The organism is Streptomyces nidicola (genome assembly GCF_050106155.1).
GTDB lineage: Bacteria > Actinomycetota > Actinomycetes > Streptomycetales > Streptomycetaceae > Streptomyces.
The window spans coordinates 7936438-8047655 of the sequence record NZ_JBNBPI010000001.1 but is presented as its reverse complement, the minus strand read 5'-3'; the positions used below and the strand labels follow the sequence as shown (position 1 = coordinate 8047655).

General features: G+C 71.6%; 109 protein-coding genes (2 of these 109 only partly in view). 51 read left to right on the top strand and 58 right to left on the bottom strand.

What is annotated here, in order from left to right; all coding sequences use genetic code 11:
- The 5 genes from ACOKM3_RS36325 to ACOKM3_RS36305 form a co-directional block, all read right to left on the bottom strand.
- Nucleotides 1-1526, bottom strand: the 5' portion of a protein-coding gene (locus tag ACOKM3_RS36325; protein WP_426905501.1) for a M13 family metallopeptidase. It extends 436 nt beyond the left edge of the window; the window shows 1526 of its 1962 coding nt (coding positions 1-1526); it begins with the start codon at nucleotides 1524-1526; the stop codon falls past the left edge of the window.
- Nucleotides 1527-1681: 155 nt separating this feature from the next.
- A complete protein-coding gene (locus ACOKM3_RS36320) occupies nucleotides 1682-3901 on the bottom strand; it encodes an NADP-dependent isocitrate dehydrogenase (RefSeq protein WP_426905499.1) in 2220 nt (739 codons plus the stop codon).
- A 280-nt stretch (nucleotides 3902-4181) separates the two neighbouring features.
- Nucleotides 4182-5216 (bottom strand): PHP domain-containing protein, encoded by a 1035-nt coding sequence (locus ACOKM3_RS36315; RefSeq protein WP_426906984.1) that lies wholly within the window; start codon nucleotides 5214-5216, stop codon nucleotides 4182-4184.
- Between the two features lie 123 nt (nucleotides 5217-5339).
- Nucleotides 5340-5915, bottom strand: a complete 576-nt coding sequence (locus ACOKM3_RS36310) for a DoxX family protein (protein WP_426905498.1) — start codon at nucleotides 5913-5915, stop codon at nucleotides 5340-5342.
- A 47-nt stretch (nucleotides 5916-5962) separates the two neighbouring features.
- Complete coding sequence (locus ACOKM3_RS36305; protein ID WP_426905497.1) at nucleotides 5963-6358, bottom strand: hypothetical protein; 396 nt, start codon at nucleotides 6356-6358, stop codon at nucleotides 5963-5965.
- A gap of 230 nt (nucleotides 6359-6588) precedes the next feature.
- Between ACOKM3_RS36305 and ACOKM3_RS36300 the strand changes: the two genes are divergently transcribed.
- The gene (locus ACOKM3_RS36300) at nucleotides 6589-7974 is read left to right on the top strand and encodes an MFS transporter (RefSeq protein ID WP_426905496.1); all 1386 of its coding nucleotides are present in this window, start codon (nucleotides 6589-6591) and stop codon (nucleotides 7972-7974) included.
- A 59-nt stretch (nucleotides 7975-8033) separates the two neighbouring features.
- On the opposite strand, the gene ACOKM3_RS36295 is transcribed toward ACOKM3_RS36300, so the two are convergent.
- The 4 genes from ACOKM3_RS36295 to lnt form a co-directional block, all read right to left on the bottom strand.
- Entirely contained in the window at nucleotides 8034-9989 is a 1956-nt protein-coding gene (locus ACOKM3_RS36295; RefSeq protein WP_426905495.1) for a helix-turn-helix domain-containing protein, read from the bottom strand.
- A 137-nt stretch (nucleotides 9990-10126) separates the two neighbouring features.
- Entirely contained in the window at nucleotides 10127-10915 is a 789-nt protein-coding gene (locus ACOKM3_RS36290) for a 3-hydroxybutyrate dehydrogenase (protein ID WP_426905494.1), read from the bottom strand.
- Between the two features lie 55 nt (nucleotides 10916-10970).
- Entirely contained in the window at nucleotides 10971-11450 is a 480-nt protein-coding gene (locus ACOKM3_RS36285; RefSeq protein WP_426905493.1) for an NUDIX hydrolase, read from the bottom strand.
- A gap of 50 nt (nucleotides 11451-11500) precedes the next feature.
- The gene (lnt, locus tag ACOKM3_RS36280) at nucleotides 11501-13138 is read right to left on the bottom strand and encodes an apolipoprotein N-acyltransferase (RefSeq protein ID WP_426905492.1); all 1638 of its coding nucleotides are present in this window, start codon (nucleotides 13136-13138) and stop codon (nucleotides 11501-11503) included.
- A gap of 349 nt (nucleotides 13139-13487) precedes the next feature.
- Between lnt and ACOKM3_RS36275 the strand changes: the two genes are divergently transcribed.
- Entirely contained in the window at nucleotides 13488-14420 is a 933-nt protein-coding gene (locus ACOKM3_RS36275) for an O-antigen ligase family protein (protein WP_426905491.1), read from the top strand.
- A 22-nt stretch (nucleotides 14421-14442) separates the two neighbouring features.
- Here ACOKM3_RS36275 and ACOKM3_RS36270 read toward each other — a convergent pair whose 3' ends face one another.
- Together ACOKM3_RS36270 and ACOKM3_RS36265 are read right to left on the bottom strand one after the other, a co-directional pair.
- Nucleotides 14443-15006 carry a hypothetical protein gene (locus ACOKM3_RS36270; RefSeq protein ID WP_426905490.1) on the bottom strand — a complete coding sequence of 188 codons (564 nt, stop codon included), beginning with the start codon at nucleotides 15004-15006 and terminating at the stop codon, nucleotides 14443-14445.
- A 76-nt stretch (nucleotides 15007-15082) separates the two neighbouring features.
- Nucleotides 15083-15868: a glutamate racemase gene (locus ACOKM3_RS36265; protein ID WP_426905489.1), complete on the bottom strand. Its 786-nt coding sequence runs from the start codon at nucleotides 15866-15868 to the stop codon at nucleotides 15083-15085.
- Nucleotides 15869-15927: 59 nt separating this feature from the next.
- On the opposite strand from ACOKM3_RS36265, the gene ACOKM3_RS36260 reads away from it, so the two are divergent.
- Nucleotides 15928-17091, top strand: coding sequence for a glycosyltransferase (locus ACOKM3_RS36260; protein ID WP_426905488.1), 1164 nt, complete (start codon nucleotides 15928-15930; stop codon nucleotides 17089-17091).
- Between the two features lie 18 nt (nucleotides 17092-17109).
- Here ACOKM3_RS36260 and ACOKM3_RS36255 read toward each other — a convergent pair whose 3' ends face one another.
- Nucleotides 17110-18306 carry a TerD family protein gene (locus ACOKM3_RS36255; protein WP_426905487.1) on the bottom strand — a complete coding sequence of 399 codons (1197 nt, stop codon included), beginning with the start codon at nucleotides 18304-18306 and terminating at the stop codon, nucleotides 17110-17112.
- A 266-nt stretch (nucleotides 18307-18572) separates the two neighbouring features.
- On the opposite strand from ACOKM3_RS36255, the gene ACOKM3_RS36250 reads away from it, so the two are divergent.
- The 4 genes from ACOKM3_RS36250 to ACOKM3_RS36235 all read left to right on the top strand — a co-directional run bounded on the left by ACOKM3_RS36250 (nucleotide 18573) and on the right by ACOKM3_RS36235 (nucleotide 23331).
- Nucleotides 18573-19013: a DUF6643 family protein gene (locus ACOKM3_RS36250; RefSeq protein WP_426905486.1), complete on the top strand. Its 441-nt coding sequence runs from the start codon at nucleotides 18573-18575 to the stop codon at nucleotides 19011-19013.
- 76 nt (nucleotides 19014-19089) lie between these two features.
- Nucleotides 19090-19914: an MOSC domain-containing protein gene (locus tag ACOKM3_RS36245; RefSeq protein ID WP_426905485.1), complete on the top strand. Its 825-nt coding sequence runs from the start codon at nucleotides 19090-19092 to the stop codon at nucleotides 19912-19914.
- Nucleotides 19915-20159: 245 nt separating this feature from the next.
- Nucleotides 20160-20765: an Rv1733c family protein gene (locus tag ACOKM3_RS36240; protein WP_426905484.1), complete on the top strand. Its 606-nt coding sequence runs from the start codon at nucleotides 20160-20162 to the stop codon at nucleotides 20763-20765.
- Between the two features lie 160 nt (nucleotides 20766-20925).
- Entirely contained in the window at nucleotides 20926-23331 is a 2406-nt protein-coding gene (locus ACOKM3_RS36235) for a right-handed parallel beta-helix repeat-containing protein (RefSeq protein WP_426905483.1), read from the top strand.
- Here ACOKM3_RS36235 and ACOKM3_RS36230 read toward each other — a convergent pair.
- Entirely contained in the window at nucleotides 23301-25736 is a 2436-nt protein-coding gene (locus tag ACOKM3_RS36230; protein WP_426905482.1) for a hypothetical protein, read from the bottom strand. The genes ACOKM3_RS36235 and ACOKM3_RS36230 overlap by 31 nt on opposite strands.
- Before the next feature lie 236 nt (nucleotides 25737-25972).
- Here ACOKM3_RS36230 and ACOKM3_RS36225 point away from each other — a divergent pair, with 236 nt between their 5' ends.
- A complete protein-coding gene (locus ACOKM3_RS36225; RefSeq protein WP_426905481.1) occupies nucleotides 25973-26800 on the top strand; it encodes a DeoR/GlpR family DNA-binding transcription regulator in 828 nt (275 codons plus the stop codon).
- A gap of 115 nt (nucleotides 26801-26915) precedes the next feature.
- Nucleotides 26916-27398, top strand: coding sequence for an SRPBCC family protein (locus tag ACOKM3_RS36220; protein ID WP_426905480.1), 483 nt, complete (start codon nucleotides 26916-26918; stop codon nucleotides 27396-27398).
- Nucleotides 27399-27573: 175 nt separating this feature from the next.
- Here ACOKM3_RS36220 and ACOKM3_RS36215 read toward each other — a convergent pair whose 3' ends face one another.
- A complete protein-coding gene (locus ACOKM3_RS36215; protein ID WP_426905478.1) occupies nucleotides 27574-28746 on the bottom strand; it encodes a PLP-dependent cysteine synthase family protein in 1173 nt (390 codons plus the stop codon).
- A gap of 322 nt (nucleotides 28747-29068) precedes the next feature.
- Here ACOKM3_RS36215 and ACOKM3_RS36210 point away from each other — a divergent pair, with 322 nt between their 5' ends.
- A complete protein-coding gene (locus tag ACOKM3_RS36210; RefSeq protein WP_426905477.1) occupies nucleotides 29069-29383 on the top strand; it encodes a transcriptional repressor LexA in 315 nt (104 codons plus the stop codon).
- A gap of 205 nt (nucleotides 29384-29588) precedes the next feature.
- A complete protein-coding gene (locus ACOKM3_RS36205; protein ID WP_426905476.1) occupies nucleotides 29589-30098 on the top strand; it encodes an ATP-binding protein in 510 nt (169 codons plus the stop codon).
- A 29-nt stretch (nucleotides 30099-30127) separates the two neighbouring features.
- On the opposite strand, the gene ACOKM3_RS36200 is transcribed toward ACOKM3_RS36205, so the two are convergent.
- Genes ACOKM3_RS36200 through ACOKM3_RS36190 form a run of 3 tightly spaced genes read right to left on the bottom strand, consistent with a single transcriptional unit; the run spans nucleotide 30128 to nucleotide 33803 of the window.
- Nucleotides 30128-32689: an ABC transporter permease gene (locus tag ACOKM3_RS36200; RefSeq protein WP_426905475.1), complete on the bottom strand. Its 2562-nt coding sequence runs from the start codon at nucleotides 32687-32689 to the stop codon at nucleotides 30128-30130.
- On the bottom strand, nucleotides 32686-33471 hold the full coding sequence (locus ACOKM3_RS36195) for an ABC transporter ATP-binding protein (RefSeq protein WP_426905474.1): 786 nt from the start codon (nucleotides 33469-33471) through the stop codon (nucleotides 32686-32688). The genes ACOKM3_RS36200 and ACOKM3_RS36195 overlap by 4 nt, the downstream gene beginning before the upstream one ends.
- Complete coding sequence (locus ACOKM3_RS36190) at nucleotides 33468-33803, bottom strand: SHOCT domain-containing protein (RefSeq protein WP_426905473.1); 336 nt, start codon at nucleotides 33801-33803, stop codon at nucleotides 33468-33470. Before ACOKM3_RS36190 ends, ACOKM3_RS36195 begins: the two co-directional genes overlap by 4 nt.
- 261 nt (nucleotides 33804-34064) lie before the next feature.
- On the opposite strand from ACOKM3_RS36190, the gene ACOKM3_RS36185 reads away from it, so the two are divergent.
- The 7 genes from ACOKM3_RS36185 (at nucleotide 34065) to ACOKM3_RS36155 (ending at nucleotide 39344) form a co-directional block, all read left to right on the top strand.
- Nucleotides 34065-34742 (top strand): DUF998 domain-containing protein, encoded by a 678-nt coding sequence (locus tag ACOKM3_RS36185; protein WP_426905472.1) that lies wholly within the window; start codon nucleotides 34065-34067, stop codon nucleotides 34740-34742.
- Nucleotides 34739-35110, top strand: a complete 372-nt coding sequence (locus tag ACOKM3_RS36180) for an iron chaperone (protein WP_426905471.1) — start codon at nucleotides 34739-34741, stop codon at nucleotides 35108-35110. The genes ACOKM3_RS36185 and ACOKM3_RS36180 overlap by 4 nt, the downstream gene beginning before the upstream one ends.
- 107 nt (nucleotides 35111-35217) lie before the next feature.
- Complete coding sequence (locus ACOKM3_RS36175; RefSeq protein WP_426905470.1) at nucleotides 35218-35811, top strand: TetR/AcrR family transcriptional regulator; 594 nt, start codon at nucleotides 35218-35220, stop codon at nucleotides 35809-35811.
- An 11-nt stretch (nucleotides 35812-35822) separates the two neighbouring features.
- The gene (locus ACOKM3_RS36170) at nucleotides 35823-36407 is read left to right on the top strand and encodes a DUF4865 family protein (protein WP_426905469.1); all 585 of its coding nucleotides are present in this window, start codon (nucleotides 35823-35825) and stop codon (nucleotides 36405-36407) included.
- Entirely contained in the window at nucleotides 36401-37315 is a 915-nt protein-coding gene (locus ACOKM3_RS36165; protein WP_426905468.1) for a phosphotriesterase family protein, read from the top strand. The genes ACOKM3_RS36170 and ACOKM3_RS36165 overlap by 7 nt, the downstream gene beginning before the upstream one ends.
- A 62-nt stretch (nucleotides 37316-37377) precedes the next feature.
- On the top strand, nucleotides 37378-37974 hold the full coding sequence (locus ACOKM3_RS36160; protein ID WP_426905467.1) for a TetR/AcrR family transcriptional regulator: 597 nt from the start codon (nucleotides 37378-37380) through the stop codon (nucleotides 37972-37974).
- 128 nt (nucleotides 37975-38102) lie between these two features.
- A complete protein-coding gene (locus tag ACOKM3_RS36155) occupies nucleotides 38103-39344 on the top strand; it encodes an MFS transporter (RefSeq protein ID WP_426905466.1) in 1242 nt (413 codons plus the stop codon).
- Here ACOKM3_RS36155 and ACOKM3_RS36150 read toward each other — a convergent pair.
- Together ACOKM3_RS36150 and ACOKM3_RS36145 are read right to left on the bottom strand one after the other, a co-directional pair.
- Nucleotides 39331-40590, bottom strand: coding sequence for an ROK family protein (locus ACOKM3_RS36150; protein ID WP_426905465.1), 1260 nt, complete (start codon nucleotides 40588-40590; stop codon nucleotides 39331-39333). The genes ACOKM3_RS36155 and ACOKM3_RS36150 overlap by 14 nt on opposite strands.
- Before the next feature lie 66 nt (nucleotides 40591-40656).
- Nucleotides 40657-41298 (bottom strand): alpha-ketoglutarate-dependent dioxygenase AlkB family protein, encoded by a 642-nt coding sequence (locus tag ACOKM3_RS36145; protein WP_426905464.1) that lies wholly within the window; start codon nucleotides 41296-41298, stop codon nucleotides 40657-40659.
- Nucleotides 41299-41399: 101 nt separating this feature from the next.
- Between ACOKM3_RS36145 and ACOKM3_RS36140 the strand changes: the two genes are divergently transcribed.
- The 3 genes from ACOKM3_RS36140 to ACOKM3_RS36130 all read left to right on the top strand — a co-directional run bounded on the left by ACOKM3_RS36140 (nucleotide 41400) and on the right by ACOKM3_RS36130 (nucleotide 44470).
- Nucleotides 41400-42749 (top strand): hypothetical protein, encoded by a 1350-nt coding sequence (locus ACOKM3_RS36140; protein ID WP_426905462.1) that lies wholly within the window; start codon nucleotides 41400-41402, stop codon nucleotides 42747-42749.
- Nucleotides 42750-42778: 29 nt separating this feature from the next.
- Nucleotides 42779-43567, top strand: a complete 789-nt coding sequence (locus tag ACOKM3_RS36135) for a methyltransferase domain-containing protein (RefSeq protein ID WP_426905461.1) — start codon at nucleotides 42779-42781, stop codon at nucleotides 43565-43567.
- Nucleotides 43568-43660: 93 nt separating this feature from the next.
- Nucleotides 43661-44470, top strand: a complete 810-nt coding sequence (locus ACOKM3_RS36130; protein ID WP_426905460.1) for a response regulator transcription factor — start codon at nucleotides 43661-43663, stop codon at nucleotides 44468-44470.
- Between the two features lie 21 nt (nucleotides 44471-44491).
- On the opposite strand, the gene ACOKM3_RS36125 is transcribed toward ACOKM3_RS36130, so the two are convergent.
- Nucleotides 44492-45367: a polysaccharide deacetylase family protein gene (locus ACOKM3_RS36125; RefSeq protein WP_426905459.1), complete on the bottom strand. Its 876-nt coding sequence runs from the start codon at nucleotides 45365-45367 to the stop codon at nucleotides 44492-44494.
- A gap of 299 nt (nucleotides 45368-45666) precedes the next feature.
- Between ACOKM3_RS36125 and ACOKM3_RS36120 the strand changes: the two genes are divergently transcribed.
- Nucleotides 45667-47337, top strand: coding sequence for a putative glycoside hydrolase (locus ACOKM3_RS36120; protein WP_426905458.1), 1671 nt, complete (start codon nucleotides 45667-45669; stop codon nucleotides 47335-47337).
- Between the two features lie 116 nt (nucleotides 47338-47453).
- Here the strand turns inward: ACOKM3_RS36120 and ACOKM3_RS36115 are convergent, their stop codons facing one another.
- Both ACOKM3_RS36115 and ACOKM3_RS36110 read right to left on the bottom strand, forming a co-directional pair.
- Nucleotides 47454-48305, bottom strand: coding sequence for a class II fructose-bisphosphate aldolase (locus ACOKM3_RS36115; RefSeq protein ID WP_426905457.1), 852 nt, complete (start codon nucleotides 48303-48305; stop codon nucleotides 47454-47456).
- Between the two features lie 34 nt (nucleotides 48306-48339).
- The gene (locus ACOKM3_RS36110) at nucleotides 48340-49257 is read right to left on the bottom strand and encodes an SIS domain-containing protein (protein WP_426905456.1); all 918 of its coding nucleotides are present in this window, start codon (nucleotides 49255-49257) and stop codon (nucleotides 48340-48342) included.
- A gap of 192 nt (nucleotides 49258-49449) precedes the next feature.
- Here ACOKM3_RS36110 and ACOKM3_RS36105 point away from each other — a divergent pair, with 192 nt between their 5' ends.
- The 3 genes from ACOKM3_RS36105 (at nucleotide 49450) to ACOKM3_RS36095 (ending at nucleotide 52369) form a co-directional block, all read left to right on the top strand.
- Nucleotides 49450-50229 (top strand): DeoR/GlpR family DNA-binding transcription regulator, encoded by a 780-nt coding sequence (locus ACOKM3_RS36105; protein WP_426905455.1) that lies wholly within the window; start codon nucleotides 49450-49452, stop codon nucleotides 50227-50229.
- A gap of 125 nt (nucleotides 50230-50354) precedes the next feature.
- Entirely contained in the window at nucleotides 50355-51566 is a 1212-nt protein-coding gene (locus ACOKM3_RS36100; RefSeq protein ID WP_426905454.1) for an MFS transporter, read from the top strand.
- Between the two features lie 56 nt (nucleotides 51567-51622).
- Nucleotides 51623-52369 (top strand): maleylpyruvate isomerase family mycothiol-dependent enzyme, encoded by a 747-nt coding sequence (locus ACOKM3_RS36095; protein WP_426905453.1) that lies wholly within the window; start codon nucleotides 51623-51625, stop codon nucleotides 52367-52369.
- 23 nt (nucleotides 52370-52392) lie between these two features.
- On the opposite strand, the gene ACOKM3_RS36090 is transcribed toward ACOKM3_RS36095, so the two are convergent.
- The 3 genes from ACOKM3_RS36090 to ACOKM3_RS36080 form a co-directional block, all read right to left on the bottom strand.
- Nucleotides 52393-53058 carry a response regulator gene (locus tag ACOKM3_RS36090; protein ID WP_426905452.1) on the bottom strand — a complete coding sequence of 222 codons (666 nt, stop codon included), beginning with the start codon at nucleotides 53056-53058 and terminating at the stop codon, nucleotides 52393-52395.
- Nucleotides 53055-54311: a sensor histidine kinase gene (locus tag ACOKM3_RS36085; protein WP_426905451.1), complete on the bottom strand. Its 1257-nt coding sequence runs from the start codon at nucleotides 54309-54311 to the stop codon at nucleotides 53055-53057. The genes ACOKM3_RS36090 and ACOKM3_RS36085 overlap by 4 nt, the downstream gene beginning before the upstream one ends.
- A gap of 78 nt (nucleotides 54312-54389) precedes the next feature.
- Nucleotides 54390-55115, bottom strand: coding sequence for a TetR/AcrR family transcriptional regulator (locus ACOKM3_RS36080; protein WP_426905450.1), 726 nt, complete (start codon nucleotides 55113-55115; stop codon nucleotides 54390-54392).
- A gap of 146 nt (nucleotides 55116-55261) precedes the next feature.
- Between ACOKM3_RS36080 and ACOKM3_RS36075 the strand changes: the two genes are divergently transcribed.
- The gene (locus ACOKM3_RS36075) at nucleotides 55262-55714 is read left to right on the top strand and encodes a nitroreductase family deazaflavin-dependent oxidoreductase (protein ID WP_426905449.1); all 453 of its coding nucleotides are present in this window, start codon (nucleotides 55262-55264) and stop codon (nucleotides 55712-55714) included.
- Between the two features lie 12 nt (nucleotides 55715-55726).
- Here the strand turns inward: ACOKM3_RS36075 and ACOKM3_RS36070 are convergent, their stop codons facing one another.
- Nucleotides 55727-56965 (bottom strand): geranylgeranyl reductase family protein, encoded by a 1239-nt coding sequence (locus ACOKM3_RS36070; RefSeq protein ID WP_426905448.1) that lies wholly within the window; start codon nucleotides 56963-56965, stop codon nucleotides 55727-55729.
- A 143-nt stretch (nucleotides 56966-57108) separates the two neighbouring features.
- Here ACOKM3_RS36070 and ACOKM3_RS36065 point away from each other — a divergent pair, with 143 nt between their 5' ends.
- Entirely contained in the window at nucleotides 57109-58470 is a 1362-nt protein-coding gene (locus tag ACOKM3_RS36065) for a dipeptidase (RefSeq protein WP_426905447.1), read from the top strand.
- A gap of 73 nt (nucleotides 58471-58543) precedes the next feature.
- Entirely contained in the window at nucleotides 58544-59308 is a 765-nt protein-coding gene (locus tag ACOKM3_RS36060; RefSeq protein ID WP_426905446.1) for an MBL fold metallo-hydrolase, read from the top strand.
- Here ACOKM3_RS36060 and ACOKM3_RS36055 read toward each other — a convergent pair.
- The gene (locus tag ACOKM3_RS36055) at nucleotides 59278-60273 is read right to left on the bottom strand and encodes an NUDIX domain-containing protein (RefSeq protein ID WP_426905445.1); all 996 of its coding nucleotides are present in this window, start codon (nucleotides 60271-60273) and stop codon (nucleotides 59278-59280) included. The genes ACOKM3_RS36060 and ACOKM3_RS36055 overlap by 31 nt on opposite strands.
- A 647-nt stretch (nucleotides 60274-60920) precedes the next feature.
- Between ACOKM3_RS36055 and ACOKM3_RS36050 the strand changes: the two genes are divergently transcribed.
- Complete coding sequence (locus ACOKM3_RS36050) at nucleotides 60921-61349, top strand: STAS domain-containing protein (RefSeq protein ID WP_426905444.1); 429 nt, start codon at nucleotides 60921-60923, stop codon at nucleotides 61347-61349.
- Nucleotides 61350-61427: 78 nt separating this feature from the next.
- Here ACOKM3_RS36050 and ACOKM3_RS36045 read toward each other — a convergent pair whose 3' ends face one another.
- Nucleotides 61428-62390, bottom strand: a complete 963-nt coding sequence (locus ACOKM3_RS36045; RefSeq protein WP_426905443.1) for an ROK family protein — start codon at nucleotides 62388-62390, stop codon at nucleotides 61428-61430.
- Nucleotides 62391-62495: 105 nt separating this feature from the next.
- On the opposite strand from ACOKM3_RS36045, the gene ACOKM3_RS36040 reads away from it, so the two are divergent.
- Nucleotides 62496-63578 carry a LacI family DNA-binding transcriptional regulator gene (locus ACOKM3_RS36040; RefSeq protein WP_426905442.1) on the top strand — a complete coding sequence of 361 codons (1083 nt, stop codon included), beginning with the start codon at nucleotides 62496-62498 and terminating at the stop codon, nucleotides 63576-63578.
- Nucleotides 63579-63604: 26 nt separating this feature from the next.
- Here ACOKM3_RS36040 and ACOKM3_RS36035 read toward each other — a convergent pair whose 3' ends face one another.
- From ACOKM3_RS36035 to ACOKM3_RS36010, 6 genes are all read right to left on the bottom strand, one after another.
- The gene (locus tag ACOKM3_RS36035) at nucleotides 63605-63796 is read right to left on the bottom strand and encodes a hypothetical protein (RefSeq protein ID WP_426905441.1); all 192 of its coding nucleotides are present in this window, start codon (nucleotides 63794-63796) and stop codon (nucleotides 63605-63607) included.
- An 86-nt stretch (nucleotides 63797-63882) separates the two neighbouring features.
- A complete protein-coding gene (locus ACOKM3_RS36030; protein ID WP_426905440.1) occupies nucleotides 63883-65181 on the bottom strand; it encodes a DUF6986 family protein in 1299 nt (432 codons plus the stop codon).
- A gap of 180 nt (nucleotides 65182-65361) precedes the next feature.
- Nucleotides 65362-66324 (bottom strand): electron transfer flavoprotein subunit alpha/FixB family protein, encoded by a 963-nt coding sequence (locus tag ACOKM3_RS36025; RefSeq protein WP_426905439.1) that lies wholly within the window; start codon nucleotides 66322-66324, stop codon nucleotides 65362-65364.
- A gap of 59 nt (nucleotides 66325-66383) precedes the next feature.
- Entirely contained in the window at nucleotides 66384-67172 is a 789-nt protein-coding gene (locus ACOKM3_RS36020; RefSeq protein WP_426905438.1) for an electron transfer flavoprotein subunit beta/FixA family protein, read from the bottom strand.
- Nucleotides 67173-67431: 259 nt separating this feature from the next.
- Nucleotides 67432-67938, bottom strand: coding sequence for a flavin reductase family protein (locus ACOKM3_RS36015; RefSeq protein ID WP_426905437.1), 507 nt, complete (start codon nucleotides 67936-67938; stop codon nucleotides 67432-67434).
- A gap of 236 nt (nucleotides 67939-68174) precedes the next feature.
- Nucleotides 68175-68495 carry a TlpA family protein disulfide reductase gene (locus ACOKM3_RS36010; RefSeq protein ID WP_426905436.1) on the bottom strand — a complete coding sequence of 107 codons (321 nt, stop codon included), beginning with the start codon at nucleotides 68493-68495 and terminating at the stop codon, nucleotides 68175-68177.
- Between the two features lie 186 nt (nucleotides 68496-68681).
- Between ACOKM3_RS36010 and ACOKM3_RS36005 the strand changes: the two genes are divergently transcribed.
- A complete protein-coding gene (locus ACOKM3_RS36005; RefSeq protein ID WP_426905435.1) occupies nucleotides 68682-69410 on the top strand; it encodes a lysophospholipid acyltransferase family protein in 729 nt (242 codons plus the stop codon).
- A gap of 1 nt (nucleotide 69411) precedes the next feature.
- On the opposite strand, the gene ACOKM3_RS36000 is transcribed toward ACOKM3_RS36005, so the two are convergent.
- The 6 genes from ACOKM3_RS36000 to ACOKM3_RS35975 form a co-directional block, all read right to left on the bottom strand.
- Nucleotides 69412-70011: a transglutaminase domain-containing protein gene (locus ACOKM3_RS36000; protein WP_426905434.1), complete on the bottom strand. Its 600-nt coding sequence runs from the start codon at nucleotides 70009-70011 to the stop codon at nucleotides 69412-69414.
- 86 nt (nucleotides 70012-70097) lie between these two features.
- Nucleotides 70098-71168, bottom strand: a complete 1071-nt coding sequence (locus ACOKM3_RS35995) for a threonine aldolase family protein (protein ID WP_426905433.1) — start codon at nucleotides 71166-71168, stop codon at nucleotides 70098-70100.
- Nucleotides 71165-71926 (bottom strand): SDR family NAD(P)-dependent oxidoreductase, encoded by a 762-nt coding sequence (locus ACOKM3_RS35990; RefSeq protein ID WP_327664762.1) that lies wholly within the window; start codon nucleotides 71924-71926, stop codon nucleotides 71165-71167. Before ACOKM3_RS35990 ends, ACOKM3_RS35995 begins: the two co-directional genes overlap by 4 nt.
- A 32-nt stretch (nucleotides 71927-71958) precedes the next feature.
- Nucleotides 71959-73368 carry a DUF6421 family protein gene (locus ACOKM3_RS35985; protein ID WP_426905432.1) on the bottom strand — a complete coding sequence of 470 codons (1410 nt, stop codon included), beginning with the start codon at nucleotides 73366-73368 and terminating at the stop codon, nucleotides 71959-71961.
- An 81-nt stretch (nucleotides 73369-73449) separates the two neighbouring features.
- The gene (locus ACOKM3_RS35980; RefSeq protein WP_426905431.1) at nucleotides 73450-74466 is read right to left on the bottom strand and encodes an alpha/beta hydrolase; all 1017 of its coding nucleotides are present in this window, start codon (nucleotides 74464-74466) and stop codon (nucleotides 73450-73452) included.
- Nucleotides 74467-74548: 82 nt separating this feature from the next.
- Nucleotides 74549-75679, bottom strand: a complete 1131-nt coding sequence (locus ACOKM3_RS35975; protein ID WP_426905430.1) for an LLM class flavin-dependent oxidoreductase — start codon at nucleotides 75677-75679, stop codon at nucleotides 74549-74551.
- Nucleotides 75680-75836: 157 nt separating this feature from the next.
- Here ACOKM3_RS35975 and ACOKM3_RS35970 point away from each other — a divergent pair, with 157 nt between their 5' ends.
- The 4 genes from ACOKM3_RS35970 to ACOKM3_RS35955 all read left to right on the top strand — a co-directional run bounded on the left by ACOKM3_RS35970 (nucleotide 75837) and on the right by ACOKM3_RS35955 (nucleotide 77968).
- Nucleotides 75837-76364 (top strand): nitrobindin family protein, encoded by a 528-nt coding sequence (locus tag ACOKM3_RS35970; RefSeq protein WP_426905429.1) that lies wholly within the window; start codon nucleotides 75837-75839, stop codon nucleotides 76362-76364.
- Nucleotides 76365-76404: 40 nt separating this feature from the next.
- Complete coding sequence (locus tag ACOKM3_RS35965) at nucleotides 76405-77019, top strand: PadR family transcriptional regulator (protein WP_426905428.1); 615 nt, start codon at nucleotides 76405-76407, stop codon at nucleotides 77017-77019.
- A 77-nt stretch (nucleotides 77020-77096) separates the two neighbouring features.
- Nucleotides 77097-77222, top strand: coding sequence for a hypothetical protein (locus ACOKM3_RS35960; RefSeq protein ID WP_403714593.1), 126 nt, complete (start codon nucleotides 77097-77099; stop codon nucleotides 77220-77222).
- Nucleotides 77223-77284: 62 nt separating this feature from the next.
- Nucleotides 77285-77968, top strand: a complete 684-nt coding sequence (locus ACOKM3_RS35955; protein WP_426905427.1) for a glycerophosphodiester phosphodiesterase — start codon at nucleotides 77285-77287, stop codon at nucleotides 77966-77968.
- 9 nt (nucleotides 77969-77977) lie between these two features.
- Here ACOKM3_RS35955 and ACOKM3_RS35950 read toward each other — a convergent pair whose 3' ends face one another.
- A complete protein-coding gene (locus ACOKM3_RS35950) occupies nucleotides 77978-78511 on the bottom strand; it encodes a GNAT family N-acetyltransferase (RefSeq protein WP_426905426.1) in 534 nt (177 codons plus the stop codon).
- An 80-nt stretch (nucleotides 78512-78591) separates the two neighbouring features.
- On the opposite strand from ACOKM3_RS35950, the gene ACOKM3_RS35945 reads away from it, so the two are divergent.
- Both ACOKM3_RS35945 and ACOKM3_RS35940 read left to right on the top strand, forming a co-directional pair.
- Nucleotides 78592-78984, top strand: coding sequence for a VOC family protein (locus ACOKM3_RS35945; RefSeq protein ID WP_426905425.1), 393 nt, complete (start codon nucleotides 78592-78594; stop codon nucleotides 78982-78984).
- A gap of 240 nt (nucleotides 78985-79224) precedes the next feature.
- Nucleotides 79225-80655 carry an NAD(P)/FAD-dependent oxidoreductase gene (locus tag ACOKM3_RS35940; RefSeq protein ID WP_426905424.1) on the top strand — a complete coding sequence of 477 codons (1431 nt, stop codon included), beginning with the start codon at nucleotides 79225-79227 and terminating at the stop codon, nucleotides 80653-80655.
- 196 nt (nucleotides 80656-80851) lie between these two features.
- Here the strand turns inward: ACOKM3_RS35940 and ACOKM3_RS35935 are convergent, their stop codons facing one another.
- Together ACOKM3_RS35935 and ACOKM3_RS35930 are read right to left on the bottom strand one after the other, a co-directional pair.
- Nucleotides 80852-82234, bottom strand: coding sequence for a sulfatase family protein (locus ACOKM3_RS35935; protein WP_426905423.1), 1383 nt, complete (start codon nucleotides 82232-82234; stop codon nucleotides 80852-80854).
- A 93-nt stretch (nucleotides 82235-82327) separates the two neighbouring features.
- Nucleotides 82328-83725 (bottom strand): MFS transporter, encoded by a 1398-nt coding sequence (locus ACOKM3_RS35930; protein ID WP_426905422.1) that lies wholly within the window; start codon nucleotides 83723-83725, stop codon nucleotides 82328-82330.
- 416 nt (nucleotides 83726-84141) lie between these two features.
- Here ACOKM3_RS35930 and ACOKM3_RS35925 point away from each other — a divergent pair, with 416 nt between their 5' ends.
- The 3 genes from ACOKM3_RS35925 to ACOKM3_RS35915 are packed head-to-tail and all read left to right on the top strand — an operon-like array spanning nucleotide 84142 to nucleotide 86944.
- Entirely contained in the window at nucleotides 84142-85257 is a 1116-nt protein-coding gene (locus ACOKM3_RS35925; protein WP_426905421.1) for a Gfo/Idh/MocA family protein, read from the top strand.
- Nucleotides 85254-86195 (top strand): DUF6807 domain-containing protein, encoded by a 942-nt coding sequence (locus tag ACOKM3_RS35920; protein ID WP_426905420.1) that lies wholly within the window; start codon nucleotides 85254-85256, stop codon nucleotides 86193-86195. The genes ACOKM3_RS35925 and ACOKM3_RS35920 overlap by 4 nt, the downstream gene beginning before the upstream one ends.
- Complete coding sequence (locus ACOKM3_RS35915) at nucleotides 86189-86944, top strand: cupin domain-containing protein (protein WP_426905419.1); 756 nt, start codon at nucleotides 86189-86191, stop codon at nucleotides 86942-86944. The genes ACOKM3_RS35920 and ACOKM3_RS35915 overlap by 7 nt, the downstream gene beginning before the upstream one ends.
- Nucleotides 86945-87028: 84 nt before the next feature.
- Here ACOKM3_RS35915 and ACOKM3_RS35910 read toward each other — a convergent pair whose 3' ends face one another.
- Nucleotides 87029-87565: a MarR family winged helix-turn-helix transcriptional regulator gene (locus tag ACOKM3_RS35910; protein WP_426905418.1), complete on the bottom strand. Its 537-nt coding sequence runs from the start codon at nucleotides 87563-87565 to the stop codon at nucleotides 87029-87031.
- Between the two features lie 56 nt (nucleotides 87566-87621).
- On the bottom strand, nucleotides 87622-89331 hold the full coding sequence (locus ACOKM3_RS35905) for an FUSC family protein (protein ID WP_426905417.1): 1710 nt from the start codon (nucleotides 89329-89331) through the stop codon (nucleotides 87622-87624).
- 161 nt (nucleotides 89332-89492) lie between these two features.
- On the opposite strand from ACOKM3_RS35905, the gene ACOKM3_RS35900 reads away from it, so the two are divergent.
- Nucleotides 89493-90059, top strand: a complete 567-nt coding sequence (locus ACOKM3_RS35900) for a DUF5134 domain-containing protein (RefSeq protein ID WP_426905416.1) — start codon at nucleotides 89493-89495, stop codon at nucleotides 90057-90059.
- A 56-nt stretch (nucleotides 90060-90115) separates the two neighbouring features.
- Here the strand turns inward: ACOKM3_RS35900 and ACOKM3_RS35895 are convergent, their stop codons facing one another.
- The gene (locus ACOKM3_RS35895; RefSeq protein WP_426905415.1) at nucleotides 90116-91339 is read right to left on the bottom strand and encodes an RNA-guided endonuclease InsQ/TnpB family protein; all 1224 of its coding nucleotides are present in this window, start codon (nucleotides 91337-91339) and stop codon (nucleotides 90116-90118) included.
- Between the two features lie 264 nt (nucleotides 91340-91603).
- On the opposite strand from ACOKM3_RS35895, the gene ACOKM3_RS35890 reads away from it, so the two are divergent.
- The 3 genes from ACOKM3_RS35890 to ACOKM3_RS35880 all read left to right on the top strand — a co-directional run bounded on the left by ACOKM3_RS35890 (nucleotide 91604) and on the right by ACOKM3_RS35880 (nucleotide 94045).
- The gene (locus tag ACOKM3_RS35890; RefSeq protein ID WP_426905414.1) at nucleotides 91604-92539 is read left to right on the top strand and encodes a M56 family metallopeptidase; all 936 of its coding nucleotides are present in this window, start codon (nucleotides 91604-91606) and stop codon (nucleotides 92537-92539) included.
- 96 nt (nucleotides 92540-92635) lie between these two features.
- Complete coding sequence (locus ACOKM3_RS35885) at nucleotides 92636-93316, top strand: phosphatase PAP2 family protein (protein WP_426905413.1); 681 nt, start codon at nucleotides 92636-92638, stop codon at nucleotides 93314-93316.
- Between the two features lie 33 nt (nucleotides 93317-93349).
- Nucleotides 93350-94045 carry an HAD family hydrolase gene (locus ACOKM3_RS35880; RefSeq protein ID WP_426905412.1) on the top strand — a complete coding sequence of 232 codons (696 nt, stop codon included), beginning with the start codon at nucleotides 93350-93352 and terminating at the stop codon, nucleotides 94043-94045.
- Between the two features lie 63 nt (nucleotides 94046-94108).
- On the opposite strand, the gene ACOKM3_RS35875 is transcribed toward ACOKM3_RS35880, so the two are convergent.
- The gene (locus ACOKM3_RS35875) at nucleotides 94109-94588 is read right to left on the bottom strand and encodes a hypothetical protein (RefSeq protein WP_426905411.1); all 480 of its coding nucleotides are present in this window, start codon (nucleotides 94586-94588) and stop codon (nucleotides 94109-94111) included.
- A 198-nt stretch (nucleotides 94589-94786) separates the two neighbouring features.
- Here ACOKM3_RS35875 and ACOKM3_RS35870 point away from each other — a divergent pair, with 198 nt between their 5' ends.
- Nucleotides 94787-95503 carry a TetR/AcrR family transcriptional regulator gene (locus ACOKM3_RS35870; protein ID WP_426905409.1) on the top strand — a complete coding sequence of 239 codons (717 nt, stop codon included), beginning with the start codon at nucleotides 94787-94789 and terminating at the stop codon, nucleotides 95501-95503.
- Here the strand turns inward: ACOKM3_RS35870 and ACOKM3_RS35865 are convergent.
- Entirely contained in the window at nucleotides 95491-96990 is a 1500-nt protein-coding gene (locus ACOKM3_RS35865) for an LVIVD repeat-containing protein (RefSeq protein ID WP_426905408.1), read from the bottom strand. The genes ACOKM3_RS35870 and ACOKM3_RS35865 overlap by 13 nt on opposite strands.
- Before the next feature lie 108 nt (nucleotides 96991-97098).
- Here ACOKM3_RS35865 and ACOKM3_RS35860 point away from each other — a divergent pair, with 108 nt between their 5' ends.
- The 3 genes from ACOKM3_RS35860 (at nucleotide 97099) to ACOKM3_RS35850 (ending at nucleotide 100643) form a co-directional block, all read left to right on the top strand.
- A complete protein-coding gene (locus ACOKM3_RS35860) occupies nucleotides 97099-97743 on the top strand; it encodes a DUF305 domain-containing protein (protein ID WP_426905407.1) in 645 nt (214 codons plus the stop codon).
- An 80-nt stretch (nucleotides 97744-97823) separates the two neighbouring features.
- A complete protein-coding gene (locus ACOKM3_RS35855) occupies nucleotides 97824-99170 on the top strand; it encodes a ferredoxin--NADP reductase domain-containing protein (protein WP_426905405.1) in 1347 nt (448 codons plus the stop codon).
- An 87-nt stretch (nucleotides 99171-99257) separates the two neighbouring features.
- Nucleotides 99258-100643 carry a nucleobase:cation symporter-2 family protein gene (locus ACOKM3_RS35850; RefSeq protein WP_426905404.1) on the top strand — a complete coding sequence of 462 codons (1386 nt, stop codon included), beginning with the start codon at nucleotides 99258-99260 and terminating at the stop codon, nucleotides 100641-100643.
- Here the strand turns inward: ACOKM3_RS35850 and ACOKM3_RS35845 are convergent.
- Complete coding sequence (locus ACOKM3_RS35845; protein ID WP_426905403.1) at nucleotides 100563-100937, bottom strand: ArsR/SmtB family transcription factor; 375 nt, start codon at nucleotides 100935-100937, stop codon at nucleotides 100563-100565. The genes ACOKM3_RS35850 and ACOKM3_RS35845 overlap by 81 nt on opposite strands.
- A 199-nt stretch (nucleotides 100938-101136) precedes the next feature.
- On the opposite strand from ACOKM3_RS35845, the gene ACOKM3_RS35840 reads away from it, so the two are divergent.
- Nucleotides 101137-102219, top strand: a complete 1083-nt coding sequence (locus ACOKM3_RS35840) for an NADH:flavin oxidoreductase/NADH oxidase (RefSeq protein ID WP_426905402.1) — start codon at nucleotides 101137-101139, stop codon at nucleotides 102217-102219.
- Between the two features lie 64 nt (nucleotides 102220-102283).
- Here ACOKM3_RS35840 and aztD read toward each other — a convergent pair whose 3' ends face one another.
- Genes aztD through aztB form a run of 4 tightly spaced genes read right to left on the bottom strand, consistent with a single transcriptional unit; the run spans nucleotide 102284 to nucleotide 106638 of the window.
- Nucleotides 102284-103483 (bottom strand): zinc metallochaperone AztD, encoded by a 1200-nt coding sequence (gene aztD / locus ACOKM3_RS35835; protein ID WP_426905401.1) that lies wholly within the window; start codon nucleotides 103481-103483, stop codon nucleotides 102284-102286.
- A gap of 34 nt (nucleotides 103484-103517) precedes the next feature.
- Nucleotides 103518-104483 (bottom strand): zinc ABC transporter substrate-binding protein AztC, encoded by a 966-nt coding sequence (gene aztC / locus ACOKM3_RS35830; protein ID WP_426905400.1) that lies wholly within the window; start codon nucleotides 104481-104483, stop codon nucleotides 103518-103520.
- Nucleotides 104480-105748 carry a PQQ-binding-like beta-propeller repeat protein gene (locus ACOKM3_RS35825; protein ID WP_426905399.1) on the bottom strand — a complete coding sequence of 423 codons (1269 nt, stop codon included), beginning with the start codon at nucleotides 105746-105748 and terminating at the stop codon, nucleotides 104480-104482. Before ACOKM3_RS35825 ends, aztC begins: the two co-directional genes overlap by 4 nt.
- Nucleotides 105745-106638, bottom strand: coding sequence for a zinc ABC transporter permease AztB (gene aztB, locus ACOKM3_RS35820; protein ID WP_426905398.1), 894 nt, complete (start codon nucleotides 106636-106638; stop codon nucleotides 105745-105747). Before aztB ends, ACOKM3_RS35825 begins: the two co-directional genes overlap by 4 nt.
- Before the next feature lie 14 nt (nucleotides 106639-106652).
- On the opposite strand from aztB, the gene aztA reads away from it, so the two are divergent.
- Nucleotides 106653-107396 carry a zinc ABC transporter ATP-binding protein AztA gene (aztA, locus tag ACOKM3_RS35815; RefSeq protein WP_426905397.1) on the top strand — a complete coding sequence of 248 codons (744 nt, stop codon included), beginning with the start codon at nucleotides 106653-106655 and terminating at the stop codon, nucleotides 107394-107396.
- Nucleotides 107397-107405: 9 nt separating this feature from the next.
- On the opposite strand, the gene ACOKM3_RS35810 is transcribed toward aztA, so the two are convergent.
- Both ACOKM3_RS35810 and ACOKM3_RS35805 read right to left on the bottom strand, forming a co-directional pair.
- The gene (locus tag ACOKM3_RS35810; RefSeq protein WP_426905396.1) at nucleotides 107406-107897 is read right to left on the bottom strand and encodes a nuclear transport factor 2 family protein; all 492 of its coding nucleotides are present in this window, start codon (nucleotides 107895-107897) and stop codon (nucleotides 107406-107408) included.
- A 30-nt stretch (nucleotides 107898-107927) separates the two neighbouring features.
- Complete coding sequence (locus tag ACOKM3_RS35805) at nucleotides 107928-108722, bottom strand: helix-turn-helix domain-containing protein (protein ID WP_426905395.1); 795 nt, start codon at nucleotides 108720-108722, stop codon at nucleotides 107928-107930.
- Nucleotides 108723-108851: 129 nt separating this feature from the next.
- Between ACOKM3_RS35805 and ACOKM3_RS35800 the strand changes: the two genes are divergently transcribed.
- The gene (locus ACOKM3_RS35800; RefSeq protein ID WP_426905394.1) at nucleotides 108852-109211 is read left to right on the top strand and encodes a nuclear transport factor 2 family protein; all 360 of its coding nucleotides are present in this window, start codon (nucleotides 108852-108854) and stop codon (nucleotides 109209-109211) included.
- A 5-nt stretch (nucleotides 109212-109216) separates the two neighbouring features.
- Here the strand turns inward: ACOKM3_RS35800 and ACOKM3_RS35795 are convergent, their stop codons facing one another.
- The 3 genes from ACOKM3_RS35795 to ACOKM3_RS35785 form a co-directional block, all read right to left on the bottom strand.
- Nucleotides 109217-109981 carry an amino acid ABC transporter ATP-binding protein gene (locus tag ACOKM3_RS35795; protein ID WP_426906983.1) on the bottom strand — a complete coding sequence of 255 codons (765 nt, stop codon included), beginning with the start codon at nucleotides 109979-109981 and terminating at the stop codon, nucleotides 109217-109219.
- Between the two features lie 68 nt (nucleotides 109982-110049).
- Complete coding sequence (locus ACOKM3_RS35790; RefSeq protein ID WP_426906982.1) at nucleotides 110050-110838, bottom strand: amino acid ABC transporter permease; 789 nt, start codon at nucleotides 110836-110838, stop codon at nucleotides 110050-110052.
- Nucleotides 110839-110900: 62 nt separating this feature from the next.
- A protein-coding gene (locus tag ACOKM3_RS35785; RefSeq protein WP_426905393.1) for a transporter substrate-binding domain-containing protein crosses the window boundary here: on the bottom strand, nucleotides 110901-111218 show its final stretch. 513 nt of this gene lie beyond the right edge of the window; the window shows 318 of its 831 coding nt (coding positions 514-831); the start codon falls outside the window, past its right edge; the stop codon is at nucleotides 110901-110903.

Genomic DNA, 111218 nt, shown 5'->3' with positions numbered 1-111218 from the left:
TTCAGGTTGCCCGCGCCGTCGTACTGCGCGCCCTGGTCGTCGAAACCGTGGCCGATCTCGTGGCCGATGACGGCACCGATACCGCCGTAGTTCTCGGCGGCGTCGGCGTCCGGCGAGAAGAACGGCTTCTGCAGGATGCCGGCCGGGAAGCAGATCTCGTTCGTGCCCGGGTTGTAGTACGCGTTCACGGTCTGCGGCAGCATGAACCACTCGTCGCGGTCGACCGGCGCACCGATCTTCGCCATCTGCCGGTCGTGCTCGAAGGCGTCGGCCGCGTACGCGTTGGCCAGCAGGTCATCGGGAACAACAGCAAGCCCCGAGTAGTCCCTGAAGGAATCCGGGTAGCCGATCTTCGGCCGGAACGTGGCGAGCTTCTCGTACGCCCGCTCCTTCGTCTCGTCCGTCATCCAGTCGAGGCGGGAGATGGACTGGCGGTAGGCCTCCAGGAGGTTGGCGACCAGCTCGTCCATGAGCGCCTTGGAGCGCGGCGGGAAGTGCCGGGCCACGTACTCCTTGCCGACGGACTCGCCGATGGCGCCCTCGACGAAGGCGACGCCGCGCTTCCATCGGGCGCGCAGCTCCGGGGTGCCGTTGAGCGTCTTGCCGTAGAACTCGAAGTTGACGCGGACGAACGGCGACGACAGGTACGGCGCCGCGGAGCGCAGCACGCGCGCGAGCAGCCAGTCGCGCCACTGCTCGATCGGCACCTCGGTGAGGACCGTGGACAGATGCGTCAGGTACGAGGGCTGGCGCACGCACGACTCGGCGAGCGTCTCGTCCTTGCCGCCGAGCCCGGTGACGTAGCCCTGCCAGTCGAACGCCGGGGCGAGCGCGGTGAGTTCGTCGAAGGTCGTGAGGTTGTACGTCTTCTGTACGTCGCGGGTCTCGGCGCGCTCCCAGTGGCCCTCGGCGAGGCGGGTCTCCAGGGCGAGGACGGTGCGCGCGGCGGAGGCCGGGTCCGCGTGCTCGCCGAGCGTGAACAGCTCGGTCAGGTACGCCTCGTACTTCTCGCGGATCTCGGCGAACTTCTCTTCGCGGTAGTACGACTCGTCGGGCAGGCCGATGCCGCCCTGGAGGATGTTGAAGAGGTAGCGGTCGGAGTTCCGGTCGTCGCTGTCGATGTAGGCGCCGAACAGACCGGAGCCGCCCTTGCGCTCGAAGCGCCCGAGGAACCCGGCGAGCTGCCGTACGTCGGTGAGCCCCGCCACCTCCTCGATCAGCGGGCGGACCGGGTCGAGGCCGCGGGCCTCGACGGCCTCCTCGTCCATGAACGACGCGTACAGGTCGGCGATCTTGCGCGCCTCGTCCGCGTCCAGGCTCGTGGGGCCGCCGGCCGCGATCTCCTGAATGATCTCCTTGACCCGCTGCTCGGCCACGTCCACGAGCTCCACGAAGGGGCCCCAGCTGGAGCGGTCGTCGGGGATCGGCTCGGTCGCCAGCCACTGGCCGTTGACATGCCCGAAGAGGTCGTCCTGCGGTCGGATCGCCGGGTCCATGCCCGGGCGTGCGTCATCCAGAGTGCTCATCGCTGCACCCTACCCAGGTCAGGGCGTAGGGAGAGCGTCAAATACGGGTGCTTCCGCGCAGCGTGAACAACACTGCCCCGGTCGGCACGGGGCCGACCGGGGCAGTGTTCGCGCAACGCGGATCAGACGCTGATCAGACGCGGCTCAGACGCGCATCAGGCGAGCGAGGCCAGCGCCTCGTTCAACGTCTGCGACGGGCGCATGACCTTGTCGGCCTTGGCCGCGTCGGGCTGGAAGTAGCCGCCGATGTCGGCCGGGGAGCCCTGCACGGCGATCAGCTCGTCGACGATCTTCTGCTCGTTCGCGGAGAGCTTCTCGGCGAGCGGGGCGAAGGCCTTGGCGAGCTCCGCGTCCTCGGTCTGCTTGGCCAGCTCCTGGGCCCAGTACAGGGCGACGTAGAAGTGGCTGCCGCGGTTGTCGATGCCGCCGAGGCGACGGGTCGGCGACTTGTCCTCGTTGAGGAAGGTGCCGGTGGCGCGGTCCAGGGTCTCGCCGAGGACCTTCGCGCGGGCGTTGTCCGTGGTGGTGGCGAGGTGCTCGAAGGAGACCGCCAGGGCGAGGAACTCACCGAGGGAGTCCCAGCGCAGGTAGTTCTCCTTGACGAGCTGCTGGACGTGCTTCGGGGCGGAGCCGCCGGCGCCCGTCTCGAAGAGGCCGCCGCCGTTCATCAGCGGGACGACCGACAGCATCTTGGCGCTGGTGCCCAGCTCCAGGATCGGGAAGAGGTCGGTCAGGTAGTCGCGCAGCACGTTGCCGGTGACCGAGATGGTGTTCAGGCCCTGGCGGATGCGCTCGACGGAGAGCTTGGTGGCGTCCTCCGGGTTGAGGATCCGGATGTCCAGGCCCTCGGGGGAGAACTCCGGCAGGTACGCCTCGACCTTCTTGATCAGCTGGGCGTCGTGGGCACGGCCCTCGTCCAGCCAGAACACGGCCGGGTCGCCGGTGGCGCGGGCGCGCGTGACGGCGAGCTTGACCCAGTCCTTGATCGGGGCGTCCTTGGTCTGGCAGGCGCGGAAGATGTCGCCCTCGGAGACCTGCTGCTCCAGGACGACGTCGCCGGCCTGGTTGACCAGGCGGACGGTGCCGGTGGCCTTGATCTCGAAGGTCTTGTCGTGGGAGCCGTACTCCTCGGCCTTCTGCGCCATGAGGCCGACGTTCGGGACGGTGCCCATGGTCGACGGGTCGAAGGCGCCGTTGGCGCGGCAGTCGTCGATGACGGCCTGGTAGACACCGGCGTACGAGGAGTCCGGGATCACCGCGAGGGTGTCCTGCTCCTGGTCGTCCTTGTTCCACATGTGGCCGGACGTGCGGATCATCGCCGGCATGGAGGCGTCGATGATGACGTCGGACGGCACGTGCAGGTTGGTGATGCCGCGGTGCGAGTCGACCATGGCCAGGTCGGGACCTGCGGCCAGCTCGGCGTCGAAGGACGCCTTGATCTCGGCGCCGTTCTCGAGGGTCTCGAGGCCCTTGTAGATGCCGCCGAGGCCGTCGTTCGGGGTCAGGCCCGCGGCGGCCAGGTCGGCGCCGAAGCGGGCGAAGGTCTCCGGGAAGAAGGCGCGCACGACGTGACCGAAGATGATCGGGTCGGAGACCTTCATCATGGTGGCCTTCAGGTGCGCGGAGAACAGCACACCCTCTTCCTTGGCGCGGGCGATCTGCGCGGTCAGGAACTCGCGCAGCGGCGCGACGTGCAGCACGGAGGCGTCGACGATCTCACCGGCGAGGACCGGTACGGACTCGCGCAGCACGGTGGTGGTGCCGTTGTCGGCGACGAGCTCGATCTTCAGCTTGTCGTCGGCCGGGATGACGGCGGACTTCTCGGTCGAGCGGAAGTCGTTCTCACCCATGGTCGCGACGTTCGTCTTGGACTCGGGGGTCCACTTGCCCATGCGGTGCGGGTGGGCCTTGGCGTAGTTCTTCACCGAGGCGGGGGCGCGGCGGTCGGAGTTGCCCTCGCGCAGCACCGGGTTGACGGCGGAGCCCTTGACCTTGTCGTAGCGGGCGCCGACCTCGCGCTCCTCGTCGGTCTTCGGCTCGTCCGGGTAGTCCGGCAGCGCGTAGCCGTGCTCGCGCAGCTCGGCGATCGCGGCCTTGAGCTGCGAGACCGAGGCCGAGATGTTCGGCAGCTTGATGATGTTGGCCTGCGGCGTCTTGGCCAGCTCGCCGAGCTCGGCGAGGGCGTCCGGGACGCGCTGCTCCTCGGTCAGGTACTCCGGGAACTGGGCGAGGATGCGCCCGGCCAGGGAGATGTCACGGGTCTCGACGCCGACACCGGCGGTGGACGCGTAGGCCTCGATGACCGGCAGGAAGGAATACGTCGCGAGGGCCGGGGCCTCGTCAGTGTGCGTGTAAATAATGGTCGAGTCAGTCACCGGGTGCTCCGCTTCCACGTCTTCCACGTCGTCTGCAGTCTTGGATCGGATTGCTCGACATCAAGATATCTCCTCCCCGGCCAGGATCCGAAAGGGGTCCGCCCGCCAAGATCTTCCCGGCCCCGCCCGGGCACATTTCAAGCCCCTGCGGCGTCTAGAGGCACCAAGGCGACCGGGCTCATTTCAAGCCCCTGCGGCGTCTAGAGGCACCAGGGCGACCGGGCACATTACAAGCCCCTGCGGCGATTGAGCAGCGGGGTCCGGGGCAGAGCCCCGATCTTTACGCCCGCGCGGCGCCACCGGCACCGGTCCAGGCGAGCAGCTCCCCGACCGGCCACGTGGTCACCACCCGCTCCGCCGGAACCCCGCACTCCTCGGCCCGCGCGCAGCCGAAGAGCTGCCAGTCGAGTTGGCCGGGCGCGTGGGCGTCCGTGTCGATGGCGAACAATGTGCCTGCCGCTACGGCCTTGCGCAGCAGGCGGCGGGGCGGATCGAGCCGCTCGGGGCGGCTGTTGATCTCCACCGCCGTCCCGGCAGCCGCACACGCCGCGAACACCTCGTCCGCGTCGAACCGGGACTCGGGCCGCCCCCTGCCGGTGACCAGCCGGCCGGTGCAGTGCCCGAGGATGTCGGCATGCGGATTGCCGACGGCGGCGACCAGGCGCCGCGTCATCGCCGCGGCGTCCATCCGCAGCTTGGAGTGGACCGAGACGACGACCACGTCCAGGCGCTCGAGCAGCTCCGGTTCCTGGTCGAGCGAACCGTCGTCGAGGATGTCGCACTCGATGCCGGTCAGCAGCCGGAACGGCGCCCAGCCCGCGTTGAGTTCGGCCACCACATCCAGTTGCTCGCGCAGCCGCTGCGGCGACAGGCCGCGGGCCACCGTGAGGCGCGGCGAGTGGTCCGTGAGCACCGCCCACTCGTGCCCGATGTCCCGGGCCGCGCGGCCCATCTCCTCGATCGGGCTGCCGCCGTCCGACCAGTCGGAGTGCAGATGACAGTCGCCGCGCAGCAGGGACCGCAGCGCGGTGCCCGCGTCGCCCTCCACCGGCACCGTGCGCGCGAGCTCGTCCTCCAGGTGCGTGAGGTAGTCCGGGACCTGCCCGGCGGCCGCCTCCCGGATCACCGCGGCGGTCTTGGGCCCGATGCCCTTGAGCGACTCCAGGGAGCCGGCCTCGACATGCCGCGCGACCTCGGCGTCGCCCAGGCCCGTGATCACACCTGCGGCGGTACGGAACGCGCGCACCCGGTAGGTGGGCGCGCCCTCCCGCTCCAGCAGGAACGCGATCCGTTCCAGCGCCCGCACGGGCTCCATCGCCACCTCCGGCCACCTACGCGTACGTCTCCAGCGTGCCGTACGACCTGGTGACCGGCATCCGTGAACGCCGGACCGGAGGCGGCGCGGGCCCTCAGCGGCACGGGCCCGGGGGCGCGAACCTCAGAGGTGCTTCTCGACGGCCTGCTGGGCCTGCGCCGGCAGCGCACGCACGTGGTCGGCGGCGCCGCGCACGGTGCCGCTCGCGTCCCGCAGCGTGTGGGTCGCGTCGCGCCGCGCCCGGCGTGCCGACCTGCGTCCGGACGCGGCGGCGCCGCGGGCCCGATAGGCGGCCGACGGCTTGCCGTGCGTGTCGGCCGCCGTGATGAGCAGGCCGCCCATCAGGGACAGGTTCTTCAGGAACTGCGTGCGCTGTTGGGCGCGTTGTTCGGGATCCTCCTCCTTCCACCACGCGTGGCCGGCCAGCGTCGTCGGCACCAGCGTCCCGGCGAGGGCCAGCGCGGCGAGCCGCGGGGCGACCCCGGCGGCGAGCAGCAGCCCGGCCCCGATGTGCACCGCGCCGTTGATCCGGACCAGTTGCTCGGGGTCCTCCGGCAGCCGGGGCACGCGGGAGGCCACGGGAACCGCCACCGGTTCCGCGGCGGGCGCCACCCGCTCAGGGGCGCGGACGGTGGACAGCCCGCCGGCCACGAACGCGGAGGCGAGCATCGGACGTGCGCATTTCCTCAGTACAGCCATGCCTCACCGCGTTCCCCGACTCGGCCCTCTCACTCCGGGACCACGCCCTACGGACGCCGGCCCGCGCGCCGCCCGGCCGCGTACGACGCGGCGCCGACGGCTGTGACCCCCGCCCCGACGCCCATCGCCAGCGCCTTCCGGTGGGCAACGGCGGTCCACGCCGTCCGAGCCGCGGTCGTGACCTGCCCGGTCGCCGCCACGGCCGCCTGCCGACCGGCCTCGACGCCCCGCGCCGCGCTGCCCACGGCATCGGCCGCGCCCTCGGTGACCTTCTCGGCCCCGTGCTGCGCGGCCACGGCCGCGTCGACGGCCTTGGCCTCGGTCTTCTCGGCGGCCTCACTCACCGGTGCCGTCGCCTTGTCGGCGCCGGCACGCGCCTGGGAAGCGGTCTTCCGCTTCGTCGCCTCGTTCTGCTGATCCGTTCCCTTGTTCGGCTCATTCATGGAGTCCGGTTAGCCCTTGTCTGTCGTCACAAACCCATACCGCTCCCCCAACTCGTAGCCGTCGGACCGGAATCGGACGGGAATCGAACCGGAATCGGGTCGGACTTCCGTGTCCGGCGGCCACAGTCCGGCCCGAAAGTATGGTGTCCCACCACATGTGCCGCTGACCTGCGTGTTCCTACCTTGTGCCAGCAGATACACGTCCCCACCAACGCCTGGAAGTGGTGCACATGGCCTCCGCAGCAACCGCTCCACCAACGCCCGGAAACCTCAAGCGCATTGTCGCGGCGAGTCTCATAGGCACCACCATCGAGTGGTACGACTTCTTCCTCTACGGCAGCGCCGCGGCGCTGGTGTTCAACAAGCTCTTCTTCCCCGACTCCGATCCCCTGGTCGGCACCCTCCTCTCCTTCCTGACGTACGCCGTCGGCTTCGCCGCCCGCCCGCTGGGCGCGCTCGTCTTCGGGCACTACGGCGACCGGCTCGGCCGCAAGAAGCTCCTCGTGGTGAGCCTGCTGATGATGGGCGGCGCCACCTTCGCCATCGGTCTGCTCCCGACCCACGCGACCGTCGGCACGGCCGCGCCCGTACTGCTCACCGTGCTCCGCCTCGTCCAGGGCTTCGCCCTCGGCGGCGAGTGGGGCGGCGCGGTGCTCCTCGTGTCCGAGCACGGAGACGCCCGGCGCCGCGGCTTCTGGGCCTCCTGGCCGCAGACGGGCGCGCCCGCGGGACAGCTCCTCGCGACCGGTGTGCTCTCGGCCCTGACCGCCCTGATCTCGGATGCCGCGTTCACCTCCTGGGGCTGGCGGATCCCCTTCCTCCTCTCCGGTGTGCTCGTCCTCGTGGGTCTGTGGATACGTCTCTCCGTCGATGAATCCCCCGTCTTCAAGGAGGCGTTGGCCCGGGCCGAGGCCCGCAAGTCGGTCTCCGACACCGTGGAGAAGCTGCCGCTGGTGGCCGTCCTGCGGCACCACTGGCGCGATGTCCTGGTCGCCATCGGCGCCCGCATGGCCGAGAACATCAGCTACTACGTCATCACCGCCTTCATCCTCGTGTACGCCACCACGTCGGCCGGCGTCTCGAAGCAGACCGCGCTGAACGCCGTACTCATCGCGTCCGCCGTGCACTTCGCCGTGATCCCGGCCTGGGGCGCCCTCTCCGACCGGGTCGGCCGCAGGCCCGTGTATCTGCTCGGTGCGGCGGGCGTCGGCCTGTGGATGTTCCCGTTCTTCTCCCTCATCGACTCGTCGAACTTCGGTGGGCTGCTCCTCGCCGTGACCGTCGGCCTGGTGCTGCACGGCGCCATGTACGCCCCGCAGGCCGCGTTCTTCTCCGAGATGTTCGCGACGCGGATGCGCTACTCCGGGGCGTCGATCGGGGCGCAGTTCGCCTCGGTGGCGGCGGGCGCGCCCGCACCGCTCATCGCGACGGCTCTGCTGTCCGCGTACGGCTCCTCGACGCCGATCTCCCTATATGTCATCGCGGCCGCGCTCCTGACGCTGATCGCCGTGGGCCTGGCGAAGGAGACCCGGCACCGCGACCTGTCCGACCTCGACGCCGCGGGCTCGGACGACGTAGCGCGCAGCGACCGCCCGGTGAAGCTCCACGACGCCTGACGCGTGCGGCTCCTCACCCCCGCCGGCCCCGTGGTTGCGGACTCGGGGCTCGGGCGGGGTCAGGCTATGTCCGGGGCCGCCAACCGGTGCAGCCGCAGGGCCAGTTGGATCTCCAGCGCACGCTCCGGCGTCTGCCAGTCCTCGCCGAGGAGCCGGCCCACCCGCTCCAGACGCTGCGCGACCGTGTTCACGTGCACGTGCAGCGCGTCCTTCGTGCGGGCCGGGCTCATGCCGGACGCGAAGTAGGCGTCGAGGGTGCGCAGCAGGTCGGTGCCTCTGCGCTCGTCGTAGGTGATGACCTCGCCGACCGTGCGGGCGACGAATCCCCCGACGTCCCGGCTGTCGGCGAGCAGCAGCCCGAGGAACCCGAAGTCCTCGGCCGCCGCGCCCTGCCCCGACCTGCCGAGCAGCCGCAGCGCGTCGAGGCAGCGCTGCGCCTCCACATACGCGGCGGCCGCTCTCTCGGTCCACCCTGCCAGACCCGCGACGGGGGCCGAGGCGCCCACCGTGACGCTCTCGTGGATCGCCTCGGAGAGCCGGCCCGCGACGTGGGACGCCAGCTCCGACGCGGCGGTGGTGTGCAGCTCCGACGCGGCGGTGGTGTGCGCCGGAAGCAGCAGGACGGTGCCGCCGTCCCGCGCGGCGGCCAGGCCGTGCCGGGTTGCCGCGAGGTGGTTGGCCGCGGACCACAGGCGGCGACGCGCGGCCGCTTCCTGCTCGGCGTCTCCGGTGCTCTCCAGGCGGGCGGCGAGCACCACGTGGGTGGCGTCGAGGTCGGCGTGCAGCCGCTCGGCTCTCTCGCGCAGCAGCCGCGGGTCCCGATCGCGCCCGTCGAGCAGGTCGTCCAACAGCTCGCCCCTCACCCGCTGTTCGGCCTCGGCCGCGGAGCGCCGGGCGAGCAGCAACAGCGAGGTGACCATGGCGGCGCGCTCCAGGGTGCGCTGGTCGACCGGGTCGAGGCCGGGGTGGCCGCGCAGCACGAGGGCGCCGAGCAGCTCGCCGCCTGCGGCGACGGCCGCGACCCAGTCGTCGCGGTGTCGCACCGCGTGCCCGTCGGCGCGGGACGCTTCGAGGGCGTGGCCGGGCGCCTCTTCCGGTTCGGTGAACTCCACGGTGCTGTCGAGGACTTGGGAGACTGCCGCGGCCACGTCGTGCACTCCGCCGCCGCGCAGCACCAGCTCGGCGAGCCGGTCGTGCACGTCGGACGCGCGCTCGATGACGCCGCTGCGGTCACGGATGATCTCGTTGGCGCGCTCCAGCTCGTTCAGCGCCTGCCGGGTCTCGGTGAGCAGGTTCGCGGTGTCGATGGCCGCGGCGGCGAGCGCCGCGAAGGAGCCGAGGAGCGCGATCTCCTCGCGCTCGAAGACCCGCGCGCGCCGGTCGGAGGCGAACAGCACCCCGATCACCTGCGCGCCCAGCATGAGCGGTACGCCGAGGATGGCGACGAGCCCCTCGTCCCCCACTCCCGCGTCGATGCTGCGGGTGTGCTGGAAGCGCACGTCGTGCCCGTAGTCGTCGGTGACGTACGGCCGCGCGGTCTGCGCGACGAGGCCGCCGAGGCCCTCGCCCATGCCGAGGCGGAGCTGCTGGAAGCGGGCCGCGACCGAGCCCTCGGTGACCCGCATGTAGGTGTCGCCCCTGACCGGGTCGTTCAGCGTCAGGTAGGCGACGTCGGTGCCGAGCAGCGAGCGGGCCCGCTGGACGATGGCCTGCAGCACCGCGTCCAGGTCGCGCAGGCCCGCCAGGTCGTGCGCGGTCTCGAACAGGGCGGACAGCTCCGCCTCGCGGCGCCGCCTGCCCTCCATCTCGGCGCGTACGCGCAGCGCGAGCGTCTTGGCCGCCTCGAGTGCCGCTATCCGCTCGGGGTTCGCGCCTTCGGCCCGGGCGAGCAGCACGGGCTGTTCGTAGGCATCGGCGGAGGCGCCCCTGGCGAGCAGTTCCAGGAACGGGGCCTGCGGATCCTCGGTGGTCACCGGGCCGGAGGCGGCGGCTGAGTGCGGTTGGTGGCGCGACATGCGGACAAGGATTACCCGTCGAGCGGTCGGGCCTGCTAGCCCTGTGGACAACTCGGGTCGTCACGAAATCGCGGCCACCCGGTCGAGTGATCGCATCTCCCGCGAAACCACCCAAACTCCTGCAAAATCCAGGTTGTTCAGTGGGCGGACCAGCCGCCGTCGAGAACGAGGGACGTGCCGGTCATGAACGAGGCCTGCGGCGTGCACAGATACGCGACGGCCTCGGCGACCTCGGAAGGATCGATGAGCCGCTTGATCGCGCTGTCCTGCAGCATCACCTCGCCGAGCACCCGCTCCTCGGGAATGCCGTGCGCGGCGGCCTGATCGGCGACCTGCTGCTCGACGAGCGGCGTGCGCACATAGCCGGGGTTCACGCAGTTCGAGGTGACGCCGTGCGCCGCCCCTTCCAGCGCGGCCGTCTTCGACAGTCCTTCGAGCCCATGCTTCGCGGCCACGTACGCGGACTTGTACGCGGAGGCCCGCAGCCCGTGCACCGACGACACGTTCACGACGCGGCCCCAGCCCTGCCCGTACATGTGCGGCAGCGCCCCGCGCAGCAGCCGGAACGGGGCCTCCAGCATCACCGTCAGCACGGTGTGGAAGACCTCGGGCGGGAACTCCTCGATGGGCCGGACCAGTTGGATCCCGGCATTGTTCACGAGGACGTCGGCGCCGGCCGCCGCCTCCTCCGCCGCGTCGAGGTCGGTCAGGTCCAGGACGTACGGCTCGATGCCGTCGGCCTCCCCGGCCAGCGCCTCCAGCCCCACCGCGTCCCGGTCCACCGCTCTCACCTTGGCGCCCGCCGCGGCGAGGCGCAGGGCGCAGGCCCGGCCGATGCCACTGGCGGCGCCGGTGACGAGTGCGGTGCGTCCGCCGAGATCCAGCTCGGGGGCGGTGGGTGCGGTCAGCGGGGTGTGCGGCGTCATGACTCGCACCCTAGGCAGCTGATCAGCACCGCCCGATGTGGGCAGCACCCATACTTCAGCGCTCGGTCATGGTCTCGAACCATGTGGGTCCCTCCGCCTGGGCCTGCTTGATCCGGAACAGCGAGAACTCCTCGAGCGGCGGCAGCGCGTCCAGGGCGAACCAGGCGACGTCCAGCGACTCGTCGTCGTTGACGCGTGCCTCGCCGCCGGTGGCCCGGCAGCGGAAGGACGTGTCCATGAACTGGCACTGGTCGCCGTTGGGGTACGTGATCGGCTGCAGGGCCTGCACCAGCACCACCCGCTCGACGACGCATTCGATGCCGGTCTCCTCGAACACCTCGCGCGCGGCGACATCCGCGGGCTGCTCCCCCGGCTCGGGAATCCCACCGATGATCGACCACTTGCCGGTGTCGGCGCGCCGCCCGAGCAGCACCCGCCCCTCGTCGTCGAAGACGACGGCACTGACCCCCGGCAGAAGCAGCAGCTGGTGGCCCGCGGTGGCCCGGATCGTACGGATGAATTCAGGAGTCGCCATGCCGACGAGCGTACCTGTATGCCCCAACGAACCGGCAGGCCACAGGCCCGTCAGGCGTCCGAGCGGCGCCCCGCGCGCGCCCGCACGACGGCCCAGCCGAGGCCCCCGACACCGATCGCGACGAGCAGCGCCTCGGGCCATGCGCCCACGCGCGTGGCGAGCGTCTGCGAGGTCCGCTTCGGGACATCGGCGAGCAGAGTGGCCGGCTCGAACATGCCGGTCTGCTGCTCGATCGAACCATCGGCCCGGATCACGGCGCTGACACCGCTGGTGACCGGGACCATCACGGCCCGACCGTGCTCGACGGCCCGCACCCGGTCCATGGCGAGCTGCTGGTACGTCATCTGGCTGCGCTCGAACGTCGCGTTGTTGCTCGGCACGGAGAGGATCTGCGCACCTTCTCGGACCTGGTCGCGCACCGTGTCGTCGAACGCGGCCTCGTAGCAGGTGACGTTGCCGACCTTGGTGCCCGCCATGTCGAAGACGACAGGCTTCTTGCCGGGTACGAACTCGCCCGCCCGGTCGACGTCCTTGCTGAAGATCCGGAAGAAGCTGCGGTACGGCATGTACTCGCCGAACGGCTGCAAGTGCCGCTTGTCGTAGACCGCGCCGGGGCCGGTCTTGGGGTCCCACTGGATGAGCCGGTTGCGGGGCGTGCCGTCCTCCGCGGTCACCACGGCCCCCACCGAGATGGGCACTCCGACGGCCTGCGCGGCCTTGGTGATCTCGTCGTAGGCGTCCTGGTTGACGTACGGGTCGATGTCCGAGGAGTTCTCCGGCCACAGCACCAGGTCGGGGCGCTTCACCTGCCCCGCCTTGATCTTCGCGGCGAGCTTCATGGTCTCGCGCACGTGATAGTCGAGCACGGCGCGACGCTGGGCGTTGAAGTCGAGGCCCATGCGCGGCACGTTGCCCTGGATGAGCGCCACGCGCGCGGTGCCCGCCTCGGCGCCGGTCGCCACGAAGGGCATCGCGACCGCTCCGGCGACGACCGGGGCCACGGTGAACGCGGCCGCGGCGGCAATGCCCTTGTCCTTCACGAACGACAAGCCCTTGAGGGGCGATGCGTCCTCGGACGGCGTCCGGCGCACCTTCCTGACGCGCAGGGCGAGGGCCCCGAGCCCGAAGCCGCACAGGACCACACCGAAGCCGAGCAGTGGGGTGCCGCCCAGCGAGGCGAGCGGCAGGAACACCCCACTGGGCTGCCCGAACGCGACCTTCCCCCAAGGGAATCCACCGAACGGGGCACGCGCGCGTAGTGCCTCGGACGCGATCCAGACCCCGCCGGCCCACAGCGGCCACAGCGGCAGCCGCGACACATAGGCGATGCCCATGCCCGCGAGCGAGACCAGCAGCGCCTCCGCGGCGGCGAGCGCCAGCCACGGCAGCGGACCGACGTCGACGCCGGTCCAGGAGAGCAGCGGCACCAAGTAGGCGAGCCCGAAGGCCAGGCCGAGTCCGAAGCCCGCCCGCAGCCGCCGCCCGTACACGGCCACGCCGAACAGCGCGAAGGAGATCGGCGCGAGCCACGGCAGCTCGCGCGGCGGAAAGCTCACGTACAGGAGCAGCCCGGCGATCACCGCGAACGCGAGGGGCGCGAATCGCCGCAGGTGGGAGCGGACCTTCGCAAGCACGGACTGCTCTGCGGGCTCGTCCGACGGGGCTACGGGAGGTGCGGTGGCGGTCACCCGGGGAGTGTACGGCGCGTCGCTGTCACGCCGACATGCCGGTCGGCGGGCGCCCCGCGACGACCGCGCAGGCGGATCGTTCCTGTGCAACACCGGTCCGCCGTGGCCCACCAGCCGTTACGGTGTGCCCCAGTCCCCGATGTCGCGGCCGCTTCCGGCCACGCATCCGGGGCCCGTCTACGTCGGGGGGCGGCGGGTGGGTGCGACGGGGTGGTCAGCGGGTGCGGAGACGGATGCCGCGCTGGAACGGCGTGGTGGGGCGTCCGACGCCATCGGGGTCGCGGTGCTCGGGTGTTGCGCGGCATGGTCCCTGATCAGCGCGACGGCACGCGCGGGCAGACCGGAAGGCGTGCTCCTGGCCGTGCTCGCCGTGATCGCGGGGTTCGCGTGCGGACGCATCGGCGGGGCGCTCGTCCCGGTCGCCTCGTCCTGCGCGGTAGGACTCGGCGGCCTGTGCCTGGCGCTCACCGCTCCGTACGCGGTCCCCACACCGGATGTCGTGACGCCGATGGGCCGGGTCGGCGCGACCGCGGCGCTGCTCGCCCTGTCCACGGGGGCGCTGTGCTGCGCGGCCTGGTCGGCGCGGCGGCGGGCCGCACGGATCGCGCTGCACCTTGTGGCGGCGGGCAGCGTGGTGGTTGCCGCCGTCGTCGACTCACCGAGCGGGATCACGGCGTGCGCGGGCGTCGTCCTGTGCTCGCTCGCGGCGGCCCGCCTGCGACGCCGGGCGATCGGCCTGATCGGCCTGGGCCTCTCCACGGCCGTCATGGCCGGTATCGGTGTGGCGCTCGCCAAGAACGTCCTGCCGTCCGGCCCGACGGCCTCCCTGGAGGCGTGGCTCTCGCCGCGCCGGATCCTGCTGTGGCGCGACGCCCTGCACCTCGCCGGGAACGATCCCGCCCTGGGCACGGGTCCCGGACGCTTCGAGGACCTCAGTCCGACGCTCGCGCAGTCACCGCTCTCCGACGGCAAGCCGCACTCCGCCGTCCTCCAGGTCGCTGCCGAGCAGGGCCTCGTCGGCGTCCTGCTGCTCGCGACGGCCTACTGCTGGCTGCTGTACGTCCTGTGGCGCTCGGCGCGGTCGACCCAGGTGGTGCTGGCGGCGGGCGCGGCGCTGGCCGCGGTGGCCGCGATGGCGACGGTCGGCAACGCGCTCAGCTTCACGACCGTGACGGTGGGCGTGGGCCTGCTCGCCGGGATCGCCACGGCCGAACCGTTCACGGACGGGCCGCCGGACGACGACGTGGCCGCCCCGGAATTCCTCCGGAGCGGCCACGACTGAGTTCACCCGCCGGGTCCTGCGGTCAGACGACCGGGCCCGCGTGAGGTCGCTTCAGGCGGTCGCGGATGTGCCGCACCGCGCTCTCCGCGTCGTCCACGGTCACCGTGAACCTGCGGCCGTCACCGAGGACGAGCACCACGCCCTCGCCGCGCCGCACCACGACGGCCGTGCCGATCTCCGGGCGCCAGCGGTAGCCCCAGCCGCCCCACTGCCGGGGCGTGACACGGGGCGCGAAGTCCGCCTCGACCACATGGGCGAGCGGGATGCGGCGGCGCGGCAGCCCCACATGGCCGCAGCGCACTTCGAGGTGCTCCTTGTCGACCTTCACCGCTACGTGGAGGAAGGCGAGGGTGCCGAACAGGATGAGCAGGCCCACGGCGATCAGGCCGACCACGGACATGGCCAGGGCGAGTATGCCGGTGGCCCAGGAGTTGTCCACGGCCAGCTCGATGCCCAGAGCCAGGCAGGCGAGCCCGCCACAGGCCAGGATCCACTGCACACGGTTGTGTGCGCGGCCGGTCCAGATGTCGGTCGCGGGGGCGGAAGAGCGTCGCCCTGAGTGCTCGTCGGGGGCGTGTTCCCTCATGGAATCGAGCCTACTCATGTTCCGCGGGTCCGGCACCGGCTTGCGCAGCCCCGTGGCCCGGGCCGGTGCGGTCCGCTCAGCCCGCGTGGCTCAGCGCCTGGAGGTCACGGCCTTCCGCGTAGGCGAGCGCCTCCTTGGGCAGCGTGTCCTCCCGGCCGCCCAGCAGCACCGTGAGCCGGCCGCGCGCATCGGTCCCGCCCCGCGGGCCCTCGCCGATGCGGCGCAGCGCCTGCGCGGCGACGGCGCCCGCGCTGCTGTGCAGGACGAGCGGGGTCGCGTCGGGCTGCTGCACCGCGGCGCGGATACGCTCCGCGACCAGCTCGTAATGGGTGCATCCCAGGACGACGGCCCTTACATCACGGGGGGTGAGGGCGGCCGCGGCCTCGATGGCCCGGTCGATGCCCTCCTCGTCGGCCCACTGCACCGCGTCGGCGAGGCCGGGGCAGGGCACCTCGGTGACGCGGGCGCCGCCTCCGAAGTCCCGGATCAGCGTCTGCTGGTAGGGGCTTCCGGTGGTCGCGGGCGTGGCCCAGATGGCGACCTGGCCGCCGCCCGCCGCGGCGGGCTTGATCGCGGGGACGGTCCCGATGACGGGGATCCGCGGCTCGAGCCGGGCGCGCACCGCGGGCAGCGCGTGCACGGAGGCCGTGTTGCAGGCGATGATCAGCGCGTCCGGACCGTGCTCGGCGGCGGCCTCGGCGACGGCGAGCGCCCGCTCGGTCACGTCCTCTGGCGTGCGCGGCCCCCACGGCATGGTCTCCGGGGCGGAGGAGAGCACGAGGTCGGCGTCCGGGCGCAGGCGCCGTACCGCGGCAGCGGCCGCGAGCAGTCCGATTCCCGAGTCCATCAGCGCGATCTTCACCCGGAAACCATAGACGATCGGTCCGACAATGCCCCTGCCGGTGGGGCAGACTGCGGCGGATGGACGTCGTTGTGTGGATCACCGCGGCCTCGCTCGCCGCATGGCTGTGGCTGCTGCTGTGCCAGGGCTTCTTCTGGCGCACGGACCTGCGCCTGCCGCCGCGCACCGAGCCCGGAAGCTGGCCGGATGTGTGCGTCGTGGTGCCGGCCCGTGACGAGGCGGAGGTGCTGCCGGACAGCCTGCCGTCCCTGCTCGCCCAGGACTATCCGGGGCGGGCGGAGATCTTCCTGGTGGACGACGGCAGCTCGGACGGCACGGGCGAGGTGGCACGCACCCTCTCGGAGCGGTTCGGCGGGCTTCCCCTCACGGTCGACTCACCCGGCGAGCCGCCCGCGGGCTGGACCGGAAAGCTGTGGGCGGTGCGGCACGGCATCGGCCTGGCACGCGCGCGTAAGCCCGAGTTCCTGCTGCTGACCGACGCCGACATCGCGCACGAGCCGGACAGCCTGCGGGAGTTGGTGGCCGCGGCGCGCACGGGCGGCTTCGACCTGGTGTCGCAGATGGCGCGGCTGCGGGTGGAGAGCGCCTGGGAGCGGCTGGTCGTGCCCGCGTTCGTGTACTTCTTCGCGCAGCTGTACCCGTTCCGTCGGATCGCGCGGCAGGGCGCGCGCACGGCCGCGGCGGCGGGCGGCTGCGTCCTGCTGCGCACCGAGGCGGCCGAGCGGGCGCGGATCCCGGACGCGATCCGGCAGGCGGTCATCGACGACGTGTCGCTCGCGCGGGCCGTGAAGCGGTCGGGCGGGCGCATCTGGCTGGGCCTTGCCGAACGCGTCGACAGCGTGCGGCCGTATCCGCGCCTCGCGGACCTGTGGCGCATGGTGTCCCGCAGCGCGTACGCACAGCTGCGGCACAACCCACTGGTGCTGCTCGCCACCGTGCTGGGGCTCGCCCTGGTCTACCTGGTGCCGCCCGCGGCGCTGCTCGTCGGCCTGTTCGGGGGCAACGCGCCGACCGCGTTGCTCGGCGCACTCGCCTGGGCGGTGATGGCGGGAACGTACCTCCCCATGCTGCGCTACTACCGGCAGACGCTGTGGCTGGCGCCGCTACTGCCGTTCACCGCGCTGCTGTACCTCCTGATGACGGTGGATTCCGCTGTGCAGCACTACAGGGGGCGGGGCGCGGCCTGGAAGGGGCGTACGTACGCCGCGCCCGATCGGGGGTGAACGGCTCGCCGCGGAACGCTACTTGCGGCCCCGCGTCCAGTTCATGTTCCACCCGTAGGCGCGGTCCACGGTGCGCTGCGGGCTGACGCCCCGGTCAGGGACGAGATAGCGGGCCTCACGCTGCACGGTCAGATCGCCGCCGTCGTTCGTGAGCAGGGCCAGCGCGCACACCGTGGAAGGCACCGTGCACTCGTCCAGGGAGAAGTCGATCGGCGCACCGTGCGCCGGCTGCAGTGTGACCGTCGCATGGAGGCCGGCGAAACTGCGCGCGCCTTCGTAGATGGTCACGAAGACGAGGATGCGGCGGATCGCGTCCGTGTGGTCGAGGTTGATGGTGAGGTTCTCGCCGGCGCCGCGGCCTCCGCTGCGGTCGTCGCCGTCGAGGTGGATGTACGGCGCCTCGCCCAGCGCCCCGAAGGCGTGGCCGAGCGCCTGCACCACTCCCTTGCGCCCGTCGGCCAGTTCGTACAGGGCGCACAGGTCGAGGTCGAGGCTCCGGGCGCGCCTGCTCCCCCGGCCGCCGAACTGCTTGAGCACCTCCCAGTTGAGGTTCACGCGCAGGGCGCCGGACGTGCCGCCCTGCTTCGCCAGGGAGACGGTGGGAGCGGCCTTCGTCAGCGTCACCCTGGCCGGTCGCTCGGGCGTCGCGCGCGTGGGCGTCGCCGAAGGCGCGGCGACGGGTGGTGCCGCCTGCCGCGGTTCGTCCACCGTGATGCCGTAGTCCCTCGCGAGGCCCGCCAGGCCGCTGTCGTAGCCCTGGCCCACGGCCCGGAACTTCCAGGCTCCCTGACGGCGGTACAGTTCACCGAGCACAAAAGCTGTCTCCACCGTCGCGTCCGCGCTTTCGTAGCGGGCGAGTTCGGCCCCGTCCGCCGCGTCGACGACGCGGACGTACAGGCCCGGTACCTGTCCGAACGCCCCGCCGTCCGCGGACGCCGCGAGGACCACTCGCTCGATGGCGGGCTCCACGCGCGCGAGGTCGACGAAGAGGGTGTCCGTGACAGTGCCCCCGCTGGTGGACCTGCCCTCGTGCCGCACGGCCCCGGAGGCGTGCGACGGCTGGTTGTAGAACACGAAGTCCGCGTCCGAGCGGACCTTTCCGGAAGCGAGCAGGAGCGCCGAGGCGTCGACGTCGGGTACGCCGGGGCCTGAACGTCGGCCCAATTCGACGCGTACGGCAGTGGCCCGCACGCCGACATTCGAGCCTTTAGCCATTGTCATGTCCGCCCCAAACGCCCGCCCTCGGCTTACCGACCAACCTATTCCCTGGAGCCTTCCGGCTCCCAGAGGCCGGTTCGAAGATCACTGGCCAACCGCCGGTAACCCCCTGAAATCTTGGGCCCTACAGGAAATCTGCCCCGGGCGACGACCGTTTTCCCCAAGTTCGCTCGCATTGAGGACGCGCGGTCACACACGACACGCAAAAGAACCCTCTTATCGGTCTACCCCAACGACCACATCGTGGGCTTAACTTATGTGTCATGACCTCCCCCCGCTCCACATATGGCGGCGGTTACTACTCCGCGCCGTCCTTCCCGGACACTCCGATCTACGACTCACTCGTCGCGGAACGGGGTACGCCGCAGATCGCCCCGATCCGGGTTCCCTCCGCGTACGAAAGCAACAGCCACCTGCCGGCGCTCCCCGCCGCGCTGCCCGCCCTGCCGTCGGCGCCCTCCGCGCCCTCGCCGCAGTACGGCTATCCGCACCCGCAGACCGCCCCGATGCAGGCGGCTCCGACCGCGTACATCCCGCAGCAGGCGAGCGCGCAGCGCGGCTATCCGGGCCAGCAGGCCCAGCAGCCGCAGCGTCCCGCGCCCGGCCAGGCGACCGGTTACGAGGCGATGCGTCCGGCCACGCCGCGGCCCGCCCCCGCGCCGTACGAGGATCCGTACAACCGCCAGCAGTACCGCGGTTACTGACCCGACACGGCCGGAACGCTCCGGCCCACCACAGCAGCCACGGGCGATGTCCGTGGCTGCTGGCAGAATGACCGGCATGTCGCAGCCAGCACTCAGTTCGATCCATGTCCACCCGCTCAAGGCGGTCCGGGGGCACGCTCCGCGCGAGGCCGTTGTGGAGCCGTGGGGCCTGGCCGGGGACCGGCGCTGGGTGCTGGTGGGCGCGGACGACAAGATCGTCACCCAACGGCCGCATCCGCGCCTGGCATTGGCCGCCGCCGAGCAGCTGCCCGGCGGCGGCGTTCGCGTCTCCGCCCCGGAGATGGACCCGCTGACCGTCGAGATACCCGGTCCGCGGGAGACGACCACGATCGAGGTCTGGTCGGACAAGGTCGAGGCGATCCCCGCCGACCGTGCGGCCCACGCGTGGTGGAGTGCGTACCTGGGCACCGAGATACGCCTGATGCATCTGGACGACCCGGCGACCAGACGCCCCATCGACCCGGAGTACGCGCGTCCCGGCGAGACCGTGAGTTTCGCCGACGGCTACCCGCTGCTCCTGACGACGCTCTCCTCGCTCGACGCGCTCAACTCCTTGATCGCTCAAGGTGACCACGCCGACGAGGGCCCGCTGCCCATGAACCGGTTCCGGCCGAATGTCGTCGTCTCCGGCTCGCCTCCGTGGGCGGAGGACGACTGGTCGCGCATCGCGATCGGGGACGTCACGTTCCGTATCGCCAAGAAGAGCGGCCGCTGCGTGGTCACGACGACGAACCAGCAGACCGCGGAGCGTGGCAAGGAACCCCTGCGCACGCTGGCGCGACACCGCCGCTTCGGCGACCAACTGTGCTTCGGCACGAACCTGGTGCCCGAGTCGACGGGCACCGTGCGTATCGGAGATCCCTTGAGGATCCTCGAATAACCGTCATCCGGCCGGGGAACCCGGCGCCGCGGCATGCTCGTTGAGAGACAATGGCAGTGTCGGAAGCGCCGGTGGGCAGGGGCGAGCCAGATCCTGTCCGGCGTACCCCGTTGTGCCGGGCGTCGGGGCGCAAACGGGGTACGCCGGACAGGATCTGGGCCAGGTGACGTCGCTCTCTCTTCTCTCCTCCGGCATGCGGGCGCTGCCGTTCGGGGTTAAGACAGACCCGGAAGGGGGTGCAGACCGTGCGAGCGTTGATCGGGCTATGGCGCTGGCGTCACAATCCGGTGTGCCGCGGGACCGACCTGGCAGAGGCCTGGGTCGCCCTGGTCGCACTGTTCCTCATCGTCGTCGCCGCGCCGCTGGCCGGCGTTGTCGCGGGGTCCATGGCGCGTGACGCTCTGTATCGCTCCGTGGAGGAGCAGCGCAGCATGCGCCACGAGGTGACGGCGACCGTGGTGCACAAAGTGGCGCAGCCGCCGCTCGATCCCGACCCGGAGACCTCCACGGCGCGTGACGCGCACACACGCGTGGTGGCGACCTGGAAGGCGCCGGACGGTTCGATCCGGCAGGACCGCGTCGTCGCCGCTCTCACCACGCCGCACCGCGGCGACAAGTTCACCGTGTGGACCGACGACCAGGGCCGCGCCGTCGGCCGGCCCCTCGACCGGCCCACCGCCGCCACGCACGCGGCGCTCGCCGGATTCGGTGCGGCCTTCGCCGTCACCGGCCTGGTGGAAGGCACCCGGCGGCTGGTCCTGTGGCGCATGATGCGCCGCCGGTACGCGCGTTGGGACAGCGCCTGGGACATCGCCGGACCCGACTGGGGCAGGACCGGCACGGGCAGCTGACCGCCGCCCACAGGCTCGTCGCTCTGGTCAACTGCCGTGCTCCGCGCACGCTACGGTGGAGCCACCTTTTGGCAGGCAGAGCGCAGGAAACAGCCAGGGAAAGCGCCCCGCGAGGCGCGCACACTTCCTGCGTACGACGAGGTGGGGGCAGATCAGCGCCATGGCACAGGGCTCGGTCCAGGTGACGCACGCCGGTACTTCGCGGTGGCGGCGCCGCACGGGTGAATACGCGTCGCTGGCAGCCGCCCTGGAGGCGGCGACCGACGGTGACGTACTGACCGTGGCCCCCGGTACGTACCGGGAGAACCTGGTGTTGCGGCGGGCCATCACGCTGCGTGGCCCCGAGGGCTCCCCCGGCTCCGTGCGGATCGCGCCGTCGGACGGTGTCCCCTTGACCGTCCGGGCCTCCGCGACCGTGCGTGACCTGCACGTCGAGGGGCAGGACGCGGCGGCGCCCGCGCTGCTCGTCGAGGAGGGCGCCCCAGAGATCGTCGGCGTCCGCGTGGTGACCCGGTCCGCGACCGGCGTCGAGGTGCGCGGCGGCGCCCGGCCCACGGTGCGGCAGTGCACCGTCGACAACCCCGGCGGCATCGGCATCGCCGTGCTCGACGGCGGGGGCGGCGTATTCGAGGAGTGCGAGGTCGTCGCCGCCGGGCAGGCGGGCGTGGCGGTGCGCGGCGGCGCGCATCCGCGGCTCGAGCGCTGCCGGGTGCACCACACGTCGGGTGCGGGCCTGTCCGCGACCGGTGAGCACTCCGGTCTGGAGGCCGTGGGCTGCGAGGTGTACGAGGTCAAGGGTTCCGGTGTGCAGATCACCGGGCGGGCGGCCGCGCACCTGACCGACTGCGATGTGCACCGCACGACGGGCGACGGCGTCACGCTCGACACGGACGCGGTCCTCACCCTCGCCGACTGCCGCGTCCACGACGTTCCGGAGAACGCGATCGATCTGCGCTCCCGGTCCGTGCTCACGCTGACCCGTTCCACCGTGCGCCAGTTCGGGCGCAACGGTCTTTCGGTGTGGGACCCCGGCACGCGCGTGGACGCCAACCAGACGGAGATCCACGACAGTACGGGCGACTACCCGGCCGTCTGGGTCAGCGACGGAGCGACCGCCGTGCTCGACTCCTGCCGGGTGCACGACGTGCCGGACGCGCTGTTCGTGCTCGACCGCGGCTCGCGCGTGGACGTCGTCGACAGCGACCTCTCCCAGGTGCGCAACACGGCCGTGTCGGTGAGCGACGGGGCGACCGCGCAGCTCGACGACTGCCGCATCCGCGAGGCCGCGACGGGCGCCTGGTTCCGCGACCACGGCAGCGGCGGCACGCTCGCCAACTGCACGGTGGACGCCACGCAGACCGGCGTGATCGTCACGAAGGGCGCGGACCCCACCATCGAGCGCTGCACGGTCACCTCGCCCGCCGAGGCCGGTTTCTACGTGTCCGCGGGCGGCCGGGGCAGCTTCCACGGCTGCCGGGTCTCGGACAGCGGCGGCTTCGGCTTCCACGTCATCGACGGCTGCCGTACGAGCCTCAAGAAGTGCCGTACGGAGCGGTGTTCGCGCGGCGGCTACGAGTTCGCCGAGGACGGCCCGCTGATCGAGGACTGCACGAGCGACGAGAGCGGCGGCGTGCGCCCCGGCGCGACGGCGGCCCCGCAGCCGGCCGTGCAGACCGCGACGCAGACCGTCGGCCTGCTCAGCGCGGTGCCCGATCAGCGGCCCGTGGCGGCCCCTCAGGAGCCCGAGAAGGAGACCCGCACGTCCAAGTTCGTGCTCGGTGAACTCGACGCTCTGGTGGGCCTGGAGAGCGTCAAGCGCGAGGTGCGCGCCCTCACCGACATGATCGAGGTGGGCCGCAGGCGCCAGGAGGCGGGACTCAAGGCGGCCTCCGTGCGACGGCACCTGGTGTTCACGGGCTCCCCCGGCACCGGCAAGACGACGGTGGCGCGCCTGTACGGCGAGATCCTGGCGTCGCTCGGAGTCCTCGGCCAGGGACACCTCGTGGAGGTGTCCCGTGTGGATCTGGTCGGCGAGCACATCGGCTCCACCGCGATCCGCACCCAGGAGGCCTTCCAACGGGCCCACGGCGGCGTCCTGTTCATCGACGAGGCGTACGCCCTGTCCCCCGAGGACTCCGGGCGCGACTTCGGCCGCGAGGCGATCGACACGCTCGTGAAGCTGATGGAGGACCACCGTGACGAGGTCGTCGTGATCGTCGCCGGCTACACGGCGGAGATGGAGCGCTTCCTGTCCACCAACCCCGGTGTGGCATCCCGCTTCTCACGGACCATCACGTTCTCCGACTACGTGCCCGAGGAACTGCTGCGGATCGTGGAGCAGCAGTCCGACGAGCACGAGTACCGGCTCGCCGACGGGACGCCGGAAGCACTGCTCAAGTACTTCACGGCGCTCCCGAAGGGGCCCGCGTTCGGCAACGGCCGCACCGCGCGGCAGACGTTCGAGTCGATGGTGGAGCGGCACGCGGGCCGGGTCGCCCAGCTCGACGCCCTGGACACCGACGCGCTCACGCTGCTCTACCCGGAGGACCTGCCCGAACTGCCTTGAGACTGCTCGGCGTCGGGCCGCTGTTGCGGGACACCCGGCTTGAGGCGGGCCAGGAGGTGGGCGCGTTCCTCGGCGAAGACGGGGTCGGCCTGGTAGTCGCCGTGGCCCAGGATCGGTGCGGGGAGCGGGTGTTCGGCGGTCCGTCCGTAGGCGAGCGGGTCGAGGAGGGCGGGGTGGTCGACCTGTGGGCCGCACTCGCCCGGCAGGTTGATCGGCCCGCCGATGGGGTCGGTCCTGCGGTGCAGATTGCGCCAGCAGTCGACCTGGCGGTGCAGCGAGGCCAGCGCCTCGGGTCCGAACTGGGCCGGGAACCAGCGCCCGTACAGCCGCTCCAGGGGCGAGCCGTAGGTGAGCAGTCCGACGCGCTTCCTTACGGAGGGGTGCAGCTGCCAGGCGGCGGCCGCCGCGAGGACGCTGCCCTGTGAGTGTCCGGACAGGATCAGCCGGCCCCCGGTGGCCTGCGTCCAGGTGGCCATCCGCCAGGTGAGGTCGGGGACGGCGCGCTCGGCGTAGCAGGGGGGCGCGAAGGGGTGCGCGGCACGCGGCCAGAAGGTGCCCACGTCCCACAGGATGCCGATGGTGCGGCGTGCGGACGCGTCCTTGTAGGCGCGGCGTCCCCAGGTGACGAACAGTATGAAGCCCAGGCCGATGAGCCAGGAGCCGAGCGCCTGCGCCGAGTCGGCCGCCCCGGCCACGATCGCGTACGAGCCCTGGGCCGCGCTGCCCGGCACCTTCCCTGTGGTCCAGGCGCCGACCACGGCGAGCGCGCCGAGCAGCAGCGTCGCCGAGGAGACGACGCCGATCATCACCGGCGCCTTGTCGGTGAGGGCGGCACGCGCGCGGGTGCCCGCGATGCGTGACGTACGGGCCACGTCCGGGGGTTCGCTGGTGCTGCCGGGTTTCTCGTCGAGGTGGTAGTCGGCCGCCACTTGGGCCGTCTCGCGCTTCTTGATGCGGGCCGTGCGCAGGGCGAGTGCGCCGCACAGGACGGCGACCACGATCAACAGCGGCGGGATCGCCGAGGCCTGCCAGGTGAGCAGCACGGGCGGGCCCTTGATGAGGCCGCTGGTGCCGTCCAGCCAGTCGGCGACGCGCTGCGCCACACCACCGGTCATGACGCCGCCCAGCGCGCACGCGAGCATCGCGGTGGCGGGACCGCCGAGGCCGCGCAGGGCGGTGCGCGGGTCGCGGGCCGTGCGGTAGATGGCGTGCGCGACGAAGGCCAGCGCGATCACGAGCGCGCCCTGGACGAGGGTGATGCCGCCGAAGCTCAGGTCACCGGGCAGCCGTCCGGACGACTGCCATCCGGGGCGCGACCAGGCCGCGTACACCATGGTCACGACGAGCAGGACGAGCGCGGCGTAGGGCAGCACGCGCACCACCGTGCGGTCCAGGGTGTCGTCGACCCGGCTCTCGCTGCGGCCGCGGTGCACGATGACGCCGATGACGGCGAGGGTCCCGAGGATCAGCGCGGCCACGATCAGCCAGCCCAGCACGTCGAGCAGAGCAGGCCCGCCGGACGCCCGGTCGAACCGGGCCGCGGAGGTGCCGACAGCCGCGGCCACCGTGAGCAGCGCGGCCGCGGTGTGCGCCGAGCGCAGGCGGGCGACGAGGCGGCGGCCGTACCAGAAGCCGGGCCTGCCGAGCGCGTTGTCGATCTCGCCGTCGGTGGGCTCGGGCATGTGCGGCAGCGGGCGCTGCGCCTCGTACGCGCTCCAGGTGCGGTGCGAGAGGTACCAGAGCAGGCCCGCAAGAGCCGTCGGGACGAGCGAGGCGAGCGCGAGGCGGCGGCCGGGCTGGCTCCACCAGCCGCCGCCACCATGCGCGTCCACGGACAGGAATCCCAGCCAGGCCCGCTGCTCGGCGCAGGCCGGTGTGCCCGCGCACTGCCAGGCCGTCAGGTCGAGGGCGACCTCGCACGCGGCGCCCACCAGCAGCACCGTGAGGGTGAGCGACAAGAGGCGGACGACCAGGCCGTAGAGGCGTACGGTGCGGGACCTGCGGCGGGCGTTGGGGCGCATCCAGTGGGACAGGTTCACCACCATGAAGGGGAGCAGCAGCAGCCACAGCGCCCGTGATCCGTTGCCCGAGGTGAGGTTGCACCAGACGTACGCCTCGGGGACGGGCTTGCCCCGGTAGTCGTCGGGGCGCGCCTCCGCGTCGGCGTCCTCGCCGCGCCGGAAGACGGCCGCCGTCTCGTCCCCGGACACCCGCACCGGCTGCGGGTCGTCGAGCATCTCTTGAGGAGTGGTGCCGCCGACTCCGTGGACGAGAAGTTCCAGAGCGGTCTCGTCCGTGGCCGTGGGCGGTGTCGCGGATGGCGTGGTGGACGGCTGCGCGGAGGGCGTCGTCGCCGGGTCCGCCGCGGTGCCGTCCTGTTGTTCGTGCTCGTGCGTCGTGCTCATGTGTCCCCCGTTCCTGAACCCGACCAGGATCTCGGCCCGGCGCCCCCGCGGGCACCCCTCGTCACGGAATCTCCCCGAGGCGCCCCGCGCCATTCACCCCTTGGCGCCCCGTCGATGGGCAGGTCGGCAGCGCAGGCGGTGGTCCCGGTGTCGGTGGCGCGTGCGAGGATGACGAGAAAGCGCTGGCCGGTACGGCGGTGGTGGCAGGCGGGACGAGCCGAAGGGATCCGACGGACGTGAGCGAGAATCAGAACCTGCTCGCGGAGCAGCGCCGCGCCCTGATCATCGACGAGGTCCGTCGGCGCGGCGGCGTCCGGGTCAACGAGCTGACCAGGAAGCTCGGCGTCTCCGACATGACGGTGCGGCGCGATCTGGACGCGCTGGCCCGGCAGGGTGTCGTCGAGAAGGTGCACGGCGGCGCGGTCCCGGTCGTCGAGGCCAGCACCCATGAGCCCGGCTTCGAGGCCAAGTCGGGCCTGGAGCTGACCGCCAAGGAGGACATCGCGCGCGCGGCGGCGCCGCTGGCCGCGCCCGGCACGGCGATCGCGCTCTCCGGTGGTACGACGACGTTCGCGCTGGCCCAGCAGTTGCTCGACGTGCCGGACCTCACGGTGGTGACCAACTCGGTGCGGGTGGCCGACGTCTTCCACGCGGCGCAGCGCGGTGCGGCGTCCCGGCAGGGGGCGGCGACGGTGGTGCTGACCGGCGGGGTGCGCACGCCGTCGGACTCGCTGGTGGGCCCGGTGGCCGACCAGGCGATCGCGGCGCTCCACTTCGACGTGCTGTTCCTCGGGGTGCACGGCATAAGCCCGGAGGCCGGCCTGTCCACGCCGAACCTGGCGGAGGCGGAGACGAATCGGCGGCTCGTGCAGTCCGCGCGGCGGGTCGTCGTGGTGGCGGACCACACCAAGTGGGGGACGGTGGGGCTGAGTTCGTTCGCCTCGCTCGACCAGGTGGACACGTTGGTGACGGACGGCGGGCTGCCGGTCGAGGCGCGGGCGGAGGTCGCCGAGCACATGCGGCTCGTGGTGGCCGGGGAGCCCGAGGACGGTACAGACATCTGACGGTGCGCCAGTTATGGTGACCGGGACCGGTCACCTGGAGCACGTCAACTTGGCTGCGGGCGACGCCCGTTGACCCGGGTCGCGTCCGCCGATCAACCTTGGGGGTTGAACCTTCATGGCACGCCGACTTCGCCCCGTCGAGCACGACTTCGTCGACAGCGCGCCCTTGCGGCTCGTGTTCGCCCGTGAGGTGTCGGCCTCTCCGGACGCCGTGTACCGCGCGCTCGCCGAGGATGTCGTCGGGTGGCCCCAATGGTTCTCCGCGGTGACGCTGGCGCGGCCGCTGGACGGTGGTGCGCGGCGGGAGGTCCGGCTCAAGGGCGGGACGCGCTTCCTGGAGACGATCGTCGCCGCCGAGCCCGGTGAGGTCTACGCGTATCGCGTTGACGAGACCAATGTGCCGGGGCTTCGGGCTATGGTGGAGGAGTGGCGGATCGAAGGGGTTCCCGGCGGGGGTTCTCGGGTGCGGTGGACGTTTGCGGTGGACGCGGGTGCGGGAGTGCGGGTGGGGATGAAGGCCGGGCGGGCCGGGTTGGGAAGGGCGTTCCGAGGGGCCGTGGGGGCGCTTGATCGACGGCTGGCGGCTGCGCCTGCGTAGGGGCGGGTTGGTGGTTGCGCCGCGGCGTGGTCGCGGTCGCGGTCGCGGGACTCTGCCCCGGACCCCGCGAGTCTCGTCCCGGAGCGGGGCTTGATTTACGCAGGCGCCGCCGGACGCCCCGATCGCCAACCGCCGCACGGGCCTGCTCGGTCCAGTCGTCGAACGCGCCCGAGCGTCAATCCGTGGCGGGGCTCGGGTTGCCCGGCCACTCCCCCGTCTCCAGCAGGCGCGTGATCGCCTCCGCGTACGGGGTGATGTCCAGGGACTGCCGCCGCAGCCAGTCGTCCGAGTAGTACTTGTCCAGGTAGCGGTCGCCCGGGTCGCAGAGGAGCGTGACCACGCTGCCCGTGCGGCCCTCCGCCACCATTTCCGCGACGATCTTGAGGGCGCTCCACAGGCCCGTACCCGTCGAACCGCCCGCCCTGCGGCCGATGGCCGACTCCAGGGCGCGGACCGCCGCGACGCTCGCCGCGTCGGGGACCTTCATCATGCGGTCGATGGCGCCCGGCACGAAGCTCGGTTCCATGCGGGGGCGGCCGATGCCCTCGATGCGGGAGCCGCAGTCGCTCGTCGCGTCGGGGTTGTCGGTCGTCCAGCCCTCGAAGAAGCAGGAGTTCTCGGGGTCGGCGACGCAGATGCGGGTGTCGTGCTGCATGTAGTGGACGTAGCGGGCGAGGGTCGCCGAGGTGCCGCCCGTGCCCGCGGTGGCGACGATCCAGGCGGGCTCCGGGTAGCGCTCCAGAGCGAGTTGGCGATAGATCGACTCGGCGATGTTGTTGTTCCCGCGCCAGTCCGTGGCCCGCTCCGCGTACGTGAACTGGTCCATGTAGTGGCCGCCGGTGCGGGAGGCGAGGGCGGCGGACTCCGCGTACATCGTCCTGGAGTCGTCCACGAAGTGGCACTGGCCACCGTGGAATTCGATCAGACGGCACTTCTCGGCGCTCGTCGTACGCGGCATCACCGCGATGAAGGGGACGCCGATCAGCTTCGCGAAGTACGCCTCCGAGACCGCCGTGGAGCCGCTCGACGCCTCGATGACGGGGCGGCCGGGACGGATCCAGCCATTGCACAGGCCGTAGAGGAAGAGCGAGCGGGCCAGGCGGTGCTTGAGGCTGCCCGTGGGGTGGGTCGACTCGTCCTTGAGGTAGAGGTCGATGCCCCAGTGCTCGGGGAGCGGGAAGAGCAACAGGTGCGTGTCGGCCGAGCGGTTGTTGTCCGCCTGCACCTTGCGTACCGCTTCTTTGAGCCACTCACGGTAGCCGGGGTCCGTGTGGTCGACGTCGAGCGTCGGCAGGGGGCCGGACGCCGCGCCCTCGCCCGTGGACCGACCTTGTTCCGTGGTGCTCACCGATTGGCTCCTTCTCGTCGTGTCCGGCCGTCGTTCCGCGCTCCGGATCCGGGGCGCCGACGACAGCGGGACACCACGATCATAAGCACCTTGCGCACGCTTCTCACCTGCATAAATGCATCTTTGAGCGTCTCAAAGGAACGCCTGGGAGGGTGGCGGAACACGCGGCCGGGACTCCGGGAGAGTCCGGGAACGTGCGTGCGAGGGGGCGTGCGCCGGAGCTGCCCCCAATGCTTCACAGCGCGTCCACATGTGCACTGGTGCTCCTGGCCAGGTGCGTGCAGACTGCACCGCAGACACCCACTCGAGGGGGCGAAACGGCATGGCGGAGCCGGAGTTCACGGCGACGGGCGTGCGCATCGGCCGACGCCTGCGATCACTGACCCGGGCGGGACAGGTCCGGATCACGGGCGGCAGGCTGGAGTTGCTCACGAGCTACGGGAGCGAGATCGACAGCGCCCCGTTGGGTGAAGTCCGCGCGGGCAGGCCGTGGTTCGGCGCCGAGGACCGGGCGATGGCCGACATGGACGGGCGGCGTTATCTGCTGCGCCTCGGCGGCCAGGGCGGCGCCTCGGGACCGCCCACGGCCCGGCGGTTCATCGAGGCCGTGCGCGCCGCCACCGCGCACACCGGATAGCACCCGCCCCGCAGGGAACAGCCGGCGAAGTTGCACGCCCACGCCCCCTGGGTCACGCTGGTCACACATCACTACTCAGGGTTTACCGGCGATAACGCTGCGAACCAGCCCGCCGGACACGGAGCGGGCAGTCCTGTCACAGCACGGTCGCACCGCTCGATCCGTTTTCGTCTTCTTCCGGACTCAATTTCGGGGAGTCGTAGCCGTGATCAGCCAGCCGAACAGGCATTGCACGGTGGAGCTCCAAGCCCTGCCGTCGCGGATAGGTCAGGTCCGCAGAATCGTATCGGCGCAGTTGCGCTACTGGCATCTCGATCCGTTGATCGAGATGGCCGCGCTCTGCGTCACCGAGCTTCTGACCAACGTCCACCGGCACGCCGGTCCCGACAAGCTCTGCACCGTCGAGATCGAGCTGCTCGGTGGCACGCTCAGGGTCTCGGTGCACGACCACGACCCGAGGCTCCCCGAGGTCCGGGACGCCGACCCCCTCGCCACCTGCGGCCGCGGTCTCGCGATGATCGCCGCGGTGAGCGAGAGCTGGGGCGTGCGGCCGCACGGCGAGGGCAAGGTCGTCTGGTTCGCCCTGCCGGCCCCCGCCCCCGCGCTGGCCATCGCGCCGTACCCGGTGTACGCGACGCATCCCGCGCGCCGCACGGACACGCACGAGCGCAAGGTGTCCCCACACGCTCCCGCCCGGTCGGCCGTCGCAGGCTGACCGGGCGGTGATCACCGAAGGTACGTCGCTCACTCGGTGGCGATGGCCCGCAGCACGTCCAGTCGTGCCGCCCTGCGGGCAGGGCGCAGGCCCGCGAGGGCGCCGGCCGCGAGCCCGACCAGGGCCACGATCGCCAGCCGGCCCGGCGGCAGCGCGAACGCGAAGGCGCTGGCGCTCGCCCCGTCGGACGCCTTCACCAGCACCCAGCCGAGGAAGCCGCCGAGCACGAGCCCGCCGGCCGTGCCGAACGCGGCGACGAGCACCGACTCCCAGCGGACCATCGCCCGCAGCTGCCCGCGGGTCTGGCCGACGGCGCGCAGCAGACCCAGCTCCCGGGTCCGTTCGTGCAGCGCCAGGGTGAGGGTGTTGGCGATGCCGAGCAGGGCGATGACGACGGCCAGGGCCAGCAGCGCGTAGACGAGCGTGAGCATCATGTCGATGCCGGACGCCGAGGACTGCGCGTACGCGTCGCGGGTCTGCACATCCGGATTGCCGTACGCCGCCGCGACCTTCTCGACCGCCTTCGTGCCGTCGGCCGCCGGGACGCCGTCCTTGAAGGTGACGGAGACCAGCCTGTCGGCGTCCTGCGTACGGTGCGGTGCCCAGGCCTCGCGCGAGATCACGTAGTCGCCTGCGAGCTCGGAGCGGCCGAAGACGGCGCGGACAGTGAAGGGTTCCTTCTTGCCGTCGGTGAAGGCGAGCCGTGCCGTGTCGCCGACCGCGAGGTGCTGCTTGTCGGCCTCGGTTCGGGTGATCGCGATGCCGTTCTTCCCGAGGTCGCCCATCGAGCCGCTGACCGTGCCGAGGTCGAACGACTTCGCGAGCGCGGCCGGGTCGGCGACGGTGAGCGCGCGCCCCTTGCCCTCGACGTCGGCGACGCCGCTGCCGAGGCCGACCGCCGTGGCCACCTCGGGCCGCTCGGCGATCGCGGGCGCCAGTTTCGGGCTGAGGCCACTGCCGCCCGCGCCGAAGGACGGGGTGGAGACGGCGACGTCGCCCGCGAAGGAGCGGTTCACGGTCTGGTCCATGGTCGCCTTCAGCGAGGCGCCGAAGACGGTGAACAGGGAGACCACCGCGACGCCGATCATCAGGGCGCTCGCCGTGGCGGCGGTGCGCTTCGGGCTGCGCAGGGCGTTGCGCCTCGCGAGCCCGCCGGTGACGCCGCGCAGCCGGTCGAGCGGCGCGCCCAGAGCCCGTACGGCGGACGTGGACGCGACGGGACCGAGCACGACGAACGACGCGAGCACCAGCACGGCGCCGACGCCCGCGAGGGTGATCGACGGGGACACCAGGACACCTACGAGGGTCACCGCGATCGCGGCCGCGCCCAGCACACCACCGATGACGGCGCGACGCCGCGAGGCACCGGAGTCGTCGACGGCGCTCTCGCGCAGGGCCGCCAGCGGCGCGGTGCGCCCTGCGCGCACGGCGGGCAGCAGCGCCGAGCCGACGCACACCACGATGCCGACGGCCAGCGGCAGCAGCATGGACAGCGGGCTGATCACCAAGTCCCCTTCGGGGAACGGGAATCCGATGGCCGGGAACAGCGCCTGGAGGCCGGCCGCGATGCCGATACCGCCCGCGAGTCCGGCGGCCGAGGCCACCACTGCGACGGCGGTCGCCTCCACCAGCGTCGCCGCCGCGATCTGTCGGCGGGCCGCGCCGAGCGCCCTCAACAGGGCGTTCTCGCGGGCACGTTGGGCCACGACGATGGCGAAGGTGTTGTGGATGGAGAAGGTCGCGACGAGCAGCGCGACACCGGAGAACACGAGGAGGAAGGTCGTGAACAGGGTGAGGAACTGGCCGGAGATCATGTCGGTGTTCTCCTGCGCCGACTCGTCACCGGTGATCGCCTCAACTCCCTTGGGGAGCTTGGCCGTCAGGTTCTCGACGAGCTCCTGCTGGCTGACACCGGGTCCCGCGCGCACTTGGATGGTGGAGGCCTCCCCCGGCTTCGGGGTGAGGTACTTCTCGGCGTCGGCGCGGGTCATGCCGGTGAAGGTGGTCTGCGCCATGCCGTCCTCGCCGCCGAAGGTGGCCAGGCCCACGATGGTGACCTTCACCGGATCGGGCGTGCGCAGCGTCGTGGTGTCACCGACCTTCAGATCGCCGGTCTTCGCGGCGCCGCGGTTGATGACGACCTCGCCGCTCTTGCGCGGAGTGCGACCGTCGGCGAGCTGGTACGCGTTGAGCTCGGGGTCGTCGATCCAGTTTCCGGCGAGGGTGGGCGGGCCCTGGCCGCCGATGGGTTCGCCGTGGGCGTCGACGAGTTGGCCCGCGCCCTGGATGTTCGGCGCGGCGGCGGCGACGCCCGGCACCTTCGCCAGGTCGTCGGCGAGCGAGGCGTCGACCGGGCGGCGGGTGCCCTGGCTCTCGCCGGGGGTGGTGATGACGTTGCCGGAGCGCACGACGGCGTCGGTGCCGCTGCTGGCGCCCGCGAACATCGAGTCGAAGCTCGCGCGCAGGGTGTCGCCCATGACGAGGGTGCCGGCGAGGAACGCGACGCCCAGCAGGACCGCGCTGAACGTTCCGGCGAAGCGCCGCTTGTGGGCGCGCAGCGAGGTGAGGCTGAGGCGGACGGAGGCGTTCATGACGGTTCACCTCCTTCCGTGCGAGCGGGACCGTCGAACGCCTTCATCCGGTCGAGGACCCGGTCCGCGGTCGGCCGTTCCATCCGGTCGACGAGGCGGCCGTCCGCGAGGAAGACGACCTCGTCGGCGTGGGCTGCGGCGACCGGGTCATGGGTGACCATGACGACCGCACGCGAGGCCTGCCGGGCCGTGTCGCCGAGGAGGCGGAGCACCTCGCCGCCGGAGCGGGAGTCGAGGTTGCCGGTGGGTTCGTCGGCGAAGACGACATCGGGGCGGCCCGCGAACGCCCTTGCCACGGCGACGCGTTGCTGCTGCCCGCCGGAGAGTTCGGCGGGCCGGTGGTGCAGCCGGTCGCCCAGCCCGACGACATCGACGAGCGCGTCGAGCCACTCGCGGTCGGGGCGTTCGCCCGCCAGGTCGATCGGCAGCGTGATGTTCTCGGCGACGTTCAGCGTCGGGACGAGGTTGAACGCCTGGAACACGAACCCGACGCGGTCGCGCCGCAGCAGGGTGAGGCGGCGGTCGTCGAGCGAGCCGAGGTCGGTGTCACCGATGTACGCGGCCCCCTCGGTGAGGGTGTCGAGGCCCGCCGCGCAGTGCATCAGGGTCGACTTCCCGGAGCCGGACGGGCCCATGATCGCGGTGAACCGTCCGGCCCGGAAGCCGACGCTCACGCCGTCGAGGGCGCGGACGGCGGTGTCCCCGGAGCCGTACACCTTGACGGCGTTGTCGACGCGCGCCGCGAGTGCGGTGGAGGTGAGCGTCGTGGCGGCGGTGGTCATGACGCGCCGTCCTTCGTCTTGCCGTCGACGCCGTACCGGCCGTGGTCGCCGTAGTGGCTGTCGTGGCCGAACTCCTCGTTCAGGACGGTGAGTCGGCGCCAGTACTCGTCCTCGTCGATCTCGCCCGCGGCGAAGCGCCGGCCGAGCACGGCGATCGGCGAGTTCTCGGCGAAGCGGGGGCCGGCGGGGCGCCACGGTCCGCGTCGGCCGCGCCATACGGTGCGGCGCAGCAGGGTGACGACACCGACGACGACGGCCGCCCAGATCAGCGGGAAGAACAGGATCCAGGGGCCGGGGCCGTTGCCGGGGCCGAATTCCGCGAGGGTCTGCATCCGACTCATCTCCTCTTGCCGGTGGCGCCGGGGCGGTGTGCCGGGCGTCCACTTGTGGTGATGACTCGAGCGTCCCGCCGGGAGGGGGTCCGGGTCGTCGTACGGCCAGCGGCACTGTGCGTACCTCCGCGGGAGTACGTGAGGGGTGCGGGGCTGCTCCCTGCCGCCCGGTCGACCCTGATGTGTGTCAGGGGCAGGGTCAGGGGCGGCTCCGGGGCGGCCCCCATGTGGGCGGGGCCTGCCTGGCCGGAAGATCGGAGCGTGCCCACATCGAGACGAGACACCTTCAGCCGCCGCTTGAAGTTCACCGGCCACAGCCATCTGCTCGCCCCCGCGGTGTGGACCACCGTGGTCGTGGCCATGATGGCGGCGTTGCTGGCGCCCCGGGACACCGACCCGGGGCTCAGCCCGCTGTCCCTCACCGTCAGCGACTTCGCGGCACTCGACCGCGGCGGGCCGATCGAGACCGCGATGGCCTCGCTCGGCCTCGTCTCGCTGCTGCTCCTCGTGGTGGCGAGGAAGCGGCTCCCGGCGATGCGCGGGCTGCCGTCCGTGCTGCTGGCGGTCTGGGGTGCGGGGCTCGTGCTCGCGGCCGTGGTGCCGACGGATCCGCTCACCACGCAGCTGACCGGGTCGGCGTATGTGCACCGGTACGCGTCCGTCGCGGCGTTCGCGGCGCTGCCGGCGGGCGGGCTCATACTGGCCGGGCGGCTCGGCCCGGCGGCGGGGCGGACCGCGTGGTGGTTGCGCGTGCTGTCCGTGCTCGCGGTGGCCGGGGCCGGGGTGATGGCGTACTCGGCGGGGCCGGGTGGCCGGGAGCTGATCGGTCTGGTGGAGCGGGTGATGCTCGGGTGCGAGGTGATCATGATCGGCGTGCTCGGCCGGTACGTTCAGCGCCTCACGCGTGGGGGCCGCGAGCGTGCCAGACTGGCGCCATGAGCAAGGCGGAGACCACGGACGAGTACATCGAGGGCTTCGACGATCAGGGCCGTGAACTGCTGGAGCAGGTACGCGCCTTGGCCCACAAGGCGGTCCCCGAGGCGGCCGAGGCCATCAAGTGGGGGTCCCCGGCCTGGATCCACCCGTCGGGGACGATCCTCTTCATGGTGAACGGCTACACGAAGCACGCGAACGTCGTCTTCACTCCCAGCACCCGCGCGGCGTTCGACGCCGACCTCGCCGACTTCACCACCGGCAAGGGCTCGGTGAAACTCCCGTACGGCCGGCCCGTGCCCGGCGACCTGCTGGGGCGGATGATCGCGTACCGGGTGCGGGAGCACGAGGTCGAGGGTGTGCGGTGGATGTAGCTGGGGCGTGACTCCCATGAGTGGCACATGAGTCGCACCTGAGTCGCCCCGGAGTCACACCCTCCCCTGCCATTGATTCTGTAACTACTGGTATGTACGGTGACACCATGGCCACCACCCAGGAGCGACTGATCGAGACCACCCGCGAGCTCCTGTGGGAGCGCGGCTACGTGGGCACCAGCCCGAAGGCGATCCTGCAGCGCGCGGGTGTCGGCCAGGGCAGCATGTACCACCACTTCACCGGGAAGCAGGACCTGGCGCTCGCCGCGATACGGCGCACCGGGGACGAGATGCGAACCACGGTCGACCGGGTGCTCGGCGGCGGGGGCCCGGCGTACGAGCGGATAGCGGCGTATCTGCACCGCGAGCGCGATGTGCTGCGCGGCTGCCCCGTCGGGCGGCTGACGATGGACCCGGACGTGATCACCAGCGACGCGCTGCGGGCGCCGGTCGACGAGACGATCGCGTACGTCGAGAGCCGGATCGCGGACGTCGTCCAAGAGGGCGTGGACAGCGGCGAGTTGGCGGCCCACCTGGTGCCGCGCGACATCGCGTCGACGATCGTGGCGACCGTGCAGGGCGGTTACGTGCTGGCGCGGGCGTCGGGCGACACGACGGCGTTCGACACGGGCGTACGCGGCCTGCTCGCCCTCCTCTCCCCCGCCGCATCCGCACCCCCGTCCCCCGCCACCGACCACTGAGGACGCGATCCATGCACGCGATGCAGTACGAGATCACGTTGCCCGCCGACTACGACATGAACATCATCCGCAGGCGGGTGGAGACCAAGGGCCACGCGCTCGACGACTTCCCCGGCCTCGGCGTCAAGGCGTATCTGATGCGGGAGCGCGGCGTGGACGGCTCGCCGGTGAACCAGTACGCCCCGTTCTACCTGTGGAACGCGCCGACCGGCATGAACGCCTTCCTCTGGGGCCCCGGATTCCAGGGCATCGTCGCCGACTTCGGGCGCCCCGTCGTCCAGCACTGGACAGGCATCGCGTACGAGGAGGGGGTCGCGGCCGCGGCGCGGGCACGGACGGCCGTGCGGCAGCGGACGCCGATCGAGGCTGGCGCCGACCTCCCGAAACTGACCGCCGAGGCAGTAGAGGGGACGGCGCAACTCGCCCAGGAACACGGCGTGTTGTTCGCCGCGTCGGCCATCGACCCCCGCACCTGGGAGCTGTTGACCTTCTCGGTGTGGGAGCACGACACCCCCAAGGCCCCCGGTGACCGCTACCAGGTCCTGCACCTCTCCCAGCCCGAACGCGACACCCTGCCGCGCGGACGGCAGTGGTGAGCGGCGCCGTCCGCGGCGTCCAGGGCGACCTGGATCCGGGGCAGTTGGGCATCGTCGACGCACACGACCACCTCTTCTTCCGCAGCCCCGTACTGCCGGGTCAGGAGCTGGACGACGCCGGGCTCGCCCGCCAGGAGCTGGAGGCGTACGCGGCCGTGGGCGGCGGCACCGTGGTGCAGTGGACGCCGTACGGGCTCGGCCGGCACGCGGCGGAGCTGCCCGCGCTCGCCGCCGCGACCGGGGTGCACATCGTGGCCGCCACCGGCATGCACCAAGCGGCCCACTACACCGAGGAGTTGCTGGCCGAGCGGCGCGACGACCTCGCCGAGGTCTTCGTGCGCGAGCTCACCGAGGGCATCGCCGACAGCACCGTACGCGCAGGCCTGATCAAGGTCGCCGGCGGCTTCCACACCCTCGACGCGCACGCCCGCTGGACGATGACGGCCGCCGCCGAGGCACACCACGCGACCGGGGCGCCGATCGCCGTCCACCTCGAGCTGGGCACGGGCGCGCTGGACGTACTCGACCTGCTCTGCGAGGAGTTGGAAGTGCCCGCGCACCGTGTCATCCTCGGCCACCTCAACCGCTCCCCCGACCTCGTGACGCAGCGGGAGGCCGCGGACTCGGGGGCGTACCTGGCCTTCGACGGCCCCTCGCGGACGAACCACGCCACGGACTGGCGGATGCCGGACGCCCTCGCGGCCCTGTCCGACGCGGGCCACGCGGACCGCCTCCTGCTCGGCGGCGACACCACGACCGCCGGAGCCCGCTCGGTGACCGGCGGCCCCGGCATGCCGTACCTGTTGCGCCGGGTGCGCCCGCGCCTCGAAGCGGTGCTGGGCGAGGAGGCGGTGGAGCGGATCCTGGTGGACAACCCGGCGCAGGCCTTCTCGGTCGAGTGGCGATGACGGGTGTGCGCGACCGGGATCACGTATTGCACTGGTCGATCCAAAACAGGTAGCGTTCTCGCATGGCCCGACCGAGGACGTTCGACGAGGAGCGGGCCCTGGACGCGGCGATGCACGCCTTCTGGGAGCACGGCTACGAAGCCACCTCCACACAGGACCTGTGCACCGCCACCGGACTGGGGCGCAGCAGCATCTACAACACGTTCGCCAGCAAACACGACCTGTTCACGCGCTCGCTGACCCGCTACATCGAGCGGATGACGGCGAACCAGCTGGAGATCCTGGAGGACGCGGAGAAATCGCCGCTCGACCGGATCCGTGCGCTGTTCGCGATGACGGTCGACACCGAGGCCGGGACCCGTAAGGACGGCCACAGCCGCGGCTGCCTCACCGTGAACACCACCGTGGAGTTCGCGGGGCGTGACCCCGAGTCGGCGCGTCTGGTCGAGCGGGATCTCAATGTCAGGCTCGCCGCCCTGCGGTCCGTGATCGCGGCCGGGCAGACCGACGGTTCGATCACCTCGAAGCGACCGCCGGAGGAGCTGGCACGCTTCCTCAACACCGTGATCGGCGGGATGCGCGTCTCCGGACAAGGGGGCGCCGACCGCGCCGCTCTCGAGGCCACGGCACACATCGCCCTGGACGCCCTCACGGGCTGAACTCCCCACCACAGTACGGCAGTTGAACCACAGTGGAGCACCCCGCCGCACACACCCATGTCCCTATTTTGTACTGCTCCATCCAAAACATGCCCCACCCGAAACCACTGTCTCCCGGAGGGACACCCATGCCACGCGCCGTATACGTCCTGGCCCTCGGCATCTTCGCCATGGTCACGAGCGAGTTCGTCGTCGCCGGTCTGATGCCGCAGATGGCGGACGGGCTTGACGCGACGATCCCGCAGATCGGGTATCTGATCACCGCCTTCGCCGCGGCCATGGCGTTCGGCGGGCCGTTCCTGACCGTCGCGCTCCTGAAGGTCCCTCAAAAGCGGGCCCTGATGGTGTTGTTCTCGGTGTTCCTCGCCGGCAACGTGCTGGCCGCGACCGCGTCGACGTACGCGGTGATGCTCGTGGCGCGGATCGTCACCGGCGTCGCCTCGCAGGCCTTCTTCGGTATCGGCCTCGCGATGTGCGCGCAACTCACCCGGCCCGAAGTGCGCGGCCGCGCCGTCTCCGTGGCGCTCAACGGGCTGATGCTCGGCACGCTGCTCGGGCTTCCGCTGGCCACGTTCATCGGCGACCGGCTCGGCTGGCGCGCCGCGTTCTGGGTGATCTCGGGGATCACGGTGCTCGCCGCGGCGGCGACGCTCGTCGGGGTGCCGGACGTACCGAGGGAGGCGGGGGCCGGTCAACTGCGGGCGGAATTCGGGGTGTTCCGGTCCGGGCGGCTGTGGTTCACGCTGTCGACCAGCACGCTCGTGATCGGCGCGACGTTCGCCGCGTTCAGCTACCTGGGCCCGATCCTCACCGAGATCTCCGGGTTCGGCGCGGGCACCGTGCCGCTCCTGCTGGTCGCCTACGGAGCCGCCACCGTCATCGGCAACACGGTGACGGGACGCCTCGCCGACCGGCACACCCTGACCGTGCTGCTGGCCGGGCTCGTCCTCAACTCCCTCTTCCTCCTGGGGTTCGCGCTGTTCGCCCAGGTGAGTGCGGCGGCCGTGGTGTGCATGCTGGGCATCGGCCTGGTGGGTGTCACCATGAACCCCGCGATGGTGGTGCGCGTGCAGCGCAGGGGGAACGCGGGGGCGCTGGTGAACACCGTGCACTCCTCGTTCATCACGCTCGGCATCGTCATCGCCACCTCGGTGGGCGGTGTCGTCATCGACGCGTACGGACTGCGGGCGCCCCTGTGGGTCGGTCTGGCGCTCGCGGTCGCCGGGATCGCCTCGCTCGTACCGGATCTGATGGCGCGCAGGGACCACGCGGCGAAGCCGCAGGAGCCGGTCGGGGAGCCCGTCGAGAGGCCCATCGGGGAGCCCGTCGGGGAGCAGGGCATGGAGGCCGTCTGCGTCACCCCCCGCTGAGCGCCCCCAGGGGATCGTCGAGGACCGGCTGCCAGGCCAGTTCCGCCGCGCCCACCAGGCTGTTGTGGTCCAGCGTCGACGCCAGGATCGGGACGCTGCCGCTGCGGCCCCACAGGCTGCGGTCCGCCACGACGGCCCGGAGGCGCTCGGGGTCGGCGTCGAGGAGGGTGCGGTGGAGGCCGCCGAGGACGATGCGGTCCGGGTTGAGGATGTTGACCAGGCCGGCGAGGCCGAGGCCGAGGCGGTCGATGAGGAGGGCGGTCGCCGCGCGGACGTCCGGGTCGTCCTTCGCCTCGGTCAGCAGGCCGCGGGCCTGTTCCAGGAGTGAGCCGCCGGGGTCGGGGGCGCGGCCCGCCGCCGTGAGGAAGGCGAGCGGGTCGGCCTCGACGTCCAGGCAGCCGCGGCTCCCGCAGTGGCAGGGGCGCCCCTCGGGGTTCACCGTGAGGTGGCCGACCTCCAGGGCGAGGCCCGAACTGCCGGTGTGCAGATGCCCGTCGAGGACGAGCGCCCCGCCGACACCACGGTGCCCGGTCGCCACAAGCAGCAGGTCGCGCGCGCCGCGTCCCGCGCCGTGCCGGTGCTCGGCGAGCGCACCCAGGTTGACATCGTTGGCCGCGAACGCCGGGATGCCCAGGCCCGCTTCCCGTACGCAGTCGGTGAAGATCTGCCGCACCGGCGCGCCCACCGGCCAGGCCAGGTGGAGCGGGTTGAGGGCGGTGCCGTCGGGTTCGGCGACCGCGGAGGGGACGGCGAGGCCCGCGCCCACGCAGCGTCGCCCCGTGGAGTCGAGGAGCCGGACGCCCGCCTCCACCACCGACCGCAGTACGTCCGCCGGGTCCGGGTCGATGATCTCGCAGCCCGGCGTGGTGGCGACGATGCCGCCGCCGAGGCCGACGAGCGCGGCCCGGTAGCCGTCGGAGTGGACCTGTGCCGCCAGCGCGACCGGCCCTTCGTCGGCGACGGAGAGGCGGTGCGAGGGGCGGCCCTGGGAGCCGGACGCCGCGCTCGGTTTCGCGTCGATGCGGATGAGGCCGAGCGCCTCGAGCTCCGCGGCGACGGCGCCCGCGGTCGCGCGGGTCACGCCCAGTTCCGCGGTCAGCACGGCGCGGGTGGGAGCCCGCCCGGTGTGGACGAGTTCGAGCGCGGGACCGAGCGCGCTGCGCCCCCGCTCCAGACGCGGTGGCCGCCCGGCCGTGTCGCCCGCCGTGTGGCCCCCGGTCCCGGAGGCCGCCTTGCCGCCGCCCATCAGCAACTCCTCGCCCTGATCACGCTCAGGAATGGTAGCCGGTGAGCGCCGCTTCGACGGCCGCACCTACAAGCCGCTGACCCGCAGCGTGATGTTGAGCCGCCCGCTCAGGCCGAGCCCGGGCGGCGCCGTCCCCGGCTCGGTCCTCGGCACCCCGTGGTACGCGAACCGTGATTCACCACCGAACACGAACAGGTCCCCGCTGCGCAGCTCGACGTCGGTGTACGGCTTCGTACGGGTCTCGGTGTTGCCGAACCGGAAGACGCAGGTGTCGCCGAGGCTGAGGGACACGACCGGCGCGGTCGACTTCTCGTCGCGGTCCTTGTGCATGCCCATGTGGGCGTCGGTGTCGTAGTAGTTGATCAGGGCGATGTCGTACGTCTCCTGCGGCGCCTCGCCGTAGGCGGCGGTGACCGCGCGGCGTCCGAGCGCGGCCAACTCGTCCGGCATGGGCTTCACGGGCGACCCGTCGCCGTCGACGACCGTGCGCGCGTACCCGTACGGGAACCAGTGCCAGCCGAGGCCGAACTGCCGGACCGACATGCGCCCGCCGCCGGGGGTGGTCACTTCTCTGAGCCCGGCCGGCGGCCTCGCCCACGCACGGCATTGTTCGAGCAGTTCCCGCTGCTCCTCGGCGGGGAGCCAGTCCGGCAGGTGCACGGCTCCCGGAGCGACGGCTCTGCGCTCACGGGCAAACAGCTCACTCATGCGTCCAGGCTATGCCGGGCTCCCGGCCGTCAATCAGCCCGGCCGTCAATCAGAAGTTGTTCCCATACCGGGGGCCGTGCGGCGGTGCCAGCGTCGTCGCCATGACGTTCTATCGACCGAAACCACGTACGGAACCACGACCGGCCCAGCGGCCGGCTCGCCCCGACACCGTCGAGGAATCCGGGCTGCACGCCAGGGGTTCCGCCCATGAGCTCTCGAGCGCCCCCGCCGAGCCTCCACCGGGGAGCATCCACGCGCGCGGCGGGGCGCAGTCCTCGTTCGAACCACGCGAGGAGGCGCCGCGCGAGGAGAAGCCGCGCGAGGAGAAGCCGCGCCCGGCACTGCTCGAAGAGACACCCCGCCAGGACCTGCCGGAGGCCCCGGCCGACAGCTACGCGGAGTTCGGCTGCGAGGTGAACGCCCTCGCCCCGGACCGCCTCCTCGACCACTACGCGCGGTCGCGGCTCCTCTACGCCGAGAAGGCGGCCCGGCTGGAGCCCTTCATGCCATTGGTCCTGGACAACTGGGAGCGGGCCGCCGCGGCGGGCAGTTCACTGCTGCGGGTGGTGTTCCGTCGCACGCCCGACGACGGTCTCGCCTCGATGGCGACGTGGCGCTGCACCTGGACCTGCTGGCACGCCCAGCACCTGGTCGGCTCAGGGCCGCCGGAGGCGGTGCGGGCCGTGATTCTGGCGAGCCAGAAGACGACGATGCGCGAGGGGCGTTTCGGCGCCGTCCAGATGTGGTTCCGGCCCGACCACCCTTATATGGGGCGGGTGTTCGGGACCCTGGGGGAATGGATGCCGCCCGGCACCGGCTCCGTCGAGCCCGGCGACTACCTGATGGTGCCTCTGCCGGTCGCACGTTCCCTGGCGGACCCGGACGACCACGACGCGTCGACGACCGAATGGGACGGCGCCGGGGCATGCGCCGAACTCGCCTCCCTGGCCGTCCGTACGCGCGGTGTCCTGTACGCACGGGCGGAGGAACTGTGGACGGACGACCTGCTGCTGACGGCGCTGGACCTTCTGTACCGCAGGGTCGGACTGCGACGCCGGCGCCGGATCTGGTTGCACCCGGACGAGCGGGGGCGGCTGTCGGGCGCGGCCCTCGCCCACGAAGGGCCGCTGGGGCTCAACCTGTCCCTCTTGGAGAACCGCCTCGACCTGCTCGTCGATCCCGGCCTGGACGCGGCGCGGGCCGAGCGGGTGGTCCGCAGGCTCCTGCCCCGGGCGTGCGAGGCCTACGAGTCGTTCCCGCTCGGTGCGATCCCGGTGGCCACCGACGCCAGGACGGGCCGGTTCCTGCGCGCGGCCGGGGCCGAGCCGGTCGCCCCGTACTCCCGGGCGATCTGGCTCGCCGAGGGATACGCCGACTTCTACCGGCACATCGACGAGCTGTACGGCCGGCCGGGAGCCGGGGCGGCATCGGAGCGGAGGGCCGGTCCGTGACTCGCCACGACCTCACGCAAGATCCGCCCGTGACGGGCCCGTACCTCATGGAGGACCCACGCGAGGCCGCCCGGCTTCAGGCGAAGGTGGACGCCCCGCGATGGGTGCGGACGCATCTGCCGCACGTCATGTCGCCGCGGGCGACGGTGCTCGACGTGGGCGCGGGCCCCGGGCACGTGGCCACCGCCGTCCTGCGGCGATGGCCGACGGCGATGGTGGTCGCCGTCGACACCAGCGCCGGACGGCTGGCCGCCGGAGTGCGCGAGGGCGGGACCGCGACACCCTGGCGCTGCTGCGCGGACGCCTGCCGACTCCCCTTCCCCACCGGCTCGTTCGACGTGGTCTACAGCCGGTTGCTGCTCCAGTACGTCGAGCGCCGCGGCGCGGCAGTCGCCGAGATGGCACGCGTCACCCGCCGTGGCGGGGCGGTCGTGCTGTTCGACCTCGACGGTCAGCTCGTCTGGCACGACCCCGTCCCCGCGGAGCTCGGCGCGCTGCTCGCCCGGGTCGCACCCGCGCTGCGGGCGGCCGGCTTCGACCCCCATGCGGGACGCGCGCTGTACCGGCTGGCTCGGGCGGCCGGACTGCGCGAACTCGCCGTCCGGGTGGCGCCCTATCACCTGATCGCGGGGCGGGTGGCGCCGGTCGAACGGGCCCACTGGGCACTGAAGTTGGACATCGCCCGTCCGTTCCTCGCGCACGCCCTGGGGTCACCCGCGGCGGCGGACCGGGCCGTCGCGGTGTTCCTGGAATTCCTCGAAGCCGAGGACACCCTGAGCTATTCCGTCGCCTTCACCGTCACCGGGCGCCGCCCCTGACACCCCGACACGGCCGGCGCGCCCTGGAGGGGAGCCCGCGCCGGCCGCCCGGATCGGTGGAAGGGATCAGCCGGGCAGGGCCAAGCTGTACCCATGAGGGATCTGTCGGTACGGGACTACGAGCAGATGCTCGACCTCGCGGCGGCCGTGTACGGCGGCCCGGGCCCCGGCCCGTCCTGGCCGCACCTGCTCACCGAACTCGGTACCTGCCTGCACGGTGATGTCAGCGTGCTGGTCGCCCTCCATTGGGACGCGGGCACCGGGCGGATGGTCACCGGGCACCCGGACTGGCTCAGCGGGCGGCCGATGAACACCCTCATCACCCGGCACATGCGGGCCCATCCGCTCATGCGTCTGTATGCCGCCGGACACAGCGGCCCGTTGACGCTCGACGACGTGGCCGACGCGAAGTGGTGGCACAGCGAAGCGCACCGGGCCGGCCGCGAGACCATCGGCGTCACCCGCCAGCTCGCCGTGCCGCTGCGGGCCCCGCCGGGAGTCGTGCGCACCCTGGTGATCGGGCGGGGCGGCTCGGACTTCGGCGAGCGGGACCGCGCCGTCGCGCGGCGCCTCCCGCCACTACTGACCGGGCTCGACGCCCATCTGCGCGGGCTCGAGGCACTGCGCCGCGCCCTGCCGGACGCGGGCCCGCCGTCGGCGCCGGAGCAGCGGGCCGCCACGTACGGCATCACTCCACGCGAGCTGACGGTGCTCGCGCTGCTGGCGCGCGGTCTCACGGCGGAGGCGACCGCCCGCAGACTGCACATCACCGTGCACACGGTGCTCAAGCATCGCGAACACCTCTACCGCAAGCTCGGCTCCCACGACCGGCTCACCACGGTGCTCCTGGCCCAGGAACTCGGCCTGCTGCCGACGCGGGAGGACGCTTCGTCGACGCCGTGACGAGGACGCCCGCCCGAGCCGTCAGTACGGCCGCAGCTCCCCCTTCTCCGCCGTCTTGCCCGGCCGCGCGCCCGTGTCCTTCGGGTACGAGACGTGGTCCGGGTCGCCGTCGGACGTGTAGCGGGCGAGTTTCCGCGCGGACAGCTGGTCGAGCCAGTGCGTGGAGCTGTAGTTGGCGTCCTTGCCCTTGGCGGGGGCCGAGCGGATGCGGGGGATCGCGGCCGGGTCGAAGGAGTCCGCATACGGGGAGGGTGCCGGGTTCGCGCCGACGAGGTAGACGCCCCGGTTCTTGTACGCCGTGCCGGACGCGCTGCCGGTCAGGGCGAGGTCGGCGGGCTCGGACTGGGCGCCGTACGGGAGGGCGAGGGAGCGGACGGTCGTGCCGGGGACGTCGCGCACGATCGAGCGCTGGCCCTCGGCGATCTGGTGGCGGACCTCGGAGGCGTCGCTCTGCGCGAGGTTGGCGTGGTCGAGGGTGTGGTTGCCGATCTCGAAGCCGTTCTTCTTCAGCCAGGTCAGGGCCTTCTTCTGGCCGGTGGCGGGGAACGCGTCGCCGTTCACGAAGAGCGTGGCGCGGGCCTTGAAGCGCGGGTGGTCGCGGGCGACGGCGCGCAGGACACCGACCGCGCAGTCGTCGGTGGGTTCGCCGTCGGCCCCGAGGCGGAGCTGGCTGTCGGTGGAGTCGTCGAAGGTAAGGACGACCGGGTGGGAACCGGCCGGGATGTCGATCCTCCCCGTCTCGTACTCGCCCGCGGTCACGGGCACGTACCCCTCGCGCACCAGGCGTTCCAGTTCGGCGCGGAGGTCCTTGGGTGTCCGGTCGTACGCGCTCTTCGGGTGCTCGAGGATCTGGTGGTACATGAGCACCGGCACGGCGCCCAGTTCGTTGGCGCGCACCTTTTCCGGTGCCGGAGGTTTGGCCGGTTTCGCTGCCCCGGACGTGTGTCCTGAGCCCGGGGAGTGGGAATCCTGCCGGTCACCGGCGGACTGCGGGGACTTGGCTCCGTCAGCCGGCGCATCACTCTCGGTACCACCGCAGGAGACCGCGGCCATCGCAAGGACCAGAGCAGATACGGCAGTTGTGCCGGACCGGTGAACACGAGACAGACGAGAAAAACGAAGAAGACGAGGACGACGAGGACGACGAGGACGACGCAGTAGACCACGACGCACGAGACCTCCTGGAGGATCTGCTGATGCGGCTCGACTGGAAGAACTGGCTCCGCTCCCCCACCTCCCGCTCATCCGGTTCCGTTTCCGACCCTGCGGCCAGTGCTTCCCCGGCGGGCTTCCCGCGCAGACGGCCGGTCATCCTCGTGTGCGTACTGCTCGCACTGGTTCTCGCCATAGGCGGCACACTCTCGCTACGCGCCGCACACGGAACCACCCTGAACCTCGTGGGCCTGCCGAACGACGGCAAGCTGGGCGCGCAGCTCCTGCGCACGGGGAAGTTCGAGGTCGCGGGCGCCGAGGGCGACGAACTCAAGGGCACCAAGGTCACCCTCGACGGCAAGCCCCTGCGGACCCGGGCCGCGCACGGCAGCGCCGGCACCCTCTCCGTCGACCTGGGTGACATCAAGGACGGCACACACGAACTGCGTGTCACCCACCCCGGTTCCTGGTCCACCGGTGACACCGAGGTCGTCCGAAAACTGACGGTCGACACCGAGGCACCCCGCCTCAAGGTGGCCGACACCAAGGCGGACGGCTTCCACGAGCCCGTCACCGTCAGGGGCACGGCGGCCGGCGCGCGGCGAATAGCCGTCGCGGGGCACACGGCGAAGCCCGCGAAGGACGGTGCCTTCGCGGTCCGGCTTCCGCGTCCGCCGGGACGTACGACGGTCACCGCGACGGACGCCGCGGGCAACACGGCCCGCCGGGAGGCCGAACTCACCGTGCACCGGCCGGTGTTGAAGGCCGTGCACGTCAGCGCCCAGGGGTGGGCCTCCGACGCGCTGCGGAAACCGGTCATGAAGATGCTGAAGCAGAAGAAGATCAACGCCGTGCAGCTCGACATCAAGGACGAGCTCGGCGAGGTCGGCTACGCCTCGAAGGTGCCCCTGGCGAAGAGCGTCGGCGCCGCCAAGGGGTACTACGACGCGAAGAAGGCCATCAAGGAGATCCACGCCGCGGGCGGCACGGTCGTCGGCCGCATCGTCGCCTTCCGCGACCCGATTCTCGCCACCAAGTCCTGGAAGTCCGGGCACCGCGACCGCGTGGTGCGGACCCCGGGCGGGGGCGCCTACAACGGCGGCAGCTACGGCCAGTTGTCGTTCACCAACTTCGCGAACAAGGAGGTGCGGCAGTACAACATCGACCTGGCCGCGGAGGCCGCGAGGCTGGGCTTCGACGACATCCTCTACGACTACATCCGCCGCCCGGACGGCCCGATCCGCAAGATGTCCTTCCCGGGCCTCGGTGACACCACGCCCGAGCGGTCCGTCGCCGATGTCGTCGGCGAGACCCGTGCCGCCGTCCGCAAGCACGACGCGTTCCTCGGTGTCTCGGTGTTCGGCATCGCCGTCGACCGGCCGAAGGAGATCGCCCAGGACGTCGGCATGCTCGCGCAGGAGGCCGACTACATCTCGCCGATGATCTACCCCTCGCACTGGGCCCAGGGCGAGTACGGCGTCTCCGACCCCAACTCCCACCCGTACCCGATCACCAAGCGCTCCCTCGCCGCCTTCGCGAAGAAGACCCGGCACACCGACGCGCAGATCGTCCCCTGGATCCAGGACTTCTCCCTCGGCGTCTCCTACGGCGACAAGGAGGTCCGCGCCCAACTCGACGCGGCCCGCTCCGACGGCATCAAGGGGTTCCTGCTGTGGAATCCGGGGGTGCGGTACCACGCGGGGGCGTTGGATTGACGGGCTGATGGATTGACGGGCTGATGGGCTGAGGTACGGGCGGTGCCATAAGCCGCGCACCGCCCCGACCAGCGCGCTCCCCTCAGCCGTACACCACTCCGATCAGCGCGCTCCCCTCAACCGCGCACCACCCCGATCAACTCGCTCACGGTGCGCACCATCGCCTCGCGTGCCACCTTGAGGTACTTGCGTGAGTCGACCGCTTCGGGGTGTGCGGTGAGGAACTCGCGGATGGCGGACGTCATCGCGATGTTCAGGGCCGTCCCCACGTTGACCTTGGCGATGCCGCCGCGGACCGCCGCCGCCAGCTCGTCGTCGGGCACGCCGGACGAGCCGTGCAGCACCAGCGGCACGTCGAGGCCGTCGGCGAGCCGTTTGAGCAGGTCGTGGTCGAGCGTGGCGGTGCGGGTGGTCATCGCGTGCGAGGAGCCGACCGCGACGGCGAGTGCGTCGACGCCCGTGTCGGTGACGTAGGCGCGGGCCTCGCCGGGGTCGGTGCGGGCGCCGGGCGCGTGCGCGTCCAGGGGCGCGGCGCCGTCCTTGCCGCCGACCTGGCCCAACTCCGCTTCCACCCATAGCCCGTTGGCGTGAGCCCAGTCGGCGGCGGCACGCGTCGCGGCGAGGTTCTCGTCGTAGGGCAGCCGGGCGGCGTCGTACATCACCGAACCGAACCCGGCGTCGGCGGCCTGGCGCAGGAGGTCGTCGCTCTCTACGTGGTCCAGGTGCAGGCCGACGTCGACGGGCGCCCCCTCGGCGGCGGCGACCGCGGCGCGGGACAGCGGCAGGAGTCGGCCGTAGCGGTAGCGCACGGCGTTCTCGCTGATCTGGAGGATGACGGGGGCGTCCACCGCCTCGGCGCCCGCGACGACCGCCTCGATGTGTTCGAGGGTGATCACGTTGAACGCGGCCACGGCGCCGCGCCGGGCCGCCGCCGCGCCGACGAGGGTCCCTGTTGCTGCGAGGGGCACTGCCCCTCCCTTCTCAAGTCCTGTACGGGGAAGGTCAGTTGGCGTCGAGGATCACCGAGCGGGTGAGGTGGCGGGGGCGGTCCGGGTCGAGTTCGCGGCGGGCGGCCACGGCGACGGCGAGGCGCTGCGCGCGGACCAGTTCGGCCAGCGGGTCGAGGCCGCCCTCGATCCAGAGCCCGCCGGTCGCTGCGACCTGCTCGGCGAGACCCTCGGGCGCCTCGCCGAGCATCCACGTCGCGGTGCCGGAGGTGGTGATGCTGATGGGGCCGTGGCGGTACTCCATCGCCGGGTACGCCTCGGTCCACGACAGGGAGGCTTCGCGCATCTTGAGCGCCGCCTCGTTCGCGAGGCCGACCGTCCAGCCGCGGCCGAGGAAGGTGAACTGCTCGCAGCCCACGAGGCCTTCGGGCAGCGGCTCGGCGAGCGCCGTGCGCGCGTCGGCGACCGCCTGCTCGGAGTGCAGGCCGAAGTGGGCGCGCAGGAGGGTCAGGGCGGTGGTGGCGAAGCGGGTCTGGACGACCGACTGCTCGTCCGCGAAGTCGAGGACGACCAGGTCGTCCGCGGCGTCCGCGATCGGGGTGGCCGGGTCGCCGGTGACCGCCGTGGTGCGGGCCCTGCCCCGGTGGGCGGCGAGGAGGTCGAGGACCTCGGTGGTGGTGCCGGACCGGGTCAGCGCGATCACGTGGTCGTAGGAGCGGCCTGCCGGGAACTCCGACGCGGCGAACGCGTCGGTCTCACCCTGTCCGGCCTGCTCGCGCAGCGCGGCGGCGGCCTGCGCCATGAACCACGAGGTGCCGCAGCCGATGATCGCCACCCGCTCCCCCGCCGCCGGCAGCGCCGCCTTGTGCCGGGTGGCGAGCCCGGCGGCCCGCGTCCAGCACTCCGGCTGGCTGTTCAGTTCGTGTCCGACGTGGCTTTCCTTGTGACCCGTCCGGCCCTGGTCGTCGCTCATGCCGTGCCCCCACTCCGCGGTTGGTCACGCCTCTGGGGGCGCGCTCACTGGATGCGTGTTCTTGCAAGATATAGCGAGCTTTCGCGCACAATCAAGCATTCGTGCGCATGCCGGTTAAGGTCGTGCCACCGACGTGCCACCGAATGCGCCACCGCACGTACCACCGAACCGAACGACGAGTTGGAGCCGCCGATGTCCCGCGACGCCCGCTGGAAGTCCCTCCTGGAACTGCTCGTCGAGCGCGGGCGCCTGGACGTGGAGGACGCGGCGAGCGAGCTCGGCGTCTCCGCCGCGACCATCCGCCGCGACTTCGACGGGCTCGCCGAGCAGCAGATGCTGGTGCGCACCCGCGGCGGCGCCGTCGTGCACGGCGTCAGCTATGAACTCCCCTTGCGCTACAAGTCCGCACTCGGCGCCGCCGAGAAGCAGCGCATCGCGAAGGCCGTCGCCGAACTCGTCACACCCGGCGAGGCGGTCGGTCTCACCGGCGGCACGACCACGACGGAGGTGGCGCGGGCGCTCGCCGTCCGGCCCGACCTCGCGTCCGGGACGCCCGCCCTGACGATCGTCACGAACGCGCTCAACATCGCCAACGAGCTCGCGGTGCGGCCCCAGTTCAAGATCGTGCTCACGGGTGGGGTCGCGCGCCCGCAGTCGTACGAGTTGATCGGCCCGCTCGCCGACGGCGTGCTCGGCCAGGTCACGCTCGACACGGCGGTGCTCGGCGTCGTCGGCCTCGACGTCACGCACGGCGCGTCCGCGCACGACGAGGCGGAGGCGGCGATCAACCGGATGTTGTGCGAGCGGGCGGAGCGCGTGGTGGTCGCGGCCGACTCCAGCAAGCTGGGCCACCGGGCGTTCGCCCGGATCTGCGACGTGGCGCAGGTGGACGTCCTCGTCACGGACACGGCGGCGGACAAGGCGACCCTCGGCCGGTTCGAGGAGGCGGGCGTCCGGGTCCTCACCGTGTAGCCCACACACCTACCGGCACTCACCGTGTACCCCACACACACCTGCCCGTACTCACCGTGTAACCCGCACACACCCGCGGGCAAACCCCCTTGTTCGGCACCGGAGTCCCGTCCTACTCTGACTTTGTGCCGCTACTGAACAAACTCGGGACCGTCAACGCCGACGACCCCCGCGCCGCGTCCCTGGCCCGTCTGCGCCTGGCCCTCACCGCGTTCTTCGCGCTCGACGGCTTCGTCTTCGCCGGCTGGGTGGTGCGCATCCCCGCCGTCAAGGCGCAGACCGGGGCGTCCGCGAGCGCCCTCGGCCTCGCACTGCTCGGCGTCTCGGCCGGCGCCGTGATCACGATGATGCTGACCGGACGGCTGTGCCGGCGCTTCGGCTCGCACGCGGTGACCGTGGCGTGCGGCGTGCTGCTCCCGCTGACGGTGATCCTGCCGCCGCTCACGCACTCACCCCTCGCGCTCGGCCTCGTCCTGCTGGCGTTCGGCGCGGCGTACGGCGGCATCAACGTGGCGATGAACAGCGCCGCCGTCGACCTCGTCGGCGCCCTCGGCAGGCCGATCATGCCCAGCTTCCACGCCGCGTTCAGCCTCGGCGGCATGGTCGGCTCGGGCCTCGGCGGCCTGGTCGCGGCACATCTGACACCCACCAAGCACCTGATGGCGATCGCCGTACTCGGCCTGGCCGTCACCGCGTGCGCCGCACCGACGCTGCTGCGCCACCCGGCGCCGGGCCCCGTGGACCGGGCGCCCGACACCGAGGCCCCCCGCACCGGCACACGTATCGACAACCGCACCCGCCTCCTCGTCCTGGTCTTCGGCCTCATCGCGCTGTGCACGGCGTACGGCGAGGGGGCGCTGGCCGACTGGAGCGCGCTGCACATGGAGCAGGACCTGCACGCCCACCCGGGCATCGCGGCGGCCAGCTACTCGTGCTTCGCGTTCGCCATGACGATCGGCCGGCTCACCGGCACGTCCCTGCTCGAACGGCTCGGCAGAACACGGACGTTGGTGGCCGGCGGCCTCACCGGCGCGGTCGGCATGCTGCTCGGTTCGCTGGCGCCCACGGTGTGGCTCGCACTCCTCGGTTTCGCGATCACCGGGATCGGCCTGGCGAACCTCTTCCCCGTCGCGATCGAACGGGCCGGGGCGCTCGCCGGGCCCACGGGCGTCGCGGCCGCGTCCACGCTCGGCTACGGCGGCATGCTGCTCGGCCCGCCCGCCATCGGCTTCATGGCGGACTGGTTCTCCCTGTCCGCGGCCCTGACGAGCGTGGCCTTGCTCGCCGCGGTGGCGGCCACGATCGGCTTCGCGACGCGGCGGGTGGCGACGACGTAGACCACGTCATGGAATGGGCTTGCGTGGGCCCACACGTGTCACGGCAGACTCCGCGTATGCAGATTGCCGAACATATTCGAATCGTCGACGACGAGGGCCAGTTGCTGGCCGCGGCTGCCGAGGAGGCGGGCGTCGACGCCAAGGTGTCGACGTGCCCCGGCTGGCAGGTGCGCGATCTTCTACGTCACCAGGGTGCGGTGCACCGCTGGGCCAACTCGTACGTGGCGGAGGGACTTCAGGAGCGCCACCCCCTGGAGGACCGCTCCGACCTGGACGGCGACGCCCTGCTCTCCTGGTACCGCGAGGGACACCGCCAGCTGGTCGACACCCTGACGAACGCCCGTACCGATGTGGACTGTTGGGCCTTCCTGCCCGCACCTTCGCCGCTGGCGTTCTGGGCCCGGCGCCAGGCGCACGAGACGACGGTGCACCGGGTGGACGCGCAGTCCGCCCTGAACCGCGCCACCCACGAGGAACCCGACCCGCTCACCCCTGAGTTCGCGGTCGACGGGATCGACGAGCTGCTCATCGGCTTCCACGCCCGCAAGCGCAGCCGGGTGCGCTCGGACGTTCCCAGAACCCTGCGCGTACGGGCCACGGACGCGGGCGCGGACGCCGTGTGGACGGTACGGATCACACAGGACCCGCCGGCCGCCGAGCGCGGCGCCCCGGACGAGGCGGAGTGCGAACTCTCAGGTCCCGCCGCGCGGGTGTACCTGGCACTCTGGAACCGGCTGCCGTTCCCGGACGTGAGCGGGGACCCGGCACTCGCCGCGCTCTGGCGGGAGCACTCGGGGGTCTGACGGGCGCGCCGTCGCGACCGGAATCAGCCCAGCCACCCCGGCCGCACGAGCCCCGACTCGTAGGCCAGGACGACCAGTTGGGCCCGGTCGCGGGCACCCAGCTTCACCATCGTGCGGCTCACGTGGGTCTTCGCGGTGAGCGGGCTGACGACGAGGCGGCGGGCGATCTCCTCGTTGGACAGGCCGATGCCGACGAGCGCCATCACCTCCCGTTCCCGCTCGGTCAGTTCGGTGAGCGGCGCGACGGTCTCCGGCTCCTTCGAGCGCGCCGCGAACTCGGCGATCAGGCGGCGGGTGACGCCCGGCGAGAGCAGCGCGTCACCATGAACAACCGCCCTTACGGCGCGCAGCAGTTCCTCCGGCTCGGTGTCCTTGACGAGGAAGCCGGAGGCCCCGGAGCGGAGGGCCTCGAAGACGTACTCGTCGAGCTCGAAGGTGGTGAGCATGACCACCTTCACCGCCTCCAGGCCGGCGTCCTCGCCGATCCGCCGGGTCGCCGCGAGGCCGTCGAGCAGCGGCATGCGGATGTCCATGAGCACGACGTCGGGGCGCAGTTCACGCACCAGGCGCACCGCTTCCTCGCCGTCCGCGGCCTCGCCCGCGACCTCGATGTCGCTCTGCGCGTCGAGCAGCGCCCGGAACCCGGCGCGGACGAGTGACTGGTCGTCGGCGAGCAGTACGCGGATCACTTCGGGGCCTCCCGATTCGTGGCGGTGAGGGGCAGCCGGGCGACGACGCGGAAGCCTCCGTCGGCGCGCGGGCCCGCCTCGATCGTGCCACCGAGGGCGGCGGCTCGCTCGCGCATCCCGGCGAGCCCGTTGCCGCTGCCGCCCGCGTCGGCGTGGGTCGAGGGGCCGTCGTCGTCGACGGTGAGGGTCAATGCGTCGTTCCCGTACGAGAGTTGTACGCGCGCGTGGCGTGAGCCCGAGTGCCGTACGACGTTGGTGAGCGCTTCCTGCACGATGCGGAACGCGGCGAGGTCGGCGCCCGGCGACAGTGCGGGCGGCACGGTCGGCGTTCCCTCGGTGGTGACGTCGACGGTGAGCCCGGCGCCCGCCGCCTGGTCGACGAGTTCCGGGAGGCGGTCGAGGCCGGGCGCGGGTGCGCGGGGCGCGTCGCCGGGGGCCCGGAGGGTGTCGAGAACCTGCCGCACCTCTCCCAGCGCCTCCTTGCTCGCGCTCTTGATGGTGGTCAGCGCGGTACGGGCCTGCTCCGGGTCGGTGTCGAGCAGGGCGAGCCCGACGCCCGCCTGCACATTGATCACGGAGATGGAGTGGGCGAGCACGTCGTGCAGTTCGCGGGCGATGCGCAGGCGTTCCTCGTCGGCCCGCCGCCTGGCCGCCTTCTCCCGCTCTACGCGCGCGTGCTCCCACTGTTCGCGCCGCACCCGCGCCAGCTCGGCGATCGCCATGATCGCGAGCACCCAGGCCGCGACGATCCCCTCCTGCGCCCACGGGGCCGCCCCGTCGCCGGAGGGCGGCAGATACGCGTACAGCCAGTGCCCGATGAGCAGATGCCCCGCCCAGAGCACCCCGACGGCCGTCCAGGCCGCCCACCGGCGCCCGGCCACGATCGCGGAGAAGCACGCGAGGCCCACGAGCAGGAACACGGGACCGTACGGATAACCGGCACCCAGGTACACGGCCACGCACACCGTCGTACCGAACGCGACGGCGACCGGGTACCGCCGGCGCCACAGGAGCAGCACGCCCCCGACGAGCATCAGCAGCCGCGCGAACACGTCCAGGTCCGCGCGCTCACCCACCTGCCCGTGCGCGGCGAAGTTGGTCCCCACGAGGACGAACGCGGTGACGAGCAGCGTGGACCGCCACGGCCACCGCCGGTCGCCCTCGGCGGAGCCACGCCCCCACCGGTCGCGCAGCCACGGTGGCCCGCCCCGCTGCCGGGGCGGGCCACCGTCACGTACGCGCTGCTCGTCCATGCCGCCACGCTAAGCGCCGGGGGCGGTGTCGGGCGTCCGCCGTGCGAGGTGATCACGCGTACTTCCGCGGGAGTACGACTACGTGGAGAGCCCGACGTCCCGGGCGAGGCGCGACACGGCGTGGGCGAAGAAGGCCGCTCGGTCGTCGACGACGCGGTTGAACTGGCCGAACAGCTCGAAACCGATGAGCCCGAACAGCTGCGCCCACGCGGCGACGAGTGCGGCCACCACGCCCGGCGGCAGGTCCGGCGCGAGGTCCGCGGCCATGCGCTCGGCCTCGGCCCGCAGCTCGCCGGAGAGCTCGGGCTCCGCCACGCCGCCGCCCTGGTGCGCGTCGCGGACGATCCCGATGAGCAGTTGCCCGACGCGGGCTGCGGCCCTGACCGTGCTGTCCGGAGCCGTGTATCCGGGCACGGGGGACCCGTAGATGAGGGCGTACTCGTGCGGGTACGCCAGGGCCCAGTCCCGTACCGCCCCGCACACGGCGTTCCAGCGCTCAGTGGCCGACGACGTCAGGACGAAGCCGACGTCGGCGCCCTCGGCGGCCTCGCCCAGGGCGTCGTACGCGTCGATGATGAGCGCGGTCAGCAGGTCGTCGCGGCTGGGGAAGTAGCGGTACAGGGCCGAGGAGACCATGCCGAGTTCGCGGGCGACGGCGCGCAGCGAGAGTTTGGCCGCGCCGCCTTCGGCGAGCTGTCTGCGCGCCTCGTCCTTGATGGCGGCGGTGACCTCCTGCCGGGCGCGGGCGCGGGCTCCTTGGGCGGCACTCGTGGCTCGTGGGGGTGTGCTGCGGCTCGTACTCATGCGTCGAGTGTTCCACGAATACGGAGCGGTGCACACATCACAGTGCGCCGCTCAAAAAAGAGAGCACTGCTCTTGCTTTGGATCACCGAACGCGTGCAGACTGCTCTCAAGCGAGAGCACCGCTCACACTTTTCCTGGAGGACCTCATGTCCGAGTCCGTGCACGTCCAAAAGCCCGGCTGGTTCACCGTGAACGTCATGAACAAGGCGGTGGCGTGGCTGACCCGCCGAGGCCTCAGCCTCTGGGGATCGCGCGTCCTCGCCGTCCGGGGCCGCAAGAGCGGCGAGTGGCGCACCACGCCGGTCAATCTCATGACCGTGGACGGCCGGCAGTACCTCGTGGCCCCGCGCGGCCACGTCCAGTGGACCCACAACATGCGGGCCGCGGGCGGCGGGGAACTGCGCCTGGGCAAGCGGGCCGACGCCTTCACCGCGATCGAGGTCACGGACGACGACAAGCCCGCCCTGCTGCGCGCCTACCTCAAGCGCTGGAAGGCGGAGGTCGGGGTGTTCTTCAACGGGGTGGGGCCCGACTCCCCCGACGCCGAGCTGCGCCGGATCGCGCCGGACCACCCCGTCTTCCACATCACGTTCAAGTGACCCAGGCGACCGTCAGCGGTCGAGCCGCGACAGCGCCCGCCCCGCCACCGGATGCGTCCGCACGAGCTCGCCCAGGGAGGACGAGCCCCGCGTGATCCTCGCGAACGCGTTCCACGCGGGACGCAGCGAGGTGAGCGCGGCGTGCAGCAGCCCCGGCTTGCGCTCGAAGACCGCCAACATGCTCTTGCCGACCGCCATTTCGACGCCGAGCCCGGCCTTGACGGCGAACGCGTAGTTCAGCGCCTGGCGCCGCGCGTCCACCGCGTCGTGCGCCTCGGCGACGCGCACCGCCCACTCCCCCGCGAGCCGCCCCGAGCGCAGCGCGAACGAGATGCCCTCCCGGGTCCACGGCTCCAGGAGTCCCGCCGCGTCCCCGCACACCAGGACGCGGCCGCGCGAGAGCGGCGAGTCGTCGGCGCGGCAGCGCGTCAGGTGCCCGGACGAGATCGACGGCTCGAAGCCGGCGAGCCCGAGGCGCGCGATGAAGTCCTCCAAGTACCGCTTGGTGGCGGCCCCTTCCCCCTTGGCCGCGATCACGCCCACGGTGAGGGTGTCGCCCTTCGGGAACACCCACCCGTAACTGCCGGGAATCGGCCCCCAGTCGATGAGGACCCGCCCCTGCCAGTCCTCGGCCACGCTCTGCGGTACCGGGATCTCGGCCTCCAGGCCGAGGTCGACCTGGTCCATCTCCACGCCGACGTGCGCCCCGATCCGGCTCGCGCTGCCGTCGGCGCCGACCACGGACCGCGCCAGGATCGTCTCGCCGCCCTGCAGCCCGACCGCTACGGTGCGCCGGTCGGGCACGGCGCTGCCGTGCTGCTCGACGCTGGTCACCGTGACCCCGGTGCGCAGCTCGGCGCCCGCCTTCTGGGCGTGCTCGACGAGCTGGGCGTCGAACTCGGGCCGGTTGATGAGCCCGAACAGCATCTTCTTGGAGCGCCGTGTGCGGGTGTACCTGCCGTTCAGTGAGAACGTCACCGCGTTGATCCGGTCCTTGAACGGCAGCACGAAGCCGGGCGGCAGCGCGTCCCGAGAAGGGCCGATGATGCCGCCGCCGCACGTCTTGTAGCGCGGCAGTTCGGCCTTCTCCAGGAGGAGCACCCGACGCCCGGCGCTCGCGGCCGCGTGCGCGGCGGAGGCGCCGGCCGGGCCCGCGCCCACGACGACGACGTCCCACACGCTCCCGGAGGGCCCGCCGTCGCCCGTCTCGTTGCCGTCCGTGCCGTCCGTCGCCGGATTCTCGCTGCTCACGATGGTCTGCTGCTCCCGTTTCGGCCATCTTGGAATGCCTGCCGCACCTGTCCCAGGCATCCTACGGCGGGCAGTGCGTCGGCCCTCTATGGGAGGATCTTCCGCACACCCTGCACAACGTCGCACCTACGAGGAGCGTGCCCATGTCGCCGCATCCGATCGCCGAGACCGTCGCCTCGCTCATGCCGAGGGCCAAGACGGAGCTGACCGAACTGGTCGCTTTCAAGTCGGTGGCGGACTTCGAGCAATACCCGAAGAGCGAGAGCGAGGGCGCCGCCAACTGGGTCGCCGACGCACTGCGCGCCGAGGGTTTCCAGGACGTCGCACTGCTCGACACCCCGGACGGCACGCAGTCGGTGTACGGATTCCTGCCCGGCCCCGCGGGCGCTCCCACGGTGCTGCTGTACGCGCACTACGACGTACAGCCGACGCTGGACGAGGCGGCGTGGGTGACGCCCCCGTTCGAGCTGACGGAGCGCGAGGACGGCCGCTGGTACGGGCGCGGCTCGGCCGACTGCAAGGGCGGCGTGCTGCTGCACCTGCTGGCGATCCGCGCGCTGAAGGCGAACGGCGGGGTGCCGGTCAACGTCAAGGTGATCGCGGAGGGTTCCGAGGAGCAGGGCACGGGCGGCTTGGAGCGCTACGCCGAGCAGCACCCCGAGCTGCTCACCGCCGACACGATCGTCATCGGTGACGCGGGCAACTTCCGTGTCGGCCTGCCGACCGCGACGGCGACGCTGCGCGGCATGACGCTGGTCCGCGTCCAGGTCGACACCCTCGAAGGCAACCTGCACTCCGGCCAGTTCGGCGGCGCCGCCCCTGACGCGCTCGCCGCCCTGGTCCGCGTCCTGGACTCGCTGCGCGCCGAGGACGGCTCGACGACCATCGACGGACTGGACTCCGCCGAGTCCTGGGACGGCCTGCAGTACGACGAGGACGCGTTCCGCAAGGACGCGAAGGTGCTCGACGGGGTCGGCCTGATCGGCTCCGGCACGGTCGCCGACCGCATCTGGGCGCGCCCCGCCGTCACCGTCCTCGGCATCGACAGCCCGCCGGTCGTCGGCGCGACGCCGTCCGTGCAGGCGGGCGCCCGCGCGCTGATCAGCCTGCGCGTCCCGCCGGGCGCCGACGCCTCGGAGGCCACGAAGCTGCTCATGGCGCACATCGAGGCGCACACCCCGTGGGGCGCCCGGGTCGCGGTCGAACAGGTCGGCCAGGGCCAGCCGTTCCGCGCGAACACCGCGAGCCCCGCGTACGCGGCGATGGCCGACGCCATGGCGCAGGCCTACGACGGCCAGGAGATGCAGTACGCGGGTCAGGGCGGCTCGATCCCGCTGTGCAACACGCTCGCCTCGCTCTACCCGGAGGCGGAGATCCTGCTCATCGGCCTGAGCGAGCCGGAGGCCCAGATCCACGCGGTCAACGAGTCGGTGTCCCCGGAAGAGCTGGAGCGCCTCTCGGTGGCGGAGGCCCTGTTCCTCCAGAAGTACGCGGCCGCCAACTGACCCCGAACACTCCCGTCTCTGCCCTGAGCCAAGTCGTACGCGGCTCGGGGCACGGGGCTCGTACGGTCGCGGCATGGACACCGCGGACACGTACCCGATCACCGAGGTCATCGACGTCACACCCCGGCTCCGGCTGCTGCGGTTCGCCGTCGGCCAGGCCTGTCTTTGGCGCGACGCGGACGGGTTGACGCTCATCGACGCTGGCGCGGCCGGCGCCGCGGACCCTATCGCCGACGCCGTACGCGCGTGGGGGCACGAGCCCGGCGACGTACGGCGGATCGTGCTCACGCACTTCCACGAGGACCATGCGGGCGGGGCCGGGGAGTTCGCGCGCCTCAGCGGTGCCGAGGTGTCCGTGCACCGGCTCGACGCCCCGTATGTGCGCGGCGAGGCGACGGGGCCCGAGCCGGTCCACGAGGACTGGGAACGGCCTCTGCACGCCCAGGCCTTGGCCCAGCTCCCGCCGCCTTCGGCCGCCCCTGTGCTCCCTTACTACGTAAGGGAGTTGGACGACGGTGACGTGCTCGACTTTGGTGACGGCGCGCACGTCGTCGCGGCGCCGGGACACACCGAGGGGTCGATCGCGATCCATCTCCCCCGGCACGGAGTGCTGTTCACCGGCGACGCGATCGCGGCGTCACCGCTGGACGGGCAGGTGATGCTCGGCGTGTTCAACCTGGACAAGGAGGAGGCGATCGCCTCCTACCGGCGGCTCGCCGAACTCGACAGCGAGGTGGCCTGCTTCGGGCACGGCGATCCAGTGGTGGGCGGGGCGGGCTCGGCGCTGCGGGCGGCGGCGGCGCGCGCTCACCCCACCGGGACCCCGGCCTCCAAGTAGTGGGCGGCGCCGCGCTCGCGCGCCCTGAGGGCCCAGCGCAGCCGCTCGAACCGTACGGGCGGCAGCAGCGCGGCCGCCTCGCTCTCCGTGACGAAGCGCCACGCGCGCAACTCGGGGCCCGGCAACAGCACTTCGCGTGCACGCGCGCCCGTGAGCCGGCCGCCGTCGAAGAGGAGCCGCAGCCCGCCGTAGCCGGGCGGCGCTGGCGCCTCCCAGTCGACGACCAACAGCCTTGGTACGTCGTCGAGTTGGATCCCCGTCTCCTCCGCCACCTCGCGCACGCCCGCGCGCGCGGGTGCCTCGCCCGCCTCGACGACGCCGCCGGGGAACTCCCAGCCCGGCTTGTACGTGGGGTCGACGAGCAGCACCCGGTCCTCGTCGTCGAAGAGCAGCACACCCGCGGCGACCGTCTCCGCGGTGGGCTCGGGCGTCTGCACGATGTCGCAGGACGGCGCGTCCCCGGTGCGCAGCGCGGCAGCGATCCGGACGGCGGTCTCGTACGGGGACAGGGCGCCGTTGTCGACGGGGTAGGCGTCGGCGGTGAGCCAGCCGGCGAGCGCGGCCCGGTACGGCTCGATGTCGGCGGGGGCCTCTCCGGCGGGGTCACGGGCGCGCAGGATCGTTTCCCCAGGAGCAAGGAGCACATGACACACAGGAATCCGCCGGGCCGCGAGCCCACCGAAGACCTCGTCGCGGTACTCCTCGCGGAGCAGCCCCATCGGCACCACGAGCACGCCGCCCAGCTCGGCGAGGAGCGCCGCGGCGGTGTCGACGACGAGGCGCCGCCAGATCGGCAGGTCCTGATGGTCGCTCACCTCGGCGAGACGCTTCGCGGGCAGCAGCCGCTCCAGCTCGCCGTCGATCACCTCGGGGTCGAAGAGTGTGCTGTCGGGGATCAGGTCGATCAACTCCCGCGCCGCGGTGGTCTTCCCCGCGCGGGACGCCCCGTTGATCCAGACGATCACGGCTCCCCCTCATCCATCGGCCCCCTGTGGCTTGCCCGCAACACCCTGTCACGGAAACCAGCCGCTGATGAGGGGATCGATGTATACGCCAGCGACCTCGCCGGGGAGTTCGAAGGCAGACTCCAGGGTCCTCGTACGGCGAGCCCGCCCACCGCCCAGGGAAGTCACGGCAGGCGGGCCCTGTGTACCAGGCGGTCGCACGCCATGACACCGCCCGCACGACTCCGGGTATCGGGGGGAGCCCCGGAGCCGCAAACGGGAGACCCGTCGGCCGGATGACGCCCACCGCTGCCCGACGGTCGACGACCGGCCCTGATCATGACCTCCCGCGTTTTCTTCGAGCCAGTCAAGCGCGCCCCGACGGAGTGCGACACCGTGTGTGCACGTCCGGTGACGGTGCGGAGTTCACACGGGGTGTGCACGGAACACACGGGTAGCGTCTCTAGCGGAACACCCCTTAACGTCAAGCGATTTCGGAGTTATTCACCCCATCAAGTGACGTGGGCCGCTCATGAATCGTTACGCCGCCGCAGCGAGGGAACCCTCCGACTAGCGTGATCGACCAGGCACCCTGGACCCCGGTGACCTCGTTCCGCCCGCCCGGTACCGCCTTCGGACCCGGTCGGGCTCGTGACCCGGGGGGCCAGATGCTACAGAGCGGGCAACAGGACTGCGCTTTCGGCGCGTTCGGCGCCATCGACATCACATCTGCACCAGAGGACGGTGTCCCCGCACCCCGGCTGCGCATCGTCGGGGACTGTGCAGTGGTCGAACTGACCGGCGAGATCGACATTCTGACGTTCCTTCAGATCTCGCCGCTCCTCAACTCGGTGGCAGCCAGGCCCTACCGCGTGGTGGTCGTCGACCTGACCGGCACCACGTTCTTCGACTGCTCCGGCCTCAGACTCCTGGAGCTCGCCGCGGAAAGGGCCCGCGAGCACGACGGCCGCGTCACCGTGGTCTGCCGCCACCGCCTCACCCTCCGCCTCATTTCCCTGGGCGGCCTGACCGGGCTGCTGGCGCCGGCCTGGACGGTGGGCGAGGCGGTGCGCAGGGACCGACAGCTGCCCGGATAGTGGACGAGGACGTGGCGAGTCCTTCCGTACGGGGCGAGGTCGGACTCACCCCATAACGAGGGCGTGCCCACCGGTGCCTCAAACCGCCTGCCTGCGCACCCCGTTCACGCCCGGCCCCACACGCAGCGCCGCTGCCGCCGCGCCCACGAGACCGGCGTCCGTACCCGTCGACGCCGGGGCCACCGTGAGGCCCTGCACGAAGGAGAGCGTGGCGTAGTCGCGCAGCGCGCGGCGCAGGGGCGTGAACAGCACGTCGCCGGCCTTCGCCACGCCACCGCCGATCACCGCTATGTCGATCTCCACGAGCGTCGCCGTCGCCGCGATACCCGCCGCGAGCGCCTGCGCCGCGCGCTCGAAGGAGGCGATCGCCACCGCGTCCCCGGCGCGGGCCGCACGGGCCACCGCGGCGGCGGTGGCGTCGCCGTCGGACCCCGGCTGCCAGCCCTCGGCGAGGGCGCGGCGGGCGATGTTGGGGCCGCTGGCGATGCGCTCTACGCAGCCGCGCGCGCCGCAGGGGCAGGGGTCGCCGTCGAGGTCGACGCTGATGTGGCCGATGTGCCCGGCGTTGCCCGTCGGGCCGGGGTGCAGTTCGCCGCCCAGGATCAGGCCGCCGCCGACCCCGGTCGACACGACCATGCACAGCGCGTTGTCGTGGCCCTGGGCCGCGCCCTGCCAGTGCTCGGCGGCCGTGATCGCCACGCCGTCGCCGATCAGCTCGACGGGCAGCTCGCCCGTCACCGCGCGAACCCGGTCGACCAACGGGAATCCGCGCCAGCCCGGCACGTTGACCGGACTGACCGTGCCCCGCGAGCGGTCCACGGGGCCGGCGCTGCCGATGCCCACGGCGCGCACCCGGGGCCACAGGGCGGAGGCGGTCAGCTCGCCGAGGACCTCCGCCACCGCGCCCATCACCGTCTCGCCGTCCTCCTGCGCGAGGGTCGGCCGCTGCGCTCGCAGGAGGAGGTGGCCCCGGTCGTCCACAAGGGCACCGGCGATCTTGGTGCCGCCGATGTCGAGCGCGGCGACGAGGTCCATGTGCATCAGTGTCTGTTCCCCCGGAAAGGCAGGTCGGATGGGCGGCTGCGAGTGGGCAACCGATCAGTGATGGACAGTGTCTCCCGCATCTGACAACGTTGTCCAGGCCCTATGCTCGACGCCACACGCCGGGACGACAGGACAGGACAGCGCACAGTGGACCGTACCGCCCGCCGCACCGAGAACCGCTACGGCAACCGACCGACGATGAAGGACGTCGCCGCGCGGGCCGGGGTCGGCCTGAAGACGGTCTCCCGCGTCGTCAACGCGGAGCCGGGTGTCACCGAGGACACCGAGCGCCGCGTACAGGAGGCGATCGCCGCGCTCGGCTTCCGGCGCAACGACAGCGCGCGCGTCCTGCGCAAGGGACGTACGGCGAGCATCGGACTCGTCCTGGAGGATCTGGCCGACCCGTTCTACGGGCCGCTCAGCCGCGCCGTCGAGGAGGTCGCGCGGGCGCACGGGGCGCTGCTGATCAACGGGTCGAGCGCCGAGGACCCGGAGCGGGAGCAGGAGTTGGTGCTCGCGCTGTGCGCGCGGCGCGTGGACGGGCTCGTGGTGATCCCCGCGGGCACCGACCACCAGTACCTGGCGCCGGAGATCGCGGCCGGCGTCGCCACCGTCTTCGTGGACCGGCCCGCCGGGAAGATCGACGCGGACGTGGTGCTGTCCGACAACTTCGGTGGCGCGCGCGACGGTGTCGCCCACCTCATCGCCCAGGGCCACCGCCGGATCGGCTTCATCGGCGACCAGCCCCGCATCCACACGGCGATCGAGCGTGTGCGCGGGTACCGGGCGGCCATGGAGGACGCCGGGCTCGCCGTCGACGACCGGTGGGTGTCGCTCGGTGTCACGGAACCCGAGCGGGTGCGGCGGGCGGCCGAGGACATGCTCACGGGCCCCGATCCGGTCACGGCGATCTTCTCGGGCAACAACCGTGTGACGGTCACGGCCGTCCGGGTCCTGTCCGAACGCGAACGCCCCGTGGCTCTGGTCGGCTTCGACGACATCGAGCTGGGCGATCTACTGAAGCCGGGCGTGACGGTGGTGTCGCAGGACGCGGCGCAGCTGGGCCGCACGGCGGCGGACCGTCTCTTCCTGCAGCTGGACGGGGCGGCGCTGCCGCCCGAGCGGATAGAGCTGACGACGCGCCTCATCCAGCGCGGCTCGGGCGAACTGCCGCCCGCCGACTGAGCGGGTGGGGGCCGGGGGCGGTGGGCTCAGTGCTCGATCAGGCCGCCCACCGGCACCGGCTCGGCCGTGTTCCCGCCCGGCTCGGGCCGCAGCGTTCCGCCGGTGATCCGGACCGCGTAGAAGACGCCGGCGTTGTGCAGCGGGGCGATGCGGGCACGCGGCGCTCCGCCGCGTCCACGGGGTCCTCCGCGTCCTCCACGCGCCCGTCCTCGATGCACACGGCGTACGCCGTCAGTCGCGGGCCGGACGCACCGCTGCCCTCCCCCGGCCGTCCCCGGGGAAGGGCAGCGACGAACTGTGGGTCCTACTCCGCCGTGGCCGTCAGGTCGCCGCGGCGCGGGGCCGAGTAGCCCTCCAGGTCGGCGCGCGTGAGGCCGGAGCGGCGGGCGACCTCGGCGACGTCGAGGGCGCCGCAGTCGAGGCCGCGCAGCAGGTAGCCGGCGAGTGCCTTCGCGGTGGCGGGCTCGTCGGCGATGTCGCCCTCGGCCTGGTTGGCGTAGGCGGACAGGCGCGCGGCCGCGGCCTCGAAGCCCTCGCGGTAGAAGGCGAAGACGGCGGCGTAGCGCGTCGGAATGTGGCCCGGGTGCATGTCCCAGCCCTGGTAGTAGGCGCGGGCCAGGGCGCGCCGGGTGAGGCCGAAGTGCAGGCGCCAGGCGTCGTGGACCTTGGCGGTGGAGCCGACGGGCAGCACGTTCGTCGAGCCGTCCGAGACGCGGACCCCGGTACCGGCGGCGGCGACCTGCATGACCGCCTTCGCGTAGTCGGCGGCCGGGTGGTCGCTGGCCTGGTACGCGGCGGAGACGCCGAGGCAGGCGCTGTAGTCGAAGGTGCCGTAGTGCAGGCCGGTCGCGCGGCCCTCCGCGGCCTCGATCATGCGGGCCACCGTGGCGGTGCCGTCGCCGCCGAGGATGGACTGGCTGGTCTCGATCTGGATCTCGAAGCCGATCCGGCCGGCCTCGAGACCGTGCTGCTTCTCGAACGCCTCCAGGATCCGCACCATGGCGGTGACCTGCTCCGGGTACGTCACCTTGGGCAGCGTGAGCACGAGGCCCTCGGGGAGGCCGCCGTGCTCCATGAGGCCGGTGAGGAAGATGTCGAGCGTGCGGATGGCGCGGTCGCGGACCGCCTCCTCCATGCACTTCATGCGGATGCCCATGTACGGGGCGGCCGTGCCGTTCGCGTACGCCTCGGCGATGACGCGGGCGGCGCGCGCGGCGGTCTCGTCCTCGTCGGCGTCGGAGGCGGGCCGGTAGCCGTCCTCGAAGTCGACCCGCAGGTCCTCCACCGGCTCGCGCTCCAGCTTCGCGCGTACGCGGGTGTAGACCGGCTCGGCGAGCTCCTCGCCCAGGCCGAGGACGGCGGCGAAGGAGGCGGCGTCCGGGGCGTGCTCGTCGAGCTGCGCGAGCGCCTTGTCGCCCCAGGTACGGATGGTGTCGGCGTTGAACGCGTCACCGGGGACGTAGACCGTGTGGACGGGCTGACGGGTGCCGGGGTCTCCCGGGTAGCGGCGGGCGAGCTCCGCGTCGACCGGGGCGAGTGAGGCGCTGATGCTCTCGCTGACCGCGCCCGCGAGGCTCGTCGACACCTTCTCCTGCTGACCCATTCGTGCACTCTCCGTATGCTCGATGTTTCCACTTCACGGAATCAACAATCCGTATAGCGAAGTTAACCGTCGGCGTGATCGGCGTCAATGGGTCTTTTTCGTCGCCCCCGCACCGTCCCGTCACGCGGACGGGGCCGCGCGGTGCGAACACCACGCGGCCCCGTCGACGTCGGAACTGTCTCAGCCCTTGCGGGTCTTGACCTCTTCGGTGAGGGCGGGGACGACGTCGAAGAGGTCGCCGACGACGCCGTAGTCGACGAGGTCGAAGATCGGCGCCTCCGCGTCCTTGTTGATCGCGACGATCGTCTTCGAGGTCTGCATACCGGCACGGTGCTGGATCGCACCCGAGATACCGGACGCGATGTACAGCTGCGGGGAGACACTCTTGCCGGTCTGGCCGACCTGGTTGGAGTGCGGGTACCAGCCCGCGTCCACCGCGGCGCGCGAGGCACCCACGGCCGCGCCGAGGGAGTCGGCGAGCGCCTCGATGACCGAGAAGTTCTCGGCACCGTTGACACCACGGCCACCGGAGACCACGATCGCGGCCTCCGTCAGGTCCGGACGCCCGGTCGACTCACGCGGCGTGCGCGAGGTCACCTTCGTGCCGGTGGCCTGCTCCGAGAACGACACGGTCAGCGCCTCGACCGTGCCGGCGGCCGGGGCCGGCTCGACGGCGGCGGAGTTGGGCTTGACGGTGATGACCGGCGTGCCCTTCGACACCGTCGACTTGGTGGTGTACGAGGCGGCGAACACCGACTGCGTGGCCACCGGGGCGCCGTCGCCGGCCTCCAGGTCGACGGCGTCGGTGATGATGCCCGACCCGATCCGCAGCGCCAGACGCGCGGCGATCTCCTTGCCCTCCGCGGAGGACGGCACCAGCACCGCGGCCGGGGAAACGGCGTCGTAGGCGGCCTGCAGCGCGTCCACCTTCGGCACGACCAGGTAGTCGGCGTACTCGGCGGCCTCGTGGGTGAGGACCTTGACCGCGCCGTGCTCGGCGAGCGCGGCCTGCGTGTCGGCGGCGCCGTTACCGAGCGCGACGGCGACCGGGTCGCCGATGCGGCGCGCGAGCGTCAGCAGCTCCAGGGTGGGCTTGCGGACGGCACCGTCCACGTGGTCGACAAAGACCAGAACTTCAGCCATGGGACTTCAATCTCCTGCAATCACAAAGAACTTGGGCGATGGGTGGTGATGGCTGAAGCTCAGATGAACTTCTGGCCCGCGAGGAACTCGGCGAGCTGCTTGCCGCCCTCGCCCTCGTCCTTGACGATCGTGCCCGCGGTCCGCGCCGGACGCTCATCGGCGGACGCGACCTTCGTCCAGGCACCCTCCAGACCCACCTGCTCGGCCTCGAGGTCCAGGTCCGACAGGTCCCAGGCCTCGACCGGCTTCTTCTTCGCCGCCATGATCCCCTTGAACGAGGGGTAGCGCGCCTCACCCGACTGGTCCGTCACCGACACCACGGCCGGAAGCGAGGCCTCCAGCTGCTCGGAAGCGGTGTCACCGTCACGACGCCCGGTCACCTTGCCGCCCTCGACCGCGACCTCCGACAGGAGCGTCACCTGCGGCACACCCAGGCGCTCGGCGACCAGCGCGGGCACGATGCCCGCGGTGCCGTCCGTGGAGGCCATGCCGGAGACCACCAGGTCGTAGCCGGCCTTCTCGATCGCCTTGGCCAGCACCAGCGAGGTGCCGATCGCGTCCGTGCCGTGCAGGTCGTCGTCCTCCACGTGGATCGCCTTGTCCGCACCCATCGACAGCGCCTTGCGCAGCGCGTCCTTGGCGTCCTCGGGACCCACCGTCAGGACGGTGATCTCCACGTCGTCGTCGGAGTTCTCCGAGATCTGCAGCGCCTGCTCCACCGCGTACTCGTCGAGCTCCGAGAGCAGACCATCGACATCGTCACGGTCCAAGGTCAGGTCATCGGCGAAACCCCGGTCGCCCGTGGCGTCCGGCACGTACTTCACGGTGACAACGATCCTCAAGCTCACGCCGGCTCTCCTACTGCAATCGTCTTTATCTGGGCGGCTGTCTTGCTACCAGCTGTACTGGCCACGCCTTTGCTGTACTGCTGCGGCTGAAAACGCCTTCTCGCAGGCAGCATATGCGCCTTGTGCGGACTCTTCCGGTCGGGGCGGCCCGCGCTCCGAACAAAAGGTTACTCGCCAGTACACCCAGCTTATGCCCACTAAGCAAGCGCTTTGAACTGTGACCTTGCCAACGCTGTGTAACCGCGCCGCACAGGAACTTTCAGTCGCGCAGCGCGTTGAAGCGGCCCTGGTGGTACAGCAGCGGACGGCCGGCGCCCGCCGGGTCGCCGCAGAGCGCCTCCGCGAGCACGATCTGGTGGTCCCCCGCGGGCACCCGCGCGATGACCTTGCAGACGAGCCAGGCGAGCACGCCGTCGAGGATCGGCACGCCCTGGGGCCCCTCGAACCAGCGGGTGGGCTCACCGAAGCGGTCGGCGCCGCTTTTCGCGAACGTCGCGGCGAGGTCGGCCTGGTGCTCGCCGAGTATGTGCACGCCGACGTGCTCGGCCTTGGCGACGGTGGGCCAGCTCGACGAGCCGAGGCCGATGCCGAACGAGACCACGGGGGGCCTCGCGGAGACCGAGGTGAGGGAGGTGGCGGTGAAGCCGACAGGGGCCGCACCGGGCGCGGTGACCACCGCGACGCCTGCCGCGTGCTGTCGGAAGACGGAGCGGAACAGGTCGGGGGTCGCTGCCTGGGCGGTGCGCAGGTCGGGCGTGGCCGTCATGGAGTTGTCCTTCTGGCAGGAGGGTTCGAGCAAGGGTCCGTGGCTGCGTCAGACACGCGGACAGCGGGCACTCGAACAGCGAGCCAGGTCGACATGGACCCGCTCGACGAGAAGGAGTTCCGAAGGCATACGGTCACCCTGACGATACGTGGCGCGTGCAGTCAAGTGCGTTCCGTCATCTGGGAGATGCGTCACGCGGCGCCCACCGCCCCTCACGCGCGGCGACCACCGGCACGTCAGACCGCTTCGCCCAGCGCCGCGATCACGTCCGCCTTGCGCGGCTGTCCCGCCGCCCGGCGCACCTCGCGGCCGCGCGCGTCCAGGACGAGCACGGTCGGCGTCTTGAGGACGCCCACATCGCGTACGAGGTCGAGGCGGGCCTCGGCGTCGATCTCCACGTGGGAGACGCCGGGCACCATCGCGGCGACCTCGTCGAGGACCCGGCGGGTGGCCCGGCAGGGGGCGCAGAACGCGCTGGAGAACTGCACGAGCGTCGCCCGCTCCCCCAGCTCCTCACCCAACTGCGCGGCGTCCCACGTCTGTTCACCGACCGTCACCCTGCTCCTCCTCCATTCCGCTGCTTTGTGTGCAGCGATTTCCGGCCGTTCGCGTATTCCCGGCACGTGACAAGGATCTCGTACGACGCCGGAACCAGGACTGGTCACCCGGCCGTTGATGGGGCACGATCTGCGCAAGCCGGAAAACCTACGGCCGCGTAACTTACTGAAGGGCCAACCCCCTCCATGGCAGAGCTCGTCTACCCTCCGGTCATCGGCGCCGCCCGCACGATGTTCAAGGCGCTCGACCTGAAGATCGACCTCAAGGGCTCGGAAAACATTCCGCGTACCGGTGGAGCAGTCCTGGTCAGCAACCACATCAGCTACCTGGACTTCATCTTCGACGGCCTGGCGGCCCTGCCGCAGAAGCGTCTCGTCCGCTTCATGGCCAAGGAGTCGGTCTTCCGGCACAAGATCTCCGGCCCGCTGATGCGCGGCATGAAGCACATCCCGGTGGACCGTTCCCAGGGTGAGCACGCCTACCAGCACGCGCTGCGGTCGCTGCGCTCGGGCGAAATCATCGGCGTCTTCCCGGAGGCGACGATCTCGGAGTCGTTCACGCTCAAGAGCTTCAAGACGGGCGCCGTGCGCCTGGCCCAGGAGGCCGGCGTTCCGCTGGTCCCGATGGCGCTGTGGGGCACGCAGCGGCTGTGGACCAAGGGCCGCCCGAAGAACTTCAAGCGGCAGCACATCCCGATCACGGTCCGTGTCGGCGAGGCCATGGAGGCGCCGAGCGACCAGTACGCGGGAGCGATCACGCGCCGCCTGCGCACGCGCATGCAGGAGCTGCTGGAGGCCGCGCAGCGCGCCTACCCGGTGCGTCCCAAGGGGCCGGACGACACGTGGTGGATGCCGGCGCACCTGGGCGGCACCGCCCCGACCCCGGAAGAGGTCAAGGCCGCCGAGGCCGGCTGAGTCACGCCGGGAGCGCGTCCGGAAGGCGCTCCCACAGATACGGACGGTCCGGCGCGCCGCGCAGCGCGTCGAGCACCGCCGGGTTCGGCGCGTCGTGGAGCGCCGGATAGTCCGCTTCCCCGGCCTCGACGTCCGGTATCCACGCCAACCGCTCCCCGTCGAGGGAGAATTGGGCGTCGACGCCCGGCTTGTTCCCCCGGCAGTCCTGCCGGTGCCACGCACCGCGCAGCCTTACGGCCACGAGGCCGTGGACGCACCAGCCCGTGCCCGCGTCGTGCGTCAGCCGCTGGTAGCAGAGCGCGGTCGGGATGTCCTCGGCCCGCAGCAGCGCCGCCAGCGCGTGCGCCTTCGCGTGGCAGATTCCGGTGCCCTTCTCCAGGACGTCCGACGCCCGCCAGGTGACGCGCGGGTCCCCGCTGTCGGCGGAGTGCGGGATGGTGTCCCGTACGAATTCGTAGGCGGCCCGAGCGTATGCATATGAATCGGGGACGTCGCGCGCGAGGCGCGCCGCGGTCGCCCGTACGAGCGGATGATGATGGTCGATGACGTCGTCGGCCGCCAAGTACGCGGACAGATCGGGGTTCTGCTGGATCAGCTGCATGGCACGCGAGCATAGGAATGCAGCCAACCGTTCGTCAATAGAATTACGGTCGACCGCATACCTATGCGGATTCGGTGGCGGGGTGACTACCGGGCCATCTCCTCCTTGAGGGCCGCCACGAAGGAGTCGATGTCCTCCTCGCGCGTGTCGAAGGCGCACATCCAGCGCACGTCACCGGCCGCCTCGTCCCAGAAGTAGAAGCGGTACTTCTTCATCAGGCGCTCGGAGACGTCGTGCGGGAGGCGGGCGAACACGCCGTTGGCCTGCACCGGGTAGAGGATCTCGACGCCGTCGACGGCGCGGGCGCCCTCGGCGAGGCGCTGGGCCATCTCGTTCGCGTGCCGGGCGTTGCGCAGCCACAGGTCCTTGGCGAACAGCGCCTCCAACTGCACCGAGATGAAGCGCATCTTGGAGGCCAGCTGCATGGACAGCTTGCGCAGGTGCTTCATGTGGCGCACCCGGTCCTGGTTGAGGACGACCACGGCCTCGCCGAACAGCGCGCCGTTCTTGGTGCCGCCGAGCGACAGGATGTCGACGCCGACCGCGTTCGTGAACGTCCGCATCGGGACGTCGAGGGACGCGGCCGCGTTGGATATCCGGGAGCCGTCGAGGTGCACCGTCATGCCGCGCTCGTGGGCGTGCTCGCAGATCGCGCGGATCTCGTCCGGCGTGTAGAGCGTGCCGAGCTCGGTGGACTGGGTGATCGAAACGACCTGCGGCATCGCCCGGTGCTCGTCGTCCCAGCCGTACGCCTGCCGGTCGATCAGCTCGGGGGTGAGCTTGCCGTCCGGGGTCGGCACGGTGAGCAGCTTCAGGCCGCCCATCCGCTCGGGGGCGCCGCCCTCGTCCACGTGGATGTGCGCGGACTCGGCGCAGATCACCGCGCCCCAGCGGTCGGTGACCGCCTGGAGCGCGACGACGTTGGCGCCCGTGCCGTTGAACACCGGGAACGCCTCGGCGGTCGGGCCGAAGTGGCTGCGGATGATCGTCTGGAGATGGTCCGTGTACTCGTCCCCGCCGTACGCGACCTGGTGCCCGCCGTTGGCGAGGGCGAGCGCCGCCATCACCTCGGGATGGCCTCCCGCGTAGTTGTCACTGGCGAACCCCTGCGTGGCGGGGTCGTGATGCCGGCGGGCATCGGTCTTCGGAGGGTTCACGGCTTCTCGGTCAGCCACAGACGGGTCCCGTTCAGTTCGGCGGCGGGCCGCTCCCAGACACCGGTGATGGCCTCGGCCAGCTCCGTGACGTCCGTGAAGCCCGCGAACTTCGCGTTGGGGCGTTCGGCGCGCATCGCGTCGTGCACCAGCGCCTTGACCACCAGGATCGCAGCCGCCTGCTGCGGTCCCGCCTCGCCCCCCGCCTTGCGGAAGGAGTCGCCGAGCGCGAGCGTCCACGCCTCGGCGGCGGCCTTGGACGCGGCGTACGCGGCGTTGCCCGCGGTCGGCTTGGAGGCGCCCGCCGCGCTGATCAGCAGGTAGCGGCCGCGGTCGCTGCGGGACAGGCCCTCGTAGAACGCGAGGGACGTGTGCTGCACCGTGCGGATCAGGAGCTTTTCGAGCAGGTCCCAGTCGGCGAGGTCGGTGTCGGCGAAGGTCGCGCCGCCGCGCCAGCCGCCCACCAGGTGCACGAGGCCGTCCACGCGGCCGAAGTCCTTCTCGATGCGTCCCGCCCAGTCGCGGGTGGCGTGCAGGTCGAGCAGGTCGACGTTGTCGCCGATGACGGTGGCGCCGCCGTGCGCGTAGCGCGCCTCGTCGACGGCCGCCACCAGGCGCTCCGCGTCCGCGTCGGCCCCGATCACCGTGGCGCCCGCCTCGGCGAGCCGCTTGAGGGTGGCCTTGCCGGCCGGTCCGGCGGCTCCGGCGACCGCGATCACCGCACCGTCCAGCGTGTCCCTGGTCCCGTTGGTGTCGGTCATGACAGTCGCCTCCTGCTGCTCTTCGCCGTGGCTCACGCGGCCACCTTCTCGGCACGCTCCGCAGTGATCCCCTTCGTAGAAGCGATCACGGTCTTCAGCTTCTTGGAGAGGGCCTCATAAAACATGCTGAGCGGAAACTCGTCGGGAAGCACCTCGTCCACGAGTTTGCGCGGCGGCAGGGACGTGTCCAGGGCGTCGGGGCCCTTCGCCCAGGTGGAGCCCGGGTGCGGGGACAGATACGTGGACACCAGGTCGTACGCGGCGAACCAGTGCACCAGCTTCGGGCGGTCGATGCCGTCGCGGTACAGCTTCTCGATCTCGCCGCACAGCTGGTTGGTCACCTCGGGGGCGCGCTTCCAGTCGATGTGCAGCTTGTTGTCCGTCCAGCGCACCACGTCGTGCTTGTGCAGGTACGCGAAGAGCAGCTGGCCACCGAGACCGTCGTAGTTCTTGACGCGGTCGCCGGTGACCGGGAAGCGGAACATCCGGTCGAAGAGCACGGCGTACTGCACGTCGCGCGCCTGCGGGACGCCGTCGGCCTCCAGCTTCACGGCCTCCTTGAAGGCGGTGAGGTCGCAGCGCAGCTCTTCGAGGCCGTACATCCAGAACGGCTGGCGCTGCTTGATCATGAACGGGTCGAAGGGCAGGTCGCCGTGGCTGTGCGTGCGGTCGTGGACCATGTCCCACAGCACGAACGCCTGCTGGCAGCGGTCCTGGTCGGCGACCATCGCCTCGATGTCCGCGGGCAGTTCGACGCCGAGGATGTCGACGGCGGCCTCGGTGACGCGGCGGAAGCGGGCCGCCTCGCGGTCGCAGAAGATGCCGCCCCAGGAGAAGCGCTCGGGCGCCTCGCGCACGGCGATCGTCTCCGGGAAGAGCACCGCCGAGTTCGTGTCGTACCCGGAGGTGAAGTCCTCGAAGGTGATGCCGCAGAACAGCGGGTTGTCGTAACGCGTCGCCTCCAGCTCGGCGAGCCACTCCGGCCAGACCATGCGCAGCACGATGGCTTCCAGGTTGCGGTCCGGGTTCCCGTTCTGCGTGTACATCGGGAAGACGACCAGGTGCTGGAGGCCGTCCCGGCGCTGCGCGGCGGGCTGGAAGGCGAGCAGCGAGTCCAGGAAGTCCGGGACCTCGAAGCCGCCCTCCGCCCAGCGGCGCAGGTCGCGCACGAGTGCCTCGTGGTACGCCGCGTCGTGCGGCAGCAGCGGCGCGAGCTCCTCGACCGCGGCTATGACACGGCCCACGATCCGCTCCGCGTCGGCCTTCGCCGGGGCGCCTTCGGCCTCGAAGTCGATCGATCCGTCCTTGCTCTGCAAGTGCCGGAACTCCTCCACGGCGTCCTTGAGCAAGGGCCAGGCCGGGTGTTCCACCACCCTGGGTCCGACCACCTGGACCGGAGAATCCGTCTCCTCCGCGCCAGCCTGCACAAGAATTTCCGTCATGTCCCAACCTCCACGGGAGAACCTCGCGTAAGGACACCGTATGCGCGCGAGGTTCTCGACCACAAGGGGGGTCTCGGGAAATTATCCTGCGTTACCCCCTAGATCACCGCTGTTTTTCCTGTGACGGGCGGTAGCCGCAATCACCTCTGCCGCGCCCGCCAAGGCCTGCCGGGAGTCCTCGAGGAGTTCGGGGAACCCGAAGAATCCGTGGAACATCCGCGGGAAGTGGCCCTCCGTGACCGCGACGCCCGCGTCCCGCAGCGCCTTGCCGTACGCCCGGCCCTCGTCGCACAGCGGGTCGCAGCCGGCGGTGACGATGTGCGCGGCGGGCAGCCCGGCGAGGCTCTCCGCGAGGAGCGGCGATACGCGGGGGTGGGCGGGGTCCCCGTCCGCGCCCAGGTACTGCTCGCGGAACCAGCCGCAGTGGGCGGCGGTGAGGAAGTAGCCCTCGGCGTTGGCGTCGAAGGAGCCGGACTTCTGGCGGGCGTCGGTGGCCGGGTAGACGAGGACCTGGCGCGCGATGTCGGGGCCGTCCTCGTCGCGCGCGATCTGTGCGACGACCGCGGCGAGATTTCCGCCCGCACTGTCGCCCGCCACGGTCAACGCGCCTGGATCGGCGCCCAGTTCGGGCGCGTGGTCGGCGACCCAGCACACGGCGGCGTACGCGTCCTCGACGGCGGCCGGGAACGGGGCCTCGGGCGCCAGCCGGTAGTCGACCGATACCACGACGGCGCCCGCGTCGCGGCACAGCCGGCGGGCGGTGTGATCGTGGCTGTCGAGGTCGCAGATGACCCAGCCGCCGCCGTGGAAGAAGACGACGACGGGGCGGGGTTCCGGCGCCGCGTCCGGCTCCGTGTCCGGTTCCGGCAGGTACACGCGCACGGGTATCGCGGGCGCACCCGGCGGCCCGGGTATCTCCCGGTCCTCGACGGCCCCCACCGCGGGCGCGGGGAACGGCGACTCCGGGGCGGCGGCGAGGATCCTGCGGGCCTCTGCGGCGTCGGTGACGGTGCCCCCGAGGTCGGGGAACGCGGCGGCGATGGCGTCGACGAGGGGCCGGGCCTCGGGGGCGAGGCGGTCGACCGGGTCGGGGGTCATGGGCAGCTCCTGGGTCGGTGTGACGGTGGTGAGGGTGGGCCCGATGCGGGGTGGCCGACGGATTCCTGCCCAGCGGCGGGCGTCACGCACCGTCCTCCCCGCGGAAGTGCGGGATCACCTTCTCGCCCCACTGCCGCAGCGTCTCCATGCACGCCTCCTGCGGCACCGTGCCCATCTGGATCAGGCACATGATCTCGTCGGCGCCCGCCTCACGAAGGCGCTCGACGTAGGCGATGGCGTCGTCGGCGGTGCCGTACGCGTGGTCGGCGTTGAAGGTGGCCGTGGCGGTGGGGCGGACGGGGATGTGGTGCTCGTGGAGGCGGGCGACCACCTGCTCGGCGGCCCTGCGCATCTCCTCCGCCTCGTCCGCCCCCTCCACGACGGCCTCGTCGGGGATGCCCGCGCCGCCGTACCAGTGCCCGATGGACTGCGCGAAGAAGCGCTGGCCGCGGATGCCGATGCTGCGGGCCGTCTCCCGGTCGTCGAGGACGATGGTCGGGCAGAGCACGGAGAAGTGGTCGTTGACGACCGAGGACACGAGGCGCTCAGGGGTGCGGGCCGCGACCGCCGCGTCGTAGGCACCGCGCATGTCGGCGATCGCCTCAGGGCCCGCGAAGCCCATCACGAGGGCGCCTACGCCGAGTTCGGCGGCCTGGCGCAGCGTCTCCGTACGGCTGCACGCGAGGAACAGCGGCGGGTGCGGGGTCTGCGCGGGGCGGGGCAGGATCGGGTGCGGGTCGATGTCGAGGAGCGGGCCGTGGTGCTCCAACTCGTCCTTCTCCCACGCCTTCCCGATGATCCGCAGCGCCTCCTCGACCTCCTGCGTGGTCCGCTCCTTGTCGACGCCGCACAGGGACGTCTCCTGCGTGGTGCCGCCGCGCCCCGCCCCGAGGTCGAGCCGACCGCCGGACAGCAGGTCGAGCATGGCGGCGCGTTCGGCCACGCGCGCGGGGTGGTTGAAGTTGAACGGCATGCACACCACGCCGTGCCCGACGCGGATGCGGGAGGTGCGCGCCGCGACCCAGGTCAGGAAGATCTCCGGCGCGGACATGTGCGCGTACCACTTAAGGGAGTGGTGCTCGACCGCCCAGATCCGGTCGAAGCCCATCTCCTCGGCGAACACGGCCTGTTCGACGCTGTCGCGCAGCAGTTGGTGCTCGCGCTCGACGGTGGGGTCGGCGAGCTGGGCCTCGAAGATGACGCTGAACTTCACGGTTCCCTCCCGGGGACTGAACTGGGTGCCATATGACTAATAGCTATATGACGGGCCGTCAGAGAAGGGAAGGGTCGCGACGGTCCCGACAGCCGGCCCGGGCACGTTCGGCACGCTCTACGCTTCTCCGGTAACCCCCTAGCCCCAGGAGCCACCCGTGTTCGACCCCGCGCCCGCACCCTCGTACCCGTACGGCGAGACCCCCGAGCCGCACCCGCTGCTCGCGCCCGTCCTCGGCCTCCTCGGCAGCTGGCACGGCCGGGGGCGCGGCGAATACCCCACCCTGGACGGCGACTTCACGTACGCGCAGGAGGTCACGTTCAGCCACGACGGCAGGCCGTTTCTGCGGTACGAGGCACGGGCCTGGCTGATCGACGCCGATGACGCCCCCGTGCGGCCCGCGGCGCGGGAGAGCGGCTGGTGGCGGATTCAGCCCGAGGGCCGCGTCGAGGCGCTGATCACGCAGCCCACGGGGATCGCGGAGGTCATGGTCGGCGCCGCCGCCGAGGGCACGGTCGAGCTCGCCACGCACACCGTGGGCCTCACGCCCACCGCCAAGCACGTCGAGGCGACGGGGCGCCGCTACACGCTCACCGACGACGGCACCCTCGCGTTCACCCACGACCTCGCGGCCGTCGGCCAACCCCTCCAGCACCATCTTTCGGCCCGGTTGCGCCGGAAGTAGCTCTTGCGCCCGTGACCTCCGCTGGCTTCAATGCGGAGCCATGCCGACCTCGCCGCTGCCGCCGACCGCCTGGGCCGTGCTCGGGCTGCTGTCCTTCCCGCCCGGCGAGCGGACCGGGTACGAGCTGAAGAAGTGGGCGGACGCGTCGCTGCGCTTCTTCTACGGCTCCCCCGCCTTCAGCCAGATCTACGCCGAGCTGCGCAGGCTGGAGCGGCTCGGCTACGCCACGTCCAGGCGCTCGGGCCCGGAGGAGCCGCGCACCAAGCGCACGTACGCCATCACGCGCGCGGGGCGGGACGCGCTCGCCGCGTGGGCGGCCGACGACCGGGACCCGGCCGCCGTGTCGCTGCGGCACCCGGTGCTGCTGCGCGTATGGCTGGGGCACCTCGCCGCCCCGGGACGGCTGCGCACGCTCGTCGAGGAGCATGTGGCGCGCACCGAGGGCGAGTTGAAGGAGCTGCGGGACGCGCTCGCGCGGGCGGAGGGCGTGGAGGCGTGGGCGCACCCGCAGATCGCGCTGCGCTGGAGCGAGCGGCACCTCGCGGCCGAAGTCGAGCTCGCGAGGGGCATGTTGGCGGACCTGGACGCGCTGCCCGCCGCCCTACCTGACGCCCCCGAAGTCAACGCCGACGGAGACGCGCCCACCACCGGGTGAGCGGACTCGCGCCGAGGGTGACCTGCCCGGTAGGACGGTCGGCACCCCTGCCCGTACCGTCCGGAGGCGCATCCGCCGTGAGTACCCGTGCCGTCCTCGTCGCCGCCGTGATCACCGGACTGATCCTCGGTGTGGTGGGCACCAGAACCCACGACTCCGGTCCTTCTCGCAGGCACGGTTCCCTGACGCAGACGGCCCGTTAGTGTACGAGTCTGTCGCGTCCGCGCGGCAGCACAGAGCCGCAGTCGACGGAGGCGAGACGACCTTGAACTTCCTCACCATCGGGCATCGCGGAGCCATGGGTCTCGAACCCGAGAACACCCTGAGGTCCTTCGTCGCCGCCGAGCGCGGGGGACTCGACATCATCGAACTCGACCTGCACCTGAGCAAGGACGGCGCGCTCGTCGTCATGCACGACGCAGACGTCGACCGGACCACGGACGGCCACGGGCCGATCGCCGAGAAGACCCTCGCCGAGATCCGCGGCCTCGACGCCGGGCGCGGCGAGCGCGTGCCGGTCTTCGAGGAGGTGCTCGACGCGGTCGCCACCCCGCTGCAGGCCGAGATCAAGGACACGGCGGCGGCGCGGGCGCTGGCCGATGTGATGCTGAGCCGCGATCTGGTGCACCGGGTCGAGGTGATCTCGTTCCACGACGAGGCCATCACCGAGATCGCCCGGCTCGTGCCGGGCGTGCGCACGGCGCTCGTCGCCAGCCGCTACGGCACGGGCGTCGTCGAGCGGGCCGTCACGGCGGGGGCGACGACGCTGGTGCTCAACATCCGGCGGCTCACGCAGGAGATCGTCGAGCACGCCCGCAAGGCCGATCTGCGGATCATCGGCTGGGTCGTGAACACCCAGGACGATCTGCGGCTCGTGCGGGCGCTCGGCCTCGACGGCGCGACCACTGACTACCCTGAGATCAAGCGCACGGGCCGCTTCACCGCGTGACCTTTGGGCCTATGCGAGCGGCTTGACCAGCAGTTCGAACCTCAGGTCGTCGCGCTGCGGGATACCGAAGCGCTCGTCGCCGTACGGGAACGGGGTGAACCGTCCCGTACGGCGGTAGCCGCGGCGCTCGTACCAGGCGATGAGCTCCTCCCGCGCGTCGATCACCGTCATGTGCATCTCACTGACGCCCCACGTCTCGCGGACCGTGCGCTCGGCCTCCGTGATGATCGTCTTGCCGAGGCCCGCGCCCTGCTGGGCGGGGCTGACCGCGAACATGCCGAAGTAGGCGTGCTCCCCGCGGTGCTCCAGCTGGCAGCAGGCGACGACCGCGCCGTCCCGCTCGACCGTGAGCAGCCGGCTGTCGGGGTCCTCGATGACCTCGAGCACGCCCTGCGGGTCGGTCCGCTGCCCCTGAAGGATGTCCGCCTCCGTGGTCCAGCCGGTCCTGCTGGAGTCCCCTCGGTAGGCCGACTCGATGAGGGCGACGAGCACGTCGACGTCCTCGGGCCCGGCGTCACGGAAGACGAGGTCGACGGTGGTCATGGGGCGGGCCTCCAGGGTGCGGGACGGCGGGCGTGCGGGACGCCGTCGAGGTTAACGCGACGGCACTACGCTGCGTCGGCATGGTTCACGTACTGAGCAGCAGGGTTCTGATCCGGCCGACCGATCCCGAGCGGTCGCGGGCGTTCTACGGGGAGGCGCTGGGCCTCGCGGTGTACCGGGAGTTCGGCACCGGGCCCGAGCGGGGCACGGTGTATTTCCTGGGCGGCGGTTTCCTGGAGGTGGCGGGCCGCTCCGCGGAGCCTCCGGTGCCGAGCCTCAAGCTGTGGATGCAGGTGGCCGATGTGCGCGCGGCGCACGAGGAGCTGGCCGGGCGGGGCGTCACGGTGGTCCGGGAACCGGTCGAGGAGCCGTGGGGCCTCGTCGAAATGTGGATCACGGATCCGGACGGCCACGAGATCGTCCTCGTAGAGGTGCCCGAGGAGCATCCGATCCGGTACCGGCCGGGGATCTGAGTCGCCCTCTGGATGCCCTCCTCGCCCGAACGGCCTAGGCGGTGGAGCCCCGCCCAAGGGGTCGTTCGGGTGCGGTGGGGCGCGGGTCGCGTGTCTCGTACGGTTCCCGCGAACGCATGCGGTGATCCGGCCGGGGGCAGAGGATGGCGTGAGTTCGGGATTCGGGTGTGCCGAATCCGGATACGCAGGGATCGACGACGCCCACCGGTCCCACGCAGCCCACCCCAGGAGAGATCCGACATGACCACTCCGCGGAACACCAGCGCTTCCCGTACGTCGTCCGTCCCCCGGATCCTGATCATCGGCGCGGGATTCGCCGGGATGGAGTGCGCGCACAAGCTGGAGAAGGAGCTCAAGCCAGGCGAGGCGGTGCTGCGGCTCGTCAGCCCCACCGCGCACCAGCTGTATCTGCCACTGCTTCCGCACGTGGCCTCCGGCGTACTCACCCCGCAGTCCGTGGCGGTGCCGCTGCGCAGGATGCTGCGGCGCACCCAGATCGTGCCGGGCGGCGCGATCGGCGTGGACCCGCAGGCGAAGGCCGTCGTCGTACGGAAGATAAACGGCGAGGTCAGTGTCGAGAACTACGACTACCTGGTGCTCACGCCGGGCAGCGTGACGCGCCAGTTCGACATCCCGGGCCTGGACAAGTACGCGGTCGGCGTGAAGACGCTCGCCGAGGCGGCCTGGATCCGCGACCACGTGATCACGCAGCTGGACCTGGCGGCGGCCAGCTCCGACCCCGCCGAGCGCGAGGCGCGGCTGCAGTTCGTGGTGGTCGGCGGCGGCTACGCGGGCACGGAGACGGCCGCGTATCTGCAACGGCTCACGACCGCCGCGGTCAAGCGCTATCCGGGGCTCGACCCGGCGCTCATCAAGTGGCACCTGGTCGATGTGGCGCCCAAGCTCATGCCGGAGCTGGGTGAGCGGCTCGGCGACAAGGCGATGGACATCCTTGAGCGGCGCGGGCTACACGTCTCGCTCGGGGTGTCGGTGGCCAGCGTCACCGAGGACACGGTGACGCTCACCGACGGGCGCGAGCTGCCCTGCCACACGCTGATCTGGACGGCGGGCGTCGCGCCCAGCCCGCTCGTGGCGACCCTCGGTTCGGAGACCAACCGCGGCCGGCTCGTGGTGACGCCCGAGCTGACCGTGCCCGGCCTCGACGGAGTGTTCGCGCTGGGCGACGCCGCCGCCGTCCCGGACATCGTCAAGGGCGGCGACGCGATGTGCCCGCCGACCGCGCAGCACGCGATGCGGCAGGGGTGGGCAGCGGCCCGCAACATCCTCGCCTCGGTCCGCGGCAAGCCGCTGGCGCCCTACCGCCACAAGGACCTCGGCCTCGTCGTCGACCTGGGCGGCATCCAGGCCGTGTCGAAGCCGCTGGGCATCCAACTGACCGGCCTCCCCGCCCAGGTCGTGGCGCGCGGCTACCACATCGGCGCGCTGCGCACCCTGACGGCACGGTTCCGTACGGCGGCCAACTGGACCCTCAACGCGGTCGCCGGCGACGACTTCGTCCGCACCGGCTTCCAGCGCCACCGTCCCGCGACACTCAGGGACTTCGAGATGACCGACGCGTACCTCTCGCCCGAGGAACTGCAAGAGGTGATCGCGGCGCGGGTCGACGGCCGCTCGATGTCCCCCGAAAAGCCGGAACTCCCGATCACCTGACCCAGCGTCATGAGGAGGGCGGGCGCAGCGTGGTCGTCGCGTCGACGCGCAGCGTGGCACCGGCCCGCAGACTCATCGCGTCCGCCATGTACTCCGCGAGCGGCAGGCCGCCGGGGCAACTGCACTGGGCAGACGTGGTCGAGGTCGGGGTATCCGCTGCCCTGGCCGGTCGACGGGCGGGCTCGGCGTCCCGGCGTCATCCCACCGCCGGAGCCCTCGTCAACAGCTCCCTGGCGTACGCGTAGCTCGGCGAGGGCACCGGGCCGTTCAGGAGCGGGTCGGCGGTGTCCGTCATCCAGTGGAGCAGCCGGCCGCGCAGTTCCTCCAGTGTGTCCCGGTACTCCGGGTCGTCGGCGAGGTCGACCGCCTCCCACGGGTCGCTGTGCAGGTCGTACAGCTCGAACTTGCCGCTGGGCCAGCCCATGTGACCGGCGTGCGGCGTCGAACGAGGGCGCCAGGACTGGGTGGCCGCGGCGGTGTGGGCCAGGGCGTGGTCCAGGTTGACGATCAACTTGAAGCGGTCGGAGCGCACACAGCGGCGGGGATCGTAGTAGTTGTGGTACGTCAACTCACCGAAGATGACGTCCCGTTGAGCCGCGCCGTCCTCGCCGGACAGGGCTCTGGCGAGGCTGTGTCCGTGGAGGTTCGCCGGCGCCTCGACGCCGGCCGCCTCCAGCAGCGTAGGGACCAGGTCGACGTTGCTGACCAGGTCGTCGACCACACGGCCGCCGCCCCAGCCGAGCCCGGGCGCCCGGACGAGCAGGGCCGTCTCAAGTCCCGGGTCGTACAGCGTGCACTTGGCGCGGGGCAGCGCCAGGCCGTGGTCGGTGGTGAACACGGTGACGGTGTTCTCGGTCAGACCGAGGGCATCGAGGTGGGCGAGCACGCGGCCCACCGCGGCGTCCATGTAGGCGACCGCGCCCTGGAGTTCGGCCACCTCCTCGTGGGCGCCCGCGTCCTCGCGCAGGTAGCCGGGGACGGTGACGCCGAGGGAGTCGTCCGGTTCCATGTGATCGCCGGTGAAGCCCATGGTGACGCCGTCGAAGGTGCGGCTCGGCAGGCGGTGCGGTTCGAGGAAGCCGACCTGGAGGTAGAACGGCTGCTCGGGGGTCGCGGCGCGCTCCGTGAGCACCTCGACGGCGCGGTCGGCGACCAGCTCGGCGCGCTGGTCGATCAGTGCCTCGCCGAGGGTGTCGACGGTGTCGAAGCCGAGCCGCTCGGCCACTTCGGCGTCCGGCCGGACCAGGGACTCGTGATGGATGCCGATCAGATCGGTGCGGTATCCGGCGGCGCGCAGCAGCTCGGCGATGTGCCGCTCGTCCTCGTACAGGTCCCAGCGGTGGTGGGTCAGGCCCATGACGCCTGTGCTGTGCGGGTAGCGCCCGGTGAACAGCGCGGCCCGCGACGGGCTGCACTGGGGCGCCGTGCAGAAGGCGTTGGCCAGGCGCACCCCGTCGGCGGCGAGTCCGTCGAGCGCGGGGGTGCGCACCGTGGGCACGCCGTAGCAGCCGAGGAAGCGACCCAGGTCGTGGGCGTGCAACAGCAGGACGTTGGGGCGCGGGTTCGGCTGCTTCGGCACTGCGGTGGTCCTCTCCGATCGTTGTCCGGCCCGGCGCCGACGCGGGTTCACGTCGGCGCCGGGCCGTGGTTCCTGGCGGTCAGTCGTCGCGTATCACTTGCCCGCCCTGCGCAGCTTCTCGTACTCCTCGCGCGGCAGCGGCGTCGCGTCCGACCGGCCGAGCTGGTCGAGCGGGACGCGGTACGTCTCCGGGGACTTCCACGTCGCAAAGGAAGCAATGACCGTGATGCCGAGGCAGAAGGTGCCGATGGTGAGCGGCACGTTCGAGGAGCCGGGCGGCGCCACCATCGTGAAGATCGTCGGCAGGAAGGCGATGAGCGCCAGGCCGACGTTCTGCGAGAGCGCGAAGCCGGTGACGCGGCGGTGGGCCGGGAACTGCTCCTGGAAGAAGCAGGCGAACGTGGCGTTCCAGGCCTGGTAGGCCACACCCCAGGACAGCATCGCGAGGACGAAGGTCAGCGGCACGTTGTTGGCGCTGACCGCCCACAGGTAGGGGTAGCACAGCACACCCGCCAGCAGACCGCCGCCGATCATGATGGGGCGACGGCCGAAGCGGTCGGAGAGACGGCCGAAGACCGGGACGACGAAGAAGCCGGCGATGTTCGCGGCGATCTGGATCCAGAGGTACACGCTCGTGCTCATGCCGACGCCGTAGCCGGACTGCGTCGCGTAGGCGCCGCCGAACACCGAGACGGTGACACCGATGACGTTGACGAGCGTCATGCAGACCGCGCGGAGGATCTCCCGCCAGTTCTCCCGGAACGCCTCGACGAGCGGCACCTTGTGCGCCTGCGGGTCGGTCTCCTGCTGCTCCTCGAAGGTCCTGGACTCCTCGACACGCCGCCGGATCAAGTAGCCGGCGACGACGACCACCGCGCTCAGCAAGAACGGGATGCGCCAGCCCCAGGACTTGAACGCCTCGTCGGACAGCAGCATCGACATGGGCAGGAAGATCGCGGCGCCGAGGATCTGGCCCACGACGGTTCCGTGCAGGGCGAAGCTCGCGAGGAAGCCGCGCCTGCCGTGCGGAGCGTGCTCGATGATCATCGCGCTCGCCCCGCTCAACTCCCCCGCCACCGCGAAGCCCTGCACGAGGCGGACGAGGGTCAGCAGGATCGGAGCGATGATGCCGACCTGTCCGTACGTGGGCAGCAGGGCCACCGCGAAGGTGGAGATACCCATCAGGAACATGGCCAGGACCAGGACGTTCTTGCGACCCTTCTTGTCCCCCCAGTGGCCGAGAACGGCGGCGCCGATGGGCCGCGCGACGTAGCCCACCGCGTAGGTGCCCAGGGACGCCAACACGGCGATGGTCGCGTTGCCCTCCGGGAAGAAGATCCCCGGGAAGACGAGCGCCGCCGCCTGGGCGTAGATGAACCAGTCGTAGTACTCGAGGGCACCGCCGACCCAGCCGCTCGCCGCGGCCTTCCGCCACATCGCCCGTCCGGCAGCGGGCGCCTGTGCGGTACGCGACTCCTTTGACGCGGTCACACTCATAGCTCTCCTCGGTGTGGTGTGGTCACCGCGGCAATGGAAAGCGCTTTCGAAACGTACAGCCGGAACGGCATTTTGAAACGCTCCATTGTTGGCGGCTCGCCCGCGGCGGCAAGCTGCTGGAGGCGGGGCTCGCGGCACCCGCACTCGACAGTGGCAGACGGTCGCACCCGACGACCGTGACCCGCAGACGGCTCCCATACGAACCCGCCGTGGAGGCCCGTGTCAATGGATTCCGGCGGCTTTCCCGGCAAGGAAGGGAAATGACTGAGTCGTTTCAAAACCATGGCCGCATCTGGGCGCGCGCCCCGCGGCCGCACCCCCGCGCCCCCTTGTCCGGACCCACGCCCCCCGCTTAGGGTCGTCCGCAACGGAAAGCGCTTTCCCCCGATAGCTCTCCGCGAGGAACCCGCATGCCAAGCCCCTCCCGCCAGGGATCCCGTCTGCGTGCCGCCGTCGTCGGCACGGGCGCGATCGTCACCGGTAGCCACCTGCCCGCCCTCACCTCCCTGCGCGACCGCGTCGAACTCGTCGCCGCCGTCGACGTGGACCAGGACCGACTCGACGGATTCCGCGCCCAGGCCGCCGAGGCCGGATTCGCGGACGTCTCCGTGCACACCGACCTGACCGCGATGCTCGAAGAGGCGAGGCCCGATCTCGTCCTCATCGGCACCCCGCCGGTGTTCCACCGCGAACAGACCGTCGCGGCGCTCAAGTCCGGCGCCTGGGTGCTGTGCGAGAAGCCGCTCACCCTCTCCCTCGCCGAGTACGACGAGATCGCCGCCGCCGAGGAGGCCAGCGGCGCCTACGCGTCCGTCGTCTTCCAGCACCGCTACGGCTCGGGCGCCGTGCACGCCCGCTCGCTGCTCACCGAGGGCACACTCGGCCGCCCGCTCGTCGCCCACTGCCAGACGACCTGGTACCGCAACACCGCCTACTACGAGGTGCCGTGGCGCGGTAAGTGGGCCAGCGAGGGCGGCGGCCCCGTGATGGGCCACGGCATCCACCAGTACGACCTGATGCTGCACCTGCTCGGCGAGTGGACCGAGATCCGGGCGATGGCGGCCCGCCTGGTGCACGACACGGAGAGCGAGGACGTGTCGACCGCGCTCGTCCGCTTCAAGGACGGCGCCCTCGGTACGGTCGTCAACTCCGTGCTCTCGCCCGACGAGACGAGCCGCATCCGCATCGACTGCGAGAAGGCCACCGTCGAGCTGACCCACCTGTACGGGCACAGCAATGACGACTGGCGCTACACCCCGGCCCCCGGCGCCGCTCCGCCGCCCCCGCCCACCGCCGACGTACCCAGCTCGCACACCGCGCAGCTGACCGCGCTGCTCGACGCGTACGACGCCGGCACCCGCCCGCCCGGCAGCGGCCAAAGCGCCCGCAGCACGCTGGAGTTCGCCGCCGCGCTGTACAAGTCGGCGTTCACCGGTGCCACGGTCGCGGCCGGCGAGATCGGCCCCGGCGACCCGTTCTACGCCGCGATGCACGGAGACCACCCGGATTGGAGCCCGAAGCAGTGAGCAGCGCCGAGAATTCGCTCGAGGTCGTCCACACCCACGGCGACCGCGTCGTGGTGCGCTCCACCGCGACCGGTACGGACCTCTTCTCCTACGTCTACAAGCCGGACCCGGACGCCTTTGAGGCCCGCAAGCCGTACGTGCATCCGCTGCGCACCCTGTCCGGCAACCTGGTCTCGGGATACCGGCCCAATGACCACCGCTGGCACAAGGGCCTGCAGATGACGGCGAGCCACCTCTCGGGGCAGAACTTCTGGGGCGGCAACTGCTATGTGCACGGCGAGGGTTACCTCCCGCTGCACGACCGCATCGGGTCGATGCGGCACGACGGCTTCGACGCCGTCGAGGCCGGTGCCGACGAGCTGAACCTCACCGAGCGCCTGACCTGGATCGAGAACGGCGGCGACGAGTGGGCCCGTGAGCGGCGCGGGGTGCGGGTGCACTCGGTGGACCCGGACTCCGGTTCGTACGCCATCGACTGGTCGATCGAGCTGACCAACACCCGTGCCGACGGCGAGGCCCTGCGCTTCGGCTCGCCGACCACGGCGGGCCGCGAGATGGCCGGCTACACGGGTCTGCAGTGGCGCGGGCCGCGCGACTTCACGGGCGGCAAGGTCTTCGGGCCCCAAGGGGGCGCCTCCGACAGCGAGTTGATGGGGACGCAGGGTCCGTGGCTGGCGTTCACGGGCGAGCACGACGACGTGGACGCGCACTCCACGCTGGTCTTCGAGCACGCTCCGGAGAACGGGGAGGCGATCCACGCCTCGCACTGGTTCGTGCGCTCGCAGCCGATTCCGACGGTCGCGTTCTCCTGGGCGTTCTTCGAGGAGTTCGCGCTGCCGGCGGGTGAGACGTTCCGCTACCGGTACCGGATCGTGGTCGCCGACGGCGCGTGGGACACGGAGCGGGTCGCCGCCCGTCTGAAGGAGCTCCCGTGGTGAGCCCGGACGCCTCGGGCCTCGACCGGCCGCTGCCCGGCGGGATCGGCCTCTCCCACATCTCCGCGTACGACTGGCAGGCGGCGGACGGCGTCTGCGGCGGCAGCCCGCATCTGCACCTGGTGTGCACGGAGGCGTACGTCGTGACGGGCGGGCGCGGCGCGGTGCAGACGCTGAGCCCGGACGGCTACCGGGACACGCCCCTGGAGGCCGGTTCGCTCGCGTGGTTCGAGCCGGGCACGGTGCACCGCATGGTGCAGGGCGAGGATCTGCGGATCACGGTCCTGATGCAGAACAGCGGGCTGCCCGAGGCGGGCGACGCGGTGTTCACGTTCCCGCCGGAGTACCTGGCGGACCCGGAGAAGTACGCGGCCGCGGCGGCGCTTCCCGCCCCGGCGGGTCCCGAGGCGGAGGCGGCCGCGCGCCGTCGCCGGGACCTCGCGGTCGAGGGCTATCTGCCACTGCGCGAGGCCCTGGAGGCGGGCGACGCGGAGCCGCTGCGCGCGTTCCAGCGGGCGGCCGCCGCCCTGGTCCGCCCGCGCGTGGCCGCGTGGCGCGAACTGTGGCGCACCGGCGCCCTGGCCGCGGCCGAGCGCACGGGCGCCCAGCTCGACGCCCTGGAGAAGGGCGACGCGGACGCCTACCTGTCCGCGTCGACCACGCACACGTCCACGCCGACGCGCCATGGCGGCCTGGGCATGTGCGGCCGGCGCGAGGAGTACGGCATCGAGGGGGCGACGGTGCCGCGCTGAGCGCGGCGCACGTACGCACGTATGCGAAGGGCCGTCGGTGGGATGCGTATCCCTCCGACGGCCCCTGTGCGCGCCCGGACGGCCTCAGTGGGGGCCGTTCCCCAGCCGCCCCTCCAGCTGGAGCAGCAACTCCCCCAGCAGGGCGCCGAGTTGTGCGTCCTTGCCCTCACCCAGACCCGAAAGGACCGCCCCCTCGTACGCGAGTTGACTCGGCAGGATCTCGTCGACGAGGGTCCGGCCCTCCTCCGTCAGGCTGAGGTGGGAGACGCGGCGGTCGCGGGTGTCGCCGCGGCGGGAGACGAGGCCGCGTTCCTGGAGCTGCTTGAGACGCTTGGTGACGGCGGCGCCGGAGGCGAAGGTCTCGCGGGCGAGGTCGCCGGGAGTGAGTTCGCGACCGGTCCTGCGCAACGTACCCAGCAGGTCGAACTCGGCCCTGGTCAGGCCCGCGTGCCGCAGCGGTGCGTCCTCGGCCTGCTGGAGCAGCGCGGCGCACCGGTTGATGCGCCCGATGATCTCCATGGGGCCTGTGTCGATGTCGGGGTGCACGGCCTGCCACTGCCGTACGACGGACGACACGATGTCGAGCGGCTCCGTTGCCGCCGCGCCTTGCTGCGTGCTCATTCCTGCCTGACCGGACCTTCCTCATCGGCCGAACGCTGTGCGTCCGCCACTATCCGCTACTGCTGGGCGCCCGCACCACTCGGGGAGGCGGGCTGCTGGGCGCCCGCACCACTCGGGGAGGCGGCGACGCCCGCCTCTGCGGCTTGCCGGCGCACCGTGGCCGCGAGCGTACGGTGCCCGGACTGTTCGGCGGCGAGCACCCGCTCCTCGGGCAGGGCGCGCTGCCACCACTCGCCGGCCGCGGTGTCGGCGGCGGCGCGCAGTTCGACGAGTGCGGCGGTGAGGCCGCGGCGGGCCGTCTCCAGCGCGGCGTGGCCGGGGGCGGGCAGCGCGAGGGTGCGCTCGGCGGCCTCGCGGGCGGTGTCGCTCGCGGTGAGTGCCTGCTCGATGCCGTCCGTGGCGCGCCGGTTGGTGACCGCGATGGCCGCGACGACGCCGAGCACGGCGCCGACGAGGGTGTCGATGACGCGGTCGCCGATCAGCTCGCCGGGCTCCTGGTAGCGGGCGAATTCCGTGACCAGCAGCGCCATCGGCGTGACGCACAGGCTGCCCAGCCAGTAGTTGCGGGTGATGAGCGCCTCCGCCCCGAAGGCGCAGGCGAGGCAGCACAGCACGAGGGCGAGCCGGCTGGCGTGGGCGAGCGGGACGACGGCGGCGAAGACGAGGACACCGGCGATGTTGCCGACGACGCGCTGGATGCCGCGGTTCCAGGACAGCGTGAGGTTGGCCTGGTAGATCGACGCGGCGGTGACGAGGGCCCAGTAGGGGCGGCCGACGCCGAGGGCCAGCGAACCGTATCCGGCGAGCGCGCAGCCGACGAACGTACGCAGAACGATGGGCAGCAGCGGGGAGCCGGGGCCGATCCGGCGCCACAGGCAGGGCTTGCCGCCCGCGAGCTCGGCCTCGATGCCGAGGAGTTCGTCGTCCATCCCGGCGATGCGCGCGGGCCGCGGCACCGAGCCCGCGCCGCGCAGACCGCCCGCCCAGGCGCGCAGCCGGCCCGCGTCGGCGTCGCCGGGTGCCGCGATGGCGACCTCGGCGCGCAGCACGAGCCGCTCAAGGGCGCGCCGCGCCTCCGTGCGCGCCCCGGTGGCGAGCAGCGACTGCCACGCGGCATGCACGGCCGCGGCCGCCGCGCCACGGGCAGGCGCGTGCTCGGGCCGCTCGACGTACGCGGCGGCGGCGTTCAGCGCGCGGGCGGTGGCGCGGCGCTCGGGCCCGTGGGGCCGGACGAGGGCGGGGGCCATGCCCACGATCCAGGACACGGCGCCGGCGGCGAGCGTCAGCGCGAGGTGGCCGGGCACCTGCCCGAGCTGCTGCGGCGCGAACAGGGTCGCGGAACTGATGAACGTGAAGATCAGGTGTCCCGGCGGGCCGATCCGGGTGGCGTCGCACAGGCCCTTCTGCCCGGCGGCGAGCAGCGCACCGATGGCGACGAGGACGGCCGCGGACGAGGTGAGCGAGGCGGAGACCATCGCGACCGCGACGCTCGCGAGCATGCCGACGACCACCCATGCGAGGGCACGCGCGCGTGCCGCGTACGGGAGGTTGTGCCCGTACAGGGCGCACAGGCTGCCCGCCATCGTGTACATCGCCAGGTCGAGCCGGCCCAGGGCGAGCAGCGCCATGTTCGGTATCGCGGTCGCGACGACGACGCTGGTCGCGGGCTTGAGCCAGACGTCGGACGGCTTGTTGAGGCGCAGCACTCCGGTGAGTGGGAGGCGATGGACGGCGGGGGTGCGAGGTGACGGTGGTGTGCTGCTCATAAGGAAACTTTAGCAGGTGTTTTACCTGTAAATGATTCGCGCGACCATTCATGCTCCCCTGCGCCGCCATACGCCCCCGCCCGCCCGGGCATCTCCTGGACGGGACACCAACGACGAGACGTGACGACGAGACGGATCAGACGGACAAGATGGGGGACCCCGTGCACGGACCGCTCTCGGCCGCCTGGCTGCTGGTCGCGCTGTGCGCGGCGACCGGCGCGTACTGCCTGCTGCGCCTGCGCAGCGACGTCGAGGAGCAGCGCCGTACGGCCGGCGGCGAGGCCCTGATGGGATTCGGGATGGCGCTGATGGCCGTCCCCGCGGCGGTGCTCACGCCGCCGCACTGGGCGTGGCTGCTGTACGCGACCGTGTTCGGCGCCGCCGCGCTCCGCGCGCTGTGGGCCTCCCGGACGGGCACCCACCACCTGCACCACCTGGTGGGCACCTTCGCCATGGCGTACATGGCGGTGGCGATGGCCGTACGCCCGGCGGCGCACGCGCACCACGGCGGCGCGGGCGCCCCGGCGCTCACGGGCGCCCTCCTCCTCTACTTCACCGTCTACGTCCTGTGGTCGGGCGCCCGCCTCGTTCCCGCCACGACGACCGCGCCGGCCGGGGCGACCGGGACGGGAACGGCGCCCGCCGGCTGGGGCGATCGTCCGGAGCTGGCGCGGGCGTGCCGGCTCTCGATGGGGATCGGGATGCTGGCCATGCTGCTGACGATTTGACATGCTCCTCGCCATGAAGGGCGAGGGTTCCGGGCTTCTTGATCGGAACTGTGCCGCTACGCGGCACGGTTTCCGGTCTTGAATCCGTGGCTTCCTGTTTCTTCGCGCTGTGCCAGAACGGGTTCTGGTCTTACCGGCGCTCCGCAGGCCGATACCGCCAGTCCGGCGGCCTTCTTGATGTTGATCGCGGCGTTGACGTCCCGGTCATGGACCACGCCGCAGGCGGTACACGTCCACTCCCGGACTTTCAGGGGTTTGGGTCCGTCCTTGACGCCGCAGGTGGAGCAAGTCTGGGAGGTCGGCTCGAACCGGCCGATCTTCACCAGGGTGCGGCCATACCGTGCCGCCTTGTACGCCAGCATGCCAACGAAGGTCGCCCATCCGGCGTCGTGCACGGACTTGGCCAGCCTGGTGCGCGCCAGCCCCGCCACCGACAGGTCCTCCACGGCGATCCCTTGGTTCTCGGAGATCAGCCTCGTGGAGAGCTGGTGGTGGAACTCGCGGCGTGCGTCGGCAACCCGGGCATGGGCTCGGGCAACTTTGAGACGGGCCTTGGCCCGGTTTTTGGATCCCTTCTGTTTGCGGGACAGCTCCCGCTGGGCCTTCTTCAGCTTCTTCTCCGCGCGCCGCAGGAAGCGCGGAGAGTCGATCTTCGTGCCGTCGGAGAGGACGGCGAAGTTGGTGAGTCCGAGGTCGATGCCGATGGTGCGGTCGGTTGCCGGCATCCGCGCATGGTCGGCGGCAGGGTCGGTGTCGATCACGAAGGAGGCGAAGTACCGGCCTGCCGCGTCCTTGATGACGGTGACCGAGGTGGGGGTGGTGGGCAGGGTGCGGGACCACTTCACCTTCACCGCGCCGATCTTCGGCAGGTTCAGGCGGCCGCTGTCGGTGATGCTCCAGCGAGCGTTGGCAGTGAACCGGACCGACTGCCGGGCATCCTTCCGGGACTTGAAACGGGGCGGGCCAAGCTTCGGCCCCTTACGGGCGCCCTTCAAGGAAGCGAAGAAGTTGCGGTAGGCGGCCTCGGCGTCCCGCAGGGACTGCTGGAGCACCACTGCGGAGACCTCACCCAGCCAGGACCGTGAGGTGGTCTGCTTCGCCTGGGTGATCACAGCGCGGGGCAGCTCCCCGGCCGTGGGGGAGGGCCGCCCTGCCTTGCGGGCCTCTTCACGGGCACGGACCGCGTCGTTGAACACGACTCGGGCGCACCCGAACGCCCTGGCCAGCGCGGCCTGCTGAGCGACGTCGGGGTACAACCTGAAGGCGTACCGGAGCTGCATGACGATCACACTAGGCATGTCGAACTCCCGTCACCACTGGGCACATTCGAGCGACCCATCACCGTCACGAGCAGCGTCCGGCTCCGCCGGAACACCACCGCGACGCTCCGCGTCGCTACCACCGGATTCACTTCACCCCCGGCCTGAAGGCCGGAGCACTGCGAATAAATACCGGTAGCGCGCCGACCAACGAAACCGTGGCGTGCGTCACTTGACGCCCCAGGCCATACCCGTGGGTAGCGCTCGCCTCATAGGGTGACGGCCATGACGGTCCCCGTAGCGCTGTTGCTGCTCGGCGCCCTTGCCGCCCTGGTCGCGCCACGGCTGCTCGCGCGCGCGAACTGGACGGAGCGGGAGCCGATCGTCGCGCTGTGGGCGTGGCAGTGCGTGGTGGCGGGTGTGCTGCTGTGCTGTGTCCTGTCCATGACGTTGAGCGCGGCGGCGGCCTGGGGCGCCGTGCGTGGCCATGTGTTCGCGGCGGCGCCGCACGGGGTCGTGGACGCGTACGCGCTGCGCGCGGCGGGGCCGTGGGCGGCGACCGTAGCCGTGACGCTCGCCCTGGGCGGGGCGTGGACGGCGGCGATGCTGGTGCGCGAGGTGCGCGGCGCGCGGGCGAGGCGGCGCGCGAGGCGGGTCGAACTCCTGGAGCGCGCACCGCTGTTGCCGGGCGAGGAGCCGGGCCCCGACCGCCTCGTCATCCTGGAGGGCAAGCGCCCCGACGCCTGGTGGATGTCGGGCACGACGCCCCAACTGATCATCACCACCGCCGCGTTGCAGCGCCTGAAGGGGCGTCAGCTCGATGCGGTGCTCGCGCACGAGACGGGTCACGCGCGGTGGCGGCACGACTGGCTGCTGCACTGCTCGGGCGCGCTGGCCTCCGGTTTTCCGCAGGTTCCGGTGTTCGCCTCGTTCCGGGACGAGATGCACCGGCTTGTCGAGCTGGCGGCGGACGACGTCGCATCGCGCCGCTTCGGGCGCATGAGCATCGCGCTCGCGCTGGTGGAACTCAACGAGGACCGCGGGGTGTTCGGCCCCTGCCCGACGCCGCACGCACAGGTCCCGCAGCGTGTGCACCGACTGCTGGCGCCGCCCTCGCGTCTGACGCCCGCGCACCGGCTGCGTCTCACGGCGGCCGCGGCGCTGATCCCGCTGGTCCCCCTCCTGGTCACGTTCGTCCCCGCGCTGCGGGCGCTGGGATAGCCGCGGGCGCTGGGACCGCGGGACAGCGGAACAGCACCACGCCGAGCCGTCCACCGGGATGGCCCGCGCGGCGCCCGATGGGCGAGGATCTTTCCCATGCACCCGGTACGGCTCGACTCCCCGCCCCGACGCCCCCGACGCGTCCTCGCGCTTGCCACCGCACTGGCCCTGCCCTGTGTCCTCCTGACCGTTCTGGTGGCGATCCGGTGGAGCCCGCTGATGGGCCTCGACCGCGACATCGCCCGCTCACTGCACGGCCGGGCCCTCGCCGAACCCGGCGTCACGCAGGTCAACCGCGTGCTGACCGACTGGGTGTGGGACCCCTGGACCATGCGGCTCCTGTGCACGGTGATCGTGCTGGTCCTCGTCTGGCGGCTGCGGGACTGGCTGCTCGCGGGCTGGGTGGCGGCCACCTGTCTGGTCGGCACGCTGCTGCAACAGGGCCTGAAGGCGGCCGTCGACCGGCCGCGCCCGGCCTGGCGCGATCCGGTGGACTCGGCGCACTACGCGGCGTTCCCTTCGGGACACGCGATGACGGCGACCGTGGTGTGCGCGCTCGTCCTGTGGCTGCTGCGGCGGTACGCAGCCGGGCGGGCGCTGTGGCGCACCGCGTTCGCGCTCGCCGTGGTGTCGGTGCTCGGCGTCGGACTGACCCGTCTGTGGCTGGGGGTGCACTGGCCGTCGGACGTGCTGGCCGGCTGGCTGCTCGGGGCGCTGACGGTGACGCTGTCCACGGCGGCGTACGGCAAGTGGGCGGCGCCCAACGCCCGTGCTTGACCCGTGCGTTCGGTGCGCCGGAGGATCGAGGGCATGACGATCAAAGCCGTGCTGTTCGACTTCTCCGGGACGCTCTTCCGCATCGAGTCCGCCGACTCCTGGCTGCGCGCCGTGCTCGACGAGACCGGACTGACCATGCCCGCCGAGGAGTTCGACCGCGCGGCCCGCGGCCTCGAGGACGTGGGGGCCATTCCCGGCGGCACCACGCACCAGGTCAACGTCCCCGAGCACCTCGCCGAACTCGTCGCCGTCCGCGACGTCGACGCCTCGCGGCACCGCGCCGCGTACACGGGCCTGGCCCGCCAGGTGCCGCTGCCCGACGAGCGGCTCTACGACGCCCTGTACGACCGGCACATGACGCCCGCCGCCTGGCAGCCCTACCCGGACACCCGCGAGGTGCTCGCCGGGCTCCGCGAACGCGGCGTACCGGTGGCCGTGATCAGCAACATCGGCTGGGATCCGCGCCCGGTCTTCGCCGGTCACGGCCTCGACGGGTTCATCGACGCGTACGTCCTGTCGTACCGGCACGGCGTCACGAAACCGGATCCGCGGCTGTTCGCGGCGGCCTGCGAGGAGTTGGGCATGGCGCCCGGCGACGCGCTGATGGTGGGCGACGACCGGCACGCGGACGGCGGAGCCGCGGAGCTGGGCTGCGCGGTGCACTTCGTGGACCACCTGCCCACGCAGGACCGACCGAACGGTCTGCGACCGGTGCTCGACCTGATCTGAATCCGTCGTCCCGCCCGGCGTCCCCCGACGCCGGGCATGGCATGGCATGGCATGGCTGTACGGCTACACGCCGTCGGGGTCGGCGCTCCCGATCTCCGATGCCTGCCCGCTCACGGACTGGAATCCCGCGATGCGTTCCTCGGCCGCGATCCTGAGCCGCTCCGTCTCGGCGTCGAGGTCGTTCTTCCGGCGCTGCGTGGTGGCCTCGATCTTGGCCTTGGCGACGGTGGCAGCGGCCGTGAACGAGGCGGCCACGGCGCCGCCCGCCAGGATCTCGTTGACGATCTCCGGTTCCGCCGCGCGCTTGAGCGCCTCATCGGCGCTCTCGATGGGGCGGGGCTTGGGCTTGCGTGCTCCGATGTGATCCCAGGCATCGTCGGGCACCCCTGCTATGTCCCCGCCCCCGAATGCCCCGTCGTACTCCTCCGCGGGCTCCTGGCCTACGGGCTCCGCGCCGTCCGGGGACTCGCCTTGTTCCGCCTTGAGCAGGGCATCCGCGATGTCCTGCTCCGCAGCGCCGGGGGGTGAGTGTTCGTCAGCCACGAGCACAGTTTGCCCCAACCGCGCTTGCGCAGCGCAGTTTTCCGACACAACTCGGGGCAATTGAACGAGCCGTATTCCGACGATCCCCCGCGTCGCCGGAATACGGCCGCCCTCCCGCACACACCACACCCCGAAGGGCCGGTGGCCGGGAAGCGCTGAGTATAGTTGGCTCTGAGCCAGTCAACGCAGGAGTCAAGAATGTCCCCCCGCAGCGCATCGGTCAATGAGGAGTTGCGCCGACGTTCCCGCGAACGGCTCCTGCAGGCGACGTTGGAGCTCGTCGGGGAGCGCGGGTACGACGCGACGACGCTCGGCGACATCGCGGACCGCGCCCGTTCGGCGCGCGGTCTGGTGTCCTATTACTTCCCCGGGAAGCGGCAGTTGTTGCAGTCCGCCGTGCACCGGCTGATGCACCGCACCCTTGAGGAGACGCTGGAGCGGGAGCCGCGGCCCGGCCTTGACGACGGGGACGAGCGGCTTGCCCGCGCCATCGACGCGATTCTCGGCCTCGCCCGCGATCAACCCGTCCTCATGCGCACGCACATGGCGGGGATTTTGCAGGCCGAGGGCTTTGTGCAGTGTCCTGAGCAGCAGCGGCTCGCGGCGCTGCTGCGCGACACGGTCGTGCGGCACGGGACGCTCGACGTCGACACGGACTATCCGCTGCTGCGCGCCTTGTTGATGGGCGCCGTGTTCTCGCTCCTGGTGCCCGGCGTGCCGATGCCGATGACGGCGCTGCGCGCCGAGCTGTTCCGCCGCTACGGCCTGGAGTGGCAGTGGGGCTTCCCGCCGGACGACGAGGATGACGCGTCGTCCGACGAGGGCCCCGCTCACAGCAGACCGGCCGATTTCTCGCGCTACTTCGAGCCGCTGTCACCGGCCGTCAATGGCGAGCGGACCAGTCAGCCGAAGTAGTCCGGCTGCGTCTGGACGTTCAGCTCACCCAGGCGGATCTTCTTCGCCGGGTCGGTGCGGGCGTCGTCGACCTTCAGGACGTCGAAGCCCTTCGCGATGTCGTTCGAGTAGATGTAGCCGTTGTAGTAGTACGCCGACCACGAGCCGCCCGTCGTCATCGTGTCCGTGGTGAGCGGGCCGCGCTCGAAGTAGCCGATCTCCTTGGGCTTCGCGGAGTTCGTGAAGTCCCAGACGGAGACGCCGCCCTGGTACCAGGCCTGCACCATGAGGTCCTTGCCCTTGACCGGGATCAGCGAACCGTTGTGGGCGACACAGTTCTCGGTGTCGGCCTGGTGGCGCGGGATCTTGAAGTAGCTCTTGAAGACGAGCTTGCGCTTGTCACCCTTGCCGGTGATGTCGTAGATGCCGTCGGCGCCGCGGTCGGGACCGATGGCCTCGTTGCAGGTGGCCGCGCCACCGCCGCCCAGCTCGTCGGTGAAGACGACCTTGTTGGCCTTCTGGTTGAAGGTCGCCGAGTGCCAGAACGCGAAGTTGACGTTGTCCTGGACCTGGTCGATGACCTTCGGGTTCTCCGGGTCGGCGATGGAGAACAGGATGCCGTCGCCCATGCAGGCGCCCGCCGCGAGGTCCTTGGAGGGCAGGACCGTGATGTCGTGGCAGCCGGTGGTCTTGGAGACACCCGGGTTGGTCGGCGCGCCGGGGTTGCCGCCGCCGTCCGCCCCCTCACCGGGGAAGAGCACCGGGAAGTTCACCACGGCCGCCTTCTGCGGCGCCTTGCGGGGCACCTTGATGACGGAGATGCCGTCGTGCGGCGGCTGGCAGTCCGGGAACGTCGCGCTGGGCGAGTACGAGGAGACGTACACGTAGACGTTCTTCTTCTCCGGCACCAGGGTGTGCGTGTGCGAACCGCACGCGGTCTCGACGGCGGAGACGTACTTCGGGTTCGCCTTGTCGCTGATGTCGAAGACCTTCATGCCCTCCCAGGACGACTTCTCGGTCGCCGGCTGGGTGGTGGAGGCGCAGGAGTCGTCGCTGCGGGAGCTGTCCGTGGACAGGAACAGCAGGTTCCCGGAGACGGAGACGTCGTTCTGGGAGCCGGGACACAGCACCTGGGCGACCGTCTTCGGCGCCTTCGGGTTGCTGATGTCGAAGACACGGAACCCGTCGTAGTTCCCGGCGAAGGCGTACTTGCCCTGGAAGGCGAGGTCCGAGTTGGTGCCGGGGAGCGCTTCCTTGGGGATGTTGGTGACGTGCTGGATGTTGTCCGAGTGGACTATCTCGTCCTGGCCGGGTATGTCGCCGGCGGATATCGCCTTCTCGACCTCGGCCTCGGTGCTCTTCGAAACGCTCTTGGGGGCCGACGACTTGTCGCCCGGGTCGGGCGTCGCCGATACGGGTCCCGCGGCGAGCAGCGCCGCGAGGAGTCCGACTGCCGCTGTGGCAACTCCCAGGCGTCTGCGCCGCGTTCGGGGGGAGTACAGGGTCACTGTTGTCTCCTTGGGTGACGGTGACTTCGCTCGTACGTGAACGATTCACGGATCTCCCCGAGTATCGTCTTCCTCATGCACAGATCAATAGCTGGCAACGCAATCGTCATGAAAGTTGCTGCCGTCGCACTGATGACGGTGTCGGCGCTGGCATTGACCGGGTGCGACTCGGGGGGTTCGGACGACGCTGACAAGGCCAACTCCCCTGCGTCCGCCGGGCCTTCGGTCATCGCGCCGGGCAAGCCGGGCGACGTGGCCGAGACCTTGTCGGCCAAGGACGCCGAGCGGCGCGGGTCGGACGACACCCCGAACTCCGCCGATGTCACTTACGCGCAGATGATGATCCCGCACCACCAGCAGGCTCTGAAGATGACCCAACTGGCCGCGAAACAGGCCAAGTCGGCGAAGATCAAGGCGCTCGCCGAGCGGATCACCGCCGCGCAGGGTCCTGAGATCGAGACGATGCGCGGCTGGCTGCACAAGTACGGTCGCGACACCGCACCCGAGGGCCACCAGGCGCACGGCGCGATGCCGGGGATGGCGACGGAGTCCCAGCTGAAGAAGTTGCGGGCCGCCCGGGGCGAGGCCTTCGACGAGCTGTTCCTGAAGCTGATGATCACGCATCACCAGGGCGCCGTGACGATGGCCACGGAGGTCAAGAGCGGCGGGAACAACGTGCAGGTGGAAGAGATGGCCGACGACGTGATCGCGCAGCAGACGAGCGAGATCGACCGGATGCGCGACATGTCCTGAGCACGGCCGCGCCCCCTCCCCCACCGCGCCTCCCGGTGTCATGCTGAGACACATCAGCACCCCGGCGGAGGGAGCCTCCCGTGCCGCACATCGCTGTCGTCGGCTCGGGCCCGAGCGGGGTCTACACCGCGCAGGGCCTCGTGGGGCAGGGCCGCGTCCCGGACGTCCGCGTCGACGTGCTCGACCGGCTCCCCTGCCCGTACGGCCTGGTGCGCTACGGCGTCGCCCCGGACCACGAGAAGATCAAATCGCTGCAGAACAATCTGCGGGCGGCCCTGGAGGACGAGCGGGTCCGCTTCCTCGGCGGGGTGGAGATCGGCCCGGCGCTGCCGCCCGCCAAGCTCCTGGAGCTGTACGACGCGGTGGTGTACTGCGTGGGCGCGGCGGCCGACCGTCGGCTCGGGGTGCCGGGCGAGGACCTGCCGGGCAGCTGGTCGGCGACCGACTTCGTGGCCTGGTACAGCGCCCACCCGGACGCGATCGAGGACGGCTTCGTACGCGGCGTGCGCACGGCCGTCGCCATCGGCGTGGGCAATGTGTCGGTGGACGTGACGCGGATGCTGGCCCGCGGTGTCCCCGAGCTCCTGCCCACCGACATGCCGCGCGCCGCGCTCGACACCCTCGCGGCGAGCGAAATCCGGGACGTGCACATGGTGGGCCGGCGCGGCCCCTCACAGGCCCGCTTCACCACGAAGGAGCTGCGCGAGCTGGGCGGCCTCCCGGACACCGAAGTCCTCGTCGACGAGCGCGAGTTGGCGCAAGACCCGCTGTACGCGGACCCGTCCACGCTGCCCGCCGCCCAGCGGCGCAACGTGGAGGTGCTGCGCGGCTGGGCCGCCGAGCCGCCACGGGGCGCGCGCCGCCGGATCCATCTGCGGTTCTACCTGCGGCCCACCGAGCTCCTTGCGGGCGACGACGGCCGGGTGACCGGGGTCCGCTTCGAGCGGACGCGGCCCGACGGGCACGGGGGCGCGACCGGCACGGGACTGTTCGAGGAAATCGGCGCGGAGCTGGTGCTGCGGTCGGTGGGCTACCGCGGTGTGCCCATGGAGGGCCTCCCGTTCGACGAGAGCAGCGGCACCGTGCCGCACCAGGCGGGACGCGTGCTGCGGGACGCCCGGGTGGCGCCGGGCGAGTACGTCGCCGGATGGATCAAGCGCGGCCCGACCGGCGTGATCGGCACCAACCGCCCCTGCGCCAAGGAGACCGTGGCGTCCCTCCTGGACGATGTCCCCGCCCTCGTACGCAGCGGGGGTGCGGCGCGGGATCCGCTGAGCGGTCTGATCGCGGCCGGGGCGCGGCCCGTGCAGTGGGACGGGTGGCGGGCGATCGAGCGGGCCGAGGCGGAGTTGGGGCGGGGGCTCGGGCGGGGCTCGGTGAAGATCCCCGACTGGGAGGGCCTGTTGGGCGCGGCACGGGGTTCGTAGACAACCCAACGCGGTTCAGGGGCGAGGACACGTACCGGCAACACAACGGAAATCAACAAAACGTTCAAGCTCATTACGTTCTCGTGCATGACAACGCACCCCGTGGACCAGGTCCCGCCCGCGCGCCAGTTGGCGGCGTTCGGACTGCAGCACGTTCTCGCCATGTACGCGGGAGCGGTCGCCGTGCCGCTGATCGTGGGCGGCGCGATGAAGCTGTCGCCCGCCGATCTCGCGTATCTGATCACCGCCGACCTGCTGGTGTGCGGCATCGCGACGCTCATCCAGTGCGTGGGTGTGTGGCGCTTCGGCATCCGGCTGCCGATCGTGCAGGGCTGTACGTTCGCGGCCGTCTCGCCGATGGTGCTGATCGGCACGACGGGCGGCGGGCTTCCGGCGATCTACGGGGCGGTGATCGTCGCGGGCCTCGCCATGATGCTCCTCGCACCGGTCTTCGGGCGGCTGCTGCGCTTCTTCCCGCCGCTGGTCACCGGCACGGTGATCCTGATCATCGGCCTGTCACTGCTGCCGACCGCGGGTACGTGGGCCGCGGGCGGCTCGGGCGCGAAGGACTTCGGTGACCCGAAGAACATCGGGCTCGCGGCGCTCGTCCTGGTGCTCGTACTCGGCGTGCAGCGGTTCGCGCCGCCGGCCCTGAGCCGGGTCGCGGTGCTCGTCGGCATCGTGGTGGGCACGGCGGTGGCGATACCCACCGGCTTCACGGACTTCTCCGCGGTCGGGGAGGCGCACTGGTTCGGGATCAGCACGCCGTTCCACTTCGGCGCCCCGGAGTTCCACGGGGCGGCGATCGTGTCGATGCTGATCGTGGCCCTGGTGACGATGACCGAGACGACGGGCGACTTCATCGCGGTCGGCGAGATGACGGGCCGGCCCGTGGACCGGCGCGCGCTCGGCGACGGGCTGCGCGCCGACGGCTTCTCGACCGTGCTCGGCGGCGTCTTCAACACCTTCCCGTACACGGCGTTCGCGCAGAACGTGGGCCTCGTCGGCATGACGAAGGTGCGCAGCCGCTGGGTGGTCGCCGTCTCCGGCGGCATCCTGATCCTGCTCGGGCTGCTGCCGAAGCTGGGCGCGGTGGTCGCCGCGATCCCCTCGCCGGTGCTCGGCGGCGCGGGCCTGGTGATGTTCGGAACGGTCGCGGCGAGCGGCCTGCGGACCCTGTCGAAGGTGGACTTCGAGGGCAACAGCAATCTGACCGTGGTGGCGGTCTCGGTCGCCGTCGGCCTGCTCCCGGTGGGCGTGCCGACGATCTACGAGCACTTCCCCAACTGGTTCCAGACGGTGATGGACAGCGGCATCAGCGCGGGCTGCCTGACGGCGATCGCACTGAACCTGCTGTTCAACCACCTTCCGCAGAAGGCGGGTTCGGGCGGATCAGCTGTCGCCGAGCCGGTTCTCCTGCCGGGCAGCCGCGTCGAGCACGGCGTCGAGAAGGCCGGGGAAGAGCGCGTCTAGGTCGGCCCTGCGCAGGCCGTTGAGCTTGGCGGTCCCCCGGTAGACCTGCTCGATCACGCCGGCCTCGCGCAGCACGCGGAAGTGGTGCGTGGTGGTCGACTTCGTGACGGGCAGGTCGAAGGCCGAACAGGACAGCTCGGCCTCCGCCGAGGCCGCCATCTCCCGGACGACGGCCAGGCGCATCGGGTCGGACAGCGCGTGCAGCACCGCTTCGAGCCGGATCTCCGTACGGGCGGGGTGCGCGAGCGTGCGGCCGCCTGCGGCGGTCTCGGTGTGCGGTGCTGCGGCCGTCATGGACGACTCCCCTTTGCGGTCCGTGTGGAGCGGCGTGGTGCGGATGGCTCGATGCCTGCGATGCGGGCGTCGCCTCACGGCCATTGTACGAGAACCATCGTAGTTTGACATCCGCCGTACTACGGTGGCTATCGTACTAGGGAGGTCCTCGCCGCGATCCGCGAGGCAATTCCGCGATCCACACCGAATGGAGTCCGCCGTGAGCGCACTGTTCGAGCCCTACACCCTGCGGTCCGTGACCATCCCCAACCGCGTGTGGATGCCGCCGATGTGCCAGTACAGCGCGGCTCCCGAGGGTCCGTTCACCGGCGCTCCGAACGACTGGCACTTCCAGCACTACGGGGCGCGCGCCGCGGGCGGCACCGGCCTGATCATCGTCGAGGCGACGGCCGTCTCCCCCGAGGGCCGCATCTCGCCGCAGGACCTCGGCATCTGGAACGACACCCAGGTCGAGGCCTTCCGCCGGATCACGTCCTTCCTGAAGTCGCAGAACACGGTGCCGGGCATCCAGCTGGGTCACGCCGGCCGCAAGGCCTCGACCGACCAGCCCTGGAAGGGCGGCGCGCCGGTGGGCCCGGACGCGTACGGCTGGGAGGCCGTCGCGCCCAGCCCGGTGCCCTTCGACGAGAAGCACCCGGTTCCGGCCGAACTGTCGGTCGAGGGCATCAAGGAGGTCGTCCAGCAGTTCGTCGACGCCACCCGCCGCACCCTGGAGGCCGGTTTCGAGGTCATCGAGCTGCACGGCGCGCACGGCTACCTCATCGGCGAGTTCCTCTCCCCGCACTCCAACAAGCGCACCGACGAGTACGGCGGCTCCTACGAGAACCGCACCCGTTTCGCCCTCGAGGTCGTGGACGCGGTCCGCGAGGTGTGGCCCGAGGAGCTTCCGCTGCTCTTCCGCATCTCCGCGACCGACTGGCTGGAGGAGGGCGAGGGCTGGACCGCCGACGACACCGTCCGGTTCGCCGCCGAGCTGAAGGCCCACGGCGTGGACCTGATCGACGTGTCGACGGGCGGCAACGCCGCGGGCGTCCGCATCCCCCTCGGCCCCGGCTACCAGGTCCCCTTCGCGGCCCGTGTCCGCAACGAGGCAGGGGTGCCGGCCGCCGCGGTCGGCCTCATCACCGAGCCCGAGCAGGCCGAGAAGATCCTCGCCAACGGTGAGGCCGACGCGATCCTCGTCGGCCGCGAGCTCCTGCGCGACCCGTCCTTCGCCCGCCACGCGGCACGCGAACTGGGCTCCGAGAGCCACGTTCCCGACCAGTACCACCGGTCGGTCTGAGCGAGCGCCCGTACGCCCCCGCGGTCCGCCGACCGCGGGGGCGTACGCGTGTCAGCGCCCCGCGTCAGTGCCCGGCCACCGTGCCGGACAGCTCATTGGTGCTCTTCGGCAGCTTCACGGACGTGAGCTTCTTGCCGGTGTCCAGATCGATGGCGTGCAGGGCCTTCTCGCCGGGGTCGGAGACGTACGCCGTGTGCTCGCGGACGAACAGTGTGGGCCGGGGCTGCTGCCAGTCCAGGGGTTCCCGCCACTCGCCGACGGCGTCGATCTTCTTCTCGATCTTCCCGGTGGCGGGATCGATGACGTGGATCTTCCCGTCGGTGCCGAGCACCAGCGCCTCGCCCTCCGGCCCGCGGGCCAGCGAGCGGAACGAGTAGCTGGTCCCCAGGTGGACCAGGCGGAGCTTCTTCTTCTCCGTGTCGACGAGGGAGACGCGGGTGGGGCGTTCCAGCTCAGCCTCCGCGTCGGTCTTGTAGTCGCCGAGGAGGACCGGGGAGGCGTCGCTTCCGGCCTGGTTGCCGATGCGGCCGTAGTCGTCGGGGGCGTCGATCTTGGTGAACTCGCCGTCCTTGTAGATGAGGATGCCGTCCTCGCAGCCGACGCCGATCGCCTCACCCTCGGCCGCGGCCTCGCCGTGCACGCCGGGGCACTTCTCGTTGCGCGCGATCTCCTTGTTGTCCTTGTCGAGGACGAGCACGCCGGTGCGTGTCTCCTTGTCGCCCAGGGTGCTGAGGAGTTCGCCGTTCTCCAGCTCGATGGCCACGCCGTGGTGGGCCTCGGCCGAGGCGTAGGTGCGGCCCTTGGGCTTCGTGCCGCTGTCGAGGTCGGCGGGGTCGAAGACGTTGACCTCGCCGGTGCCGTCGGTGAAGAGCACCGTCTTGCCCGCGTGCCGGACGACGTGGCCCGGCTCGGAACCCTTGTACGTGATGTCGGTCAGGCGCTGTCCGGCGGCGTCCAGGACGCGGAAGCCGCTGTCGGTGGAGACGACGACGTGGTCCGCGTCGCCTGCCGGGTTGAGGCGGTTGAAGCCCGGCAGCTCGATCGTCTTGGCAAGCTTCAAGCTCTTGCCGTCGAGTATGTAGAGGCCGCCGTCGAAACCGGCGACCAGTGGATCCTTGACCGCGGCGGCGGGTGTGGCGCCCTTGGCCTTGGACGAGGCGGTGGTGTCGTCCTCGCTCCCGCAGGCGGTCAGCACCGTGGCGAGGGCGAGGGCGCAGGCCGTTCCCCCGAGGGCTCTCCTGCGGGTTGTCGGGGTCGTGTTCACTTGTGTTCTTCCTTCCCTGTCGAACAGTCGTGGGTCAGCGGGCCGTCAGGCCCTTGGTCATCGCCGTCGTGTTGGCGCGCATCATCCGCAGGTACGTGTCCGCGCCCCCGCCCTCGGCCGTCAGGGACTCGGAGTACAGCTTCACGACCTGGACACCGCCGCCCATCTCCTTGCGCAACACCTCGGCGAGGCGGGTGGGTTGGGAGGAGTCGGCGAAGACGGTGCGGACGCCTGCCTCGTCCATGGCCTGCGTGAGGGAGCGCAGGTCGGAGGAGCTGGGCGAGGCGAGGGTGGTGCCGCTGGGGACGACGGCGCCGACGACGCGGAGGTCGAAGCGGTCGGCGAGGTAGCCGAAGACGTGGTGGTTGGTGACGATCGCGCGCCGCTCCTCCGGGACGCGGTCGAAGGACTCCTCCATCCAGCTGCCGAGCTTCGCCAACTCTTTGTCGTAGCGGTCGGCTTGGGCGCGCACCGCGCTGTCGTCGACGCCGTCGACGTGCTCGGTGATCTGGTCGGCGATCAGGCCTGCCGCCTTGCGCATGCGGTCGGGATCGGTCCAGAAGTGCGGGTCGGCATGGCCGTCCCCGGCGTCGTCGCCGGTGTGGAAGGTGAGCGGGTCGACGGCCTTGCCGACCTCGAAGGTGGCGACGCCGGACTCGCGGGCGGCGTCGACGTGGCGCAGCACGTTCTCCTCCAGGCCGAGGCCGTTGTGGACGACCAGGTCGGCCCGTTCGATGTCGGCGGCCTGCCGTGCGGAGAGTCCGAAGGAGTGCGGGTCGGCGTCGGGCTTCATGAGGACGGTGACCTCGGCCTGGTCACCCGCTATCTGCCGGGTGACGTCGCCGAGGATGTTGGTGGTGACGACGATGCGGGGCCGTTCGCCCTCGGTGGTGCAGGCGGTCGCGGTGGCGGCGGCCGCCAGGGTCAGCAGGCCGAGCAGCAGGCTGCGCAGCCGTGCCGTGCCCACGCGGACGCGCTTCTTCGCCTCGTCCGCGCTCATCGGCCGGTCTCCGCCATCAGCACCGGTTCGACGTCGAGGTCGAAGGTGCGGGCGATGCGCAGGTCGTCGTTGTAGTCGACCTCGAACACCCGCTTGCCGTATGGGTCGTTGACGTAGGCGCGGCTGCGGTCGACCTCGACGACCGGGGCGTTCCGGGTGTGCGGCTTCCCGGTCAGGAGCTTCTCGGTGCGGGTGGTCTCTTTCCCCGTCTTGATGTCGTAGCCGTGCAGCCTGCCGTCGGTCTCCAGGACCAGGAGCGGCGCGCCCTCCCCCGCGGTGTTGGCGGCGACGACGGGCCCGGTCTCCACTCGCGTCCAGGCGCGCTCGCCGACGTCGAGGACCCATACGGAGTCGTCCCCGGCCGGCGCGGTCAGGGTGTCGCTGCCGGGGCGCTGCCGGAACTCGGCCGCCCGTTCGGTGTCCGGCAGGCCCTTCTCGTGGGGTCCGGACCCCGGCTCGTAGGGGGTGGACTCGGTCTCGTAGGGGGTGGACTCGGCGGTGAACTTCCCGCTCTCCTCCCGTACGAGCAGCGCCCCTTCGGCGCAGCCGAACACCACGCCACGGCGGGTCACGGCGTCGCCCTTCGGCTTCTCGCACTCGGCGTCCGGCGCGGCGACGCGCTTGCCCTTACGGTCGAACACGGTGAGCTTCGCGGCGTCACCCTTGCCGGTGAGCGCCAACAGGTGCTCCCGGTACGGGACTACGGGCCCCTTGACCGTGCCGGGCAACGTCCGGGTGCGCGCGATGTCGCCCTTCTCCAGCTTGCCGCGGTCGTACAAGACGGTCCGACCGCCCTTGCCGGTCACCGCGGTCACAGCGGCGTCGCTGCGCACCAACGCGCCTTCTCCGACGGGCAGTTCCCCTACGTCGCGGATCGCCGCGCGGTAGTAGTGGACGTGGTCGCCGTGGTCCACGGTCCAGGAGCCGCCGTCGAGGACGTGGGTGGCGCCGGATGCGTGGAGGTAGCCGAAGCGGCCGTCCGTGGCGAGGTCGGCGGCGCCCGTGACGTTGTCCGTCTTCGTCACCTTGCCGGTGATGAGGTCGAGGACGCGGGTGCTTCCGCTGCCGGGGTCGTTGAGGACCAGCCGGGACTGCTGCTCGGCCCCCTCCTTCGCGCCCTCCACGTAGCCGTGCGGGGTGGCGGACGGTGAACTCGCCGCGCGTTTCGGGTCGTTGTCCTCCTGGGCGGCGCAGCCCGCGGCGAGCAGGGCGGTGAGCGCCAGTGGGACCGGGGTCCACTTCGCGGCGTTGGTTCGGGCGGTCAAGACATTGCCTCCGACTTGCTTCGGTCGACTTCGAGTACGGGAGCGGGCGCGGCGCCGTCGGCGGCACGGCTCGTACGGCGGTGGCGGACGCCGGAGGCGAGGTGGGAGAGGAAGAAGAGACTCACCGCGAGCGCCGAGACGGTGGCCCCGGCCGCGGTGCCGAGGTGCCACGACAGGAGCAGCCCGCCGAAGGTGGCGGCGGCGCCGAGGAGGGCGGCGCCGACCATGACCCCGCGCACACTGCGCGCCCAGGGCAGGGCGGCCGCGGGTGGCGCGATCAGCAGGCCGAGGACGAGCAGCGTGCCCACGATGTGGAACGAGGCGACGATCGCGAGCCCAAGGAGACCGAGCAGCACGGCGTGCGCGAGCCGCGGGCGCAGGCCCAATGTCTGGGCCTTGCGGGCGTCGAAGGTCAGGGCAAGAAAGGCCCGGTGTCCGAGGACCGAGACGAGGAGCGCCACGAACAGGGCCACACCCAACACGGCGAGGTCCTGCCCGCGCACCGCGAGCACGTCACCGAAGAGGAATCCGGTCAGATCCACCGCGAAGGACTGCGAGCGCGACACGATGATCACGCCGAGCGACAGCATGCCGACGAACAGCAGCCCGATCCCGGTGTCCCGGGACAGCCGCCGCGCCCTGCCGAGAGCGGTCACCCCCGCTGTCATCACCGCCGCGCTCGCGACCGCGCCCACCATCAGGTTGCCGCCGAACAGCGCGGCCAACGCAACACCGGGCAGCAGCCCGTGGGACATGGCGTCCCCGAGGAAGGCCATCCCCCTGAGCCCCACCCAGGTCCCGGCCAGTGCGCAGATCGCCGACACCAGGATTCCGCCCCACAGGGCGCGCTGCACGAAGGCCACCTCGAACGGGGCCGTCAACCACTCCATGCGAGGACAGTACAATGAAAACCATGTTCAACAAACCGACCATCGTCCCGGCCCCACGGCAGGACCGGGCCACCCGCGTACACCTCGACGGGCTGTGCGCCGGCTATCCCGGCCGCAAGGTCCTCCATCAACTGACCGCCCAGATACCGGAGTTCGCGAACGTCGCGCTCGTCGGGCCGAACGGCAGCGGGAAGTCCACGCTGCTCGGTGTGGTGGCCGGTGTGATCCGCCCTACATCGGGAGAGGTCCGGCACCACGGGGAACGGCGGCCGGCGTTCGTACCGCAGCGCGGAGCCGTCGGGGACACACTCCCCCTGACCGTGCGTCAGACGGTGGAGATGGGGCGCTGGGGCGGGCTCGAGTCCTGGCGCAGGCCGTCGCGGCGGGACCTGGCGGCGGTCGACGCGGCGCTCGACCGGCTCGGCATCGGTGACCTCGCCGGGCGTCAGCTGGGCGAACTGTCGGGTGGGCAGCGGCAGCGCACGCTGGTCGCGCAGGGGCTCGCCCAGGAGTCCGACCTGCTGCTCCTCGACGAGCCGACCACGGGGCTCGACCCGGAGGCCCGCGGCAGGATCGGGGCGCTGCTCACGGAGCTCGGGGGCGAGGGCGTGACGGTCGTGCAGGCGACGCACGACCTCGAGGCGGCGCGGGCGGCGGATGTCTGCCTGTTGCTGCGCGAGGGACACCTCGTCGGGCAGGGGCCGCCCGGCGAGGTGCTCACGGAGTCGGCGCTGGCGCGGGTGTGGCAGCCGACGTGAGCCGGAGTGTCAACGGGTGCGTCCGGGGCCGCCCAGGTGCTGCGTCGGCCCGCCAAAGGGAAGGACCAGCGTCCGGCGCGCCATCAGCCACCGCCCGTCCAACCTGCGGAAGGTGTCCTCGTAGTGACCGATGTTCGCGGGCGGCGGTGGCGGCACGATCCCGTCGCCCGGATGGCCGTCGACGCGGTACGTCGCGAAGTACGTGGTGGCCGACGCGGTGTCCGGTGACTCGACGGTGACGAGGATGTTCGTGCACATCCGCCGGGAGAGACGGTCGGCGGGGCGGCCCCCGAAGTAGGCGCGCAGGGCGTCGCGGCCCTCGATCCTCCGGTCGTCGTACGGCCACTGCCAGACGCCGTCGGGGGTGAAGAGTTCGGAGACCGTGCCCGGGTCCCCGAGGTCGAGGCGGCGCACGAGCTCCAGGATCAGTCGCTCGCAGGCGCGCTCCGCCAGGAGGCGTTCCAGTGGGTCGAGTTCGTCCGTCGTGTCACCCTTGGTCATCCACCAGTCCTACCAAGTGGGGCCGTACGCCTACGAGTTCTTTTCGAAGCGGCGCCGCGTCGCGTCGTCCGCCGGCAGGAACGTCTCCAGGTGCAGGCCCTCCAGGGCGGCGTCGGCGGGCGTGGTGAGCTGCGCGGAGGTGCTGAAGAAGCGCAGCGGCTCGGCGTCCGGCACGGCGAGTTCCAGGGTGAGGACGGGACTGCCGGTGGGGGCGGTGCGGGGCACGGTGGCGAGGTGCCGGGCGGTCTCCTCGGCGAGGGCGAAGTGGCGTGGGTCGTGGGTGCGTTCGGCGCGGTGGAGCAGCTGGTGGTGCAGGTGGGAGGCCCACTGCGTGAAGTTGCGGATCCGCGGGGCCAGGCCCTCCTCGTGCACGCACAGCCGGATGACGTTGATCGGGGGTTCGAGGAGCCGGGGCGCACACCCGTCGAGGAGCGCGGCCACGCCCTCGTTGGCGTCGACGACGTCCCAGTAGGTGTCCAACAGCAGCGCCGGGTACGGCATATGGGCGTCGAGCAGCCCCCGAAGGCCGTCCATGACGACCGCGAGCGAGGCGTCCGCCAGGTCCCGGTCCCGGTAGTGCGGCGCGTAACCGCCCGCGAGGAGCAGCTGGTTGCGGGCGCGCAGCGGGACGTCGAGGTGGTCGGCCAGGTGCAGGATCATCTCGGGCGTCGGGTGCGCCCTGCCGGTCTCCACGCGGCTGAGGTGCCGGGTGGAGACGGCGGAGCGGTTGGACAGCTCCTGTTGGCTGAAGCGTCGGCGTTCGCGCCAGCCGCGCAGCAGCGGGCCGACGGTGCGGGTGTCCACGGGGTCCACGACGGTGGTCATGGCGGCAGCGTACGACGGCGGGGCGCGCCCTCCATGACCTCCGAGGTCATGGAGCATGCGCCGCCGCCGGGCCACAGTGATGGACGTCAGCCGAACGCCAACACACCGCATCCCACCGGAGGTTCGACCATGACCGCACAGCACGCCGTCGACGCCTACCTCGCCACCTGGAACGCGCAGGGCGAGCAGCTCACGAAGCTCATCGCCGAGCACTGGGCGCCCGACGCCACCTACACCGACCCGCTGGCCGAGGTGTCGGGCCACGCCGCGCTCGCCGCACTGGTCGAGGGGGTGCAGGAGCAGTTCCCGGGCTGCGTATTCACACCGGTCGGCGACGTGGACGCCCACCACCGGCAACTGCGGTTCCAGTGGGGCCTGGGCCCCGAGGGCGCCGAACCGCTGGCCATCGGCTTCGACGTCCTGATGCTGGACGAGGCCGGACGGATCCAGGATGTCCGCGGCTTCCTGGACAAGGTGCCGGGCGCCTGACTCCCTCAGGACGCGGGAGCGCTCTGCGCGTCCCCCGGGTTCACGACCCTCGCGAGGAACGAACGAGTGCGGTCCTCGCGGGGGTTGCCGAGGACCTCGTCCGGGGTCCCCTCCTCGACGACCACGCCGCCGTCCATGAACACGACGCGGTCCGCGACCTCGCGGGCGAAGCCCATCTCGTGGGTGACGACCATCATCGTCATGCCCTCGTCGGCGAGCGAACGCATCACGGCGAGCACATCGCCCACGAGTTCCGGGTCGAGCGCGCTGGTCGGCTCGTCGAACAGCATCAGCTCGGGGCCCATCGACAGGGCGCGGGCGATGGCGACGCGCTGCTGCTGGCCGCCGGACAGCTGGGCGGGGTAGCTGGTCTCCTTGTCGGCGAGGCCGACGCGGTCGAGGTTGGCGCGGCCCGTCCGCTCCGCCTCCGCGCGGTCCCGGCCGAGGACCCGGCGCTGCGCGATGGTGAGGTTCTCCAGGACGTTCAGGTGCGGGAAGAGGTTGAACTGCTGGAAGACCATGCCGATCCGGCGGCGTACGCGGTCGATGTCGAGGTCCGGGTCCGTGAGGTCGGCGCCCGCCACCACCACCCGCCCGGACGTGGGCTCCTCCAGCAGGTTGGTGCAGCGCAGCAGGGTGGACTTGCCGGATCCGGAGGGGCCGATGACACACACCACCTCGCCGTGCGCGACGGTGAAGTCGATGCCGCGCAGCACCTCCAGGTCGCCGAAGGACTTGTGCAGTCCCTGGATCTCGATGGCCGCGGTCATGCCGGTGTCCTCGTCCTCGGTGCCGTTCGGTGTGTCCTCGTTACTGGTGTCGTGCGTCATGCCCCCGCTCACCTGGCCTTCGCGTGCCGCGCCTCTAGGCGGCGCACCAGATAGCCCAGGGGGACGGTGACGAGCAGATAGCACAGGCCCGCGACGAAGATGGGTGTGCTGTTGGCGGTCTCCCCCGCCAAGTCCCGGCCGAACTTGGTGAGTTCGCGGGTCTCCAGGGAGACGCCGAGGAACAGGACCAGCGAGGAGTCCTTGAACAGCAGGACCAGTTCGTTGGTGAGTGGCGGCACGATGATGCGGAAGGCCTGCGGGATGACGATCGAGCGCATCGCCAGCGTCTGCGACATGCCGAGCGTGCGGGCGGCCTCCATCTGGCCGCGGGGCACCGCCTGGATGCCGGCTCTGATCGTCTCGGCCATGTACGCGGCGGCGACCAGGCCGAGCGCGATGGCCACCTGCCCGTACACGCCGCCGGGCAGGGCCGTGCCGGGGAAGGCGAGCGGCACACCCACCCCGATGAAGATGAAGATCAGCAGGGCGGGCAGCCCACGGAAGAACTCGATGTAGATGGAGGCGAGCCACCGGTAGGGGGCCACCGACGACAGCCGCATCAGGGCGATGACCAGACCGAGTACGAGGCCGACGCCGAACCCGGTGAGGGTGTAGATCACCGTGTTGACCAGCGCGGTCGTGATCAGGTCCGGGAACATCCGCCGGGCCACGGACGGATCGAGGAACTGGTGTTGGAGCTGCCCCCAGTCCGCGAGCGTCGCGGCGAGCAGCACCGCGACGCCAAGGATCACGTACTGGACGACACGCGTCACCTTGCGCCTGCGGCGCGGCGACATGTGCTTGCGCGGCGTGGCGTCCCCTCCCGAACTCCCGTCCACCGAGGGTGTCTTGACGGTGCTCACTTCGCGGCGCCCTTCGGCATCGGCCCGATCCACTTCTCGTACAGCTTCTTGTACGTGCCGTCCTTCTTGGCCTGGCCGATCGCCTTGTTGATCGCGGCGAGCAGCTTCGGGTTGCCGCCCTTCTTCACGGCGAAGCCGTACTCCTCGCCGGTGGGGACGGTGCCGAGGAGGACGAACTTGTCCTTGACGGCGGAGTCCTTCAGCCAGTTTTGGACGACCGGGTAGTCCTGGACGAGGACGTCGACCTGTCCGGTGCGCAGCCCGTTCAGCTCGGCGTCGGAGCTCTCGAAGGACTGCGGGTCGACGCCCTTCTT

Coding starts and splice junctions, on each gene's coding strand:
- ACOKM3_RS36315 (WP_426906984.1), bottom strand. CDS start 5,216: ATGGAGCCCGTGCGGGCGCTGGAACGGATCGCGTTCCTGCTGGAGCGG.
- ACOKM3_RS36310 (WP_426905498.1), bottom strand. CDS start 5,915: ATGGCTGTACTGAGGAAATGCGCACGTCCGATGCTCGCCTCCGCGTTC.
- ACOKM3_RS36305 (WP_426905497.1), bottom strand. CDS start 6,358: ATGAATGAGCCGAACAAGGGAACGGATCAGCAGAACGAGGCGACGAAG.
- ACOKM3_RS36300 (WP_426905496.1), top strand. CDS start 6,589: ATGGCCTCCGCAGCAACCGCTCCACCAACGCCCGGAAACCTCAAGCGC.
- ACOKM3_RS36295 (WP_426905495.1), bottom strand. CDS start 9,989: ATGTCGCGCCACCAACCGCACTCAGCCGCCGCCTCCGGCCCGGTGACC.
- ACOKM3_RS36290 (WP_426905494.1), bottom strand. CDS start 10,915: ATGACGCCGCACACCCCGCTGACCGCACCCACCGCCCCCGAGCTGGAT.
- ACOKM3_RS36285 (WP_426905493.1), bottom strand. CDS start 11,450: ATGGCGACTCCTGAATTCATCCGTACGATCCGGGCCACCGCGGGCCAC.
- ACOKM3_RS36270 (WP_426905490.1), bottom strand. CDS start 15,006: ATGAGGGAACACGCCCCCGACGAGCACTCAGGGCGACGCTCTTCCGCC.
- ACOKM3_RS36260 (WP_426905488.1), top strand. CDS start 15,928: ATGGACGTCGTTGTGTGGATCACCGCGGCCTCGCTCGCCGCATGGCTG.
- ACOKM3_RS36255 (WP_426905487.1), bottom strand. CDS start 18,306: ATGGCTAAAGGCTCGAATGTCGGCGTGCGGGCCACTGCCGTACGCGTC.
- ACOKM3_RS36250 (WP_426905486.1), top strand. CDS start 18,573: ATGACCTCCCCCCGCTCCACATATGGCGGCGGTTACTACTCCGCGCCG.
- ACOKM3_RS36245 (WP_426905485.1), top strand. CDS start 19,090: ATGTCGCAGCCAGCACTCAGTTCGATCCATGTCCACCCGCTCAAGGCG.
- ACOKM3_RS36235 (WP_426905483.1), top strand. CDS start 20,926: ATGGCACAGGGCTCGGTCCAGGTGACGCACGCCGGTACTTCGCGGTGG.
- ACOKM3_RS36230 (WP_426905482.1), bottom strand. CDS start 25,736: ATGAGCACGACGCACGAGCACGAACAACAGGACGGCACCGCGGCGGAC.
- ACOKM3_RS36220 (WP_426905480.1), top strand. CDS start 26,916: ATGGCACGCCGACTTCGCCCCGTCGAGCACGACTTCGTCGACAGCGCG.
- ACOKM3_RS36210 (WP_426905477.1), top strand. CDS start 29,069: ATGGCGGAGCCGGAGTTCACGGCGACGGGCGTGCGCATCGGCCGACGC.
- ACOKM3_RS36200 (WP_426905475.1), bottom strand. CDS start 32,689: ATGAACGCCTCCGTCCGCCTCAGCCTCACCTCGCTGCGCGCCCACAAG.
- ACOKM3_RS36195 (WP_426905474.1), bottom strand. CDS start 33,471: ATGACCACCGCCGCCACGACGCTCACCTCCACCGCACTCGCGGCGCGC.
- ACOKM3_RS36190 (WP_426905473.1), bottom strand. CDS start 33,803: ATGCAGACCCTCGCGGAATTCGGCCCCGGCAACGGCCCCGGCCCCTGG.
- ACOKM3_RS36180 (WP_426905471.1), top strand. CDS start 34,739: ATGAGCAAGGCGGAGACCACGGACGAGTACATCGAGGGCTTCGACGAT.
- ACOKM3_RS36175 (WP_426905470.1), top strand. CDS start 35,218: ATGGCCACCACCCAGGAGCGACTGATCGAGACCACCCGCGAGCTCCTG.
- ACOKM3_RS36170 (WP_426905469.1), top strand. CDS start 35,823: ATGCACGCGATGCAGTACGAGATCACGTTGCCCGCCGACTACGACATG.
- ACOKM3_RS36160 (WP_426905467.1), top strand. CDS start 37,378: ATGGCCCGACCGAGGACGTTCGACGAGGAGCGGGCCCTGGACGCGGCG.
- ACOKM3_RS36155 (WP_426905466.1), top strand. CDS start 38,103: ATGCCACGCGCCGTATACGTCCTGGCCCTCGGCATCTTCGCCATGGTC.
- ACOKM3_RS36150 (WP_426905465.1), bottom strand. CDS start 40,590: ATGGGCGGCGGCAAGGCGGCCTCCGGGACCGGGGGCCACACGGCGGGC.
- ACOKM3_RS36145 (WP_426905464.1), bottom strand. CDS start 41,298: ATGAGTGAGCTGTTTGCCCGTGAGCGCAGAGCCGTCGCTCCGGGAGCC.
- ACOKM3_RS36140 (WP_426905462.1), top strand. CDS start 41,400: ATGACGTTCTATCGACCGAAACCACGTACGGAACCACGACCGGCCCAG.
- ACOKM3_RS36130 (WP_426905460.1), top strand. CDS start 43,661: ATGAGGGATCTGTCGGTACGGGACTACGAGCAGATGCTCGACCTCGCG.
- ACOKM3_RS36120 (WP_426905458.1), top strand. CDS start 45,667: ATGCGGCTCGACTGGAAGAACTGGCTCCGCTCCCCCACCTCCCGCTCA.
- ACOKM3_RS36110 (WP_426905456.1), bottom strand. CDS start 49,257: ATGAGCGACGACCAGGGCCGGACGGGTCACAAGGAAAGCCACGTCGGA.
- ACOKM3_RS36105 (WP_426905455.1), top strand. CDS start 49,450: ATGTCCCGCGACGCCCGCTGGAAGTCCCTCCTGGAACTGCTCGTCGAG.
- ACOKM3_RS36095 (WP_426905453.1), top strand. CDS start 51,623: ATGCAGATTGCCGAACATATTCGAATCGTCGACGACGAGGGCCAGTTG.
- ACOKM3_RS36085 (WP_426905451.1), bottom strand. CDS start 54,311: ATGGACGAGCAGCGCGTACGTGACGGTGGCCCGCCCCGGCAGCGGGGC.
- ACOKM3_RS36080 (WP_426905450.1), bottom strand. CDS start 55,115: ATGAGTACGAGCCGCAGCACACCCCCACGAGCCACGAGTGCCGCCCAA.
- ACOKM3_RS36075 (WP_426905449.1), top strand. CDS start 55,262: ATGTCCGAGTCCGTGCACGTCCAAAAGCCCGGCTGGTTCACCGTGAAC.
- ACOKM3_RS36065 (WP_426905447.1), top strand. CDS start 57,109: ATGTCGCCGCATCCGATCGCCGAGACCGTCGCCTCGCTCATGCCGAGG.
- ACOKM3_RS36060 (WP_426905446.1), top strand. CDS start 58,544: ATGGACACCGCGGACACGTACCCGATCACCGAGGTCATCGACGTCACA.
- ACOKM3_RS36050 (WP_426905444.1), top strand. CDS start 60,921: ATGCTACAGAGCGGGCAACAGGACTGCGCTTTCGGCGCGTTCGGCGCC.
- ACOKM3_RS36045 (WP_426905443.1), bottom strand. CDS start 62,390: ATGCACATGGACCTCGTCGCCGCGCTCGACATCGGCGGCACCAAGATC.
- ACOKM3_RS36040 (WP_426905442.1), top strand. CDS start 62,496: ATGCTCGACGCCACACGCCGGGACGACAGGACAGGACAGCGCACAGTG.
- ACOKM3_RS36030 (WP_426905440.1), bottom strand. CDS start 65,181: ATGGGTCAGCAGGAGAAGGTGTCGACGAGCCTCGCGGGCGCGGTCAGC.
- ACOKM3_RS36025 (WP_426905439.1), bottom strand. CDS start 66,324: ATGGCTGAAGTTCTGGTCTTTGTCGACCACGTGGACGGTGCCGTCCGC.
- ACOKM3_RS36015 (WP_426905437.1), bottom strand. CDS start 67,938: ATGACGGCCACGCCCGACCTGCGCACCGCCCAGGCAGCGACCCCCGAC.
- ACOKM3_RS36005 (WP_426905435.1), top strand. CDS start 68,682: ATGGCAGAGCTCGTCTACCCTCCGGTCATCGGCGCCGCCCGCACGATG.
- ACOKM3_RS36000 (WP_426905434.1), bottom strand. CDS start 70,011: ATGCAGCTGATCCAGCAGAACCCCGATCTGTCCGCGTACTTGGCGGCC.
- ACOKM3_RS35990 (WP_327664762.1), bottom strand. CDS start 71,926: ATGACCGACACCAACGGGACCAGGGACACGCTGGACGGTGCGGTGATC.
- ACOKM3_RS35985 (WP_426905432.1), bottom strand. CDS start 73,368: ATGACGGAAATTCTTGTGCAGGCTGGCGCGGAGGAGACGGATTCTCCG.
- ACOKM3_RS35980 (WP_426905431.1), bottom strand. CDS start 74,466: ATGACCCCCGACCCGGTCGACCGCCTCGCCCCCGAGGCCCGGCCCCTC.
- ACOKM3_RS35965 (WP_426905428.1), top strand. CDS start 76,405: ATGCCGACCTCGCCGCTGCCGCCGACCGCCTGGGCCGTGCTCGGGCTG.
- ACOKM3_RS35950 (WP_426905426.1), bottom strand. CDS start 78,511: ATGACCACCGTCGACCTCGTCTTCCGTGACGCCGGGCCCGAGGACGTC.
- ACOKM3_RS35945 (WP_426905425.1), top strand. CDS start 78,592: ATGGTTCACGTACTGAGCAGCAGGGTTCTGATCCGGCCGACCGATCCC.
- ACOKM3_RS35940 (WP_426905424.1), top strand. CDS start 79,225: ATGACCACTCCGCGGAACACCAGCGCTTCCCGTACGTCGTCCGTCCCC.
- ACOKM3_RS35925 (WP_426905421.1), top strand. CDS start 84,142: ATGCCAAGCCCCTCCCGCCAGGGATCCCGTCTGCGTGCCGCCGTCGTC.
- ACOKM3_RS35910 (WP_426905418.1), bottom strand. CDS start 87,565: ATGAGCACGCAGCAAGGCGCGGCGGCAACGGAGCCGCTCGACATCGTG.
- ACOKM3_RS35905 (WP_426905417.1), bottom strand. CDS start 89,331: ATGAGCAGCACACCACCGTCACCTCGCACCCCCGCCGTCCATCGCCTC.
- ACOKM3_RS35895 (WP_426905415.1), bottom strand. CDS start 91,339: ATGCAGCTCCGGTACGCCTTCAGGTTGTACCCCGACGTCGCTCAGCAG.
- ACOKM3_RS35890 (WP_426905414.1), top strand. CDS start 91,604: ATGACGGTCCCCGTAGCGCTGTTGCTGCTCGGCGCCCTTGCCGCCCTG.
- ACOKM3_RS35885 (WP_426905413.1), top strand. CDS start 92,636: ATGCACCCGGTACGGCTCGACTCCCCGCCCCGACGCCCCCGACGCGTC.
- ACOKM3_RS35880 (WP_426905412.1), top strand. CDS start 93,350: ATGACGATCAAAGCCGTGCTGTTCGACTTCTCCGGGACGCTCTTCCGC.
- ACOKM3_RS35870 (WP_426905409.1), top strand. CDS start 94,787: ATGTCCCCCCGCAGCGCATCGGTCAATGAGGAGTTGCGCCGACGTTCC.
- ACOKM3_RS35860 (WP_426905407.1), top strand. CDS start 97,099: ATGAAAGTTGCTGCCGTCGCACTGATGACGGTGTCGGCGCTGGCATTG.
- ACOKM3_RS35850 (WP_426905404.1), top strand. CDS start 99,258: ATGACAACGCACCCCGTGGACCAGGTCCCGCCCGCGCGCCAGTTGGCG.
- ACOKM3_RS35845 (WP_426905403.1), bottom strand. CDS start 100,937: ATGACGGCCGCAGCACCGCACACCGAGACCGCCGCAGGCGGCCGCACG.
- aztC (WP_426905400.1), bottom strand. CDS start 104,483: ATGAGCGCGGACGAGGCGAAGAAGCGCGTCCGCGTGGGCACGGCACGG.
- aztB (WP_426905398.1), bottom strand. CDS start 106,638: ATGGAGTGGTTGACGGCCCCGTTCGAGGTGGCCTTCGTGCAGCGCGCC.
- aztA (WP_426905397.1), top strand. CDS start 106,653: ATGAAAACCATGTTCAACAAACCGACCATCGTCCCGGCCCCACGGCAG.
- ACOKM3_RS35810 (WP_426905396.1), bottom strand. CDS start 107,897: ATGACCAAGGGTGACACGACGGACGAACTCGACCCACTGGAACGCCTC.
- ACOKM3_RS35805 (WP_426905395.1), bottom strand. CDS start 108,722: ATGACCACCGTCGTGGACCCCGTGGACACCCGCACCGTCGGCCCGCTG.
- ACOKM3_RS35800 (WP_426905394.1), top strand. CDS start 108,852: ATGACCGCACAGCACGCCGTCGACGCCTACCTCGCCACCTGGAACGCG.
- ACOKM3_RS35795 (WP_426906983.1), bottom strand. CDS start 109,981: ATGACCGCGGCCATCGAGATCCAGGGACTGCACAAGTCCTTCGGCGAC.
- ACOKM3_RS35790 (WP_426906982.1), bottom strand. CDS start 110,838: ATGTCGCCGCGCCGCAGGCGCAAGGTGACGCGTGTCGTCCAGTACGTG.